The organism is Altericista sp. CCNU0014, from assembly GCF_044923475.1.
In the GTDB taxonomy this organism is placed as follows: Bacteria; Cyanobacteriota; Cyanobacteriia; order Thermosynechococcales; family Thermosynechococcaceae; genus JAAURS01.
On sequence record NZ_CP137338.1, the window covers coordinates 3,197,700 to 3,313,042 of the forward strand.

General features: G+C 52.7%; 97 protein-coding genes, 2 tRNA genes, 7 pseudogenes and 1 riboswitch (2 of these 107 cut by a window edge). Of the genes and pseudogenes, 37 read left to right on the forward strand and 69 right to left on the reverse strand.

Going from position 1 to position 115,343, the window contains the following annotated elements; translation table 11 throughout:
- Both R6H26_RS15400 and R6H26_RS15405 read left to right on the forward strand, forming a co-directional pair.
- On the forward strand, positions 1 to 7,438 hold the final stretch of the coding sequence (locus R6H26_RS15400; RefSeq protein WP_404783509.1) for a putative Ig domain-containing protein. It extends 10,223 nt beyond the left edge of the window; the window shows 7,438 of its 17,661 coding nt (coding positions 10,224-17,661); its start codon lies beyond the left edge, outside the window; the stop codon is at positions 7,436 to 7,438.
- Between the two features lie 313 nt (positions 7,439 to 7,751).
- Positions 7,752 to 8,693, forward strand: a pseudogene (locus R6H26_RS15405) (DNA/RNA non-specific endonuclease); the annotation flags it as partial.
- Between the two features lie 456 nt (positions 8,694 to 9,149).
- On the opposite strand, the gene R6H26_RS15410 reads toward R6H26_RS15405, so the two are convergent.
- Both R6H26_RS15410 and R6H26_RS15415 read right to left on the reverse strand, forming a co-directional pair.
- On the reverse strand, positions 9,150 to 9,284 hold the full coding sequence (locus R6H26_RS15410) for a hypothetical protein (protein WP_404791476.1): 135 nt from the start codon (positions 9,282 to 9,284) through the stop codon (positions 9,150 to 9,152).
- A 54-nt stretch (positions 9,285 to 9,338) separates the two neighbouring features.
- Positions 9,339 to 9,512 (reverse strand): annotated as a pseudogene (locus tag R6H26_RS15415) (pentapeptide repeat-containing protein); the annotation flags it as partial.
- 480 nt (positions 9,513 to 9,992) lie between these two features.
- On the opposite strand from R6H26_RS15415, the gene R6H26_RS15420 reads away from it, so the two are divergent.
- Positions 9,993 to 14,741 (forward strand): PKD domain-containing protein, encoded by a 4,749-nt coding sequence (locus R6H26_RS15420; RefSeq protein WP_404791342.1) that lies wholly within the window; start codon positions 9,993 to 9,995, stop codon positions 14,739 to 14,741.
- A 64-nt stretch (positions 14,742 to 14,805) separates the two neighbouring features.
- Here the strand turns inward: R6H26_RS15420 and R6H26_RS15425 are convergent, their stop codons facing one another.
- From R6H26_RS15425 to R6H26_RS15455, 7 genes are all read right to left on the reverse strand, one after another.
- Positions 14,806 to 15,738: an Rpn family recombination-promoting nuclease/putative transposase gene (locus tag R6H26_RS15425; protein ID WP_404783510.1), complete on the reverse strand. Its 933-nt coding sequence runs from the start codon at positions 15,736 to 15,738 to the stop codon at positions 14,806 to 14,808.
- 530 nt (positions 15,739 to 16,268) lie between these two features.
- Positions 16,269 to 16,895: a transposase gene (locus R6H26_RS15430; RefSeq protein WP_404783512.1), complete on the reverse strand. Its 627-nt coding sequence runs from the start codon at positions 16,893 to 16,895 to the stop codon at positions 16,269 to 16,271.
- A 26-nt stretch (positions 16,896 to 16,921) separates the two neighbouring features.
- Complete coding sequence (locus R6H26_RS15435; RefSeq protein WP_404783513.1) at positions 16,922 to 17,470, reverse strand: helix-turn-helix domain-containing protein; 549 nt, start codon at positions 17,468 to 17,470, stop codon at positions 16,922 to 16,924.
- A gap of 383 nt (positions 17,471 to 17,853) precedes the next feature.
- Positions 17,854 to 18,405 (reverse strand): pentapeptide repeat-containing protein, encoded by a 552-nt coding sequence (locus tag R6H26_RS15440; protein ID WP_404783515.1) that lies wholly within the window; start codon positions 18,403 to 18,405, stop codon positions 17,854 to 17,856.
- 243 nt (positions 18,406 to 18,648) lie between these two features.
- Entirely contained in the window at positions 18,649 to 18,843 is a 195-nt protein-coding gene (locus tag R6H26_RS15445) for a hypothetical protein (RefSeq protein ID WP_404783516.1), read from the reverse strand.
- 126 nt (positions 18,844 to 18,969) lie between these two features.
- The gene (locus R6H26_RS15450) at positions 18,970 to 19,203 is read right to left on the reverse strand and encodes a hypothetical protein (protein WP_404783518.1); all 234 of its coding nucleotides are present in this window, start codon (positions 19,201 to 19,203) and stop codon (positions 18,970 to 18,972) included.
- 174 nt (positions 19,204 to 19,377) lie between these two features.
- Positions 19,378 to 20,766: a dihydroorotase gene (locus R6H26_RS15455; RefSeq protein WP_404783519.1), complete on the reverse strand. Its 1,389-nt coding sequence runs from the start codon at positions 20,764 to 20,766 to the stop codon at positions 19,378 to 19,380.
- Positions 20,767 to 20,861: 95 nt separating this feature from the next.
- Between R6H26_RS15455 and R6H26_RS15460 the strand changes: the two genes are divergently transcribed.
- Positions 20,862 to 21,149 (forward strand): hypothetical protein, encoded by a 288-nt coding sequence (locus R6H26_RS15460; RefSeq protein WP_404783521.1) that lies wholly within the window; start codon positions 20,862 to 20,864, stop codon positions 21,147 to 21,149.
- Here the strand turns inward: R6H26_RS15460 and rlmN are convergent.
- Both rlmN and R6H26_RS15470 read right to left on the reverse strand, forming a co-directional pair.
- Positions 21,143 to 22,261 carry a 23S rRNA (adenine(2503)-C(2))-methyltransferase RlmN gene (gene rlmN / locus R6H26_RS15465; RefSeq protein WP_404783522.1) on the reverse strand — a complete coding sequence of 373 codons (1,119 nt, stop codon included), beginning with the start codon at positions 22,259 to 22,261 and terminating at the stop codon, positions 21,143 to 21,145. The two genes, R6H26_RS15460 and rlmN, sit on opposite strands and share 7 nt — an antisense overlap.
- Before the next feature lie 89 nt (positions 22,262 to 22,350).
- Positions 22,351 to 23,235, reverse strand: coding sequence for a M48 family metallopeptidase (locus R6H26_RS15470; protein WP_404783523.1), 885 nt, complete (start codon positions 23,233 to 23,235; stop codon positions 22,351 to 22,353).
- A 214-nt stretch (positions 23,236 to 23,449) separates the two neighbouring features.
- On the opposite strand from R6H26_RS15470, the gene R6H26_RS15475 reads away from it, so the two are divergent.
- Complete coding sequence (locus tag R6H26_RS15475; RefSeq protein WP_404783524.1) at positions 23,450 to 23,974, forward strand: DUF4330 domain-containing protein; 525 nt, start codon at positions 23,450 to 23,452, stop codon at positions 23,972 to 23,974.
- A gap of 3 nt (positions 23,975 to 23,977) precedes the next feature.
- Here the strand turns inward: R6H26_RS15475 and R6H26_RS15480 are convergent.
- Positions 23,978 to 24,066, reverse strand: a tRNA-Ser gene (locus R6H26_RS15480).
- A gap of 128 nt (positions 24,067 to 24,194) precedes the next feature.
- Between R6H26_RS15480 and R6H26_RS15485 the strand changes: the two genes are divergently transcribed.
- The gene (locus R6H26_RS15485) at positions 24,195 to 24,857 is read left to right on the forward strand and encodes a sigma-70 family RNA polymerase sigma factor (RefSeq protein ID WP_404783526.1); all 663 of its coding nucleotides are present in this window, start codon (positions 24,195 to 24,197) and stop codon (positions 24,855 to 24,857) included.
- 219 nt (positions 24,858 to 25,076) lie between these two features.
- Positions 25,077 to 25,457, forward strand: coding sequence for a cupin domain-containing protein (locus R6H26_RS15490; protein WP_404783528.1), 381 nt, complete (start codon positions 25,077 to 25,079; stop codon positions 25,455 to 25,457).
- A 168-nt stretch (positions 25,458 to 25,625) separates the two neighbouring features.
- On the opposite strand, the gene R6H26_RS15495 is transcribed toward R6H26_RS15490, so the two are convergent.
- From R6H26_RS15495 to R6H26_RS15515, 5 genes are all read right to left on the reverse strand, one after another.
- Entirely contained in the window at positions 25,626 to 26,228 is a 603-nt protein-coding gene (locus R6H26_RS15495; protein ID WP_404783530.1) for a lysostaphin resistance A-like protein, read from the reverse strand.
- Positions 26,229 to 26,256: 28 nt separating this feature from the next.
- The gene (locus R6H26_RS15500) at positions 26,257 to 27,333 is read right to left on the reverse strand and encodes a DUF3326 domain-containing protein (protein ID WP_404791344.1); all 1,077 of its coding nucleotides are present in this window, start codon (positions 27,331 to 27,333) and stop codon (positions 26,257 to 26,259) included.
- Positions 27,334 to 27,717: 384 nt separating this feature from the next.
- The gene (locus R6H26_RS15505; RefSeq protein WP_404783532.1) at positions 27,718 to 27,912 is read right to left on the reverse strand and encodes a hypothetical protein; all 195 of its coding nucleotides are present in this window, start codon (positions 27,910 to 27,912) and stop codon (positions 27,718 to 27,720) included.
- A 131-nt stretch (positions 27,913 to 28,043) separates the two neighbouring features.
- Positions 28,044 to 28,220 carry a hypothetical protein gene (locus R6H26_RS15510; protein ID WP_404783534.1) on the reverse strand — a complete coding sequence of 59 codons (177 nt, stop codon included), beginning with the start codon at positions 28,218 to 28,220 and terminating at the stop codon, positions 28,044 to 28,046.
- 23 nt (positions 28,221 to 28,243) lie between these two features.
- Positions 28,244 to 28,561 carry a 2Fe-2S iron-sulfur cluster-binding protein gene (locus tag R6H26_RS15515; protein ID WP_404783536.1) on the reverse strand — a complete coding sequence of 106 codons (318 nt, stop codon included), beginning with the start codon at positions 28,559 to 28,561 and terminating at the stop codon, positions 28,244 to 28,246.
- Positions 28,562 to 28,742: 181 nt separating this feature from the next.
- Here R6H26_RS15515 and R6H26_RS15520 point away from each other — a divergent pair, with 181 nt between their 5' ends.
- Positions 28,743 to 29,009, forward strand: coding sequence for a hypothetical protein (locus R6H26_RS15520; protein WP_404783538.1), 267 nt, complete (start codon positions 28,743 to 28,745; stop codon positions 29,007 to 29,009).
- Here the strand turns inward: R6H26_RS15520 and chrA are convergent.
- Both chrA and R6H26_RS15530 read right to left on the reverse strand, forming a co-directional pair.
- The gene (gene chrA, locus R6H26_RS15525; protein ID WP_404783539.1) at positions 29,006 to 30,247 is read right to left on the reverse strand and encodes a chromate efflux transporter; all 1,242 of its coding nucleotides are present in this window, start codon (positions 30,245 to 30,247) and stop codon (positions 29,006 to 29,008) included. The genes R6H26_RS15520 and chrA overlap by 4 nt on opposite strands.
- A 40-nt stretch (positions 30,248 to 30,287) precedes the next feature.
- Positions 30,288 to 31,298, reverse strand: coding sequence for a GntR family transcriptional regulator (locus R6H26_RS15530; protein ID WP_404783541.1), 1,011 nt, complete (start codon positions 31,296 to 31,298; stop codon positions 30,288 to 30,290).
- A 179-nt stretch (positions 31,299 to 31,477) separates the two neighbouring features.
- Between R6H26_RS15530 and R6H26_RS15535 the strand changes: the two genes are divergently transcribed.
- Positions 31,478 to 32,242, forward strand: a complete 765-nt coding sequence (locus tag R6H26_RS15535; RefSeq protein WP_404783543.1) for a dienelactone hydrolase family protein — start codon at positions 31,478 to 31,480, stop codon at positions 32,240 to 32,242.
- Here the strand turns inward: R6H26_RS15535 and R6H26_RS15540 are convergent.
- Both R6H26_RS15540 and cobS read right to left on the reverse strand, forming a co-directional pair.
- A complete protein-coding gene (locus R6H26_RS15540) occupies positions 32,239 to 34,386 on the reverse strand; it encodes an Rne/Rng family ribonuclease (protein WP_404783545.1) in 2,148 nt (715 codons plus the stop codon). The genes R6H26_RS15535 and R6H26_RS15540 overlap by 4 nt on opposite strands.
- 478 nt (positions 34,387 to 34,864) lie before the next feature.
- Positions 34,865 to 35,638: an adenosylcobinamide-GDP ribazoletransferase gene (cobS, locus tag R6H26_RS15545; RefSeq protein ID WP_404783547.1), complete on the reverse strand. Its 774-nt coding sequence runs from the start codon at positions 35,636 to 35,638 to the stop codon at positions 34,865 to 34,867.
- Positions 35,639 to 35,813: 175 nt separating this feature from the next.
- Between cobS and R6H26_RS15550 the strand changes: the two genes are divergently transcribed.
- A complete protein-coding gene (locus R6H26_RS15550; RefSeq protein ID WP_404783549.1) occupies positions 35,814 to 36,824 on the forward strand; it encodes a metallophosphoesterase family protein in 1,011 nt (336 codons plus the stop codon).
- Between the two features lie 11 nt (positions 36,825 to 36,835).
- On the opposite strand, the gene R6H26_RS15555 is transcribed toward R6H26_RS15550, so the two are convergent.
- From R6H26_RS15555 to R6H26_RS15575, 5 genes are all read right to left on the reverse strand, one after another.
- Complete coding sequence (locus tag R6H26_RS15555) at positions 36,836 to 38,128, reverse strand: glutamyl-tRNA reductase (RefSeq protein WP_404783551.1); 1,293 nt, start codon at positions 38,126 to 38,128, stop codon at positions 36,836 to 36,838.
- 167 nt (positions 38,129 to 38,295) lie between these two features.
- Positions 38,296 to 39,336, reverse strand: coding sequence for a class II fructose-bisphosphatase (gene glpX, locus R6H26_RS15560; RefSeq protein WP_404783553.1), 1,041 nt, complete (start codon positions 39,334 to 39,336; stop codon positions 38,296 to 38,298).
- 132 nt (positions 39,337 to 39,468) lie between these two features.
- Positions 39,469 to 40,425 carry a trypsin-like serine peptidase gene (locus R6H26_RS15565; RefSeq protein WP_404783555.1) on the reverse strand — a complete coding sequence of 319 codons (957 nt, stop codon included), beginning with the start codon at positions 40,423 to 40,425 and terminating at the stop codon, positions 39,469 to 39,471.
- A gap of 82 nt (positions 40,426 to 40,507) precedes the next feature.
- Positions 40,508 to 44,224, reverse strand: a complete 3,717-nt coding sequence (locus R6H26_RS15570) for a tetratricopeptide repeat protein (RefSeq protein WP_404783556.1) — start codon at positions 44,222 to 44,224, stop codon at positions 40,508 to 40,510.
- A 272-nt stretch (positions 44,225 to 44,496) separates the two neighbouring features.
- Entirely contained in the window at positions 44,497 to 45,243 is a 747-nt protein-coding gene (locus R6H26_RS15575; RefSeq protein ID WP_404783558.1) for a Uma2 family endonuclease, read from the reverse strand.
- A 255-nt stretch (positions 45,244 to 45,498) separates the two neighbouring features.
- On the opposite strand from R6H26_RS15575, the gene R6H26_RS15580 reads away from it, so the two are divergent.
- A complete protein-coding gene (locus R6H26_RS15580; RefSeq protein WP_404783559.1) occupies positions 45,499 to 46,155 on the forward strand; it encodes a VWA domain-containing protein in 657 nt (218 codons plus the stop codon).
- A 31-nt stretch (positions 46,156 to 46,186) separates the two neighbouring features.
- Here R6H26_RS15580 and R6H26_RS15585 read toward each other — a convergent pair whose 3' ends face one another.
- Positions 46,187 to 46,909, reverse strand: coding sequence for a Uma2 family endonuclease (locus R6H26_RS15585; protein WP_404783560.1), 723 nt, complete (start codon positions 46,907 to 46,909; stop codon positions 46,187 to 46,189).
- A 211-nt stretch (positions 46,910 to 47,120) separates the two neighbouring features.
- On the opposite strand from R6H26_RS15585, the gene R6H26_RS15590 reads away from it, so the two are divergent.
- Positions 47,121 to 47,909 (forward strand): PP2C family serine/threonine-protein phosphatase, encoded by a 789-nt coding sequence (locus R6H26_RS15590; RefSeq protein ID WP_404783562.1) that lies wholly within the window; start codon positions 47,121 to 47,123, stop codon positions 47,907 to 47,909.
- 90 nt (positions 47,910 to 47,999) lie between these two features.
- Positions 48,000 to 49,481 carry a helix-hairpin-helix domain-containing protein gene (locus tag R6H26_RS15595; protein WP_404783564.1) on the forward strand — a complete coding sequence of 494 codons (1,482 nt, stop codon included), beginning with the start codon at positions 48,000 to 48,002 and terminating at the stop codon, positions 49,479 to 49,481.
- A gap of 59 nt (positions 49,482 to 49,540) precedes the next feature.
- On the opposite strand, the gene R6H26_RS15600 is transcribed toward R6H26_RS15595, so the two are convergent.
- From R6H26_RS15600 to R6H26_RS15620, 5 genes and pseudogenes are all read right to left on the reverse strand, one after another.
- Positions 49,541 to 49,987 (reverse strand): GFA family protein, encoded by a 447-nt coding sequence (locus tag R6H26_RS15600; protein WP_404783566.1) that lies wholly within the window; start codon positions 49,985 to 49,987, stop codon positions 49,541 to 49,543.
- Between the two features lie 184 nt (positions 49,988 to 50,171).
- Positions 50,172 to 50,372: pseudogene (locus R6H26_RS15605) on the reverse strand (DUF5615 family PIN-like protein); the annotation flags it as partial.
- A 13-nt stretch (positions 50,373 to 50,385) separates the two neighbouring features.
- The gene (locus R6H26_RS15610) at positions 50,386 to 51,612 is read right to left on the reverse strand and encodes an RNA-guided endonuclease InsQ/TnpB family protein (protein ID WP_404783167.1); all 1,227 of its coding nucleotides are present in this window, start codon (positions 51,610 to 51,612) and stop codon (positions 50,386 to 50,388) included.
- Between the two features lie 129 nt (positions 51,613 to 51,741).
- A complete protein-coding gene (locus R6H26_RS15615; RefSeq protein WP_404783568.1) occupies positions 51,742 to 52,236 on the reverse strand; it encodes a DUF433 domain-containing protein in 495 nt (164 codons plus the stop codon).
- Positions 52,237 to 52,355: 119 nt separating this feature from the next.
- Positions 52,356 to 53,507 (reverse strand): tetratricopeptide repeat protein, encoded by a 1,152-nt coding sequence (locus R6H26_RS15620; RefSeq protein WP_404783570.1) that lies wholly within the window; start codon positions 53,505 to 53,507, stop codon positions 52,356 to 52,358.
- A 64-nt stretch (positions 53,508 to 53,571) separates the two neighbouring features.
- Here R6H26_RS15620 and R6H26_RS15625 point away from each other — a divergent pair, with 64 nt between their 5' ends.
- The gene (locus R6H26_RS15625; protein ID WP_404783571.1) at positions 53,572 to 54,921 is read left to right on the forward strand and encodes an IS1380 family transposase; all 1,350 of its coding nucleotides are present in this window, start codon (positions 53,572 to 53,574) and stop codon (positions 54,919 to 54,921) included.
- A gap of 135 nt (positions 54,922 to 55,056) precedes the next feature.
- On the opposite strand, the gene R6H26_RS15630 is transcribed toward R6H26_RS15625, so the two are convergent.
- The 5 genes from R6H26_RS15630 to R6H26_RS15650 all read right to left on the reverse strand — a co-directional run bounded on the left by R6H26_RS15630 (position 55,057) and on the right by R6H26_RS15650 (position 59,099).
- Positions 55,057 to 55,401: a hypothetical protein gene (locus tag R6H26_RS15630; RefSeq protein WP_404783573.1), complete on the reverse strand. Its 345-nt coding sequence runs from the start codon at positions 55,399 to 55,401 to the stop codon at positions 55,057 to 55,059.
- A 52-nt stretch (positions 55,402 to 55,453) separates the two neighbouring features.
- On the reverse strand, positions 55,454 to 57,124 hold the full coding sequence (locus R6H26_RS15635) for a hypothetical protein (RefSeq protein ID WP_404783575.1): 1,671 nt from the start codon (positions 57,122 to 57,124) through the stop codon (positions 55,454 to 55,456).
- 88 nt (positions 57,125 to 57,212) lie between these two features.
- Positions 57,213 to 57,848, reverse strand: coding sequence for a hypothetical protein (locus tag R6H26_RS15640; protein WP_404783576.1), 636 nt, complete (start codon positions 57,846 to 57,848; stop codon positions 57,213 to 57,215).
- Positions 57,849 to 57,878: 30 nt separating this feature from the next.
- A protein-coding gene (locus tag R6H26_RS15645) for an IS630 family transposase (protein WP_404783577.1) occupies positions 57,879 to 58,762 on the reverse strand; the annotation gives its coding sequence in 2 pieces (ribosomal slippage) (positions 57,879 to 58,433 and positions 58,436 to 58,762; 882 coding nt in all).
- A complete protein-coding gene (locus R6H26_RS15650; protein ID WP_404783579.1) occupies positions 58,743 to 59,099 on the reverse strand; it encodes a M48 family metalloprotease in 357 nt (118 codons plus the stop codon). The genes R6H26_RS15645 and R6H26_RS15650 overlap by 20 nt, the downstream gene beginning before the upstream one ends.
- A 639-nt stretch (positions 59,100 to 59,738) precedes the next feature.
- On the opposite strand from R6H26_RS15650, the gene R6H26_RS15655 reads away from it, so the two are divergent.
- A complete protein-coding gene (locus tag R6H26_RS15655; protein WP_404783581.1) occupies positions 59,739 to 60,086 on the forward strand; it encodes a septal ring lytic transglycosylase RlpA family protein in 348 nt (115 codons plus the stop codon).
- An 85-nt stretch (positions 60,087 to 60,171) separates the two neighbouring features.
- Here R6H26_RS15655 and fabG read toward each other — a convergent pair whose 3' ends face one another.
- The gene (gene fabG / locus R6H26_RS15660) at positions 60,172 to 60,915 is read right to left on the reverse strand and encodes a 3-oxoacyl-[acyl-carrier-protein] reductase (RefSeq protein ID WP_404783583.1); all 744 of its coding nucleotides are present in this window, start codon (positions 60,913 to 60,915) and stop codon (positions 60,172 to 60,174) included.
- A 266-nt stretch (positions 60,916 to 61,181) separates the two neighbouring features.
- Here fabG and R6H26_RS15665 point away from each other — a divergent pair, with 266 nt between their 5' ends.
- A complete protein-coding gene (locus R6H26_RS15665; protein ID WP_404783584.1) occupies positions 61,182 to 61,433 on the forward strand; it encodes a hypothetical protein in 252 nt (83 codons plus the stop codon).
- A gap of 77 nt (positions 61,434 to 61,510) precedes the next feature.
- A complete protein-coding gene (pheS, locus tag R6H26_RS15670) occupies positions 61,511 to 62,512 on the forward strand; it encodes a phenylalanine--tRNA ligase subunit alpha (protein ID WP_404783586.1) in 1,002 nt (333 codons plus the stop codon).
- 91 nt (positions 62,513 to 62,603) lie between these two features.
- On the opposite strand, the gene R6H26_RS15675 is transcribed toward pheS, so the two are convergent.
- Positions 62,604 to 64,178, reverse strand: a complete 1,575-nt coding sequence (locus R6H26_RS15675) for an FAD-binding oxidoreductase (RefSeq protein WP_404783588.1) — start codon at positions 64,176 to 64,178, stop codon at positions 62,604 to 62,606.
- Between the two features lie 146 nt (positions 64,179 to 64,324).
- Positions 64,325 to 64,466, forward strand: a riboswitch (cyclic di-AMP (ydaO/yuaA leader).
- Between the two features lie 90 nt (positions 64,467 to 64,556).
- Between R6H26_RS15675 and R6H26_RS15680 the strand changes: the two genes are divergently transcribed.
- Positions 64,557 to 65,243, forward strand: coding sequence for a hypothetical protein (locus tag R6H26_RS15680; protein ID WP_404783589.1), 687 nt, complete (start codon positions 64,557 to 64,559; stop codon positions 65,241 to 65,243).
- 41 nt (positions 65,244 to 65,284) lie between these two features.
- On the opposite strand, the gene R6H26_RS15685 is transcribed toward R6H26_RS15680, so the two are convergent.
- From R6H26_RS15685 to R6H26_RS15705, 5 genes and pseudogenes are all read right to left on the reverse strand, one after another.
- Positions 65,285 to 66,067, reverse strand: coding sequence for an SDR family oxidoreductase (locus R6H26_RS15685; RefSeq protein ID WP_404783591.1), 783 nt, complete (start codon positions 66,065 to 66,067; stop codon positions 65,285 to 65,287).
- Positions 66,068 to 66,279: 212 nt separating this feature from the next.
- Positions 66,280 to 67,353, reverse strand: coding sequence for a tRNA 2-thiouridine(34) synthase MnmA (gene mnmA / locus R6H26_RS15690; RefSeq protein ID WP_404783593.1), 1,074 nt, complete (start codon positions 67,351 to 67,353; stop codon positions 66,280 to 66,282).
- Positions 67,354 to 67,449: 96 nt separating this feature from the next.
- Positions 67,450 to 67,947, reverse strand: a pseudogene (locus R6H26_RS15695) (DUF427 domain-containing protein).
- Positions 67,948 to 68,112: 165 nt separating this feature from the next.
- Positions 68,113 to 68,220 carry a photosystem II reaction center protein PsbM gene (gene psbM / locus R6H26_RS15700; RefSeq protein WP_404783595.1) on the reverse strand — a complete coding sequence of 36 codons (108 nt, stop codon included), beginning with the start codon at positions 68,218 to 68,220 and terminating at the stop codon, positions 68,113 to 68,115.
- 104 nt (positions 68,221 to 68,324) lie between these two features.
- Positions 68,325 to 68,582, reverse strand: coding sequence for a 2Fe-2S iron-sulfur cluster-binding protein (locus tag R6H26_RS15705; RefSeq protein ID WP_404791345.1), 258 nt, complete (start codon positions 68,580 to 68,582; stop codon positions 68,325 to 68,327).
- A 679-nt stretch (positions 68,583 to 69,261) separates the two neighbouring features.
- Here R6H26_RS15705 and psbB point away from each other — a divergent pair.
- From psbB to R6H26_RS15725, 4 genes and pseudogenes are all read left to right on the forward strand, one after another.
- Positions 69,262 to 70,788 carry a photosystem II chlorophyll-binding protein CP47 gene (gene psbB, locus R6H26_RS15710; RefSeq protein ID WP_404783596.1) on the forward strand — a complete coding sequence of 509 codons (1,527 nt, stop codon included), beginning with the start codon at positions 69,262 to 69,264 and terminating at the stop codon, positions 70,786 to 70,788.
- A 98-nt stretch (positions 70,789 to 70,886) separates the two neighbouring features.
- On the forward strand, positions 70,887 to 70,985 hold the full coding sequence (locus R6H26_RS15715; RefSeq protein WP_404783597.1) for a photosystem II reaction center protein T: 99 nt from the start codon (positions 70,887 to 70,889) through the stop codon (positions 70,983 to 70,985).
- 109 nt (positions 70,986 to 71,094) lie between these two features.
- Positions 71,095 to 71,167 (forward strand) — tRNA-Ala (locus R6H26_RS15720).
- A 44-nt stretch (positions 71,168 to 71,211) separates the two neighbouring features.
- Positions 71,212 to 71,643: pseudogene (locus tag R6H26_RS15725) on the forward strand (DUF29 domain-containing protein).
- 125 nt (positions 71,644 to 71,768) lie between these two features.
- Here R6H26_RS15725 and R6H26_RS15730 read toward each other — a convergent pair.
- Positions 71,769 to 72,683 carry a peptidoglycan recognition family protein gene (locus tag R6H26_RS15730; RefSeq protein WP_404783599.1) on the reverse strand — a complete coding sequence of 305 codons (915 nt, stop codon included), beginning with the start codon at positions 72,681 to 72,683 and terminating at the stop codon, positions 71,769 to 71,771.
- Between the two features lie 402 nt (positions 72,684 to 73,085).
- Here R6H26_RS15730 and R6H26_RS15735 point away from each other — a divergent pair, with 402 nt between their 5' ends.
- The gene (locus R6H26_RS15735; protein ID WP_404783600.1) at positions 73,086 to 73,763 is read left to right on the forward strand and encodes a flavin prenyltransferase UbiX; all 678 of its coding nucleotides are present in this window, start codon (positions 73,086 to 73,088) and stop codon (positions 73,761 to 73,763) included.
- On the opposite strand, the gene R6H26_RS15740 is transcribed toward R6H26_RS15735, so the two are convergent.
- Positions 73,720 to 74,310, reverse strand: coding sequence for a cytochrome C (locus tag R6H26_RS15740; RefSeq protein ID WP_404783602.1), 591 nt, complete (start codon positions 74,308 to 74,310; stop codon positions 73,720 to 73,722). The two genes, R6H26_RS15735 and R6H26_RS15740, sit on opposite strands and share 44 nt — an antisense overlap.
- Positions 74,311 to 74,338: 28 nt before the next feature.
- Positions 74,339 to 76,996: a chloride channel protein gene (locus R6H26_RS15745; protein WP_404783604.1), complete on the reverse strand. Its 2,658-nt coding sequence runs from the start codon at positions 76,994 to 76,996 to the stop codon at positions 74,339 to 74,341.
- Positions 76,997 to 77,401: 405 nt separating this feature from the next.
- Between R6H26_RS15745 and R6H26_RS15750 the strand changes: the two are divergent.
- Positions 77,402 to 77,899: pseudogene (locus tag R6H26_RS15750) on the forward strand (hypothetical protein); the annotation flags it as partial.
- On the opposite strand, the gene R6H26_RS15755 reads toward R6H26_RS15750, so the two are convergent.
- Positions 77,894 to 78,914 (reverse strand): IS630 family transposase gene (locus tag R6H26_RS15755; protein ID WP_404783606.1). Its coding sequence is split into 2 segments (ribosomal slippage): positions 77,894 to 78,485 and positions 78,484 to 78,914, totalling 1,023 coding nucleotides; the frame shifts between segments, so codons are not numbered across the junction. The pseudogene R6H26_RS15750 and the gene R6H26_RS15755 sit on opposite strands and share 6 nt — an antisense overlap.
- 87 nt (positions 78,915 to 79,001) lie before the next feature.
- On the opposite strand from R6H26_RS15755, the gene R6H26_RS15760 reads away from it, so the two are divergent.
- The gene (locus R6H26_RS15760; RefSeq protein WP_404783608.1) at positions 79,002 to 79,586 is read left to right on the forward strand and encodes a TPR end-of-group domain-containing protein; all 585 of its coding nucleotides are present in this window, start codon (positions 79,002 to 79,004) and stop codon (positions 79,584 to 79,586) included.
- Between the two features lie 178 nt (positions 79,587 to 79,764).
- Here R6H26_RS15760 and R6H26_RS15765 read toward each other — a convergent pair whose 3' ends face one another.
- The 8 genes from R6H26_RS15765 to R6H26_RS15800 form a co-directional block, all read right to left on the reverse strand.
- Positions 79,765 to 80,730, reverse strand: a complete 966-nt coding sequence (locus R6H26_RS15765; protein WP_404783609.1) for an Rpn family recombination-promoting nuclease/putative transposase — start codon at positions 80,728 to 80,730, stop codon at positions 79,765 to 79,767.
- Positions 80,731 to 81,116: 386 nt separating this feature from the next.
- Positions 81,117 to 82,037 (reverse strand): DUF4351 domain-containing protein, encoded by a 921-nt coding sequence (locus R6H26_RS15770; RefSeq protein ID WP_404783611.1) that lies wholly within the window; start codon positions 82,035 to 82,037, stop codon positions 81,117 to 81,119.
- A gap of 379 nt (positions 82,038 to 82,416) precedes the next feature.
- Entirely contained in the window at positions 82,417 to 82,677 is a 261-nt protein-coding gene (locus R6H26_RS15775) for a DUF4351 domain-containing protein (protein ID WP_404783613.1), read from the reverse strand.
- 144 nt (positions 82,678 to 82,821) lie between these two features.
- Entirely contained in the window at positions 82,822 to 83,298 is a 477-nt protein-coding gene (locus R6H26_RS15780) for a hypothetical protein (protein ID WP_404783615.1), read from the reverse strand.
- A 71-nt stretch (positions 83,299 to 83,369) separates the two neighbouring features.
- On the reverse strand, positions 83,370 to 85,172 hold the full coding sequence (gene ilvB / locus R6H26_RS15785; RefSeq protein ID WP_404783617.1) for a biosynthetic-type acetolactate synthase large subunit: 1,803 nt from the start codon (positions 85,170 to 85,172) through the stop codon (positions 83,370 to 83,372).
- A 235-nt stretch (positions 85,173 to 85,407) separates the two neighbouring features.
- Positions 85,408 to 86,685, reverse strand: coding sequence for an MFS transporter (locus tag R6H26_RS15790; RefSeq protein ID WP_404783619.1), 1,278 nt, complete (start codon positions 86,683 to 86,685; stop codon positions 85,408 to 85,410).
- Between the two features lie 215 nt (positions 86,686 to 86,900).
- The gene (locus R6H26_RS15795; protein ID WP_404783621.1) at positions 86,901 to 87,659 is read right to left on the reverse strand and encodes an ABC transporter ATP-binding protein; all 759 of its coding nucleotides are present in this window, start codon (positions 87,657 to 87,659) and stop codon (positions 86,901 to 86,903) included.
- Between the two features lie 9 nt (positions 87,660 to 87,668).
- The gene (locus R6H26_RS15800; protein ID WP_404783622.1) at positions 87,669 to 88,886 is read right to left on the reverse strand and encodes an ABC transporter permease; all 1,218 of its coding nucleotides are present in this window, start codon (positions 88,884 to 88,886) and stop codon (positions 87,669 to 87,671) included.
- A 10-nt stretch (positions 88,887 to 88,896) separates the two neighbouring features.
- On the opposite strand from R6H26_RS15800, the gene R6H26_RS15805 reads away from it, so the two are divergent.
- Genes R6H26_RS15805 through R6H26_RS15815 form a run of 3 tightly spaced genes read left to right on the forward strand, consistent with a single transcriptional unit; the run spans position 88,897 to position 90,275 of the window.
- Entirely contained in the window at positions 88,897 to 89,727 is an 831-nt protein-coding gene (locus R6H26_RS15805) for a cobalt-precorrin-6A reductase (protein WP_404783624.1), read from the forward strand.
- Between the two features lie 27 nt (positions 89,728 to 89,754).
- Positions 89,755 to 89,892 carry a hypothetical protein gene (locus R6H26_RS15810; protein WP_404783625.1) on the forward strand — a complete coding sequence of 46 codons (138 nt, stop codon included), beginning with the start codon at positions 89,755 to 89,757 and terminating at the stop codon, positions 89,890 to 89,892.
- A gap of 32 nt (positions 89,893 to 89,924) precedes the next feature.
- Entirely contained in the window at positions 89,925 to 90,275 is a 351-nt protein-coding gene (locus R6H26_RS15815) for a hypothetical protein (protein ID WP_404783627.1), read from the forward strand.
- A gap of 242 nt (positions 90,276 to 90,517) precedes the next feature.
- On the opposite strand, the gene R6H26_RS15820 is transcribed toward R6H26_RS15815, so the two are convergent.
- Complete coding sequence (locus tag R6H26_RS15820) at positions 90,518 to 92,509, reverse strand: PA14 domain-containing protein (protein WP_404783629.1); 1,992 nt, start codon at positions 92,507 to 92,509, stop codon at positions 90,518 to 90,520.
- 907 nt (positions 92,510 to 93,416) lie between these two features.
- Positions 93,417 to 95,519, reverse strand: a complete 2,103-nt coding sequence (locus tag R6H26_RS15825) for an FAD-dependent oxidoreductase (RefSeq protein ID WP_404783631.1) — start codon at positions 95,517 to 95,519, stop codon at positions 93,417 to 93,419.
- Between the two features lie 78 nt (positions 95,520 to 95,597).
- Here R6H26_RS15825 and R6H26_RS15830 point away from each other — a divergent pair, with 78 nt between their 5' ends.
- A complete protein-coding gene (locus R6H26_RS15830) occupies positions 95,598 to 96,380 on the forward strand; it encodes an SDR family NAD(P)-dependent oxidoreductase (RefSeq protein ID WP_404783632.1) in 783 nt (260 codons plus the stop codon).
- A gap of 198 nt (positions 96,381 to 96,578) precedes the next feature.
- Here R6H26_RS15830 and R6H26_RS15835 read toward each other — a convergent pair whose 3' ends face one another.
- The 9 genes and pseudogenes from R6H26_RS15835 to R6H26_RS15875 form a co-directional block, all read right to left on the reverse strand.
- Complete coding sequence (locus R6H26_RS15835; RefSeq protein ID WP_404783633.1) at positions 96,579 to 98,774, reverse strand: molybdopterin oxidoreductase family protein; 2,196 nt, start codon at positions 98,772 to 98,774, stop codon at positions 96,579 to 96,581.
- A gap of 36 nt (positions 98,775 to 98,810) precedes the next feature.
- Positions 98,811 to 99,125: a DUF1830 domain-containing protein gene (locus R6H26_RS15840; RefSeq protein ID WP_404783634.1), complete on the reverse strand. Its 315-nt coding sequence runs from the start codon at positions 99,123 to 99,125 to the stop codon at positions 98,811 to 98,813.
- 72 nt (positions 99,126 to 99,197) lie between these two features.
- The gene (locus R6H26_RS15845; RefSeq protein WP_404783636.1) at positions 99,198 to 100,709 is read right to left on the reverse strand and encodes a NarK family nitrate/nitrite MFS transporter; all 1,512 of its coding nucleotides are present in this window, start codon (positions 100,707 to 100,709) and stop codon (positions 99,198 to 99,200) included.
- Positions 100,710 to 100,727: 18 nt separating this feature from the next.
- Positions 100,728 to 101,558 (reverse strand): nitrate ABC transporter ATP-binding protein, encoded by an 831-nt coding sequence (locus R6H26_RS15850; protein ID WP_404783638.1) that lies wholly within the window; start codon positions 101,556 to 101,558, stop codon positions 100,728 to 100,730.
- 26 nt (positions 101,559 to 101,584) lie between these two features.
- Positions 101,585 to 103,606, reverse strand: a complete 2,022-nt coding sequence (locus tag R6H26_RS15855; protein WP_404783640.1) for a nitrate ABC transporter ATP-binding protein — start codon at positions 103,604 to 103,606, stop codon at positions 101,585 to 101,587.
- A 24-nt stretch (positions 103,607 to 103,630) separates the two neighbouring features.
- On the reverse strand, positions 103,631 to 104,443 hold the full coding sequence (gene ntrB, locus R6H26_RS15860) for a nitrate ABC transporter permease (RefSeq protein WP_404783642.1): 813 nt from the start codon (positions 104,441 to 104,443) through the stop codon (positions 103,631 to 103,633).
- Between the two features lie 102 nt (positions 104,444 to 104,545).
- Positions 104,546 to 105,859 carry a CmpA/NrtA family ABC transporter substrate-binding protein gene (locus tag R6H26_RS15865; RefSeq protein ID WP_404783643.1) on the reverse strand — a complete coding sequence of 438 codons (1,314 nt, stop codon included), beginning with the start codon at positions 105,857 to 105,859 and terminating at the stop codon, positions 104,546 to 104,548.
- Between the two features lie 79 nt (positions 105,860 to 105,938).
- The gene (locus R6H26_RS15870) at positions 105,939 to 106,262 is read right to left on the reverse strand and encodes a 2Fe-2S iron-sulfur cluster-binding protein (protein WP_404791347.1); all 324 of its coding nucleotides are present in this window, start codon (positions 106,260 to 106,262) and stop codon (positions 105,939 to 105,941) included.
- A 9-nt stretch (positions 106,263 to 106,271) separates the two neighbouring features.
- Positions 106,272 to 107,807 (reverse strand): annotated as a pseudogene (locus R6H26_RS15875) (ferredoxin--nitrite reductase); the annotation flags it as partial.
- A gap of 337 nt (positions 107,808 to 108,144) precedes the next feature.
- On the opposite strand from R6H26_RS15875, the gene R6H26_RS15880 reads away from it, so the two are divergent.
- Positions 108,145 to 109,848: a glycosyltransferase family 39 protein gene (locus R6H26_RS15880; protein ID WP_404783644.1), complete on the forward strand. Its 1,704-nt coding sequence runs from the start codon at positions 108,145 to 108,147 to the stop codon at positions 109,846 to 109,848.
- Positions 109,849 to 109,879: 31 nt separating this feature from the next.
- On the opposite strand, the gene def is transcribed toward R6H26_RS15880, so the two are convergent.
- Positions 109,880 to 110,419, reverse strand: coding sequence for a peptide deformylase (gene def / locus R6H26_RS15885; RefSeq protein WP_404783645.1), 540 nt, complete (start codon positions 110,417 to 110,419; stop codon positions 109,880 to 109,882).
- 54 nt (positions 110,420 to 110,473) lie between these two features.
- Between def and R6H26_RS15890 the strand changes: the two genes are divergently transcribed.
- From R6H26_RS15890 to R6H26_RS15900, 3 genes are all read left to right on the forward strand, one after another.
- A complete protein-coding gene (locus R6H26_RS15890) occupies positions 110,474 to 110,602 on the forward strand; it encodes a hypothetical protein (protein WP_404783647.1) in 129 nt (42 codons plus the stop codon).
- Positions 110,603 to 110,777: 175 nt separating this feature from the next.
- Positions 110,778 to 111,407 carry a hypothetical protein gene (locus tag R6H26_RS15895; RefSeq protein ID WP_404783648.1) on the forward strand — a complete coding sequence of 210 codons (630 nt, stop codon included), beginning with the start codon at positions 110,778 to 110,780 and terminating at the stop codon, positions 111,405 to 111,407.
- A 2-nt stretch (positions 111,408 to 111,409) separates the two neighbouring features.
- Positions 111,410 to 111,805 (forward strand): hypothetical protein, encoded by a 396-nt coding sequence (locus R6H26_RS15900; protein ID WP_404783650.1) that lies wholly within the window; start codon positions 111,410 to 111,412, stop codon positions 111,803 to 111,805.
- An 85-nt stretch (positions 111,806 to 111,890) separates the two neighbouring features.
- On the opposite strand, the gene R6H26_RS15905 is transcribed toward R6H26_RS15900, so the two are convergent.
- Positions 111,891 to 112,715 (reverse strand): RnfABCDGE type electron transport complex subunit D, encoded by an 825-nt coding sequence (locus R6H26_RS15905; RefSeq protein WP_404783651.1) that lies wholly within the window; start codon positions 112,713 to 112,715, stop codon positions 111,891 to 111,893.
- A 150-nt stretch (positions 112,716 to 112,865) separates the two neighbouring features.
- Between R6H26_RS15905 and R6H26_RS15910 the strand changes: the two genes are divergently transcribed.
- The 4 genes from R6H26_RS15910 to R6H26_RS15925 all read left to right on the forward strand — a co-directional run.
- Complete coding sequence (locus R6H26_RS15910) at positions 112,866 to 113,240, forward strand: DUF6464 family protein (protein ID WP_404783653.1); 375 nt, start codon at positions 112,866 to 112,868, stop codon at positions 113,238 to 113,240.
- A gap of 30 nt (positions 113,241 to 113,270) precedes the next feature.
- Positions 113,271 to 114,383: a glycine cleavage system aminomethyltransferase GcvT gene (gene gcvT, locus R6H26_RS15915; protein WP_404783655.1), complete on the forward strand. Its 1,113-nt coding sequence runs from the start codon at positions 113,271 to 113,273 to the stop codon at positions 114,381 to 114,383.
- Between the two features lie 102 nt (positions 114,384 to 114,485).
- A complete protein-coding gene (locus tag R6H26_RS15920; protein WP_404783657.1) occupies positions 114,486 to 114,890 on the forward strand; it encodes an NIL domain-containing protein in 405 nt (134 codons plus the stop codon).
- Between the two features lie 52 nt (positions 114,891 to 114,942).
- Positions 114,943 to 115,343 carry the 5' portion of a Uma2 family endonuclease gene (locus tag R6H26_RS15925; RefSeq protein WP_404783659.1) on the forward strand. It continues 196 nt past the right edge of the window, so the window shows 401 of its 597 coding nt (coding positions 1-401); it begins with the start codon at positions 114,943 to 114,945; its stop codon lies off the right edge, out of view.

Consider the following 115,343-nt stretch of genomic DNA (forward strand, 5'->3'; position numbering starts at 1 on the left):
CAATACCACGCTCGTCTATTCGGCGAAGAATCTGCCGGATGGGGCGACGTTGAATGCCAGTACGGGTGAGTTCCGTTGGACGCCGGGACCTGGGCAGGCGGGTAGCTATACGCTCAATTTTGAGGTGAGCGATGGGGAAAGTACTCGCAGCCGGACTTCGGTCATTCAGGTGGGGACGCGCTTTGCGGCTCCGCTAGTGACGCTCGAACAAACGCCGAGTTTTGCGGTGGTGCCGGGTCAGGCGGTGTTGCTCCATGCGATCGCGGACAGTCAAGCCGACATCAATTCCATCACCCTCACCGTAAACGGTCAGCCTGTCACCCTAGATAGTCAGGGCAGAGCGACTTATACGCCGACAACGCCTGGCCGATTGACGGTAGAGGCTATTGCTACGGATGCCGATGGTTTAGTCGGTCGCACGAGTTCGATTCTGAAGGTGCGCGATCCGTTGGATCTGTTTGCGCCTGTGGTTTCCCTCGATCGCACTTTAGCCTTGGAGCCGTTGACTGCGGCACGGGCGCTGCGCGGTTCGGTGGCGGATTCCAATTTGGATGAGTGGACGCTGGAGTTGGGCGATTTTGCTGGCGGCAGCTTCCAGGTCATCGCTCGGGGCAATACGCCTCTAGACAATGCGCTGGCTCAGTTGGATCCGGCGGCGTTGGCGAATGGGTTCTATCAGGTGCGGCTGACGGCGACGGATCTCAGCGGTCGCATCAGCACGACGCAGCTTGCCTTTGAGGTGAACAGCGCGGTGAAGTCTGCCCAGTATGTCAAGGTTCAGACGGATCTCTCGGTTAATTTGGGCGGCACGACGCTGAATTTGGTGCGCGCTTACGATTCGCTCAATGCAACTGATGCGGGCGAGTTTGGCTACGGTTGGTGCTTGGCGAATGCGGAAACGAATCTTCAAACGAACGTACCGCTGACGGGTCAGGAGCAGTTTGGGATTTACAGTCCGCTCCAGGAAGGCACGCGGCTGTATTTGACGCTGCCGACGGGAGAACGGGTTGGGTTTACGTTTGCGCCTCAGGTGCAGTCTCAACCGGGTGCGATCTACTACACGCCTGCTTGGGTGGCGGATAGTGGCGTAACGTATCGATTGGATTCGGCGCAGACGTTGCTCAGCCGTGGGGAGGATCGGTTCTACGATCTGAAGACGGCGCAGGCTTATAACCCGGCGAGTGGGGCGTTTGATGGGGCTGCCTATACGCTGACGGCGGCGGATGGGACGATTTATCGTCTTGACGCGCAAGGTGTGGTGCAGGAGCAGGTGAATCCGAATGGGTCTCGCTTTGCGTTTAGCGATGGCGGCATTGTGAGTTCGACGGGCGAGTCGATTCGGTTTGTCCAGGACGATCGGGGTCGTCTGACGCAGATTACGGCGTCGAATGGGGCGACGGTTTCTTACACCTATGACGATCTGGGTAATTTGACAATGGTGCGGAATCTCTCGCAGGGGGTTTCGCAGCGATATGGCTATGATGCGGCGCATCGGTTGACGCTGGCGTCGGCGTTGGGTCAGTCGGGCGAGAGTGTGGTGTATGGGGCGGGTGCGCCGCTGGTGCGGTCTATCCAGGCGGATCTGGGTGGGGTGTATCAGTTTATGTCGGCGGGTGCGGTTTCGGGTTCGCTGAATGCGGGGGAAACGCAGCGCTATACGTTTAGCCTGAGAGATTCTGAGATTCAAACCACGGCGGCGGATTTTGTGCTGATTGGCGTGGATGTTTCGGCGACTTCTGGGTTGTTGCCTGGTTTGCCTGGAATTGCGGGGTTGACGCCGTTGGTGTCTCGCGCGAGCGGGACGGATGCTTACGGGCTGTTTGCCATTGAGAAGGGCGGGTTGAATTTGCTGGAGCTATCCGGTTTGGGTGGTTCGGCTGGCAACTACAGGATCGATCTATCTATTACTGGCGATTTGAATCGCGATGGGTTGGTAGATGGGGCGGATAGTCAGTTGTTGAGTTTGGCGCTGGGTAGCCGCGCTGGAGATGCTGGGTATCGGACTTCCTATGACCTGAACCGCGATTTTGCGATCGATTGGACGGATGTTCAGATTCTGGGTAGCAATTATGGGTTTATTGCGAATCGTCCACCTGTCATTACGCCGAGTGCGATTTTGACCCATAAGGATTTGGAGACGTTGGTTTCGCTGACGGATAAGGTCAAAGACCCTGAGGGAGATGCAGTATTCTATCGGTTGTTGAATCCGGTAAATGGATCGGTACAGATTAGTCCTGATGGGAAGGGGTTAATTTTCGTCCCAACACCGGATTTCTCAGGGACAGCAGCTTTTGATCTGATTGCAGATGACGGATTTAGTAGTTCGGCGAAAGCCACGTTTACGTTGAGTGTGAGCAGTGCTCCCTTAAGCAATCTAGAATTTGTTACTGGTGTAGTACGCCTGGAGACGGGGGATAGTCAAGTTTTACAGGTAGAGGGTGACTTTGCAGATCAAGAAAATGTACTACTGCCCTGGTCGTACCTCAATCTAAGCAGTGAAAATCCCACAGTTATTGGTGTTAGTCTGGGTCAGGCAACGGGTCTTAACAATGGGCTTTCTATTCTTAAGGCAGGCCGCGACGGTATACAAGCAGTGACTGTGGCGCGTGTCGGTCAGATCCCAACTCCTCAAAATCAACAAGAACTTTATATCACCATTGCAGAGGAACAGGGACTAAAGTTATATCCTCAAGCTGTAACGCTGGTTGAAGGCGGGAAGCGACAATTACTCGTTAGCATTAACGACCTGCCAACTTCTCCAGACTTACGGTCAATTAGCAGTGGTACGCGCTACTTTGTGAGCAATTCTCAAGTGCTTCAGGTAAGTGAGACCGGGTTGATTACGGCACTTGATGAAGGGGTGGCAACGGTCACAGTAATAAATGCGGGCACTTTGGTAACGGTACCTGTTCAGGTACAACTGCCCAGCTTCAACTCGGCTGTTTTGGGAACGAAGGGTGGTGCGGTGTTGGCTGCTGACGGAGCACTAGTGACCATTGCACCAGGAGCAATGCTGACTGATGCAACGGTCAGCATTCACCAAATTGCTCAATCTAACCTGCCACTGGCATTACCCGATACTTTTGCGTTTGCAGGTGCGTTCCAGCTTGAGGTAGGTAGTCAGGCTCTGGATATACCCGCGCAGATTGCAATACCTGCCCCAGAAGACTTGGCGGCTGGGACTGAAGTTTTCTTTATGCGACTGGATAAGGTTCCCGATAATAATGGAGTCTTACAACCTGTGTGGGTGGTCGAAGAGTCAGGCGTTGTTGGGGCAGATGGTATTATTCGCACTCAATCTCCTCCTTGGCCAGGAGCGAGAGTCACAGGCACATACACCTTAGCAGTGCCTAAGTTTCGCTACAAAATTATTGAAGCCGTCTTGCCAACTAGCTTAATGCCCCTTGCCCTTGGTTTACCCACTTATGGAACCTTTGCTGGAACCTATGCGAGCTTGTTTGGTCAAGCAGCCACTCGCTTCACTGCTGGCGCTGCGATAATCGCAAGAGGAATTCAAGATCTTATTAACCAAACCGAAACTGTTCCAATTCCTGTTTTTGGAGATGAGATATTAGACCAATTCACAACCAGAACAGCTTTCGAGTTTTCTAAAGACTTTATTGTGATACCTCAAGTTGGTTTTCCTTACCCCGCAGTAGCTGGGGTGTCTCTCAACTTGGGGCAACTCTCGCCTCAAGGTAACCCGATTGCACAATTAAGCGCTCCACCTTTAACTCAGTCGCTACCTCCCTTATCACCCGTCATTGACAGAGTAATAGTTGATTTTGACACTCAAGGCGCATTTCTAAAAGTAAGGGCAAAAAATTTACCTGCCATACCAACAAATAACGCTCAAATACCACAGAGTGACAATCAGCTATTTCTAGAGGTGAAATATGGCTCAACAACTGACAGAATTCATGACTTACAGCAAAAACAAGTACCTGAAAGCGATTTTCAAGACATTACAGTACGTCTGCCAAAATCCGTTCCGTATAGCAGCGACCTAATCATTTCTGTTATTTATGGAGTTAAAAGTGGCGACGATCTAATTAAATATCCTAGCCAGCCTGTTAGCTTCTACGTTGACTATTTTGACAGAATTTTAGCAGCAAACCCGCTTTCTGATTCCGTAACAGTGATCAATGCTAATAAAGCGAAACAGATAGTAGATCAATCTGGCAGCGCTAATTTACTGCTGGCAAGCATCTCGTTAGGTGCAGGAGCTAGACCTCGATATGTTGCTTCATTTGAAGATCGCGCTTATATACCTCTTGAAGGTAATAGTTCTGTAGCAGTTATTGATGTAATTGGTCTTAGAGAACTCGATGCTAATCCTTACGATTCAGCTATAGAACGTATCTCTCTACCCTCTGGTTCTCAACCTTCATTTATTGTGATTGGGGAGAAGGGTAAGTATGCTTACGTAGGAGATCGAGCGGCTGGAATGATATATGTCATTAACACCGATCCAGAATCACCTCCTAAGGTAGATGAATCTGGAAATATATTTCCTACATACAATACTCTTGTCAAGAGTATTAAAATTCCTAATGCAACTCAAATCAATCGTCTAGCAATTAATAACACAGGAACATTACTCTTTGCGACAACAGCCAAGAAAGGTAGTGATGGTTCATTTTCTAATGGTTCAATTGCTGTAATTAACGTCGATCTACAAGACAAGGAAAGGCTTAATTCTTTAGTAAAAAACATTGGGATGGAACCTGGTGTTGAAGGGATTACAGCGACTGACAATCCAAATATTATGTATTTCACAAATCGGCTTGTTGAGGCAACAGGATTAGGTCGTTTAACTTTAAGTATTGAAGATGGAAATATTACTGAGAAGTTTGTAGAAGCTCCGTTAAATTTAGGAAGTTTCTCAGACTACTTTGATGTTAATGAAGCTGTTGATGTCAAGTGGCTGCGAGACTGGTATACGGGTGATGAATATGCTTTTGTCGCAGGGAGAAATGGTCGCCTCTTAGGTTCCGGGATTGAAAGTATTGATGGTCCTAAGGCTGGAAGTAATGTTGGTATCTTCAAAATCCAAGAAAATGGCAAGCCCGAGCTAATTGCTGCCACCAAACCTATACCCTCAGGATGGACAAGCTCAATTGCATTTTCCGATGACAATAAATATCTCTTCGTTTCTAACCCTGGTGTTGCCTCAACATTTGTTTATGATGTTAGAGAAATACTGACTGCAATTGAAAACATACCTGCTAATGAAAGAAGTCAGCGTCCTCTGGACGAGTTACGCCCAAGTGTTATGGTTGCAGCGGACGCTTTCACCCCGGAATGGGTGCCTTTTAGCGAGAAGACTCGCCCCATTGGCTCTGGCATTTCCTGGGGGTTAAATTCGCACGTAAAAGAAGATGAGATAGTTTTTTACGATCCTCAAATTACTATTCCAGACTCAGATCAATCTCAATTTAAAATCTCCTTCAACTGGGAATTATTTGATACATCTTCAGAGCAAAATCGTGACTTCTTAGTAAGTTCACATTCGAATCTTTTCGGTGAGCTTGTGCTAGCTCAAGCAAGACCAGCTCCACAACGAGAACCGTGGCGGAGACCAGCACCAGTGCCAGTACCAGTGCCAAACTCAGAGCCTGGCAAGGTAATACCTTTTCGACCCAGGAGAACTGTTCCTTTGCCAGAGACACCCACTATTAGGCCAGAAGCTGGAATTCTCTATGATTGGAGCCGACCTGACATCTATCGTGATGAAGAGCCTTCGAGCTTTGCATTACCTGCACCTCAGCCAGATGTACAGGAACGGCTGAAGAGACGAGAAGATGTCAAGGAAATTAATCTATACATCAGTACCTTTCCTTATGGTCAGGGATTATCTCCTGATGATGGATGGGGTCCACAGAATGCTCCAGAAGGTCAGGATTACAATCCAAATCGTATCTTTGAAGCCAAGTGGACGCGCGATCCCAAAGATAAAACTGGCTTAGGATACTGGAAGTGGACAGACAGTAAAGGTGTAACTACTCAACAAAGAGGCTATAGCTATGAAGTAACTTTACCTCCCGATCGAATTCTTACGGCAGGTCAAAGGTACTATATCAGTGTTGACCTGAAGAGAGTCAATGGAGAGTTAGTGTCTTCATCAGTAAGCAAAGATTATTTCTTTCAAGTCGATCCTGCAAAACTTCCTTCGACAGTTATCAACATTCCATCCATCAGCGCAAAGAGTTTTGATTCCGTAACAATTGCCTATCAAGGATATGAGCCAGGAAAAGGTTTTGATGACTACAGCTATCGAGGAATAGATTCACTTGCTGGTGCTGCTGCTGAAGCAAGAGCCACTGTAATTATGTACGATCCTACAGACAACTCTTGGAACTCAGTGGATTATCTTTCTAGTGATAAGGATCTATTTCTGCGACCCCGAACCCAAAAGCTTACTACTGAAGATTTGCAAAACCTGCCCAAGAATAATCCTTTATGGATCCTTCTTCGTACATCAGATACTGATAAGCGTAACTCAGGTTTTGCAGAGGCAGAGGCAGATGTATTTTTCACTGCTCTGGTGCAGCTAGATCAGCTTCTAGGGGGTGGGGTTTCAGGTTACGATACTCAGGGTAAATTGCAGAGAACTCAAGGAGCTTTATTAAACTCACCCCTACACTTTATTGGTTTTTCAACTGGGAGTATTGTTAATGCAGAGATCGTTCAGCGATTAGGCACTTACTTCCCTAATGCAGGAGGTCAGACATCTACAACCCGTGATTTACACTTCACCACGATCGATCCGCTCTCTTCAAATTCTCAAGCTTTAGGCGGAGGATCTAAGGGGAGCATCCTCGATCCAGAGCTAAAGATTTGGAATAATGTCACCTATGCAGATAACTATTATCAAACTAAATCTACTCAAGATTCTCCTGCTGGTCGATCGCTACTTCAATCAGATTGGGAAGTATATTTAGGAGATTATGCTGGCTTTGACAAGCAAGTCAGCAGTCAATTTGGCCCCCATGAGCTATCTTTAATGTGGTACTTAGGAACAGCCAATCTAAGTAATTCTTTCGAAAACCGTGTTGAATTTAACTCTAATCCTCTTACGGGCATTTCCCAACAATTTCTTTTTGGCATTCCTCCCCGTTATTTTGTTCCGACAACGGTTTTTCGGCGCTATGGCGATCTTTATAATGCTGGAATTATAGACTATCTGGATGCTGGAACGAAAACATGGTATTCCCCCGATCACAGAGCTGAGAATCTGCCTCATGGGGAAGTCGATGCTATATGGGAAGGGGTTGGTACAGGTTGGTTTTACTCGGTTTCTGGAGGGGGATATCGCTATCGCCCTGTAGACCAAAAAAGTATTGTTGACCGTACTATAGCACTACGGATTTTGCTTAGGACGCACTGCTTAATCAAATCCTTACTGCTCAAAGCGGGCTATTTACAAACGTCTTAACATGCTCTCGTAGGGCTATAATGTATCGGATGATAACACTTATGCTAGTCCTTTGACGCCCAATATACAGTTACGGGGTGATTATGCTGTGCCCACCCTGTTTAATGGGAACTTTGACGCAATTTCAACGAAATTTGACGATCAGTGGATTCCAGGATGGTCTGGCTATAACAGTGATGCTAGTAAACCTGAACAAGATCAGTTAGTCTTTGGAAAAGCTGGAAATAGCAGTTATTCCTTGCGACTTAATCCAGACCAGTCAATTACGCACAATCGCTTTCTTGTCCCCGATTGGGGTGCCTTACGCTTTGACATGTTTGCGCCAAACCTGACAGGTGGGCGCGTTAATGTCTCTTTGCAAGCTATAGATGGCAGCGGAGGCTTCTCTTCCTGGGTAAACTTAACCCCTGCCACTGGAACAGCCACAACTTATCTGGAGGATACGCAACGCATTGGCTATGGCAGCACAGGCTTTGAAACCTTCACGTTTGATGTTCCAGATAACCTACGCGGCAAAGTTGCTACGCTACGCTTTGAGGCAAGTGGCGACACTGTTTATCTGGACAACGTGTTCTTCAAGAGCCAGCATTTGTTGTTGGGGAATCCATCTGAGGCAAGAAATATATTGAATAATCCAGCAGCATCCTCAACTAATTATCTGCTTGAAAAGCCACAATACTCAGTTTCCTACAATAACAATAATAAAGGCCCGAACTGGGTAGCATGGGAGTTGAATCAATCTTGGCTGGGTAATCTCAATCGCCCTGGAAATAGTGGTGGAATACCTATACCTATTGACTATCCAGGATCAAGTACAGATTTTCCATTCCAATTAGATCCAGCATTGCCTAGTTCATTTAACAGATTGGATGCGACTTCTTATAGATTGAATGGTCAATCGAGTTATTATCATCGGGGTCATATGGCTCGAAGTTCTGATCGAAATAGAACTGCTAAAGATCAGTTAGCAACTTATTTAATGTCAAATATTTTGCCTCAAACACCAGATAATAACACAGATGCTTTCCGCTCTCCATGGCAGCAACTTGAAAATTATAGTACTAGTACTTTAGTAAAAAATCAAAATAAAAACTTGTACATTTATGCTGGCGGCTACGGTGCTGTAACACCTTATGAAGTTCCATTCATTCAACCGCCACTAAATGGAACTTCAACGAATCCTTTACAAACAAATAGTATTAATGTTCCAGAATTCATTTGGAAAGTCATTGTTGGAATCGATCAGCCAGGGCGTAATTTAGGTGATATCGAAAATAACACAAATATATTAACAGATGCCGTAGCTGTTTTAATCCCCAATATTCAGCGGCCCAGAACAGCAGATCCAAATAACCCTGATCAATGGTTAAAAGATCCGACAGACCCAACAGGTAAAAGAATTCTTTTCGTACCTTTTTCGGCAACAATTCCTGGGACAGCACACTTTGCAGCAAAAACTATTGCAATTAACACGATTAATGAATGGAAAGATTGGACAAAATGGGCAGTACCTATTCGTCAGTTAGAAGAATTAACTGGATTAAATTTTTCATCCAATCTTTCAGATGCAGCACAAAATGCCATTGAGAATCAAATTAGATTCACTTTTCCAGTAAATATTATTGACTTGCCCGACAGCGTTAATGATGACGAAGTTTCCGATCCAACTGCAAACTTACTGGCTGAGTTGCCTTTAAATCAGTCACAAACATCAGTCGAAGTGTTCGGGTCCCTCAATAATGTGCCCTTCTTCAGCAATGGTGTTGTGGAAAAAAGCTCCAGCAAACTCAGCCTCGACGGTTTCAGCACCCAACAAGGTAGCATTCTCCAAGTTGGTACCTTGCATCCCGACTCTCTCCAAATTAGCATCGCTCAGATTAGTCCCTCTCAGATCGGAACCCATGAGGTCTCCACCAAGCAAATTAATTCCAGAGAGATTGGAATTTTGCAAATTACACCTCCGAAGTTTGATCCCTTGTATGTCAACTCCACTCAGATTAACTCCACTCAGGTCGGCATCAATGAACAGTCTCTCCCCGGCAGCGTAACGCTCCAACAACTCCTCAGCAGTCATAGCTACAACCTCCAAAACACAACAGTCCCCACTTGGCTAGATTTCCTTCAAGGGACATCTCCATTTAACCTCAACATCGAGATCGAAGATCTCCCCACAGGCCAACTCGCCGAAGCCACCATCACAGGCTTCGACCCCACAGGCCGCCCCAACTCCGGCACCCTATACCTAGACATCGACGCCAACGGCCTCGGCTGGTACATCGACCCCACCCCCTGGGACAACACCGAATACAGCCAAACCCTAACCGACACAGCCTACCGCGCCACCCTTGGCTCCGACGCCTACGGCCACTACGACCTCCTCACCACAATTTTGCACGAAACCGCCCACCTCCAAGGCTTCATCGCAGGCTACAGCAACTACGACAACCGAGTCCAAACCATCAACGGCAGCAAAACCTTCATCGGCGACAACTTCAGCGCCATCCTCACCCCAGACGGAAGCCACCTCAACTCCCAGGTCTACCCCTACGACCTGATGAACACCACCCTGACACCAGGCGTGCGGAAATTACCGTCTGCGCTAGATATTCAGATCTTGAATGCAGTTCGCGGTTCGCAGTTCGCGGTTCGCGGTTCAGAGTTGGCTCCAGCCGCTGCATTATCAGCAGGTGCACTCATTGGGATCAATAATGGCGGCTTCGACACCGTAACTGATTGGTACACCCGTGGCGATAGCCAAATCCTCAACGGTCAAGCCATCCTCAGCGAAGACTCCCCCTACCTCAGCCACCTGAGCCAAACCTTCGTCATCCCCCAAGGCGCAAAAGCCCTTCAATTCACCCTCATTAATACAGACCTGCGCAGCAGCAACAGCAGCCTAGCCCCCGGCGACGCCTTCGAAGTCGCCCTCCTCAACCACACCACCAACACCAGCGTCCTCGCCCCCCTCACCGGACTCAGCAACACCGACGCCCTCCTCAACATCCAATCCAACGGCCAAACCTACCTCAGCAACGCCGTCACCCTTGGAGGGGTGAGCGGAGCCGAACCCCGCATCGTCCAAATTGACGTCAGCACCCTCACCCCCGGCACCGTCGTCACCCTCTACTTCGACCTCCTCGGCTTCGGCACCAAAGACAGCACCGTCACCATCGACGACGTGCAACTCCTAGCCGAACTCAGCCAAGCTCCCATAGCCAACGACGACAGCGCCACCACCAACCAAAACACCGCCATCACCGTAGACATCCTCAACAACGATCGCGACCCCGACGGAACCCTCAACCCCAGCAGCCTGATAATTCTCCAAGCACCCCAGCACGGACAAGTCAGCCTCAACCCCAACGGCACCGTCACCTACCAGCCCACCGCCGGATATACGGGCAGCGACCAGTTTACCTACGCCATCCAAGACAACAGCGGCGTCTACTCCAACCCCGCCACCGTCAACCTCAGCATCCTCAACCCCATTCCCACCATCAATCAGATCGACATCGACAGCACCCTCAGCGAAGGCACCCCCGCCAACTTCAGCGCCACCGCCACCATTTCAGGGAACCAACCCCTAACCTACACCTGGGATCTAGGCGACAGCAGCAGCCCGATCGCAGGCCAAACCATCAACCATACCTACGCCAACAACGGCACCTATACCGTCACCCTCAGCGTCAACAGTAACAACGGCCCCACCGCCACCGAACAGCGCACCGTCACCGTCAACAACATTGCACCCACCGCCAACGCAGGCCCAGACCAAACCGCCGATGAAGGCCAAACCATCCAACTCAGCGGCACCTACACCGACCCCGGCATCTTAGACACCCACACCCTCACCTGGGACTTCGGCGATGGCAGCGCGCCCATCACCGGAACCCTGACTCCAACTCATATCTATGCCGACAACGGCACCTACACCGTCAGCTTCACTGTCACCGATAAAGACGGTGGAAGTACCACAGACACCCTCGTGGTGACAGTCAATAACGTCGCCCCCACGATCGCCACCCTCAACGGCCCCGTCACCCTCTCCGAAGGCGACACCGCCACCTTCAGCGCCACCGCCACCGATCCGGGCACCCTAGACACCCTCACCTACACCTGGACCTTTGGCGATGGCAGCACACCCATCCAAGGCCAAACCGCAACCCACACCTTTGCCGATAACGGCCTTTACACCGTCAGCCTCACCGTCACCGACAACGACGGAGCCACCACTACCCAAACCCTCACAGTAGAAGTCACCAACATCGCCCCCATTCCCACAGGCGTCACCCTCTCCAGCACCCTCACCGAAGGCAACAGCGCCACCTTCAGCGCCACCGCCACCGATCCGGGCACCCTAGACACCCTCACCTACACCTGGACCTTCGGCGACGGCACCCCCGCCGTCACAGGTCAAAGCGTCAGCCACACCTACCCAGACAACGGCACCTACGCCATCAGCCTCACCGTCACCGATAAAGATGGGGCCACCACCACCCGCACCTTCCCCGTCACCGTCGCTACCCTCCCCCCCAACCTCACCAGCCTCACCGTTCCCAGCGCCCTCACCGAAGGCCAACCCGGCACCTACACCGCTGCCGCCTCAGATCCCGGCAACGACACCCTCACCTATACCTGGGACTTCGGCGACGGCACTGTTCCCGTCACGGGTACCACCGTCACCCGCGCCTATCGCGACAACGGCACCTACACCGCCACCCTCCTCATCACCGATAAAGACGGAACCACCGTCACCCACACCTTCGCCGTCACCGTGAGCAACGCAGCCCCCAGTGCCGATATCGGCGCAGACCTCACGTCCTCGGTCGGCACCCCCGTCACCTTCCAAAGCGCGATCGCCGACCCCGGCCTCGCTGACACCCAAACCCTCCTCTGGGACTTCGACGACGGCAACACCGCCACCGGAAGCGCCACCCCAACCCACACCTACACCCAACCGGGCACCTACACCGTCACCCTCACCACCATCGATAAAGACGGCGCAGCGACGACCGATACCCTCATCGCCACCATCCAACCCCTAGCGCTGCCCGCCCTCACCGTCACCGACATCGCCATTACCGAGAGCGATACCACCGCCCTCACCGCCACCTTTACCGTGAACCTCACCGCCGCCAGCACCCAACTCGTCACCGTCGCCTACACGACAGCCAACGGGACCGTTACCGCAGGCCAGGACTACACCCCCACCAGCGGCATTCTCACCTTCGCCCCCGGCCAAACCAGCCAAACCGTCCAAATCCAAATCCTCGGCGATCGCCTCACGGAAGGCAACGAAACCTTCTTCCTCAACCTCAGCAACGCCACCCACGCCACCCTCCTCGACGATCGAGGCCAAGCCACCATCCTCGATAACGAAAGCGTTGCCAACCCCGGCACCAACACCTTCGCCATCCGCACCGAAGGCACCTTCACCATGAACGGATCCGGCGACCTAGACGGCGACGCCCTCAACCCCAACGACGACGCCCGCATCTACGCCGCCAAAGGCTATACCATCAACGGCAACCCCACCCTGCCCGTCCAGCGCGACGCCGCAGGCAACATCCTCACAGATGCCAGCGGCAAACCGATCCTGGTGCCCAACGCCATCGTCGTCTCCCCCGGCTACACCGTCCTCAAAGCCCCAACCAACAAATACACAGGATTCACCCCAACCAAAACCATCCCCCTCCAACCCATCGACATCCCCGCCTACGCGGACCTCAGAACCCAAACCCTCAACAGCCGGGTAGCAACAGGCACCCCAGAAGTCACCTTCAACGCCAGCCTCAACCCGCTCAATACCCTGACGGATTGGAATGTAAAATTCCCCGCCCCCGGTACCGCCACCCAACCCAACGTCGTGCGCGTCACGGGCGGCGGACTCAACATCCCAGACTCCGCCACCCTCAGCCACATCGTCATCATCGTAGAGAACGGCGACATTAACTTCAACGGCAGCGGCCATACTGCCAACAACGTCGTCTTGATTGCCAACAACGGCAACATCAACCTCAACACCGTCAACGCCACAGACCTAGCCGTCTTTGCCTCCGGCTCCATCAATACAAACGGGGCTGCCAAGTTTAACGGTCTGTATAACTTACTCGCCACGGGCAGTTCCACGGGCAACGTCACCTTTAACGGCAGCACCAAAGGGTTTACCGGGGCAGACCAAATTCGCGTCTTCTCAAGCGGTAACATTACCTTCAACGGGAGTTCCAACACGCGCGGTAGCTTCACCGCCGTTGGTAGCTTCACCTTCAACGGCTCCTCCACCCTCTACGGCAACATTGCCACTAAAGGCAACATCACCTTTAACGGCAGCGCCACCGTCTTTGGTGCCGCGATCGACGCAACCCTCCCCAATATTGCACCCACAAACCTAACCTTGAGTGCTTCCTCCCTCGCAGAAAATACCGCTGCCAATACCTTAGTCGGCACCTTCAGTTCCACCGACCAAAATACAGGCGATATCCAGACCTACCAACTTGCGAGCGGGACTGGCAGTACGGATAATGCCGCCTTCAGCATCGTGGGCGATCGCCTCATCCTCAATGCCCCTGCCAACTACGAAGCCAAATCCAGCTATAGCATTCGAGTCCGCACCACCGATCGAGCCGGAGCATCCTTCGAGAAAGTCTTCACCGTTGCGATCGCAGATGTGAATGAAGCACCGACGGCGATCGCATTAAGTGCAAGTTCTATCTCGGAAAATAATATCTCAGGGATTGCGATCGGAACCCTCACCGCCATAGACCCCGATCTCGGAGATACCCAAACCTTCCAACTCGTCGGTGGCGCTGGTTCCACAGATAATGCATTATTCTCGATTGCGAACGATCGGTTAGTCTTCAATGCTGTGGCAGATTACGAGATCAAGGCCAGTTATAGCGTGCGAGTTCGAGCGATCGATCGCGCTGGCCTTTTCTCGGAGCAGATTTTCTTCATCAATGTCAACGATGTGAATGAAGCGCCCATCCAACTGCTTCTTTCTCAGAGATTTGTCCTCGAAAACAATGCACTCAATACCCTCATCGGCATCTTCAGCACCATAGACCAAGACCGAAATTCCACGTTTACCTATGAACTGGTTTCAGGCATGGGAAGTATTGATAACGGTCTATTTGCGATTCAGGGGAACGAACTGCGTTTGGCCGAGCGATCGGATTTTGAGGTGCAGTCTAGTTACTCGATTCGAGTACGAGTGACAGATTCGTTGGGATTATCTCGCGAGGAGATGTTGACGATCTCTGTTTTAGACCGAGACGAACTGCCCTTGTTCGTAAGTTTGATTTAAAGACGCGCGGGCAGCTCGATCGAGCTGTCCGCTTACAATATTGACAATACAAGGAATTGAAGGATTAAGAATGCGATCGCAGCCACGCGCTCAGATCCGAGGGTTGAGAAAAGTCTAACAGCGCTTCACCCAATGCCTCAAGTTGAGCGAGAGACAGCGATCGGATTTGGGCTTCAGCTTCGGAGGCGATCGTCCCAACGCGGCGGTTTAAGAGGCGCAAGATCAGCGATCGTTCGTGTTGTAAACCTCGTTCGATGCCCTGTTCGATGCCCTGTTCGATGCCCCGTTCCATCCAACTGGTGACAATTTGCATAACGCCCTCCCGGTCCGTTTCTTCCAGTTTACCAATCTCTGCTTGAAATATCTCCTCTTCTTGGGCACTCAGCCGCAAATAGGTATCCACAAACCCTGAAATCAACTCCACTTTTGCTGGGTTCAACTGTAATGTTGCCAAAACTCGCAAACACTCAGCTTTCACCTTGGCGCGATCTCCCGATGCAATCTTCATTTTTGCCATCAGAGCTGCGGCGACTGGATTCCTCTGATTCAGGTAATCTCGCCAATTCAAACGATTGAGCTGAATGGCGGCAAAGTTGAATTCTAAGACCTTTAAATCAGCGATCTCTACGCTGTGAGTATGGGGTTCTTCGCGCAACGGTTCATCAAAGGAGAATATAACCACTGGATAGACATGCTGTAAATACTTTTGATACAGTCTGGCAAAGTAAAAAAATATTCGACGAGTAAAATCTGGTTTGGAAGAAGCCTGGGCCTCGACATGAATGAGTATGCCTGCATCTTGACCTGAGAGCTTGACCTGAGCCAACAGATCAATAATTTTCTTTTCTCCGCTGGTCAAATCTGCAAAGTACTCTTGAGGCAGAAAACGAACTGATTCTGGCTCGACTTGGAGGGCAAGTTCGGGCAGGAAGAGTTCTAAAAACTCCATAAAAAAGGTCGAGAGCAGTTCCTTAAACAGGCGATCGTGGTCGGTCATAGCATTGGAATAAAAGAGTCAATAATCTTAAATGGAGCAGGCGGTCTGGCAGCGGCGGTTTCGGGAGTATTATATTCGGGATGAGCAGGATTGGATGAGGCATGGGTCGTATATCCATTACAATCCGGTTCGTCATGGATTGGTAAAAGCCCCGAAGGATTGGAAGTATTCTAGTTTTCATTGGTATATGTGCGAAGGGAAGTATGACCTAATGTGGGGGGCGGATACTTCGCTTGATGTAGAAGATGGGTTTGAGTGAGTCGTTTGGGGGTATGGGTTTCGTTCCTCAACCCAACCTACGATACTGCTGCTTGAGAATTTCGGCACGATTCAGCATAAGATAAGGAGGTATTATTTTGGTCTGTAAGGCTATGATGCTTCTAAATCATGCCTTGCAGATTTTTTTGTCTCCTTATTTCAGTGGCATTGGGATTAAGTTGGAACGCTTGTACCCTGTCCTTGACCCAAAAAACTAGTCAAAGCTCCTTTGGTAGACTACTAGTACAGCTTGGCGTAAGTTTCTCATGCATCTAAGCGGTCAAAGGCTTGCCCTTATAAGTCCACTTAAACGGCTTTGCCATCGTGCGGTTAAAGTATTCGATAAATTCCAGGATACGGGTTCTGAGGTGAGCCTTACTGGTGAAGCTCGAGCGCCGCAATAACTTACGCACCAAAATGCTAAACCAAATCTCAATCTGATTGAGCCAAGAGCAATGTTTAGGGGTGAAATGTAAGACCAGACGGTGAGCGGGGTCTCTCAAGAAAGCAGCGCGGGTGTCCATCGATTTGAGAATGCCAGATTTACCCTTTTCTCCCAACTCAAGGGTCAGTGGTTCAAGCTCAGCGACAATCCGGACTAATGCTTCAGATTGATGGGTATTGAGACAGTCCATCACCAGGTGCGTCTTCAGCGCGTCTGGATCCTGAGCCAGCAGTGCCCTGATATGGGTGTCCAAATCTTCCTCCGTGCGGCTGTCTCCTACGTCAGCCTGAGCAATGCGACCACTGGCGACGTTAAATGAAGCAATCAGCGCCTGAGTGCCATGCCGGAGATACTCGAACTCAACTTTTACACCACGTCCCGGCTTCATGGGAATATCTGGCATCCGACGCTCCAAGGCTTGAATTCCCGTCATCTCGTCTAAACTGAAGGTCATCTCTCCCCGTTCGGCTCTCTCGAGCGCTAATTCATAGACCTCGCAGATATCTTCGACCTTGGCTTTGAACGCTGGGTCGGGGGGGGATGTAACCAGTAACCACTCTGATGAGGTTTGAGGTCTGCTTCCGCCAGGAGTCTTCCGACATGCCGTGGACTAATGCTCTCAACGATCTTTTGCGCGATCAGCTCATCGGCAAGTTCTCGAGGGGTCCAATGACTGATGGGACGACCATATTTCTCGGGTGGGTCGCACGCTAGGGCATAGAGCTCAGTGAGTTGTTCTAAGGTGAAGGTTGCTGGCTTTCCACAGCGAGCTGCATCCTCTAGCCGCGCCTCTACTGACAGCTTACGATCGCTCAGTTCTAGCCATCGGTTGCGCCATAACCGACTGGTGTCTTTGGTGATGTTCAGTGCGCGTGATATTGCTCCATGACTTTCTCCTGCTGATGCACGTAGGATAATTTTGGCTCTCAGGGCGATCTGTTGTGCCGTGCTCGAACGCCTCAAGAGTTTCTCTAAATCCGCTTTCTCTGACTCACTGAGATTGATTGGCTTTGCTGACAGTTGGGGCATCGCTTTGAAGCCTCTTCTCTTCTACCTCTCAATGGTAGATCTACTTTAGCCAAGCTGTACTAGTCTCAGAGCATTCGATTGAAAATGTTACAGATGTCGAAAACGATCCCACTGCGCTGGCATTTGCAGTATATTCACCCAACGACGATTCGGTATTAGGAATTAACTGGAGACGTAATCAAAATAGAAATTATCTGTATTCTGTTCGAGAGGTCGAACAGAATACAAGCTACAACTTTTTCTCCAATCTTTCTTTAGGAACACAAGAGCGTCTTGAAAACCGTACTAGAAATGATGTATGGCAAGACATTAATGCATTATTTGCTTCTCTGCCATCATCGCCATTATTTGCTGGAATAGAGGGAGTTTTGAGTAGCTTTGAATTAGACACTTATAACACTTCCATCTGGCATAGTGGTACGGCAAATGATATCGGTTTTGCTAGGGGCGAAATCCCTAGCTCCCAGAAGATTGGCATCGGTGAAGTTGGCAGCACTAATACCACTTTCGAGAACAGCATTTTGCAAACAGGCTTCCTTGAAATTAGTCCCACAGCGACTGCTTCCACGCATGTTACTCCCAGTGAGGTTAGCACGATAAAACAAGGCAGCATCGAGACAAGCATCACCCAGCATGGTGTCACTCATGTTAGCTTCCCTGAGATTGGCTCCGATGAAATCGCAGCCATCAAGCATAGCTTTATAAAGATTAGCCCCGAACAACTCAGCTCTGGTAAAGTCTCCTCCATCCATATAAATTCCACTCAGGTTGGCATCATCCAAAATAGCTCCGATGAAACTGGTACCGGACAAAGTAGCATTCGACAAGTTAATTCCAGTAAGTTCAGCTTTAATCAAATTGCCTGCCAAGATAGTAATTCCACTGAAATCTCTCTCCCCAGCAGCATAACGCTCCAGCAACTCCTCAGCAGTCATAACTCCAACCTCCAAAACACAACAGTACCCACTTGGCTAGAATTTCTCCAGGGGCCATCTCCATTTAACCTCAACATCGAGATTGCAGATCTCCCCACAGGCCAACTCGCCGAAGCTACCATCACAGGCTTCGACCTCACAGGCCGCCCCAACTCCGGCACCCTCTACCTCGACATCGACGCCAACGGCCTCGGCTGGTACATCGACCCCACCCCCTGGGACAACACCGAATACAGCCAAACCCTAACCGACACCGCCTACCGCGCTACCTCTGACAGTGCCGCCTACGGCCACTACGACCTCCTCACCACCCTCCTCCACGAAACCGCCCACCTCCAAGGCTTCATCGCAGGCTACAGCAACTACGATCGCCAGATCCAAACCATCAACGACAAAAGTCTGCAGTTTGCAGTTCAGAGGTTGCTTCAGCAGCCCCATCCGCAGACGCACTCATCAGGATCGACAACGGCAGTTTTGATACCGCAACCGATTGCTACACCCGTGGCGATCGCCATTATCCTCTAGGGTCGCGCGACCTTACAGGCGATCGCAAATCCAGCGCATCTAGTCGTCCGCGCACTGAAATTGGCTGACATTCAGGCAGATTTCGCCATAGTCGGGAATCCAGGCCAGCCACTCATCAAAAGAAACCTGGCAAAGTAAAAGCGCTTCGTCAAAACTGTAAGGCGAGGGAAGTTGCAGCAGCTCAACCCAAGTATTTGCCTCAATTCTAGGAGCATAAGCAAGCCGAGGTAACTTCCGACTGACCCCAGAACTGGAGGAAAGAACAGCACCCATAAGAAAACCTGAATTCTGTATCTAATGCTACAGAATATTAGACTCTCTTCGCAATCCATTGTCGTAGAACGTTACGCAGTCTTAGGGATACAAGGTCTTGCGTTCCTACAGAATGGTTGGTAGTTTCTATTTTGGGAATAGCCTCAATCTCAGTTCGGGGCGCTCAAGGCTTTCTTAACCCTCCGGTTGAAAAATCAGAGCTTTTCCCCGCACCCGCTCGTCAAACTTCCCGCGTTCGAACGCCACCTGTCCGCCGACGATCGTCACCACGGGCCATCCCGTCAAATTCCAGCCCTCAAACGGACTCCAACCGCACTTCGTCTGAAGTTCTTCCCGCAGGACGGGATGGTAGGCGTCCAAATCCACCAAGACTAAATCCGCATCGCAACCAGGGGCGATCGCCCCCTTATTGGGAATCCCGTAGGCTTCCGCCACTGCGGTAGACATCCACCGCGAGACTTGGGCAACGGTACAGCGCCCCTGCACGGCTTGAGTCAGCATGAGCGCGAGGGATGTTTCTACCCCCGGCATTCCAGAAGGCACCTTTGCAGGCTCCAGCAAAACGGCCTGGGCGGGAGCGGCTTCTTCCTCAGACGGTTCGGCAGGCGTTCCAAAGCCTTTTTCTGCCAGCGTGTGAGGGGCGTGATCCGTGGCAATAAAATCAATGACACCATCTCGCAGCGCCTGCCATAACACTTCATTGTCGCGGGCGCTCCGAATGGGTGGGTTCATTTGAATGAGCGTTCCTAGCTTTTCGTAGTAGCTGGTGTTCAGCAGTAAATGCTGGGGCGTCACCTCTGCCGTCACCCACTCTGGTTTATCTTGGCGCAGCAATTCGGCTTCTTCCGCCGTCGAAAGGTGCAAAATATGAAGCCGACGCTGATATTTTTTAGAGAGCTTGAGGGCCAACTGCGTGGCATTGAGCGCCGCCTGGTTGTCCTGGATGACGGAATGAATGGCGGGGTCTGTAATGCCCGCAAATTCCTCGCGGCGTTGGGCGATCCGAGCTTGGTCTTCGGCATGAACTGCAATCAGACGCGTGCCTGTGGCAAAAAGCTGGTCTAGGATCGCTTCTTGATCTACTAATAAATCGCCATGCATCGAACCCATGAAAATCTTGATGCCGGGAGTGGGATTGGCGGTTTGCAGATCCGGCAAATTTTCCGCCGTGGCCCCAATAAAAAAGCCAAAATTGACAAACGATTTTTGAGCTGCCCGCGCTAGCTTATCGTTGAGGGCTGCTTGGGTAACGGTCAACGGGCGCGTATTGGGCATTTCCAAGAAAGAAGTGACGCCACCACGGGCGCAAGCGCGGGAGGCGGTCGTGAGATCTTCTTTGTGCTCTAGTCCCGGTTCGCGGAAATGCACTTGGGGATCGATGACACCGGGTAGCAGTGTAAGGCGATCGGCTTCGATGATCCGATCCGCTTCTGGATTGAGGTGAGCGCCAACTTGCGCGATCGAGCCATCCCGCACCAACACATCCGCGATTTGGAAGTTTCCATCGGGCAGTAAAACGTTGGCGTTGCGAATGAGTAATGTCGTGTTAGGCAATGCAGTCATGCTCGCGCTCGGCAATATTTATTTTAACTCGCCCAAGAGCGCAGAAAATTTCGCCCATTCAGGCAAAACGTTAGAATGTCTTCAGCAAAGCTTAGATGAGTGGCACTGATATGAATGTTGTCGTATTTGCTTGCACCAGCGCGATCGCAGTTTTAGGGGTCGGTTACTTTTGCGTTGACCTGTACCGCAACCGCAGTAAGCGCCTCTCTCATTTTGAAGCGATCGCAGATGCGACGGGTCTGGAGTCTAGTCCTGCCGCCTTGAATGTAGAAAATGAGATCGCCCATCACACCGCTCGTGGGGTGGAAGAAGCAAGTCATACCGTTGCAGAAAGCTTGGGCAACTGTGTTGAGGCGATCGCCCATACGATCGCCCATCACTGAACCAAAACGGCGTTGTCCTCCAATTGAGAAGCCCGCAGTTGCCCGCAGGCTGCATCGCGATCGAGTCCGCGAGATTGACGAACGCTGGCAGCAACTTTATGGCGCTGAAGAATTTGCAAAAAGATTTGGAGCTGCTGGGGTGAAGGCCGCTGATAATCAACCTCGTTAATGGGGTTATAGGGAATTAAATTAACGTGAGCTTGAAACCCTCGCAAAAGCTGAGCCAGTTCCGAGGCATGCTCGGGTTTGTCGTTGAACCCTGCCAGGACAATATACTCAAAGGTAATTCGCCGCCCTGTCTGGGCCACGTATTGCCGACAGTCTGACATCAATTTTTCTAAGCGGTAATGTTTGGCGCTGGGTACCAACTGCTCCCGTAGCGATTGGTTAGAAGCGTGAAGGCTGACCGCCAAGGTGGCTTGGAGACCGTAATCCGCCAACTGCGAGATCCGTCCAGGCACCCCTACGGTGGAGATGGTGATGGAGCGCTGACCGATGCCGATATCTTCATTGAGCGATCGCACGGCCATCAGCACGTTCTCCAAATTGAGCAGCGGCTCGCCCATGCCCATAAATACAATGTTGCTGACCCGCTCTTTGAGGTCTTCTTGGACGGTCAACACCTGATCCACAATTTCGTGGCAGGCCAGGTGACGCACAAAGCCACCTTTGCCCGTGGCGCAAAAATCACAGGCCATCGCGCATCCGACTTGGGAAGAAACGCATACCGTCAGGCGGCGATCGGTGGGAATGCCAACTGCCTCGACGATCTGTCCGTCCGCCAGCTGCAGGAGATACTTGACAGTACCGTCCCGCGCTTCCGAACGATAGTGCAGTATCGACCGACCGACGGGGACATCAGCCGCGCTTTCCCGCCACTGCTTTGGAAAAACCGTCACCTCGCCCAGCGCGCGAATTCCTTTTTGATAGATCCACTGGTGAAGTTGCTGCCCTCTATAGGCAGGCTGTTGCTGAGCCTGCACCCAGTCCGAGAGCTGTGCTTTCGATGCGCCCAATAGCGGCGGCAGTTGGCGCGGGAGACATTCGCTGAGGGCGTGGGGAGCCTTAACGGGTTTGGATTGAGGGCGAGAGGGTGCGGCAGCATTGGACATGGTGGAAAAACCAGCGGGAGTTGGCTCCTATTTTATCCGTTGCTGCGGCTAAGAGACGGAGGGATTCCCAACTCGCCCGCAACGTCGCCTTAAACCCGCTGCCCCACAGTATTGCGATATTCGACCTCATCCACCCCGCAGATGGGCAAACGCCTATCCCCGTCGCAGCGATTGGTCGGACCCGACCGAATTGCTTTATCCAAGGCTCTGAGTCGGTCGGGAACTGCCGGGTGGGTACTCAGAATAGTGGCCGTACGCCCGCTGCCTTGGACGAGCTTGCGCATGAATTCCGGCATCTCGGACGTGGCGTAGTTGGCATCTCGAACGAGCCGCAGCCCCACTTGATCGGCTTGATATTCGTCCTCACGGCTGAGGGGGCGACGCACTAGCAGATCGACGCCAATATTGGCAAGCTGGCGACGATTTTGCCCCAATAGGGCCGAGGCAAATCCCTGGGCGAGCATGGTTTGTCTCATTTGCTGGAGCAGGTGCTTGCGTTCGATGTGGCCCATCTCGTGACCCACCACGCTCGCAACCTGAGCTTCGTTATCAGCCGTCCTGAGAAGACCGGTCGTGACGTAGACATAGCCACCCATCGTGGCAAAGGCATTGACGTTTTTGTCTTGGACGACGTAAAAGTTATAGGGCAGCCTAGCCCGTCGATTGAAGGGAACCAATCGCTGTCCGATGTCCGTCACGAAGTCATTTAAAACGGGATCGGCGCTCAGCCTCACGTTTTGGGATAGCAAATTTTGGTGCATTTGAGCGCCGATCTGCATCTCTTGCTGGTCTGAAAGGTTAGACAACTGCGCGGCCTGAATGCCGCGAAACAGGAGCTCCTGTACAGGAATGGCTTGGGCTGAAGCAACGGTAGCGCAAGAAAATAGGGCGATCGCCACAAATGACGCGATTTGGTTGCGCCACCGTCGGGAAACTGGCAGCAATTTAGATAAGCGAAGGTTGATTCGGATCATAATCGCGACAGGCAAGTTGAGGGGTCAGATAAGACATTTCAGTCAAGTAAGTCAAGACGCAACCGCAAATTCAGATGTTTCCTCACCCCAAACGGCAGTCTGCCTTTCTCCAATCTAGCGTTCTCAAGGCGGACATTTGCCTCGCAAGTCGTGGTAGTCTGGCACCAGATTCGCCACAGTACGTCTATTGTCTCTCATTTTTTAGCGCAATATCATGGCATTTTTAGATAAAAAAGGCCGTTTATTCGGCAAAATCAGCATTCTGGATGTCGGACTTGCCCTACTTTTGGTTTTGATTGTAGCGGGTAGCTTCATCGTCCCCGGCAAATCCGGTCAATCGGCGGTACAGGCTCAGCTCAGCACCAAAGCCGTTGAGATCGATGCCATCGTGATTGGCTTTAACGCCAGCAAACCGACCGATATCCTCAAGGAAGGGGAAAAGACTAGCATCATTATTCGCAACCAGCCCTACGGCGAAGTCCAACTCAAAAAAATCCAGCCGCTTTCTAAAACGGTGACTGCATCGCAGCCGGATGGGACGGTCAAAGCCTTTCCAGATCCTCGTCCTGAAAGTCGATTTTCCAACAATCTGGTTTTGACCTTGGAGGGCCGAGGCCAAGTCACCAAGGAAGGTCCTGTTTTGGGCAATATCCCAGTCAAAGTGGGCGTGCCGATCGATCTCGATGGCAAGCTTTACAATTTTCGCGCCAGCATTATCGACGTGCGCGTCAAAGACTAAAAACGGAGAGGGAGGGATTCGAACCCTCGGTACGATCTAAACCGTACAACAGATTAGCAATCTGCCGCTTTCGACCACTCAGCCACCTCTCCAAGGTCGGCAAAAGTAATAATAACAGATTTCATCTCCAATCCAATAGGGTTCGGGCGCGATCCAGTGCCCGATCGGCGCAATAGCCCGCACGACCCAATCAAACCCCCCTTCCAGCGATGGTTCAGCTATGAGCGTTCCTGAATTTTTAGAAGCCCAGCATCCCTTGGTTCGATCGCTCTCCCAGGAAAGCGATCGCCAATTGGTCCGCGATTTCCAGCAAAACCCCGCTGAGGGCAAGTACTTTACCGCCATTTTCTGTCGGTATGGCGGACTGACCTACGTCCTCATTCGCAATATGGCCCGCGCCGCGCTGCAAACCGATTATTTGTTCGCCAGGGTTTGGCGTAATATCTTTTTCGAGCTGACTCATTTGGAGGTGGGCGAGGCAGAGGGGGCGATCGCCGATGAATTTTCGCTCCAGACCTGGATTTTTAATAAAGCGGCACTGTGCGTGAATCAAGAAGAAGCGCCTTCCATCGAATCGGTTCAGTACGCGCTCAATGCCGCATCGCCGCCCCTGTGGTGCTATCTCCAGACGGCTTTAGATCGGCTGCCAGCCCTTCATCGGCTGGTGCTGGTGCTCGCCCAGACGTTCCACTGGTCGGAACCGCGCATTTTAGGATTTTTGGAGGCTGAGGGCCAAACGACGAGCCGCGAAGCGTTAGCTCAGATTCAATCTGAGGCTTATCGGCGTTTGATAGAGGCGATTCCTGAAGATATTCAGATTATTTACTTTGACGCTCCCTTGCTTCAGGCTCCAGAAACTGCCGAAGCGCCGACGTTCGGTTAACCTTTGGCCGACGACTCTACCGCGCAGCGCAGCTTGACTCGCGCTTTTGGGGGGAAAGAATCGGTAAATCGTTGTCTGTCAGTTGTCCGTTTCAACTGTCTTTGAGGTTACGGGGATGACAGTTTGCCAAAGCGACCTATGAGATAGTTTGTAGTCGAACATCTCAAGAAAGCGATGCCAATTGAGATGGTGTAACCCGCGTCCTTCGAGAGATTAGAGATGAATGCAGGCCGAGTCTTTCAAAGTTCTCAATTTTTGCAGCCTACGGATGGCGAGCCGATTCGTTCGGTTGTGACGGAATCTGAGGATGCAGTTGTGGTGGCTTGGTATATCAAACCCGGTCAGGAGATCGCCGCACATATCCATCCCCACGGGCAAGACACTTGGACCATTTTGGCCGGGAAGGGAGACTATTACCTAGATGGGGCAGGGGCTACAACGGCGATCGCCGCAGGGGATATCGTCATTGCGCCGATCGGATCTGTCCACGGCGTTTTCAATAGCGGCGATGAGCCGTTGGTTTTTATTTCGGTGGTTTCGCCTGCTGAAGCTGGATACCAATTGCTTTCTTCAGAAGCTGATGCTGCCCTACATGTTTAGCAATCTGTGAGAGCTGAAGTTATAAAAACAGAACGATCGCAGATGCACAGCCTCAGAAAGAGTGGGCGGGTTTTGGCTGCGGGCTTTTAGACGTTGTTATTTTCAGGCTCAACTTACTCGCAACGCGCATTACCGCACTATCCTAAAACGCACCTGCGCAAATTAGCTTTAGCTAGGGCTAGTAGACTGCCGCTGATAGCACCATTTCCACGTCGTGCTCGAAATAAAATTGGTCAGAATGTGGGCCGTTACTGGTACCAATAGATTGTGGGTTGCAAAGGTACTGTAGCCTAGGGCAAGCCCTACAATGGAAGCCCAAAGCACGTAAGGCCACTGCTGCAAACTGCTCATGTGCAGAATGCCAAAACACAAACTAGAAATCAGCAGCCCCATCCAATTCAGGCCCAGAGAAGGCAGCATGACTCCCCGAAATAGCAGTTCCTCGCTCAATCCGGGTAACAGTCCCAACCAGAACATGTCCGGCCAGATTAACGGTTTCAAGATGAGCTGTAAATAAATATCGGCAGATTGTCGGTAGCGCGGCCAAAGTTGGTAAAGCAGCGCGCTGCATCCGGTAATGCCTAACCCCAAACTCGCGCCCCACAATAGGTCTGGAATGTCGAACCGGACTGGAATTTGAGGGGTCGCATCCAACCGGAGCCAGATCTTAGCGACCACCAACAAAATAATAGCCGTAATGCCCATCGCAATTAAGATTTGGGAACGACTTAAGGGTTCGAATTCGGGTTGTTGAGACGTCGGTTTCACCACGGGGAGTATTTAAGACGCATTCCGTCTCTTAAACGGTAGCAGGTTTAGTCTCTCCCATGCCGTTCTTCTGCAGTTGAATGGGCGCTATCTTTGAGGTAAGGGCTTCTGGATTGATTCCCGCACGCATCGCCACCAGCATCCCGATCGCCTCGCTGTAGGACTGCGCACGCCAGACAGACAACCCGAGTGCATCAGGGGTAACGTCGAGCGTGGTTTGATTATCGGCAACCGTAATGATTTGAGTGGCGGTCTGGCTCCAGCTTAGGATGGCACTTCCCCCACAGGCACTTTCTGGAATCACGACTGCATCTACTGCATCCCGTTCGAGGTCCCGCGCCTGTCGCGCTCCTGCGACGAACTGCGGCGCGCGGCTGAGACCCACCAACACGCAAGGCAAAAAGGTATGTCCCAGTTCTTCAGCAGCAGAACGGGGGCTGAGGTCGGGGTCGAGCGGCAAGGGCGAGAGGGCAGGTGCGTGGGCGCAGGGAATCCCGAAGGTGCGAACGATGAGGTGGCTGATGACGGCTTCGGCACCGGCTAAGGGATCGACGCCACAACCGTGCCGATAATCTGTCAGGGCCGCGCTGTCGATGCTTTCCGGGAAGCGGGCAACGACGGCGATCGCCGCAGCCCCCGCCTCGCGAATCAGCCGATCTGCCGCCCGCAGCAAGCTGTCGGGATTTTGAATGGTGCCCCACGTCGCCCCGGAAGCCGCCGTTTTGAGGGAAACGCCTAAGGGCTGGTCGGTCAGCACCGCATCGGTGAGGGTCAGACCTAGGGTTGCCCGAGCGGCATCTGCAGCTTGAAGGTGGCGAATTTGCAGATCTGGCTCGATCGCTCGATCGAGGATGAGACCGATCCGGTTGCTGGAGACGGGCCGCAGTCCCCAATCGCCTGCGGCAAATCGATCCAAACCATAACCCTCGACATACCAAGCATTAGAAATCGGCCAGTAAAGCTGCGCGCCGTTGAGGACGTTGGGGTGAGTGATGAGGCGATCGCAGGTACTAGCTATCGCTCGCGCCACGGGTAAGGCATCTCCGGCATAGCCGCCAATGGACGCGCCAATACCCGTCGGGATAATGAGTGTAACGGTAAAGGGCATCACTTTTGGCACAGCGCCTTCCTCAGCTAAAACTGTCAAGCCTTCTCCTCACCCGTGCCCTGCTTTTGCTTGTCTCTCCAGTTTTTCATATTAATCCGGCGCTGCTCTTGAAGGCTTGAATACTGGCGCGGCCTACCGCCTTTCTCGGACTCCGCAATGGCCTTGTATTCCTGATACTGTGCTGATTCGAGGGCATTGATTCTAGAGTCTGCCTGACGCGCTCTCGCGAAACTCCCTCAAGTTCGGCAACTTTAGCAAGCGATCGCAGTTCTTTATAGAGGATATATCAGCGCTGCGGTGCAAGTGTTAGCATGATGAGACTCAAATCTCTGACAGGATTGAGGAACCCTGCAGAGGCGTAATCTCTGCGGGGTCTGAGTTCTATTATTTCAAGACGGATGAAATGATAATGGTGATAGTGGCACTGGCAATCAGAGTAAAGGCTAATTGCACGACCCACTGAACAGCTTGTTGGTAATTCGCAAATCGTTCGTTTGAGCGCTCAACGTCTTTAGATAATGTCTCAATTTTGTCGATAACATCGGCCAAGGTAGGCTCCGGGCTTGTAGATTGAGTCATGAAAAAATTTCCAAATCTCTGACCTTATTAAGGATCTTATATGTAATTAAAACTGTCAGTAGCTAGGCTTCTCAACTCCCTACCATAAAGCCACCTCAACCCTCTCCCTCAGCCACTGCTCTTGGCGGTTTTTAGGCTTCTACATTGTGCAGCACCACGGCTTCAACTCGAGCGATACCCTCGCTCACCGCTGTAATGGACCATCGCAGGGGTTCCCCATGCCGTTCGAGCTGCGCTTCAACAGCATGTTGCAAGGGGATATCGAGATCCTTGAGATCGATTTTTATCGTGACGAACTGAGTGACCACCGATGTCGCATCTCCAGTTCGGGCTACGACTGCCCGAACTGGAGGCCGTACACGATATCTTCTTTGTTCGATTCGATCTTTAGATTTGAGCGAGGATAGGACACGCAGAGAAGCGCGTAGCCCTTCGCCACAATTTCTGGCCCTAAGCCCATCGCATCTACCTGCTCCACATCACCCTCCAGAATTTGAGCCGCACAGGTCGTACAAACGCCAGCCCCGCAAGAGGTGGGCAAATCCACCCCAGCAGCCTGGGCTGATGCTAAAACGGTTTGGTCGTCGGGAACGGTGACGGTGTAAAGGGTACCGTCATGGCTGATTTCTGCGGTGTAGGTGTTGCCCATTGGTAAAACAATTCAATCAGAAAGGGTAAAGACTGTGCGGTAAAGGCTAGACCTTTATTTTTTCATATTCCAGTGCGTTTGGGGAAAATGCAAAGACGCTTCCCAAAGCTCATACAGAACATTTGCACTCGTCGAGAGGTTGCTAAAGTTTAGGGTCATAAGGGTTAGGAACTTTTTTGAAATGATGGCCGATTTCAAATCTTCGGTGTTAACGAGTGATGCGGTGGTTTTAGGGGCGGCTTTGCTGGTTTCGGGGCTGGTGTTTAATTGGCTCCTTAGAATTCTGAGGCCAACGCTAAGCGTTCTGGTGACGATCGCCCTCATTGCCCTGGCGCTTCAGTATTTTCTGGGCGTCAGTCCCGAAGCACTCTGGTATAAAATCATCCATCTGCCCCAGCTAGCACAGAGCTTCTGGAAATCGGTTGCGAATTCGAGCCTATTTTCTTAACCTCCCCAAATCTTTGCTGCTATCCCCACAGCGCCACCGATCGAAATCAGCCAAACCGAGTTGAGCTGAAATCGAAGTATGGCAATGCTGCTGAGGAGTGCGACTGCGAGCGTGAGCCAGTCTACAATCGCAGCGCGGCCTAGGGTATAAGTCGCGACTGCCATCAGCCCCAAGGAAGCCGCATTCACACCATCTAAAAAGCCGCTAGCCCAAACCGAGGACCGGAGCTTGGCCACCCAAGGGCCGATCGCCAAAATCAAAATGAAAGAAGGCAGAAAAATACCGAGGGTACCTGCGATCGCCCCTCCATGCCCTGCCAGTAAGTAGCCGACAAAGGTTGCCGTCGTGAATACGGGACCGGGGGTGACTTGACCGATCGCCACTGCATCTAGCAACTGTTGGGACGTCAGCCACTGCGATCGCTCCACTAAATCCCGCTGCAAAAAAGCCAGCAGCACGTAGCCGCTGCCATAGAGGACCGAACCCACCTTCAGGAAAAAGAAAAATACGTTGACCCAGGAGACCGATGGGACGGCAACCGGGGTTGCCCCGACGAGTAAATTTGGCAAAATAAGAAACGGTATTTTGGTTCCCTTAGGGCCGATTCCGTTCTCAAACAGCGTTACGCCTAACCCCGCTAGCACGAGCAGCAGCAGCTCGTTTGCGCCTAAAGCAAAGGCTATGATGACGGCTAGCGCGGCGATCGCCGTTCGAACGTCTTGGATCGCCTTCTGTCCGAGTTTCCAAAGCGCCTGTCCCAAAATGGCAATGATGACGGGCTTGATGCCGTATAGCAGCCAACTCAGTTGAGGGAGCGTTTGATACCGGACGTAAACGACGGCCAATCCCCACACCAAGAGCATTGCCGGAAGAATGAAGCTGACTCCGGCAAGGACTAAGCCGAAGATGCCACCGTATTTATAACCGATAAAAATTGCCAGTTCCGTGGAATTCGGACCGGGAATGAGGTTCGTCACGCCCAATAGATCCAGGAATTTTTCTCGGCTCATCCAGGTGCGATGTTTGACCACCTCATCGTCCATCATGGCAATGTGAGCGGCAGGTCCCCCAAAGGCAACGATTCCGAGCTTGAGGAAAACGAACGCGATTTCTTTGAGACGCTGCCGCCGTTGAGGAGGGGCGAGCTGCACGTAGGGGAGGGGGTCTGACGTAACATCGGGGGGAAGGTTTGCCATCGGTGCCGCAACGGGTCGGGAGGTTCCTCTATAGCTTCGCATTCGAGCGAACGGAGCGCCGTCAACCGCAGCACGCGCAAAATCAAATTTCTACGGTTTCCAAGCCCAGTTCGCGCTTCAAGATATCGATGGAGTGGGGATCGATATAGCTATCGCAGCAAACCACTTGAGGTACGCGAATCAGATCGTCAGCCATTTTGGCGATCGCCGCTTTCACCGGGGTACAACTGGCCCGATCGCAGATGATGGTTTGGGATTGCTTGATCAGCGCCCGCAGCCTCGGCGCATCCTGACTCTGGGCGGTCATCACGTATAAATCCTCGCCGCGCACGCTGTGCACCATCACTTCCGCGACGCCCAACGTGCCAGAACTCAAACTCACGAGACCGACTCGAGCGCCTGCGGGAAGCGATCGGATCAGCGCCAATTCGCGCTGGTAGTTATAAATATCGATGGCAATAATGCGAAAGGCTCGACTGGCAGACCGATCGGCCTGCTGCAGTTCTTTGAGCAGATTTTCGGCTTGACTCGTGAAATAGCGCACCGTGACCAGCGTGGCGGCACTGCGCTGAACCAGAGTTTCTGCAAGATCCTCTAAAAACACGAGCTGTACTGGAAGGGAGAGGGCGCTCTGCAGCTCCTGCACGATTATTTCCCCCGCCCCGAGGTCGTGGCGCGGCACCGTGACCAGGAGTTGCGTGCTGGCCCGCAAGCGCTCGTCCATGGCGCGCAGAAATAAGTCTCGCACTTGGCTGAGGGAATATCCCTGCTGCAAAAAGCCGTCCAAGCTTTGCTCGATCGCCTCTTGAATCGGCACGGGCGTTGCATTGGCAGGTTGCGTGTTTTCTTGGCCTAAAGCCCGCACGTAAATCCCGGAACCCATGTGGGCCTCGACAAACCCTGCGGTCGCCAAGCGCTCGTAAACCTTACTGATGGTGTTGCGATGGAGACCGGTTTGCATGGCCAACTGACGGGTGCTGGGCAGGCGGTACCCTGGGGCGAACTGACGGGAGGCAATCGCAAAGCAAATCTGGCTGAAGAGCTGCGTCGAAGCCGGAATTTCGCCATCGGTTTGAATATGAAATTCGACCATGCTAGAACTCAACCTACTTGCGCGATAACCTACCGTAACTTTAAAAGCATTTCCGGCGGGCAATGTGCCTTGCCAAGCCGGATGTGCCTTGCCAAGCCGAGAAAACAGCCTTGGGGTCGGCTATTTCTAGAACCGAAGCGAGATAATATCAGCATCCAGAGCAGAACGGAAACGCTTCTATGAGTACATACGAGATCGAAACCTCAACGGTTCTGTTTCCCAATGGAGATTTATCCATCGATGCTTACCTAGCTCAGCCGACCCAATCGGGTTCGTTCCCCGCCGTCATCGTATTTCAAGAGATTTTTGGTGTCAACGACCACATTCGAGATGTCACAGAACGTATTGCAAGGGAAGGCTACGTGGCGATCGCCCCCGCCCTTTACCAGCGCTTGGCTCCCGGATTTGAGGCAGGCTACACGCCCGAAGCCATCGAACTGGGGCGGGCCTACAAAATGCAGACCAAGGCTGAAGAACTGCTCGGCGATACTCAAGCCGCAATCCGCTATTTAAGGTCGTTGCCTGCGGTTGACGGAGCGGCGATCGGTACCATCGGCTTTTGCTTTGGCGGCCACGTCGCCTATTTGGCAGCAACCCTACCAGACATTAAAGCAACCGCCTCCTTTTACGGTGCTGGCATTGCAACCGCCACCCCAGGCGGCGGTCCTCCCACCCTCAGCCGCACGGGCGACATTACGGGAACGGTGTATGCCTTTTTTGGAGATCGAGATGCCAGCATTCCTGCCGCAGAAGTCGCGCAAATTCAAGACGCGTTGAGCGCCCATCGCATTCCCCATCAGATTTTTCGCTACCCAGCCGACCACGGGTTTTTCTGCGATCGGCGGGGGAGCTACCAGCCCGATGCTGCCGCCGATGCGTGGCAAAAAGCGCTACAGCTATTCCAGTCCGCACTCGAGCGCCAACCTCAAGCGGGACTGCCTTAAGATTCAGTCCCAAAGGAAAGCTGCTCGGCCTTTCCCGATTCCGCAGAAGAGCGGCGGCGGCGGCGACGAGGCGCGCCATCTAATTCGTCTTGAGTTTCTTCAGCCGCAATCGCGCGCTTCTCAACCGGAGCAGATGTTACGATGTTCGGGGCAAACTGCCGGATCGATCGCTCGACAAAAGACTGCGCCGCACTTTCTGGCGCTTCGGTCTCCGTCTCCCCGGTCGAAACTTTCAGAATAGGCGAAGTGTCCCTGGGGTCGGTTGCGCTCGGGCGGTCCTCTACGCCTGCAAATGCGTCAAAGTCTAACGACTCCTCTTCCGACGGTGCCGATCCGTTGCTGTTGCTGACGTGTCCGGGCGGGTAAATCTCGATAACAGCAGTACGGGGATTTTTGACCTCCCCTTCAAACAAAATTAAGGGCGAGATTCCCATAAACGCAAAGACATCCTGCTCTTGCGGCGACATATTGACTGCAATTACCTCAGGCGGCTTATCCTCGCGAACCTTGATGGTATCAAAACGGCTGGGTTTGACGCGCTCGGGCGGTGCTTTGTCGGGAAGCTTCTTGCTCAATCCGTTGGCATCAATGGCCAACCCGTTGGGGATACTGCTAGCGCTAGGAATGCCGCTCAAACTGCTGGGCGATTGTCGCAGCACTTTTCCTGGCGGCACGCTCTCGCGGGGCAGCGTTTCTCCAAGGCGACGCCCGCGACGGCGGCGTCTAGATCCTTTGTCTTGGTAGTTCGGGTGATTGGTTAAATCGAGCTCTTGCAAATCGTCAGACGGGTCCAAAGACAGCTCTGGTGTATGAACGCCAACATCCGGCAACCGCAAACCCGAGGGGGTAGATTCGTAGGATCTCAAGACAGGCACGCGTTCCACCATCTCTCCTGCTGCGTCGGGCGCTTCGCCGGGAAGATGCGCGAGGTGACCCAGCCCGCCGCAGGTATGGCAAGGCTTGCTGAACAGTTCGTAGATGTTTTGTCCCATCCGTTTTCGGGTTAGCTCTACCAACCCCAGCTCCGTCAGCTGCGCGATCTGAGGGCGAGCCTTATCGGCCTTGAGCGCTTTATTGAAATGCTCTAACACCTGAAGCTGATCCCGGCGGGCATCCATATCGATGAAATCGATGATAATCACGCCTGCAATGTTACGGAGGCGCAACTGCCGCGCAATTTCAGTGGCAGCTTCGCAGTTCGTCCACAAAACCGTTTCGCGAGCGGTAGCCGACCGTGTAAAGGAACCAGAGTTAACATCGACCACGGTCAACGCTTCGGTCCGCTCGATCACGATGTAGCCGCCAGAGGGCAAATCGACGCGGGGCTTTAAGGCTTCCCGAATGGCTGCGTTGACTCGGAAATACTCCAAAACCGAACTGCCTTCTCGGTGCTGGTCGACTAAAACGCCCTGAGGAAGCCGATTGCCGCTCCAGCTCGTCAGGTGCTGTTTCACCCGCTTGAGTCCGGTGGCGGAATCGACCACAATTCGGTTCACGTCAGTACTGTAGACATCCCGCAAAACGCGCTGAATGAAGTCATCATCTCGATTGAGCAGCGCGGGAGCGCGGGTGGAAAGTGCCTGCTGCTGCACCGATTCCCACTGCTTTTGCAATTGATCCAAGTCATCGATGATGGCTTCTTCGGAGACGTCCTCAGCTTCAGTGCGGACCAATAAGCCCATGCCCGCAGGCTTAATAAGAATTCCAAGCGCCCGCAATCGGTTGCGTTCGTCTTCGTCGCGGATTCGGCGCGAAAGATTGACGCCCTTGCCAGAGGGCATGAGCACTAAGTAGCGTCCTGGCAGCGAAATATTTCCAGTCAGACGCGGCCCTTTGTTGCCCGTCGGTTCCTTCATGATCTGAACCAACACTTTTTGCTGGGGGGCCAGCAACTCGGTAATGGCTCCAGCCGTCTTTTTGAGCTTGACCGGCCCTAGGTCGCTGACGTGAATAAAACCATTGCGCTCTGTATCGCCAATGTTCACGAAGGCGGCATCGATACCGGGCAAAACGTTCTCGACAATACCGAGATAAATATCGCTGACTTGATGCTGCCCGGTGGCAACGACCAGCTCTTGAATTTGATCTTCTGAGAATACGGCAGCGATTCGATGCTGCTCCGCAATAATAATTTGTTTGGACATTCACATTCCTCTGTGCGGTTCAGCTCCAAACCATCAATGTGCCTCAGGTTAAGGGCTTGAGCTGATTAACGCACTGTATTAAGTTAGGGGTAAAATTGTTAAAACCGTTTGCCATCTATGCCGAAGCCAGCATCCCGACCGAGACGCTCACAGCAGTAGCAGACGCCAGCAGCTCGCTCGTGAAAAGCGGCAAATACTGAAAACCTGTTGGAAAAAAGTTGGCAAACAGTTGAGGCAGTTGAAGAAAAACGCGCCTTACAGAGTAAAAGCCTTTGCCTGCTATCTCAGTCAGCCGCTTTGCGAGGGTGAGGATAGGTGGAAGCAAATGCTACAAATCTGTTATGGCTTTTGGAAAAGCAGACTTCACAAATACAGTTGCCTGCTGCCAATATTTAATGAGTTGAATTTTAGCTTGGGGGTCAAAATCTAAGATCCCCTAACGCGATGTTAAACCAAAGGACTTGGTTTCGTCAAAAAATTAATGGATCGCAATGCTGAGGCAGCACGTTAAGAGGGCTTCGGTCCATTCCACAATTGCGCCGTAGCTGTCTCCTGTCATGCCGCGCAGCCGCCGATAAAACCAGGCCCCAACGCTCCAAGATAAAATCGACCCTAATGCAAACTGCCCTAGATGGCTGACCCACCGATCGGGCCCAAGCCAAACCGGAATAATGCCGATGGCCGCCAATAGCAGCAGGCTCGGCCATAAATCCTGGGGAAGCTGAAGGCTGCAGCGATGAAAGGCTCCTTTTCCTTCCGCTTTGAGATAGGGGTAGCGGGCGATCGCCACCAGTTGCCCCCAACGCCCCCAGATGGGCGCGAGGATCAAAACGCTACAGGCTTGAGGGGAGGATAGGTCGGCGATCGCCCCCACCTTCAGCAATATCAATACAATCGCGGCGATCGCCCCGTAGGCTCCAGTTCGGCTGTCGCTCATGACCGCGAGACGACGCGCGGGGTCGGGGACCGCCAGGCCATCGGCAGTATCGATCGCGCCATCCAGATGGAGTCCTCCGGTGATGGCAATCCATACCACCAGGACCAAGACACCGCGCAGAAAGCTGGAGAGGGGGATTTGGAGGAGCAGAAAATTGGTGCCAGCGAGCAAAACCCCAACGAGCAACCCGATCCAAGGTGCCCAGCGCGCAATTCTTTGAAAATCCAGCGGCCAAGCCGACGGCAGCGGGACGATCGTGTAAAACACGAGCGCGCCCCCCAATTGTTGGAGAAGGCGGCGGATTGCTTCAAGCACAGAACACCTCGACCTCGCTTGAAACGAACCGAAGAGCCGCTAAGATAGTGCCAGTTTGGGGCAAGAACGCACCATGAAACGACGACATTTTCTATTCCTAGCAACGTTGCTTTCCGGATGCGGAGCTGCCGCACAATTGGGCCGCTCCACACAGTCTACGACTGTTTCTACTGCCTTGACTCGATCTTCAAAAGGACGGGCCGTTGGGCCGAAGGGCTTCTCCGCACCCGTTCGCGGCGACGCGCGCGTTGTCGTTATCAGCGATCTCAACAGCCAGTACGGCTCGACAGACTACGAACCTGAGGTACACCGAGCGATCGCCCTCCTCCCGAGCTGGCAACCAGACCTGGTTCTGTGCGGCGGCGATATGGTAGCGGGCATGTCTCAGCAACTCAGCGACGCTCAAATTCGGGCCATGTGGGAGGGCTTTGACCGCGCCATCGGAGCGCCCCTGCGAAAGGCAAAGTTACCGTTAGGATTTACCATCGGGAACCACGACGGATCGGGGGCCATCGGCGCGGGAGGGCAGCTTGCGTTCGAGCGCGATCGCCGCTTGGCTCAAGCCTACTGGAAAGCGCATACGCCCCAGCTTCAGTTTGTCGATCGCGATCGGTTTCCCTTTAATTATTCGTTTGTCCAGAACGAGATTTTCTATCTCGTGTGGGACGCATCAACCGCCGTTATCTCAGCCCAGCAATTGGCCTGGGCCGAAAAAAGCCTGAAAAGCAGTGCGGCCCAGCAAGCACGGATGAGAATTGCGATCGGACATCTGCCGCTGTATGGAATAGCAGTCGGTCGCGACAAACCGGGTGAGTTTTTGGATCGGGCCGAAACGCTACGATCGATGCTAGAAAAATATCGAGTTCATACCTACATCAGCGGTCACGACCACGCTTACTTTCCAGGCCATCGCGGTCAGTTGCAGCTCCTGCAAACGGGGGCTTTAGGCACGGGACCGCGTCGATGGTTGAACAGCAACCTCTCGCCTCGCAAAACCCTCACGGTGGTGGATATTGAATGGGCGGATGCTTCCACGCGCTACACCACCTACGACTTGACCCACAATACCTTGTTAGACGCTAAAATTTTGCCCCGCACGATCGCCGCGCCCAACGGGCTGGTCCTCCGTCGAGACATTCATCCAAACGCGCTGACACCCGCAGAAAGAACTCGATTTTGGGGATGAACTAGGGTTTCTTAAGGCTGGCTTTGACTGGGTGCAGGGGTTAAGTTGAACAGCATTTGCAGCGACTGCATAGCGCGCTGGCGCGCCTCAATATCCTGCTGCGCCCGCAGTTGCACCATCGGATCGTGGAGAATTTTATTCACGATCCCCCGCGTGAGCGCCTCGATCACCTCTTGGTGCTTGTCCGCAAATTCAGTCCCCAAGCGAGACAGCGCCTTTTCCAGCTCCTGCTCTCGAATGGTTTCAATTTTGGCCCGCAGGCTGCTGATGGTCGGCACCGCTTCCAGCGATCGCCACCAGACATCGAACGCCTCTAGCTCTTCTTCCAGCAACGTTTCAGCCTCCATCGCCATTTGGCGGCGGCTCTCTTGATTTTGGGCGACGACGGCCTTGAGGTCATCTACGTTAAAGGCGCGAACTTCGGCCAGTTCGTTGACGTTGGCGTGGACGTTGCGGGGAACGGCAATGTCCACGATCGTGATGGAGCTGCGGTTGCAGACCAGTGGCTCCAGTAAGGCCCGATCTAAAATGGGCTCCGTCGCCGACGTACTGGTAAACACTAAATCCGAGCAGGCCAAGACGGACTCCATCTCGGACAGGCCGCACAGCGTCAGGGTGATTTCTTTGAACTGACTGGCCAACTCCTGCGATCGCTGCACGGACCGATTCAGGATCGTAATTCGATCGGCCCCTTTGCCGATCAAATGCTGAACCAATAGCCGCGACATTTTGCCCGCGCCTAAGATAGCAACGCGACAGTCGGTCCAATCGTCAATCTTAAGCTGGGCTAATTCCACAGCCGCCGAACTAATGGAAACCGCGCCCGTCCCAATGCTGGTTTCGGTGCGCACCCGTTTCCCAGCAGAAATGGCCTGCTTGAACAGGCGATTCAAAATCGATCCGGCTCCTTCATACTGCTGGGCTAACTTGTGGGTGTGCTTCACCTGGGACAGAATTTGCCCCTCGCCCAAGACCAAGCTATCTAGCCCAGAAGCCACCCGCATCAGGTGCATGACCGCATCTTGATGGAGCAGCACGAATAAATGATGGCGCAGTTCCGTCAGCGGAATCTGGCTCCACTCTGCCAAAAACTGGGTTAGCTCGCGCACCCCATTTTCGGTTTCTTTGGCAATGACATAAATTTCGAGACGGTTGCAGGTGCTGAGAATTGCAACTTCTTCCAGGTGAGGGTAGCCTTTAAGCTGGGCGATCGCTTTTTCTTTGGCGTCATCGGGTACGCTTAATTTTTCCCGAATTTCAACCGGCGCTGTCTTATGGCTAAGCCCGACAACCGCAATATTCATGACTCCTCCGCTCCTATACCCTTTTATTATCGATGTCTTAAGCGGGTCTAAAGGTTTTTAAGTTAAAAAAATTTGCGAATGTAGCAGTTTTAAATTGAATGAAAGTTACCGTTTGACAGGGACGCAAGACCTTGCGCCCCTACCCCATCCACGAATTCAGCTCGCGTTTAGAGGAGCTGAAGCGATCGCGGCTTCGCGTCAAAGCGGTGAATAGTATCCACGAACCGAGCCGTATTGGACTGGGTGGAAATGACCAGAGATTGGGTTCTCGCGCCGCCAGCAAAGAAGCGAACGCCTTTCATGAGGGTACCCGAAGTAATACCGCAGGCTGCAAAGAGAACGGTCTCGCCGCAGGCTAGCTCGTGCGCGTCGTAGACTTTATCGGGGTCGGTAATGTTCATGCTGGCAAGGCGAGCGAGGTTGCTTTCTTTGCTCTCGCCGATGAGGCCGGTTTTCACAATTTCAGGATCGTAAACCAACTGTCCTTGGAAGTGACCGCCTAAGGCCCGCATGGCGGCGGCTGAAATCACGCCTTCCGGTGCTGCGCCAATGCCCATGAGGGCGTGGATGTTGGTCCCGGAGAAGGCGCAGGAAATGGCAGCAGAGACGTCTCCGTCCGAAATCAGAGCCACTCGCGCGCCTGCTTCGCGGATTTCTTTGATGAGGTCATTGTGGCGCTCGCGCTTCATGACCACGACTACGAGGTCTTCAATGGCGCGATCGAGGCACTCAGACAAAATCTTGAGGTTTTCGGTAGCAGATTTGTTGATGTCTACTTTGCCCTTTGCAGCGGGAGGGGCTGCCAATTTCTTCATGTAAAAGTCAGGTGCGGCAAACAGTCCGCCTTTTTCTGAAATCGCCAGCACGGCCATCGAGCCGTTTTGACCGTAGGCGACGAGGTTGGTTCCTTCGCAAGGGTCAACGGCGATGTCGATCTCGACCAATTCTTCCAAGCTACAGATTTGATCTGCATTTGGCTGAGTACAAATCCCCACTTCTTCGCCGATGTAGAGCATGGGCGCATCGTCCCGTTCGCCCTCGCCGATCACGATCCGACCTCGCATGTGGATTTTGTTCATCCGTTCGCGCATGGCTTCTACCGCCACATGGTCCGCTTCGTTCTTGTCGCCTTTCCCCATGAGGCGTGCCGAGGCGATCGCCGCTTGTTCGACGACTTCAATAATCTCTAAACCGATGACATTATCCACGCAATGAATCCTCCCAGATGCCGATGTTGCGCCGTTTTTTTGTAGCTTACGTATCAATGTATAAGTCTATCAGAGTGCCGCGACACGCTTACAGGAAGTTTTGGCAAGGCTGTATTTTAATGTCTTCGATCGTTATTTCATATAGAAGGCGGCGGTGCCCCACTGGGAAACAGCAACGCCTCGATTGACGGTTTTAGAGATGTCGCCGTTGCTGAGCATTTGCCATTGGTTGAGGTCGACGCTACCGGAGTGAAGGCCGACGATGTAATAGTTGCCGTTGCTGAATTGGGCAAAGATGGGACCTCCCGAGGTTCCGGGGTTACTGTCGCAACGGTGGAGAAGGACGCCTTTGAGTCCTTTCTGGGCGACGAGTCCTTCGATACTACAGGTTTGGTTCATGCCTGCGGTTTCGCCCCCTGTGCCGTATTCGGTGTTGCGGGCGGTGGGGAAGTCTCTTGCGTAGCCGACGAGGGTGAGGCGATCGCGGGTGGCTTGGCGTATTTTGGGGTTGGCGAAGTTGAGGTTGCGCCAACCGAGGTATCCGTAGCGCGCGCCGAGGGGTTGGTCGAGCTTGAGGATGGCCCAGTCGTCGCCCGGATTGGTGTAAGGGTCTTTGGTGCCGTAGCGGTAGTCGATGACGCGGGCGGTGTCGAGGGCGGTGCCGCGAATCATGCTGGGGCTGAATTTGATTTGGGCGGGGTTATCGGGGGAGGCATTCTTAGGAATCATGGGCTGTTTGGTTTGTTCGTCCATGAGGCAATGGGCGTTGGTGAGGACGATATCTAAACCGATGAGGGTGCCCGTACAGGTATAGCCTTCGGTGGCGGTGCTGATTTCGATGCGTCCGATCGCAGACCAGGGATAGGCTCGTGTCAATATGGGGGTGCGATCGTCGGTGCCGATAATGATGCGGTCTTTATCGCTGTAGGGTTTTTGAGATTTGGTGCGGTCTTTGGGCTGAAAGGATTCTCGGGTGTTGCTGGATTGCAAGGTGATGGGGATGGGTTTGGCAATCGGTTTGGCTTGGAGACGGGGGGTGCTGATGAGCAGGGTTAGAAGGGTGGTGAGGGCGATTGTTTTGGGGTGCATGGTGGTTTGCAAAGAGAGATTTCAGGGTGTGCGGGTTGGGAATACGATCGCTTAAGGTGGGCCGATAACGTTGAGCTGACTTTTACGGTCGCCATTCTCCCTGAAGAGTAAAGGCAGCCCACAAATACGGGTCTGGTTTCGTTTCCCACATTTTGAGCTGAGCCGATCGCAGGGCTGCCGCTGGGGTCTGCTTTTGTTGCAGCATGCTACGGTAAAACTCCGCCATCAATTGCGCCGTGGCATCATCCGCCACACTCCACAAAGACGCGACCACACGCCTGCTGCCTGCATACATAAACCCTCGGGTGAGGCCCACTAACCCTTCGCCCTTGATATCCTTGCCCATTCCCGTCTGACAAGCACTGAGGACCACGAGGTCAGCAGCGAGGCGGAGGTTGAAGATATCGTGCAGGCGCAAGAAGCCGTCCTGAGGTTTGCCTTGGCGATCGACCAGGGATAAGACTAACCCAGAAAATTGGGGTTGAATGGGGTTTACTAAGCCATGGGTTGCAAAATGGACGATACGGTATTGGTTGAGTGGGTTATTTTTCGGTTGAGTCACCCGACCATAGCTCGCCGCGAAGGCACAGGCTGCGGTGTTTTGGGCTGGGGGAACGAGGGCTAGGATTTCTTCGGCTTCCTTGCGGGTTTCAGGAAGACGCTGGATACCGCGTAGATCGAGGTCGCGGAGGGTGTTTTGGAGATCTCTGGGGAGGTTTTGGGCGATGACGGTTTTGGGTTGGTTCCGGTCTGCGAGGGCGGGGGCACAAGCGTCTAGGGCGTTGGCGTTGCGTTCGGCGATGCGGCCATCATCGCTGCGGAAGACGGGGTCGGCGATGACGGCCAGGGTTTTGGGGCCGATGGTGTATTTTTGTTGGCGCAGGACTGCGATCGCTGAGGCGGAGGGAGCGTTGAGAATCTCGTGGTTTTTGAGTAATGGAGTATAGGTGGGGGTGTTGGGGAGGGGGAGGGCGGCGAAGGGGGTATATTGTAAGGCTCCATCAGCAACGATGAGGAGGCGTTTGCGGGGGAGTTGGTTGGCGACGGGGGCGAGGATGAGCTGGTAGAGGGCATCGCCTGTGCGTTTGGCATCTATGATTTGAGAGCCGGGGTTAGCGGTGGCGCTGCGGAATTTTTTGGCGGCGGCTTCTAGGGTGGCTTGTTTGGGGAGGATGTAGGTTTGGATGCCATTGGCGGTGACGGCCCAGAGGTAGCTTTGGTCTGCGCCGAGGGAGTATTGGAGCAAGAGAGTATCTTTGTCTAAGACTTGTTGCTGGATTTGAGACAGGGTGAGGGGTTGGGGATATTTGAGGTTAGCGTAGGCGGGATCGGCGGTACGGAGTTTGACGGTGAGGTCTTGACGTTGTTGGAGGAGGGCTTCGCTTTGACGGTCTAGGGCTTGGGCTTGGGCGGGGGTGTGGTCTTTGCTAAGGGTGATGACGCGCCGTTGTTCGAGTTGGCGGAGGGCTTGGTGGAGGGTTCGCTCTTGGGTGAAGAGGGCTGAGTTTGCGGTGGTGGGTTGGAGGGTGATGTTGGATTCAGTGAGGAGTTCGATGAGGCCACGGGCACGGGCGCGGTCTGAGGTCTCAAAGGCTTGTTTTTCGTAGCCTTTTTGAGGGGATTTTTGATGCAGTTGCATCAGGAGGTCGGTTTTGAATTGGTAGTAGTCCTGAACGCTAGAGAAGTAGGAAGTACGCAGTTCTTTAGCACTGATTTTGAGGCGTAATTCGTCAATAATTGCAATGGCTGCGTTGATTTGCTCTAAGGCGGCTTCTAGTTTACCTTGCTCACGATAAACATGCGCAATGTTATTGAGGATAGTCGCTTCCCCAGCGCGATCGCCTACTGCACGAATTATCGGCAAAGCTTGGTTATAGTACTCCAATGCTTTCGTCTTCTCCCCGAGGGCATCGTATACACCGCCTATATTATTGAGGGTTCCCGCTTCCTGAGTGCGATCGCCTACTGCTCGACTTATCGGCAAAGCTTGGTTATAGTACTCTAATGCTTTCTGCTTCTCCCCTAGAGCATCGTATACAAGGCCTATATTACTGAGGGTAACCGCTTCCCCAGCGCGATCGCCTACTGCACGAATTATCGGCAAAGCTTGGTTATAGTACTCCAATGCTTTCGTCTTCTCCCCGAGGTTAGAGTATATAACGCCTATATTATTGAGGGTTCTCGCTTCCCCAGCGCGATCGCCTACTGCACGACTTATTAGCAAGGATTGGTTATAGTACTCCAATGCTTTCGTCTTCTCCCCGAGGGCATCGTATACAAGGCCTATATTATTGAGAGTAGTCGCTTCCCTAGTGCGATCGCCCACTGCACGACTTATCGGCAAAGCTTGGTTATAGTACTCTAATGCTTTCTGCTTCTCCCCGAGGGCATCGTATACACCGCCCATATTATTGAGGGTAGTCGCTTCCTGAGTGCGCTCGTCTACTGCACGACTTATTGGCAAGGATTGGTTATAGTACTCTAATGCTTTCGTCTTCTCCCCAAGGTCATCGTAAACCCTACCAATATTATTGAGGGTAACCGCTTCCCCAGCGCGACCGCCCACTGCACGAATTATCGGCAAAGCTTGGTTATAGTACTCCAATGCTTTCTGCTTCTCCCCGAGGGCATCGTATACACCGCCCATATTATTGAGGGTAGTCGCTTCCTGAGTGCGATCGCCTACTGCACGACTTATCGGCAAAGCTTGGCTATAGTACTCTAATGCTTTCGTCTTCTCCCCAAGGTCATCGTAAACTCTACCAATATTATTGAGGGTAACCGCTTCCCCAGCGCGATCGCCCACTGCACGACTTATCGGCAAAGCTTGGTTATAGTACTCTAATGCTTTCGTCTTCTCCCCGAGAGCATCGTATACAAGGCCCATATTATTGAGGGTTCTCGCTTCCCCAGCGCGATCGCCCACTGCACGAATTATCGGCAAAGCTTGGTTATAGTACTCCAATGCTTTTGTCTTCTCCCCGAGGGCATCGTATACAAGGCCTATATTATTGAGAGTAGTCGCTTCCCTAGTGCGATCGCCCACTGCACGACTTATCGGCAAAGCTTGGTTATAGTACTCTAATGCTTTCGTCTTCTCCCCGAGAGCATCGTATACAAGGCCCATATTGTTGAGGGTTCTCGCTTCCCCAGCGCGATCGCCTACTGCACGACTTATTGGCAAAGCTTGATTATAGTACTTCAACGCTTTCGTCTTCTCCCCGAGGGCATCGTATACACCGCCCATATTATTGAGGGCAGTCGCTTCCCCAGCGCGATCGCCTACTGCACGACTTATTGGCAAGGATTGGTTATAGTACTCCAATGCTTTCGTCTTCTCCCCGAGGGCATCGTATACACCGCCCATATTATTGAGGGCAGTCGCTTCCCCAGCGCGATCGCCCACTGCACGACTTATTGGCAAAGCTTGGTTATAGTACTCTAATGCTTTCTGCTTCTCCCCTAGAGCATCATATACATATCCAGCCCAGACGAGCGAAGTAGCCTCTCCTTCAGAATTTTTTGCTGCTCGAAATAATTTCACTGCTTCTTCAAACTTGACGATGGCCGCTCGTGCAGACTCAGCAGTTTGTTGCTGATAGAGCCGTTGTCCCTCATTAAAAGCTACTTGTCCGGCTGAATCTCCTGCTTGCGCTAACTGCTGCTGAATCTCCCGCATCACTGGGGCCGCAGCTCCCGCCTCCATTCCTGTCTCACCCAATCCCCCCATCAGCCCCATCAGCATCGCCCCAGAACCCACCCACCGCAAAACTGCGATCGATCTACGATGGTGTTTCATCCTCAATCCTCAACTCAATAACATTGCTGGATGCGATCGGCCTTACCACCTGTATGGATGTTGGGGCTCCTCGTTAACAAAGATATTAAAGGGGGAAGAGGGAATGCAATCGGCTGGTTACTGTTTTTGTAACCTGAATGGATTAATGAGAGGTCAATTTTTTGTCGAGACCGATGCAGATTCAATCAATGAATCGATTGTGCATAGTGGGTTTTGACAATCCATTTTGATTGCCCAATGCGGGAACTAAAGCCGCTTACAGTCACACTGGGTTAGAGTTGGTCAGGGTCAATCCCCTGCGCCCTCAATAAGCGCTCCAACCGTTCCGCCCGTTGTCGTTCTTGTTGTGCCTCTTCCTTGGCCCGTCGTTCTTGTTCCTTGGCCTGTTGTACCTGTTCTTCCGGTAATGGAATCAACTCCCCTTGCTCTGTCCACCACCGTAACTGCTCGTTATAAACGCCCAAAAATAACCCTAACTGTTCGCTCCAAAGCCATCCTTGTTCTGTGGGTGGGATGGGTTCATAGCGACCATTGTTGAGAGTAAACCCAGCAAATTCCATCGTCTGCGGATGAAACCAGTAGTAGTTTGGAACCCGCCACACGTCTTGATAGAGCTGTTTCTTTTCATTCTTGTCCACCGCTGCCGTTGCGCTAGACAGTAGCTCAATGACCACGTTGGGATACTTCCCCCCTTCTTCCCAAATCGCCCAACTTCGTCGATTTCTCTTTTCGGCCCCCAACACGATGAATACATCGGGTCCGCGAAAATCACGGGATTTGAGTTGCTGTTCGTTGTAGTAAACCGTGAGATTACCTGAGATATAGAAATCGATACGCTCTTGCCACCAAAACTCTAACAAGCGAATCAATAGGTCTATCTGGCGGCGGTGGAAATCAGTTTCCAAAGGAGGTTCATCACTATCGAGATTGGTGGGAGGAAGCTGCGGAAGCTCATCTAGGATAGCTCCATTAACCGCCGCGTCAACGTTTAGGTGTGGGTGAGCATCCAGATAAACCATGATGAGACACTCCATCAAAACTGACTTCAGTATAGCCCAAGGGGAATTGAGCGCTATTTGAGCAGTTTGGCTGCTTGCGAACCGAATCGACCCAAATTTAGCGAATATTAGGATTTTGCCAAAATCATGCTTGCTGGATAGAGCCTAAAATTCTTTTGCAGATCGGTTTAAATACGACTTGGCGCTGATGCCAACCAATGGTTGTAAAATTCAGAAGAATTTTTCTTTAATCTGCATTCATTCGAGGAGGGCAAGATGCCTGTAGGATTTCCAGAATTCGTCCAAAATCCTGAGAACCGCTGCCCGGTTATTTTGCTCCTAGATACCTCAGCCTCTATGATTGGGGACGCCATGAATGCCCTCAATCAAGGGGTCAGCCTGTTTAAGGAAAACATCCAGGCAGATACGAAAGCTGCTTTGAGCGTTGAAGTCGCGCTCGTTACGTTTGGCCCAGTGCGGCTGGTGCAGGATTTTGTCACGATCGACCAGTTTACGCCCCCCACGTTAGCGGCAGATGGCGTAACGCCCATGGGGGAAGCCATTGAGTACGCGCTGGATTTACTGACGGCGCGCAAGGAGGTCTATCATGCCAACGGCATCCAATACTACCGCCCTTGGATTTTTCTGATTACGGACGGCGCGCCTACGGATCCGTGGCAGGATGCTGCCGCCCGAATCCAGAAAGGGGAAGCGGACCGGAAGTTCTGTTTCTTTTCGGTGGCGGTGGAGGGGGCGGATCTCAAGACGCTCTCGCAAATTGCGCCCAGCGATCGCCCTCCGGTGTTGCTGAACGGACTGGATTTCCAATCATTGTTTGTGTGGCTGAGTAAGTCGATGAAGCGGGTCTCTAGCGGTAAGGTGGGCGAGGCGGTAGAATTGCCGCCTGTGGGTTGGGGGCAGGTGAATCTTTAGGTTGGGTGGGGACGAGGGGGCGATCGCCCATTCATAATGGGTCGGGATCGACGCCAAGCTCCCGTAGTTTTGCAGCTAAAGCTTCGGCTCGCTGACGTTCGCGTTGCGCCTGTTCTGCACTCCACAGAAGTAAATTTCCTGCGTTGTCCCACCAGCGAAGCCAGTGGGTGGTTTGTCCGAGGCGCTCTCCCAACCAAATGCCGATTCGCAGGTCTAATTCTGGAATATAAATCCGCCCCTCAGTATCGGGGGTTTGCATTGCATAACGTCCGTTTTGCAAACATCGGGCTTCTAGGCTGGGTTCGTAGGGGTCGTAGATGACGTAGGTGGGCACCTGCAAGATTTGTTCGTAGAAGTAGAGTTTGCCGTAGGGCGGCGTGGCTCGGAGCGAAAGTTCGCCGTTGTCTTCTTCCACCAGAAACTCCATCGCGATCGCAACGGGTTCGCCTTCTAAATTGGGGGTGTAGCTGCGGCGAATGATTCCTTCAGCGACAGGATGAACTTGGGGCACGTAGAACCAATCGGGGGCTTTGACCACGATTTTTTTGTTAACTGTGGCGACGAGGCCAAAGTTGGAACCGATGAGCATGGTGGGCTGGATGCGTCCGGCGGCTCCGAGGGCATCGGTTAGGGCGGCGGCAAGGGTGGGCTGCTGAATGTTTTCCACGGGGTCGTCGGGTAACGCGAAATCTGCCGGAAGGGCTTCCCAGGTTACGGTTGGCGTAATCGCTTTGGATGAAGTTTGAAGGACCATTGGCTTGCTCTCGACCGGGGATGTACTGAGAGATAAGGCGCTGCATTCAAGTGTATCAAACTGACTACTGGCGCTTTGCACTCAGCACGGCCCAAGGCAACGAACTTTCTAAAGTGGCTCAAATTCTGAAACAGTTGGCTATAGTGTAGAGCGTCAAGCTTCAGTCAATCCGATCTCGCTAGGTCGGGCTTTAATAATATGAGGACTTTGCATGGGTTGGCGATCGCTCAGTCGTTCCGCGATCGGAACGCGTCATCGACAGCATTATTTACCCTGCCAGGATGCGGGGGGCCATCGTAGCTTTGGGGATGTGGTTATAGGGGCGATCGCCGATGGGTCTGGCAGCGCGCCCCATAGCGCCATTGGCGCAGCCTTGGCGGTCAAAAGTACCTTAGATTACCTCTCCCATCTCGAAACCTGGCTTCAGCCCCACGATAATCCGCAATGGCCGACGGCAGAAAAACCGCCTTCTCCGCCGCAAGTCCAGCGATTGTTCGAGCGGACGCTCAAACAAGTTCGCGATGACCTCCAGCAGCAGGCCGCCCAGAATCATTACGGTCTGGAAACTCTAGCCTGTACGCTCCTAGCGTTTGTCGCGACTCCCCACTGGATTGCCGCGATGCAAATTGGGGATGGCTTTATGGTGGTCAGCACTCCGGCTCGGGCCTATCAACTCCTGTTTGCGCCCGACAAAGGCGAATTTGTAAACCAGACTGCCTTTGTCACGTCCTCGACGGCCCTTCAGGATTTGCAAACTAGGGCGATCGCAGAACCGCCCCAATTTATTTGTGCCGCCACCGATGCCTTTGAACGTTTGGCCATGCATCTCCCCGCGTGGGAGCCTCATCCGGCGTTTTTTAAACCCTTGGAAGCATATCTTGGCGAAACCCCGAATCCAGAGCAGGATGACGCCTATATCATGAGTTTTTTGGAATCCGAGTACTTAAATCGGCAAACGGACGATGATAAAACGCTGTTATTGTGCCGCTGGGCAGCCTAGACAAAATCGGCAGAAAGGGGTAACGTTCCTTCCAGCCGTTCCAAATATTTGCCCCAGAAGAATCATCCAATGCTGTGAGGAAAAAGGTTTATGCAGACCCTAACCTGTACCCGGACGGGACAACCGATCGCCTTGATGCAGCAAATTGCCAGCAGCGGGGAAGGCGAAATATGGCGCACCAGTCAGCTCGGTTATCTGGCTAAGATTTACTACGCTCCTCGCCCAGAGCGGATCCAGAAGCTAGAGGCGATGATCGCCCATCCGCCGAAGGATCCCAATGCTCACATCAACCATATTTCCTTTGCTTGGCCGACGTCGCTCCTCCAGGACCCGACTGGAGCGCAGGTGGGATTTTTAATGCCCGAGGTGGCTCAGGCAGTGGATTTATTAGAGGTTTACAATCCCCTGCGGCGACAGGCTGCGCTCCCAGAATTTAACTGGCTCTACCTCCACGCAACGGCGATGAATATTGCCTCATTGGTGTGGGCGATTCACAGCGCTGGGTACGTATTGGGCGACCTCAAGCCGCAAAATATTTTAGTAGATGAGGGTGCCCTTCCGTCCATCATCGATACGGATTCTTTTCAGGTGCGTCACCCTCAAACAGGGGAACTTTATCGTTGTCCAGTGGGCTCGGAGGGATTTACGCCAGCGGAGTTGATGGATCGCGATCTCGCCACCCTGGAGCAGACCGAGGTGCACGATCGCTTCCGTCTGGGCGTCATCGCGCATCTGTTGCTGTTTGGCGATCATCCCTTTAAGGGACGATGGACGGGCGCGGGCGACTCCCCGGACCCCAATGAATTAATCCGTCAGGGATGGTGGCCCTATGCGCCCCGCAGCCCCATTCAGCCCAGTTTGCTGACGGTGCCGCTGACGATTGTGCATCCAGCTCTGCAAGCATGTTTTACCAGGTGTTTTAACGACGGACACCTCGACCCGTCGGCTCGACCCACCGCCCGCGAATGGATGCAGGGCTTTAAAGTGGCGATCGCCGATCTCAAGCGCTGCCGGAAGGTCAAGACCCATACGTTCAGTCCCTCTTCTGGCAAATGCTACTGGTGCGAGCGATCGCAGAAGCTGGGGATAGATGTGTTTGCGCCTGTACCGACGGTGCCTAAGAATCCGATGCTTCGCGATCTTCAGCGTCTTGGCCCGCAGCTGGAGCGCGCTAAACAGTACGTACAAACCCAGTTGAGCGAGGAGTATGCGAGTACGCAAACCCATTCCTTAAAGGTACTGGACGATTGGCAGGCGGCGATTGAAACGCGATGGTTGGCTGTCGTTCGGTCGGGGGCGCTGAATCCTAAGCGCATTAAACCCTTAGAGAGCATTGCGGTTTTAAGTCCTGTTAGTTCGCCGTTGTCCTGGATGACGGAGGCCAAATCGCAAGCGATTTGGATGGCCGGGCTTAGTACCGCAGCGGTACTCCTGATGACGTTAATCGCTTTAAGCCAATCTAAATTAGAAGCCGAACAATGGGCGCTGACGCTAGTGGGGGGAGGGTTATGTGCGGGATTGGCGGGACTATGCTTTTTCTTACAAAAAGTCTCTGCTACCTTCCGCAGCTAGTTCCGGTGTCGTACTTCAGCTTTGAATTGACGTTTATACACGCTCAATTTATCGATAATTTATGAGTTGTCGTGGCTGGTCTGGCGGACTTTTGCATGAGATCCTGGCCAAGTTTCGTATTGAGGCAGATCGTCGGTAATTTTGACCCACGGGGATTTAGAGCCTACAAAAATATGCCCCTCTGGCTCATTATTGGGGGCTTGATCTAAACCGCCGAGCGGAATTCCGATTTTAGTGGGTTCGTTGTCGTAGGTGCTGATCAAGTTTGAGCCGCAAACGGAGCAAAAGTGCTTTACCACAAATTGAGAGGAGTGATACTGCGCGACGAGTTCTTCGCCTCTAGTCCATTTGAATTGGGACGTATGGATGGTTGCGCGGGTGCGGAATGCTGCGCCATGCCATCGTCGGCATTTGGAACAATGACAGTGGAAGATTGGCCCTAGCTCGCCTGCAATCTCGTAAGAGATGCGATCGCAAAGACATCGACCTGACAGAACTTGTGTCACCCTGACCTCCAATCCCTTAGGCATTCATGTGAATCGTTTTAGTAATAATAACGATGAATGTTGAGTTGCGTTTCTTTAGCATTGCGTTGAGTTTCCATAGATAATCTCGCCCGTGTTTTGGCCTTCTGGCAAACTAGCGGCCTTTTGGCGATCGCCTTTTGCTTTTTGGGTTTAGCGAATCAGGTTAGATAAACTCAATTTGTCCAGCCATGTCTTCTGGATCGACCCACTCCCAAATTAATACAAGGGTTTTGACGATTTCCCCCATAGTGCGGCTCCCCTGGTGACAATAGGTAATTCCTGAATGAGGGACATTGGCTTGATGAAGTTTCAAAAAATCGTCATCCTGAGTGAAGATAACCCGTTGTTGTCCGTAAGCGAAAGCAAGCTGTTGTGAATTACCCGACGTTCACCTGAGTACAGGTAGAACGCGGGCTTCCCAGCTCAACCGCAACAGCCTCGACAGTAGTGGATTTGCGTCCATACCGCTTTGGTCTTACATCGCGTCCTTGGGCAGTAGCGCTGATTCCCAACGCCAAGATCCGTAAGCCTTCATTTCTGATATTGATGGCTGCATTCACATCTCGGTCATGACGCTCATGACAATAAGGGCATTCAAACGACCGAACAGACAAATCCATCTTTGGAACTGGCAGCAACGTCAAATGACACAAGTGTGACGATGGGAAAAATCGCCCAATCTCTAGGTAGATTTTTCCGTCAAATTCAGCCTTGTATTTGAGCATGGTACAAAATGTCGCCCAACCTGCATCGCTGATTGCTTTAGCAAGATTGTGATTTTGGACCATATTTTTGACTGCCAGGTTTTCTACAACAATAACTTGGTTCTCGTTCACTGTCTTACGGGACAGCTTGTGTAGAAAATCAGCGCGCACTCTCGCAATTTTAGAATGCACTTTTGCCACTGCAAGTTTTGCTTTGCGCCGCTTGTTCGTGGTTTTATCCTTTTTACGGGATAGTTTGCGCTGTTTACGTTTTAAGTTGCGCTCATGTTTTTGCAGATGCCTGGGATTCTGATATTTTGAGCCGTCTGATGTGACAGCAAAATCAATTAACCCCAAATCAATCCCAATCGCCTTCCCTTCACTACTGGGTTCTGGCTTTTCAATGCCATCCTCAACCAATAGAGAAGCGTAATAGCGACCATCTGGCATTCTGGATATCGTCACCGTTCTCAGCTTCCCGGAAACATCGCGATGCACCTTAGCCTTTACAGTCCCTAGATTTCCAGGAAACTTAATTTCAGTTTGGCTGAGCACTTTGACATTTGCGGGATATTGCAGGGATTGACGATCAAACTTACTTTTGAAGGTTGGGTATTGGGCTCGACCATCAAAGAAGTTGATGAATGCCTGAGACAAATTCAAAACGGATTGCTGAAGACATTGAGAATAACAAGTTTTCAACCAATCATGCTCAGCCTTCCACAACGGAATTTGTTTCTTCATGTCAAAGGCAGAAACCCCTTTCCCCGTCTCTTTATAGGTCAAGGATATGACTGCAAGAGACTGGTTCCAGACCCAACGAACACACCCAAAGGCTTGAGCCAAATGAGCTTGCTGTGCATCTGTGGGATAAAGCCTGATCTTCACTGCTTTCAACATATTCACATATTATCACACTCATTAAATTGCGATAATATAAAAATAAGTGATTTTGCGAGACATTATTTGTTCGTCTCGGCACTGTTACCTTCTCTCGCCTCCGGCATTGCTCAGGCAACGTACCTCGACTCACGCGTCTCTCATCCCGTCGCTCGCCTGGATACAGGTAGAGCGCGGGGCTTCCCGCCTACAAGCTAAATCTGAGGCTCCCATCAAATTTTGTTCAGGTGTGGTGGTTACATCAATGGCTCGTCTCCGTAAGCCTTCAGCCACAGCATTGCTGACGTTCTCGTCAAGATGGAACTTAATCTGCCCTGACATTTCTTTCCCTGAGTTTGCGTTGCAGGATGGAGGGCGTTTGGGCTGCCAGTTGGCTGGCGAAGGCTTCGCTCTCGTGGATATCTCGGCGAATTTCGTCAAATGGTCATAGTAATAGGTTAGGGCAGCGTGAACATCAGCCAGGGTAATGCTGGGGTAATGGTAAACAATGTCGTCGGGGGACATATTGAGGTGTTCATACCAAATCACAATGTCTTGCACACGAATACGATGATCGGCAATGCGGGGCTTGCCGCCGCAGACATCAGGGGTGATTTGGATGTGTTCTAAGATAACGGTTGTCATGGGGGTGGTGGGTTGAGAGTAAAAAGATGAGCCTTGATTCCTCTAGTTTACAATGATGATTTAGGCTTGAACTAGCGCGATGTTAACGGCGTGTGCGTTTATGCTGAAGTTGCATTTCCTTAACACTGTGGAGAGCTTCCGTAGATAATCTCGCCCGTATTTTGGCCTTCTGGCAAACTTGCTGCCTTTTGGCGATCGCCCTTTGCCTTCGATACTTCCCCCAGTTGTTCGAGTGCTGTTGCCCGTGCCAGATAAGCAGCCTTCCATTTCGGATTGTTTTGAATGGCTTGCGAATAATCGGCGATCGCAGCTTGATACTGTTTCAGTTCTGCATGGGCTTTACCTCTCTGAAGATAAAGGGTTGAGGCCAACCACTGGGATTGAGGGACAAACTTGATGGCTTGGGAATAGTCTGCGATCGCCCTGGAATAATCTTTCAGGGCAGCACGCAGATCGGCACGGCTTTGGTAGGCCAAAAAATTGCAGGGTTCGAGCTGAAGGACTTGGGTGTAGTCGGCGATCGCGCCTGCATCATCATTCACCTTTCTGCGAGATTCGGCCCGATTGAAATAGTGGCTCGTTTTGGTGGGCTGGAGCTGAATCGCTTGGGTGTAATCGGCAATCTCCGGCTGTGAGTTTCCCATCTGCGCCCGGATCCGCGCCTGCCAGGTGTAGGTGCCTGCCACGTCAGGATAGACATTATCTGGATTCTTCTGTTTGATTCGTCGCAGTCGATCGATATCGGCCAGGGCCGCACTATAGTTCTTGGTATCTTCGTAGAGGAGTGCCCGAAAGTAATAGCTCCATGTGTCCTCTGGGTTAAGGGCAATGGCGGCGGTCCAGTCTTGGATTGCGCCAACCTTATCTCCTCTGCCTTCGCGAAAACTAGCTCGGGAGTTGAAGGTTTTAGCCGTTGGCTCGATCTGTACTGCTTTGGTTTCATCTACCAGTGCGCCTTGGCGATCGCCCAATCGATACCGGACGGAAGACCGCCATAGATAAACCCAAGCGTCGTTGGGGTTAAGCTGAATCGCTCGGTCGAAGTCCTTGAGGGCACCGCGAAAATCATCCCGATCGCTTTGTCGCATCACCCCACGTCTAGCGTAAGCATCCGTAAAGTTAGGTTTGAGTTGAATTGCTTTGTCTAGATCTTGCCGACCTTCGGGTCCGCCTCTAATCTGTCCCCGTTCGTAGTAGGCTTCAGCTCGTTTGGGGTCTAGCTGAATGACTTGCGTTAGCCTGGATAATTCATGAGAGATAGGAAAACACAAGAAAAGAGAGCCTGAAACGGTTTAGAATCAGGCTCTCTAGAGTTTTTAGTATCTCCATTGTGCCATGACAGAGTGTCATTCGGACCTGCCCTACAATTTCCCCACGCCACGCCCTTTAGTCGTTCGATTTTCAGATCTAGAATTAAGCTCAGATGCCGGGATCTTGCTGGCTCGACAAGCAGAAGAGCAGGTTCAAGTGTGTCGAGGATTGTCAGCGTGTATCCAGGACTGGCGCGACCCGAGCAAAATCACCCATAACCTGCATCAGTTGGTCAGTCAACGCGTATATCAAATGGTGGGAGGGTACGAAGATGCCAATGACAGTAACGTGCTGCGCCACGACCCCATCTTCAAGGTTGCCTGCGGACGATCGCCGAGTGTCGGAACAGATTTACTGGCAAGCCAACCCACCATCACTCGACTTGAGAACCACATTGGCAAAGCAGAAGTCGCTGCCATGCGCAGCCGAATGGTGGATGGATTCATCCAACGCTACAAGAGCGCACCCGACGAAATCGTGTTGGATATCGATGGCTGGGACGACCCAACCCATGGGAATCAACAATTGAGCTGTTTCCATGGATACTACGGTCATCATATGTACTTTCCAGTGCTCATCAACGAGGCCAGTACAGGGTATCCGTTGATTTTGCAGTTACGCGCGGGCAATAGTCATTCAGGCAAAGGCGTCGCAGGCATTTTACGCTGGCTATTTTGGCGACTCAAACGCGTTTGGCCGTCTGTGAGACTGATTCTGCGAGGCGATGCGGGATTCTCCTTACCCGAAATCATGCAGGTTTGCGAACGCTCCAAGGTGGGCTATGCCCTTGGCTTTATCCGCAATGCGGTATTGGAGCGTAAAATTGCCGATTTGCTCGAACGGGCAAGATTGCAACACATCCAAACCCAGCAAAAGGCTCGCTTGTTTGACGATGTCTATTACGCGGCACGGACGTGGGATGAACCCAGACGATTAGTCATGAAGGCAGAATGGCTCGACCAAGGCCCCAATCCTCGATTTGTGGTGACCAATCTGGAGCAACCGCCTCAAGAATTGTACGACCACTTCTACGTTCAACGCGGCGGCGACAGCGAGCATCGCATTAAAGAACTCAAACTCGGCATCAAAGCAGATCGTCTCAGTTGCAGCACTTTTATTGCCAATCAGTTTCGTCTGCTCTTGGCTCAAGCTGCTTACATTTTGATGATTGCAATTCGCCAAGCGGCCCATGGAACACAACTGGCAACGGCTCAGGTGGAACGCCTACGGTTGTTGCTCATTAAAGGAGCTGCCAAGGTAACGGTTTCTACCCGACGGATTCTGGTGGAGTTGGCTGCGTTTTGCCCTTATGCCCAGGAGATGCGTCAAATTTCTCGGAACTTATCCCAGTCCCAGTCCCTCAAATTTGAGTAGGCCAAGCCCGTCATAGGATTCTTGTCTCTATTTGTCGGAAATATAGGTGTTTTTAGCCTTTTTGAGCCGATTTGTATCGCTTTTTTGCCTACTTTTACTTTTCATCTCATCCTATAGCTCTAATTTTGGTGAAACTTACAACTCCTCATACACCTCGTGAATAATGCAGGTTAGGTCTTCCTCGGCTTGTGCCCAATTTCCGTCACTTTCTCGAATCCTGTTCAGATCAATGTAGGCGATCGCCCTTTGATAGAGCGCTTCTGCATCTTTAGGATTTTGGCCGATTCTGCGCGAGAGTTTAGCGATCTGTTGGGCGTAGTCTTTTGCTTTCATAGACTCGGTGCTTTGGGCTGGCTTGAGGCGAATCGGGTCGGCGGAGGTGTTGAGAGAGCGATCGGCATCCGCGATACAGGCTGCACAGACAACGCTTAATAGCGCAGTGCCTAGTACTCTGACAGAAATCTGGAGGAAGGTCTGCATTGTTAATCCCTTCCCGCTTGATTTCGCGCGAACGATACGGATGGGCCGATTCCTACCAAGGAACCAGTTTCCAAAGCACGAGGTGAAAGTCGTGGAAGACGAGCTTCGTCTTTTGTTGCTGCTGCCGCTCTAACTTCTGACGAAAAGCATCGGAAGGGTTGAGCAAAAACACATCGCTAAAGCCTGGCGCAATTTTGGGAAGGTTTCGATCGTCTGGCTGGGTGACGGCATCTACGAGCTGAAGCTTCACCTTAGGCTCGAGCTGGCGCGCTAGGGCAAACGTACTGCCGTAGTCGATCCCGAAGGAATTACTGACCAATAACGGCTGCGGTGCGGCGTTAATGAGTTTGGCGAGGATAGGAAGATTGTAATTGATGCCCTTCGTCCAAGCTGTCGTCGCTTGAGTATTAACGATGCAGTAGATCAGGCTCACGCTCAGCACCGCAGCCGCAATCCCCGGCCATAGTTTTTGAGAAAGGAATGTCGGCGCGCGATCGACGCGACTTTTTTGCGATAGCAACTTTTGCGATAGCAAATAGGCCACTGCTATCGGTACGCCCACGTAAAACGGCACGATATAACGACCGGAGACCGAGCGCTGCCCGCCCAACACGAGATCCATCAGCCCCAAGGGCACAAACACGCTGCCAGCCAAGGCGATCGCAAACAGCCACACCCGCAACGGAGTCTGACGGTAGAGCGCATAGAACGCAGCCCCCACCAACCCAATCGAGAGCGGCAGGGCGATATAGGTCGTCCAATGGTCGAACCCAAAATCGCCTTCGGTCAAAATAAACGCCCGCAGGAGGTGCAGTCCCCACGTTTTAAGCAAAATGGGCAGCGGAATGGGGACGGAAGTCCAAGTAGCTCCTGTCACAGACCAACTTTTGGCAATAATCTGGAGCCATGGTAAAAATGCGACAACGCCCAGCGCCAGCGAAACCAGTCCCGACAGCACGACCCGATTGATGCGGAAGCGCTCTACGACGAGGAGGTATAGCCCAAAGGCGATCGCCACAAACAGCATAATCGGCTGGGTATACAAGCTGAGAATCAGCAACCCCGTAAATAAGCCCCAACCTGCCGGGGTATTGAGTCGGATCGCGCGCAGAAAGGCAGCCCCGGACAACAAAATCAAGACGGTCCAGAGGCTGTACTCCCGCGCCTCTTGGGCGTACAGCACGTGGAAGGGCGAGAGGGCAAAAAGGGCGATCGCCATTCCTGAGGTCAAGTTGGCGATCTGTTTTTGGGCTGGGGACGTGGCCGTTCCCCCCGCAAAGAGTTCCTGACACAGCCAGTACGCGCTCGGAAACACCAGCAGGCCGATCGCTGCGGACAAACTGCGGACCGCCACCACCGAAGGTCCGAACCATACCGACCACTGTCTGACCCACAGGTAATAGAGAGGAGGATGTTGGGAATCGTCGATCGCCAGAGAGCGTACGGTATCGATCGCCGTTTTGTCTGGGTTGACCTGCTGGTATTTTTGGAGTGCTTCCACGCCAACAACTTTGCCGTCAAACAACTCCCGGTTCACTTCTATGGCGCTGTAGCCTGAAATCCTGAGAGAGGTAAAGGTCTCGTCGTGCCAATAGACTTGGCGATCGAGATGGGCGAAGCGAAAGAAGATGCCTAAAGCCAGGGCTAAAAGCAGCACTAGGGTTAAACCGTTTTGAGATTTTTGAGCTAGCGTGTGAAGTGTTTTTGACCGGGTTTTCAGCACTATCGCCTCTCCTCTGCCATCCAGTTCGATCCTGGATTACAGAAGCGATGTTTTCGAGTTAAGTTCCGCAGCACTGCTCATGAGCGGGTTAGGATGCCCCTAGTTTTGAGGGACGGGCTGAGTTGAGAAAGGGGGGAATGGGGCAGTCTAAGGCGATGGTTACGGCTCGCAGCAATTCGGATTCGTCTGCGGTCACTTTGCTGTCGAGCAGCACGGTGTGGGCGCAGGCGTTAATGACAGACTGTTTGAGCTTTGGGGCGGCTTGTCGCAGGCGTTCGATCTGTTGCGCTAGGGTTGCTAAGGTCCACTCGGGCGGTACGTCTGGGATCGACTGGGCAGTTGCGCCGGGTAGCTTAAAGGCACCGCAGCGGAAGGCATAGGCGGATCGCCTCGGGTTTTCCATCCCCCGCGCTGGCCAACGCAGAGAGCACCGCCAAGACGTCGAGCCAGATCTGCGCCGGGGTTTCGAACTGGATTGACGTTTCGCGATGGGAAATAGGGACGCATCCAGTCGCCGTTGGAGCACCAGAAATAAGACAAATTCTTCCAGAGACCATTCGCCATCGGCATTGGCAAAATGTTCCGGCGTAACGGTGCCCACTTGCCGCACCACTTGTTCTGGTTCTGGCGCGAGAGAAGCCTCTGAAACTCCGGCAAAGCCCATCGTGCCAGAGCGAATCGTACTGCTCGTCTGCAATTGCGCCGCGCCGCCGCTTACCTTCACCCCTCGAATTTTTTTAATCCGCTTATAGCCCTACGCAAATACGTTAGGACAGTTCTTAAAAGCGGCATCGACACAATCGCGAAAGCAGTCAAATTCATCCCATCGTTGCTTCATCCAGTTTTTGAGTACAAACCACCAATTCTCAATCTTGTTCAAGTCTGGGGAATAGGCAGGTAGATACCAGATCTCGCATCCTGCGGCTGCCACCATATCATCAATCGCTTGAGAGGAATGGAAGCTTGCATTATCAATGATGATGATATCCCCTTGGTTCAATTGTGGGAGCAAACAATCCTCTAGCCACATCTCAAATAAGTCTCGATTGCAGGTTCCATCAAAAGTCATTGGTGCAAAGATATCTTTTTGTCGCAGTGCAGCAATCCAACTGACGCGTTCGGTGCGCTTGCCTGATTTAAGTGCATGGAAACGTGCTCCTACCTCACAATACCCATAAGCGTAGTCTTCTCGATTATCTGTTCCTGCTTCATCGACATAGACGAGCTGTTGAGGCAGTGTGGTCTTTAATCGCTCCTTAAAGGCGTCTCGCTGAAGTTCATCGCGTTCTCGGTACCCGTAAGTCTTTTTTTTCGACTCAATCCAATCTTTCGAAGGGCATCACTGATGTTTTGCTGACTCACGTTGTCTCCCCAGAGCTTTGCCATTTGCGCTTGGGTCTTCTCTCCATGCTGTTTTGCAAATTCACGAAACCGTTCCCAGTCTGTGATTTTATGGCAGCAGCCTTGTTGATAATGGGTAATGGCGTGACAGTGACCCACTTCTTGTTTTCGTTTAAGCCATTGGTCCAGGGTATTTCGACTGATGTTCATCATCCGAGCGACTTTTGTTTTCCCTTCTCCTCGCTCCACCGCAGCGATCACTTTTTGACGAAAATCTTCACTGTAAGGGGATGGCATTAGTGCTCCTGGCTTTGCATTTTCTCCTAAGATACGTCCTTAGACGACCTCGTAGGGCTATAAATAGGGGCGGATGGGTGGCAAACCAATCTCCCGCCCAGGCGAAACCCATGGCGTTGCTAAAAAACATGTGGCTCGCGGCTTGAGCGTAGGGCGACCTTAAACGAGAGCCAATCTTCGTCACTTTTTCGAGCGTACCCACAATACCGTTAGGGTTGCGCGTAAACTGAACTGCCGAAGCATCAGCTAAAAACTCGCGCTGACGGGACACAGCACTTTGAATTGAGAGACCGAATAGGAACCCCATCCCCCCAATGCCGACTAAAACAAAACCCAAGGCGTACACGCTGTGGTGGCGACCATAAGATTTTTGACAATAGTTTGTTTTTTATGGAAGGGCTAACTCGACTGGAATTGGGCGCTGAGATCCAGAATTCAGAAATGCGACTTCAGTCCGCATCAAAAATCCACTCGCCCATTTATTGCCATTCTGTGAAACACCTCGCGCGCAGTCATTTCGCGCGCCAATTCATGCGTTTTTTCTGCTTTTCAAAGACGAGAAGACCCATTATTGAACCACTTTAGACACCCCTAGAATTACATTTTTTGATTTTCTTTCCGTTCAAACATAAGGAGATGTAATCGTCGAGGGACGTTTTCAATCCGGTTTGCATCCCGCGATCCCGACCGTCAATGTCATTTCTGGATTTGAGAGGCCACATTTCTTAATGCATCTATCTAGACGCATTAAGTCGATCTCGACAGAAATGTCAGGAAAGCCTGACTAAGTATTTATACCTTTTCGGACAAAATCAAGACATTTGAAAACGCTCAACTCTATAACCCTAGGGAGCTGAGTTGAAGTTTGACGCACAGATTGTCTGGATTGGCAAGGCCGAAAATATATAATTTGACGTCCTTTTGGAAGCGCTGATACGGTTGACGGGTCGAGAGTAACTGTTGTCAAAAAACATTCATGCTTAAGAAATCACTCACTCTGTTCGCGATCGCCTTTTCTGCCTACATTCCCTTCGCGCCCTTAGCCGCCAAGGCCGAGACAACCGCAACCTACTACAGCAGCGCCTACGTTGGTTCTCCCACCGCTTCTGGCGAGCCTTATAGCGAAGGAGCTTTTACCGCAGCCCACCCTTCCTACCGATTGGGCACCGTCGTACGAGTGACAAATTTAAATAACGGTCGTTCCGTAACCGTCCGCATCAACGACCGCTGCAATTGCGGAATCGATTTGAGCAGAGCAGCTGCCGGACAAATTGGTCTTTTAAGTTCTGGCGTCGCACCCGTTACAGTCAGACCCCTGCGATAGCAGCGAACAAACTAAACCCCTACTCTACACGCTACGCATCCTGGATTAGGGGTTCAGTTATTTTACCAACAAGATTTCCAAAGACCTAAGCCATGACCATGCCGCCATCTACGTTGAAGGTTTGGCCCGTGATGTAGGCAGCCGCTGGATCGGCGGCCAAGAATTTCACCATTCCGGCAATCTCTTCGGGCTTCCCGTAGCGTCCGAGCGGAATGAATTTTAGAATGTCGTCGGCTTTCAATCCTTCTGTCATATCGGTTTCGATAAAGCCGGGAGCGACGGCATTTACCGTAATGCTACGGGTGGATAGTTCTTTCGCAACGGTTTTTGTAAACCCGATTACTCCGGCTTTGGCCGCGCTGTAGTTGGCCTGTCCGGGGTTCCCCATTTGTCCCGCCACGGAAGCAATGTTGATGATGCGGCCCGACTTCTGCTTTAGCATAATTTTGCTGATGGCTTTAGTACACAAAAACACTCCCGTCAGGTTTAAGTCGATCACGGCCTGCCATTCTTCCAAGCCCATCCGCAGCAATAGGGTATCGCGGGTAATCCCGGCGTTGTTGACCAACACATCGACCCGGCCCCACTTCTCCATCACGGCTGCAATAAAGCCATCCACTTGGTCGGGCTTAGAAACATCGGCCTGAAGGGCGATCGCCTGTCCTCCCATTCCCTGAATGTCTGCTGCCACCGCTTCTGCGGCGGCACTGGAACTGGCATAGTTAATCGCGACCGACGCGCCTTCTGAGGCCAAGGCTAAGGCGATCGCTTTGCCAATACCGCGAGAGGCTCCGGTTACAATCGCAACTTTATCTTGCAATGCTTTCATATACGCTACCTCTCGTCCGGTCAAACAAAACTGCTCAACTATCTTAGGATATGGCGAGACCCGCTCGACCCCACGGACTGGCATGCTTTCCAGGAATGTTCGATCTCGGATAGAATGTGGGAAGAATTTAGGAAGCGCATTATATCGTCTAAAGGAAATATTTCAATAGACTGTTGCGAAATTGTTAGAAATGTTACAGACTGACCGTAATGCCTGAGTAACAATACCTAAATTCAAAAAACCCTTCACTACCCTAGGGGGAGTTTATGCAACCATATTGCCGTCATAGAGCTGAAAAGGCGCTTGAGTCCCATTGGCAGCGCGCTGTGAGTCTTAAGGAGAGCACGACGTTGGTCACGGCTTTAATGAATCCTCAAGCCTCTGCAAGCCACGTCTTCTTAATGGAAAACATTGAGATGCATATGTCTCAAGCAGCCAAAGTTTACGAAGAGCATGCCCCCTATACTTGTCACTGCGATGAAGCGGTTGTAGAAAGCTCTGCTCCAATGGCCGCTTAGGGGTTGTGTCGGCCAATAACAGCCTTGTCGCAATGGGTTAAGATCGATACCGCCCAGATCCACTTAGCCCCCCTACTATGTCAACGCTGCTGAGTAATTTAGAGCTTCAGTTAACGACCTTACAATCCGAGGCGCAATCTGCGATCGCCGCCGCCGCCACCCTCGATGCCTTAGAGCAGTTGCGGGTGAGCTATCTAGGCAAGAAGGGCGAACTGTCCCAAATTTTGAAGGGGATGGGGAAACTGGAACCCGGCGATCGCCCCCACATTGGTGCCATTGCCAACGATGTTAAAGAGCTGGTCCAAACCGCCCTCGAACAAAAGAAAGTCGACCTCCAATCCGCTCAGATTCATGCCAAGCTCGAATCTGAGACCTTAGACGTGACCATGCCGGGGATTTACATGCCTCAAGGGCGCATCCACCCGCTCAATGCCATGATGGATCGCGCCTTGGATATTTTTGTGGGCTTGGGCTACACCGTCGCCGATGGCCCTGAGATGGAGACGGACTACTATAATTTTGAGGCGCTGAACACTCCCCCAGACCATCCTGCCCGCGACATGCAGGATACCTTCTACCTGCCGGACGGCAATCTCCTCAGAACCCATACGTCTTCCGTACAAATTCGCTATATGGAAGAAAACGACCCGCCCATCCGCATCATCGCGCCGGGGCGCTGCTATCGTCGCGATACGGAAGATGCAACCCATGCTGCAGTATTCCATCAGATCGAGATATTGGCCATCGATGAGGGGCTGACCTTTACCGATCTCAAGGGCACGATCGAGATCTTTTTGGAAGAGATGTTCGGATCTGTTCCCATCCGTTTTCGAGCTAGCTATTTCCCCTTCACCGAACCTTCCGCTGAAGTGGACGTGCAGTGGAACGGTCGGTGGCTGGAGGTGTTGGGATGCGGGATGGTAGACCCCAACGTACTTAAAATTGCTGGTTACGATCCTGAGGTTTATACGGGGTTCGCGGCTGGTTTTGGGGTGGAGCGGTTTGCCATGGTGCTCCATCAAATCGATGATATTCGTCGGCTTTATACCAGCGACTTGCGGTTCTTAAACCAGTTCTAGAGAACCCCGCGCGCGAATGGCGCTCCCGTTTGTTTGCACTGTTCGCCAAAAATCACCGACGATCGGTCCGAGGCGTACTGCCGAGGACGGGTTAGGGATTGCTCTTGAGATCCGCACCCGATCCGTAAACCCAAGCTTCTAAGCGCTGCTGCCACCGGAACCGCGATCGCTCTGGTAACCGTTCGCTCCAGTGCCGGACGTGCGGATGAGCCAAATTCAATCCGCTGTAGAATCCCAATGCCGCAAAATGGCCCATCCAGTCCAGTAAGGCACTGGGGCCGACCTGCTGCAAAATGCTTGGAATCAGGCTTGGGGCCTGGAGCGACACCTGTAGGAGGGTGCGGTACAGCGGGCCAAACTGCACCACATCTTGAAGAAAGGGACGGAGAACTGGGTCTCCCAGCGTTTCCATAGACTGAAACACGACAGACAGCAAATCGTTGATCTGGTTCGGTTTTGGCGGTCGATCTGCCCTCACGCTCATGGCTCGCTGAAACAGCCAAGTGACGGATAGATTGGGTTGGTAGGGCTGTAGGAGCGCCAAGTCTTTTTCGAGTAGCGCGTCGCTCTTGAGGGCATCTTGCAACCCCGCGCTCAAGCGCCGGAGGTGCCGCAACATGGCTCCAAACCCGCCAAAGCTCAGCGGCGACTGACATCCGCTACTATCGCCCACGGCTAACAGTCGCGGCCACGGCAGCGCCAGGGGGCTTTGGCGATAGCTAGGGAACAGGCCAAACATGGCCCTCTGGACGTCTAATTCGGGAATGTCAACGCCTTGATAGTGCGGCAAAGCTTTGAGATACTGCTCGAAGAGCTGCTCTAAGCTGGGTTGTTCCGGCGCAAAGTCTGCATAGGTAAAGAGATAGGTCGTACGGCCATCTCGGGCGGGGAATGCTTCCCAGAAACACTGGTGGCCTTGCTGGATGGGTGCTAAAGACACCATTAGATCGCCCGTCGTTCCTGCTGGAATGCCTTTGGCACAAGTCCCCACCACCAAGCAAACTGCATCGGGCTGCTGACCCGCGCGGGCCTGAGCTACAACGGGCGAAAAATGCCCCATGGCATCCACCATCAGTTTTGCCGTTAGCGTCTGTCCGGCCTGAATGCTAACCCCATCGGGGTGAACGGTGACCTGCTCGAAGGCCGAGTGCTCTAACAGTTTGCCACCCCGTTCCAAGAACCGCCGCTTCAAACAATCCAGCAAATAAGCCGGATCGACTCCCACGTTCAAAACATCTTTGACCCAAAATTCCGGGCCACCGTGGAAGGCGATTCGGTTGGGGTTGAACTCGCTGGCGATCGCCCTCTCTAATTCCGCTTCCGTCAATAGCTCCAGCTCCACCAAAACCTGAAGCTCGCAGTGCGAGGTATTCCATTCCTGCTGTCGGCCTCGGAGTTCCCCCCGCTCTACAACTGCCACGCGCCACCCCTGACGCACCAAGGCCGCGCCCAGCAAAATACCCAGCGTACCCCCACAAATCGCCACATCCCAATCGATCGCGCCCAGGAGGGAAGCGCTTGCCAAAACAACGCCAGATGGGGACTGCTGGGAGCGCGATCGCACTGGCCCGTCTGCGCGCCAGTTTTGCCAGCGCCGATCCATTGCCTGGAACTGAGGCAGCGGGTTGCCCGGTACTGTAGAAAGCCAATCTGCGATCGTTGCCATCGTTTGAAATTGCTAATCATCCAAATTGCATAGGGCGGCACTTTTGATAAACCTTAAGCTTAATTTGCACCGCGCGTTCAGAAATGTTAGATTGTCGGAGAATAACTTGAGTCAGTCAGCTTAATCTTAACGAAAAAACACTGCAACCCTTGATTTTGTTGCGGTCCAGTTAAGAACGGGGGAACCATTTCCTGGGGCTTATCTCGAACTTGCCTTTTCGGCAGTAAAAGAAGGACATCTCTCAGTCCTAGCCCGTCAGCTAACCTCGTCAGCATTGGGAGAAGACTAGGACGTCAAAGTAAATCTTGACCTCCCTGGTTTTCCTAGCTAGTACTGCTCTACATTTCGGTACACGCTTACAACCACTGGAGATTGCTTATGAATATCAAGGCGACCCTAGCGCGTCTAGGTTGCACGATGGCGGATACCCGTGCCGCTCGCGATTTGCTACTGTTACCCGGACCAGATCGGGTAGAGTCGAGCCAAGCGGCAGAGGCATCCGATACTATCAATATTGTGGTGGGCTACAGCGGCTCTCAAAACAGTCAGGCTGCACTCGATTTGACCCTGCTGATCGCCTACCAAACCCGACTGGCCACGCGCAAGCGCGTTGTCGTTCAAACGGTTTACGTTCTGGAAGGGATTTATCACCCTCAAAAGCCTTTGCTCTCAACAGCCGTCGGTAACGCGATTTCTGCTCAACGGGATTTAGAGTGGGGAACTGCAACTGCAACGGTGTCAGAACGGCGAACCGATAAGTCAGCGTTGGCACGCCGTCACACCGTTAACTGTGTAGACGTGAGAGCCGCTCAGCTTCAATGCTTTGAGGAAGCCGATCGGGTGCTTTGGCAAGCGCGTACTTTTGCAACGGAATGGCGAGGATCTTTGAACACTCATCTTCGATTCGGATCTCCAGCCATCGAACTGAGCAAAGTCGCTCAGCAAGAGGAAGCCAGTATCGCGATCGTGGGTTGTCATTCGTCAGAACACGACTTAGTCCGTCAGATGAAGGATATTTGCAGCTGCCCCGTCCTCGGCATTCCTACAAAAAAATTCGAGCATTGAAGGTTCTCAGGTTAAAATCTAAGCCTTTTTATTTAAGGGTCTTATCCTTTCAATAAAGATTGAGCTCCATCAATCCAAAGCTCGGTACCGCTGATAAAATTGGCTGCCTCAGACGCTAAAAACAAAACCGCTTGCGCGACTTCATTGGAGCTTCCAGCATAGCCGTGCGTTAACGGAATATCTCCTTTAGGATAAACTGCTGGTTCTTGAATGACCTCAATATTGCGATATTGGGTGTCGTTATGGATGTTAGTTATAATTGCGCCCGGACAGACTGCGTTGACGCGGATATGGTGTTTGGCAAGCTCTAAGGCCGTCATTTTGGCAAATGTTACTTGAGCTGCCTTCGTGCAGCAGTAAGCGGTGGCTCCCGATTTGCTGAAATTACGAGTTCCATTAATGGATGAGTTGATAATCACGGAACCACCCTGCTTTTTGAGGTGAGGTACGGCATACTTGACAGTCAAAAAAGTTCCTGTCAGGTTAATGTCAATAACACGGTTCCATTCTTCTAAGGTGAGATCTTCAATGGGTGCCCACACTCCGTTGATGCCAGCATTTGCGAAGACAATATCAATACGGCCAAAGGCACCGATAATATCTTGGTAAGCTTGCTCCATTTGAGCTGGGTTGGAAACGTCGGCAACCACGGGTAGCGCCTCGCCGCCGCGCTGCCGAATTTCGGCGACCGCTTGTTTTGCAGCTTCGATTTTCCAATCGATCGCTCCAACCTTTGCGCCATTTTCTGCCATGAGTAAAGCAGTTGCCCGACCAATGCCCGACCCAGCCCCAGTAATCGCTGCGACTTTATTTTGAAGCTGCATTTTTTCTTAGGTGTCCCTGTTAAAGTTCTCGAACCGATAGGGTTGTTGCAGCCACCACCGCGATAGGTCTACCGTTTCAATTCAGAACAGTTTAGAGAGTCGAGTTCAAGGTCGAATCCCTCAAAAGTTATGTCCTAGCGTTAATACCTCTTCGGACGAGCTAGCACCAGTGCAAAGGCTCGACCGTTAATTTACATTTGATACAAACATTTTTATAAAGGCAAGCGCTCGATCGCGCCGCCACCTAAGACCAGTTCGCCGTCGTACCAGACCGCAGCCTGTCCCGGCGTTACGCTAAATTGCGGCTCGTCGAAAACCAGCTTTACTCGCTGGTTTCCGGTTTCATCGATCGCGAGCGGAATAACGGTTACATCCACGGGCGGCGTGCGGTAGCGAATTTGCACCTGCGCCCGAATGGGTGTCGCTGGCGCTGCAATGGAGACCCAGTTCGCGCGCTGGACGGTACATTCTGACCGAACGGCACTGTCGCGATCGCCCACCACCACTCGATTCATCGCCGGATCCAACCCCACTACGTAGAGGGGTTGCGCGGCAGCTACTCCCAGACCCTTGCGCTGTCCGATCGTGTAATGATGCACGCCCTCGTGGTGGCCCAAAACTTGACCCTGACGATCCACGATTTCGCCCTGGCGCGGTTGAATGTATTGGTCCAAAAAAGCGCTCATGGAGCCGTGGGCTTCCACTAAGCACAAATCCTGACTTTCCGGTTTTCCCGCAGTCTGCAATCCTAATTCGGCGGCAATCCGTCGGGTTTCGGCCTTGGTTTGCTCGCCTAAGGGAAAAATTGCGCCAGCCAAAATTTCTTGAGAAAGGTCGTACAGAAAATAAGACTGATCCTTATGGCGATCGACGGCCCGGAGAAGTTGAGTCCTTCCGGTTTGAGAGTCTTGACGCACCCGAGCGTAGTGGCCCGTCGCGATCTTCTGCGCCCCTAGGGTTTCTCGGGCATAGCGCAACATCGGCCCAAACTTGACGGCCTTGTTGCACTGAGAGCAGGGTAGCGGCGTTACGCCTGCTTCGTAGCCCGCCACCAAATAATCCACAATATTTTCTTGGAACAAATCGCGGGTATCGACGACGTGGTAATCCACCCCGAGCTGTTCGCAAAGCTGGGCGGCATCCACCATCCCCTCAGAGCAGCACTGTCCTTTCCCCTTCATCAACCAAAGGGTGACACCCGCCACATCGTATCCCTGGCGCTGGAGCAGGGCGATCGCCACCGAGCTATCCACCCCTCCCGAAAGACCAACTGCTACCTTATGCATACCGCCGCTACTCAAAGCCAAAACAGTGTTCCGATTCCGTCTCGATACATCGCAGCATCGCTTTTCTATGCTAGCGCTTCAACCTTGAGAGCGCCCTTACCATCCCCAAGTGCCTGGGTCGCCCTTGAAGGGACCTACAATATCTCGCGTAATCCAGCCGCCATAAAAGTCTCCCGGTTGGGATTGGACTCATTCTCCATCGACGTAGCAGGCGTCCATCCGACTGGGGTAAAACGCGACATAATTGCGGATGGCCTCGAACTGAGGCGTTGGATTGGGGTAGTACCATGCGGCAGCATCAATGCGGCGATCGCCCACCACTACCGTGTAATAAGCTGCGGCCCCCTTCCATTCGCAAAACGTCGATCGGGCGATGGGTTGGCAGTATTCCAGACGCACGTCCTCTGGGGGAATATAGTAAACCGGGGGGTGACTCGTTTCCAAAACGCGTTGAGCGCGACGCGTCTCGGCAATCGTCACGCCATTGACCTCAACGAGAACGAGCTTTGTCGTCGCTTCAAGCGCGGGCGGACGCGGATAGTCCCAAACTGACTCCTGACCAGGCTCAGGCTGGCTCCGACGCGGACTGAACATAAGCTTATTCACTGGACGATGACAGAAGCAAAATGCACCCCAGAGCGAGGTGCACCTTTTAAGACTTTACAGTCGGCAAAAAGCGAGCGCAACCTTCACCTCCGAACCCATCAGACCCTGAGAATGGGGGAATGTCGCAACGCCCGTATCTTTCAAACTCGAACCTTAGCCTTCACCGCGACTGGCCGTTTGCACGTACAGAATGATCAGGAAAACCGTCGGAACAAACACAAATAAGGCCGTAGCAATCAATCCAAGGTTATTAACTTCCATAGGACTTAACTCTTTTTTATCCCAGCACAGATCATAAGACTACAATACTATCGTTCCGTTAAGGTCAAGTTTAATCTGCCCTAACGTAGAGATTTAGAGGAGATTTAGGGTTTTGTCTCCACCGTCACCGAACCGTTGACCAAGGTTTGACAGGCAAGGCGACAGGTTTCGGGACGGCGTTTGAGCTTGCGATTTTCAAAATCCGTTCGCGGTGAAAGCCGATCGGCCCCTTCCGTAATGTTTACAAGGCAAGTCCCGCACTGTCCTACGCCGCCGCAGTTCATCAGCTTGCCCTTCAGCGTATAGAGATCGATTCCGTTTTCAATCGCTTTTTGCCGGAGATTGGCACCTGCCGCTGCCATCACCTCCTTGCCTTCTTTGACAAATTTGATGGTCGCCAAGAACGACTGAGGTGTTGCGCTCTGAGGGGTCTCCGCGGGAGCAGAGCTAGGAGATGATGGCCCTGGTAGCGCTGAAGCATCTACCGCTTGCGGGTCTGCACGATCGATCGCTTGACTCATAAAACAGGTCTCCTGGAAACAACCTTAAAAATTCGAAAATGAGAAGGAACGTTCTTCGAGACCGCCTTGGAAACGGCCTCAAAGTCCGTCAAACCAAGAGTTTTCAAAACGTTAAGCTTCCTTGAAAACCCATCGGGCACTGGTTACACTTCTTTATATACTTTAATAGTTTCTGTCCAAAAGCCATCATCGAGGTTGCGAATACAGCATCCTGGGTAAAACGGACTTCTGGAATGAAACGCTTGGTTAATGAGAGCTGCGACGCTGAAGATGTTCGGGCAATCTCATCAAACACGTTAAGGTTATAACTTCTGAACTGCTTATTGCCAAGTGCTTAAGTATGCTTCAATAGTGGTCAATGACTCTCTTAGCTTTCTCAGATGGCTGAGGCTAAGGAAACGCGCTTCCAACAGCTATTACAGCCGTTGAGGCATTGTTTAGTATTCCTCGGGGTATTGGTCCTCGGAATAAGAAACTGTTGAGAAAATGTAAAGATATTTTAAGAGGAGGAGCGTAGTCAATGGGACTACCCTGGTACCGCGTCCACACGGTTTTGATTAATGACCCAGGGCGACTGATCGCAACGCACTTGATGCATACCGCGCTGGTCGCAGGCTGGGCTGGCTCCATGGCGCTCTATGAGCTAGCTGTATTTGACCCCAGCGATCCGGTTTTAAATCCCATGTGGCGGCAGGGCATGTTTGTATTGCCCTTTATGTCGCGCTTGGGCATTACGTCCTCTTGGGGCGGCTGGAGCGTTTTGGGTGAGACGGGTGTCAATCCTGGTTTCTGGAGTTTTGAAGGGGTTGCGTTGGCACACATCGTGCTCAGCGGGCTCTTGTTTTTAGCTGCAATTTGGCACTGGGTTTACTGGGATCTGGAGCTCTTTAGAGATCCCCGCACGGGCGAGCCCGCGCTGGATCTCCCCAAGATGTTTGGGATTCACCTCTTTTTGTCGGGTTTGCTCTGCTTCGGTTTTGGGGCTTTCCATTTAACGGGTCTATGGGGACCTGGAATGTGGGTGTCCGATCCTTACGGTTTGACGGGCCACGTGCAGCCCGTCGCGCCGGAATGGGGTCCCGATGGTTTTAATCCATTCAATCCAGGCGGTATTGTAGCTCACCATATTGCAGCAGGGGTTGTCGGGATCGTTGCTGGGTTGTTCCACTTAATCGTGCGTCCGCCTCAACGACTTTACAAGGCGCTGCGGATGGGGAACATCGAAACGGTGCTTTCCAGCAGTATTGCAGCAGTATTTTTTGCTGCCTTTGTCGTGGCCGGAACCATGTGGTACGGAACGGCTGCAACGCCGATCGAATTGTTTGGGCCAACCCGCTATCAGTGGGATGGCAGCTACTTCAAGCAAGAAATGGTGCGTCGCGTTCAAACCGACGTGGCCAATGGCAAGAGTATTGCAGAAGCTTGGGAAGCGATTCCTGAGAAGCTGGCGTTCTACGACTATGTGGGCAACAGTCCCGCCAAGGGCGGTTTGTTCCGCACGGGCGCGATGAATAGCGGTGACGGGATTGCCAGACAGTGGCAAGGTCATCCGGTCTTTAAGGATAGTACGGGCGAGGAGCTATTTGTGCGTCGCTTGCCTAACTTCTTTGAAACTTTCCCCGTGCTCTTAGTGGATGGTGCTGGCGAGGTCAAGGCTGACATTCCATTCCGTCGGGCTGAGTCAAAGAACAGCTTCGAGCAGAAAGGGATTACGGTTAGCTTCTACGGTGGTGCATTGGACGGTCAAACCTTTACCGATGCCGCAACCGTCAAGAAGTATGCCCGTAAGGCTCAATTGGGCGAACCTTTTGAATTCGATTCTGAAACTTTAAACTCTGACGGGATTTTCCGAACCAGTCCTCGCGGTTGGTTTACCTTTGGCCATGCTTGTTTTGCGCTATTGTTCTTCTTCGGTCACATCTGGCATGGCGCTCGGACGCTGTTCCGCGATGTGTTTGCTGGGGTCGACCCAGACTTAGCGGAAGAGCAGGTTGAGTGGGGCTACTACCAAAAGGTGGGCGATACGTCCACTCGCAGTAGGGCTTAGTTTTACGAGATTGAGGTGTTCTAGATCGGCACTGCTGGGTCTGGAACGCCTTTTCTCTTCGCTACGCTGAACACTTTCGAGATCTTGTTGAGGCTCCTATGGAAGCGATCGCATACGTATTCATTCTTGCCTGTTTGTTGGGCTTGTTCTTTTTTGCTATTTTCTTCCGCGAACCGCCGCGTATTACGAAGGACTAAGGACTAGCGTGCTTTAACGCAGTATAAATCCCCCTTAGGTCAGTCTTAAGGGGGATTTTACAGACTAGAATCAAAGTATCTCAGTTGCTATTCTAGGACTGAATCGATCGGGGAATTAGCTCAGTTGGTAGAGTGCTGCGATCGCACCGCAGAGGCCAGGGGTTCGAATCCCCTATTCTCCATTCATGAAAAGCTGGTCGAAAGGGGATAGATTATGACAGCAATAATGCTATCGCTCTACACATCCGACTTTTCGCTTTGGCTAGATCAAACCGCTCAACTCCTGAAGGCAAGGCGATTTGATGAGCTAGATTTAGACAACTTGGTAGAGGAAATTGAAGCGTTGAATCGGAGTGAAAAGCGCTAAGGTGAAAACCGATTAGAGGTTTTGCTCATGCACTTGCTCAAGTGGCATTATCAACCAGAGCACCAATCCCGCAGTTGGCAAGCTACGATCCGCGAACAACGTCGGCAGATTTTAAGACTGCTCGAGGATAGTCCTAGCCTTAAAGGTCATTTGTCTCAGGAATTTGACGCGTGCTATGCCATTGCACGGGAAAAAGCCTCGGATGAAACCACTATCTTTTTAGAAAACTTCCCTGCGCAATGCCCTTATGCGATCGCTCAGGTATTGAATCCTGATTTCCTGCCAAATTGAAAGATCTTGGTGGTACTGCTGCCGTTAATCTTAGTTATTATCTGCTAAAGCCAAGAATAGATTTGATGAGTTGCGCGACCTTGCAAAGGATCTGAGGTATCAATCGATCTGAACGCGATCGCCCCTTAAGGTGTGGCACCCAGCGATACAAAATCAGTCCTTTGGAGCGCCAAATCTTGCTTCAGCCAATCCATTTCAAAAGAACGCGGATCTTGCCGTTCTCCAGATCGATCGACGGCCAAGTGGGTTGTAATGCGACTGTCCTCTACCCCGGAATGTGCCGTCAACCAAGCGAGCGAAGTGTACTGCTCGCCGCTGTAGCCGACATGCTCGGAGTTGCTGTTGTATCCACCTGAAGGCGTTTCCAGAGAAATATGGTAGGCGAAGTTATTGACTGAGGGTTTTAAGTTTTTGTTCGTTTGCACCGTTTCGAGGCCGTTCTTCCCCTTAAAAGCTGAATTTCCAGCTCCGTAGGCGCGCTTGAGCGGATCGACGAGGTAAAGAATAGTGCCATCTTGACAAATAATGGCGTGATAGCTGATCTGATCGTCATCGTGGGGGTGGGGAGTAAGCACCGTATTGACCGCGCCCGATGCCGCTGAGGTCGTTTCGTGCAGCACGACGAGCAATGGATTGTCGAGCAATTTTCCCCGAGTGTCGCGGGATAGGCGATCGCCGAAGTTGCTGGGGTGAGCAGGAATTCGAAACTGAGCGGGGGTTTGAAGGGCTGCGATCGCCATCGTCGAATCGTTCTCAAGCTCAGACTCTTCGCGAACCACGAGTTCCTCGACGGATAAGGTCGGCGCAGCTTGATAGAGGCGGTGCAGTTCTGCAACTTGCCTCTCAAAGCGGCTTTTTGCAGTTGGAGCTTGAGCCGTTCGCACCTCTGCTGTTTTGGGAACCTCGACCGTCGCAGGGCGACCGTTTCCCGCATCAGGTCGGTCGAATAAAACCGCCGCCGCCAGTCCGCCTACTACAAATAAGGCCACCGTCTGCAAGAACCTTCGCCATGGCTGAACGGGAACGGGGTTAAATGACATACCTCAGAATCCAAACCACTGAACGCTCGCATCCCAACAGTCTTAACCTTCAATCCCAGTATTGCTAATGTGTTTTTATCTAGAAACTGTATTTATTTTAGTCAAAACGCATTTTAGTCAAAACGCAAGGTTGAGCGGCTCGTTGCCTTCCAAGATGCATTCATACAATATGGGAAAGACGGACGAGAAACTGTCGCCAATTACACTCGCAATCTTAAATAGAGAGCTTTTAGCCCAGAGAACGCGCGATTGGTGGCGAAATTGAGGCTCAACCCATCGCTTTCTGAGACCTTCTCCAAAATAAAGTCAGGATGGGGCGCAATAGGTCAGGATAGGAGAGAGCCATCCTATCCGTACCGACTAGTTTAACTTCAGCGCCCTTTCCTTATTTCTATCTAAAGTATGGATCCATCTCAAGCTTCGGTCCGTCGGCCCGTCATCGTGGGTATAACAGGTGCTTCTGGTTTGATTTATGCGGTACGCACCCTCAAGTATCTCTTGCAGGCTGGGTTTTCCGTGGAACTGGTGGCCTCTAAAGCGACCTACCAAGTTTGGAAGGCTGAAAATAACGTCCAAATGCCCGCCGACCCGGACAAACAAGAGCAATTTTGGCGATCGCAAGCCGATGCGTGGACGGGCAAGCTCACCTGTCACCCCGCTGCGGACGTCGGTGCCACCATTGCCAGCGGATCCTTTCGCACGGCGGGGATGCTTGTGATTCCTTGCAGCATGAGCACTGTGGCAAAACTAGCCGCAGGACTGAGTACCGACCTGCTGGAGCGGGCTGCGGACGTCCAGCTCAAGGAAGGGCGCAAGCTCGTGGTAGTGCCCCGCGAAACCCCGTTTAGCTTGATTCATTTGCGCAACCTCACCGCCCTAGCGGAAGCTGGCGCGCGCATCGTTCCGGCGATTCCTGCCTGGTACCACCAGCCTCAAACCATCGAAGACCTCGTGGATTTTGTCGTGGCCCGCACCCTCGACCAGATTGACATCGACTGCGTCCCGCTACGACGGTGGGAAGGGTCGCAGGCTGGAGCTACGGCGAATTCTGCCACTGGGGACTCAGATCTCGAAAATTAAACCTGGAGACGCTTGGGTGGCAGCTGACGCAAGTGCCAATTTTGACGGGTTCTGCAAACTTCACCTTCGGGTGGAGAATCTTGAAATACTGCGATCGCGCGATGCGGTAGGGCGGATCTTCCGTCGGGTTGTTGGGACGCGAGTAAGTGCGGACGTATTTCCAGGCCAGCGCCAAGTCTGGATTGCGGAGCGGCGTCCAAGGAACGCCATAGTGGTTGTCATCTTCCAAAATATTTTTCCAGGATTCGGTGGGTAATACCGCTGGGGGAATGCCGATGTGACAGGTCGCGCACCTCGCCAAGTAGGTCTCTTGGGCTAACTGAAGCGTTTGGGGGACAGCATCGACCGTTCCTTGGGGGTCCGGCGCGGTCTGAGCCGAGATGGCCGTCGACTGCGCTGCCATTGAGGCGGCTCCTCGATTCAAGCTCAAAGTCCACCCGCAGAAGCTGCTAAAGCCCAGTACCAGCATGATGAGTACCCACACCGACCGCGAAGATTTGCGTCGCTGTTGTCGCGATCGCACTCCTCTGTTTCGGAATTTCAACATACGATACTCCTGCCCATCGCAAAAACCTCTATGGTGTTTCCTCCTCCGTCATTGTAGGGCCACGGACGAGCAAAATTGCGCTCTTGCTCTGACGGGCGATCGCCTCGGGAATGTTGCCCTGTAAAACGCGATCGAACAACCGATTGCGGCTAGCCCCTAGCACGATCGCATCTGCTTCGATTCCTTCGGCAAAAGCCAAAATACTGGGGACGACTTCTCCCGTTAACTCCAGCCCCTGAATTTGCCCTTTGCATTGAGTGCCTAAGGTTTCCACGTAGGTTTCGATCAGGTCGTGGCTTTGCTCTACATTTGGCGGGTAAACTCGGCACAAATACGTGGCCGTTTCAGACCCAAATGCGTTGATGAGCGGCGGCAGCCAGCCCAGCGCGTGAGCTGTATTCGCGCCCCCCGCCACCGGCACCAGCCATCGTTTCAGATCCGTCGATCGCGGATTGGCGGGCCATTTGAACAACAGCACCGGGCTGACCGCCTGACGTAAAATGACGTCCACGGTGTTGCCAAAAATGCGATCGCCCGTCGTGGTCGTCCCCTGCCACCCCATCAAAATCAGGTCGATATGCCGCTGTTTTTCAACTTCTAAAATCGCCTGGGCCACATCGTGGGCCGCCCGCACCTGGGTGTGAACCGAAACTTGATGGCGCTGCCCGTAGCGCACGGCCCGTTGGAGCAATCGCCGACTTTGAACCGTTTTGACTGGCGTTTCTGAAGGCTGGCGATTGCGGGGGAGCTGAACGATTTGGATGCACTCCAGTTCGTAGTGGCGATCGCGGGCAATGGCAACTGCCAACTTGAGCAGGATCTCTGCGGTTTCTGGATTGGCTAAGGGGACCAGCAGTCGCCCTCGACCGACAGCGGGGCCTTGGGTTTGGAAGACCGGGTAGGACGGATTGGCAAAGGCGCTCAGGTTGCAGCTCGCCCCCGTCACCGCTAGAGATTCGGAGCGAATAATGTCGGCGCGGGTGATAATGCCCAGCAACTTCCGCCCCTCTACCACGGGCAACCGACTCACCTCAAAACGGTTGAGGGTGTAGAGTACCGTCGAAAGCGTGTCCTCCGGCGCAACCGTCACGGGCTGAGGAGTCATCACTTCTCGAATCGGCGTCGTGTCGGGGAGCGATCGCGAGAGGGCCTGGGTCAGGTCGGTCTGGGTGATGATACCCACCAATCGACCGTTTTCGATTGCTGGAAAGCCGCGATGATGCGATCGCGCAAACGCTTTCATGGCTTGCTGTAGGGATAGGTCGCTGGAGAGCGTTTCCACGCGGCGCTGCATGATATCGGCGGCGGTCAGTCGGTCTAACATGCCCTGAACGCTGTCCGGTTCCTTGCTCATCTGAACGAGATCGATGCCCTGGCGTTGCAGCAAGCGATTGTAGAGCGAACCGGGGCTGACCCTTTCGGCCACCAAATAGGCCACGACCGAACTCATCATGAGCGGCAGCACCAAGTTAAAATTGGTCGTCATTTCAAAAATAATGACGATACCCGTAAACGGAACCCGGCTGACTGCTCCAAAAAACGCGCCCATCCCCACTAGTGCGTAGGTGGAAGGCAGTCCTGCTGCTAGAAAATGACTTTGCAACAAACCCACCAACTGCCCTAACGCCGCTCCCAACACCAAGCTGGGCGCAAACACGCCCCCCGGTGCTCCAGAACCAAAAGCCATCAGCGATAACCCAAACCGCACGACAAAAGCCAGCGCGACGATCGGCCAATCTGCTTCGCCCAAGCTAATCCACTGACGCAGCCCTTCTAAATTTTGAAACGAAGCGGGCAGCAACCCTAGCAGTACGCCGCTGCACGACCCGGCCAAGGCGATGCGCCAGGGCAAACCGATCGGTAAAAACCGCTGGTTGAGGTTTAGGCTTGCCAGCAGACCCTGATTGAACAGCCCGCCAAATAGTCCTGCCAGCGCGCCCAACAAAATGTAGAACGGAATTTCTGACAGCGAGAAGCTGGTTTGAGTCGTCAGGGTAGAGAGATTGACGGCAAGGCTGTGTCCCCCAAAGGTTCGCGCGACAACCGCTCCAATAAATGAAGACAAGATTGCCGTACCCAACGTGAGACCCGAAAGATCCCGCAGCAGTTCTTCTACGATAAACAGCACTCCCGCAAGCGGCGTATTAAAAGCCGCTGCCAAGCCCGCTCCTGCACCCGCTGCAATCATTTGTTTGCGGTGGGCGGGTGCGGTGGGAACCCAGTAGCTGAGTTGAGCTGCCAGCGCTGCGCCCAGTTGTACGGTCGGCCCTTGCCGTCCCAAACTCAGCCCGGAACCTAGGGCCAAAATGCCGCTCAATAGCTTCACCCAAGCCACTTGACCGTTCAGTCGCATGGGAAATTGGGCCAATGCTGCTTTGACCTGAGGAATGCCGCTGCCGTAGGCTTCGGGAGCGAAGCGCTCGATCAGCAACCCTGAGGCAAACCCGCCGATCGCCCCGATGAAGGCCAAGACCAAGAAAGGCGGAACCGGAACCGCACTAGCGCTCGTTCCGAAGGACGCGTGGGTGCTCCAGTACAGCCGTCCCGATCCGATCCAGTTGACGCCTTGCTGAAGCACGACGGCTGCCAACCCCGAGACAAACCCGATCAAGCACGCTTCGGCGATCGTCAACCGTTGGGGTTGGAGCCAGCGGCGAAATCGTTCGGAGTAGGAAGAAAGCGCCATGACAGATCAAAACTGCAATTCTACTCTGGAAAGCAACCCCGAAATCGCGACCTTCAAGTAATGACTTTATAGCTTGCAGTTTAGAGTAAAAAGTATCTATTGGTTTCTGTTTAATTGTGCTACGTTCCTAAATCCAGTTCTGTGAGGCGTGGTACCCAGTCATCCAGTAATTTAGCGATCGGGTCGAATATGAGGGACTGTAGTAGATGCACCAGTCTCCAATTTTGCTGGAGCTAGAGCGGGTGAGGGCACAGATACGGTTAAATCTGCTGTCAGTTGGACGTTAGGAGATAACCTGGAAAATCTGACGCTGACTGGGACTAATGCTATCAGCGGCACGAGCAATATCCTGATTGACAATAGCGCAGGCAGTATTTTGGATGGTGGGGATAGAACGACACCCTTACAGACGGTATCGGAAATGCTATTTTGCTTGGGGGCAATGGGCACGATAGTCTAGTTGGCGGTTTAGGCAGCGATCGATTGACTGGCGGCACGAGCAACGACGTCTTTTCCCTTGGCAATAATGACAATAGCCCCGATACCGTGTTTTACACCAGTGGAAATGGAAGCGATATTGTGAAGGAGTTTGTCCGTGGGACTGGGAAAGACTTGCTTTCTTTCCGCAGTATTGCAGACATTGATGTGGTGAGACGCCCTTTAACTATTGTCTTGTCAGTGGGTTTCCTAACGTCAACTGTCATGCCCCTACAGGCAATAATAATATGTATAAAGCTTTTGTCCTCCTATAAATCTTCTATTGTTATCAACGAGGTCGCGCCAAGCTTGAGTTTTCTAAACCTTAATAACTCAGAAAAGGGATTTATCTATAAAATTATGCTGGCTCCAATACTATCCTTTTTATCATTGCTTATGACTATAGCAATCCCAAATCATTTATGAGAAGCAGCCATAGGTAAAAAGCTTAGGGAAATCAAATATTTGTCGATGGGTCGCAAACTCAAATAAAGCCTTGACTGCACGGAAAGATTTGCAAAGATGGTACCACTCTCGGATAAAGCGCTTCGCCTGTAACCAAATGTCCTCAATTGGATTTTGCTTGGGGTCATTGGGTGCAAACCTTATACAGGTGACTTTCCATTGTGATTCGTCAAGGTCTTGATTGATAGAGGTGAGATAGCCTCTAAACGCTCCTGAACGATGGTAGCTTGCCCCATCCCAGAGTAAGGCAATACGACGACTGGGATGTTGTTTGAGTAGATAGTCCACAAAGGCAATTGTGCTTTGAGAATTGCCTTTGTCATAGGCTTGGATCAGACATTCTTGGGTGTGGAGGTTGAGAGCCCCATAATAGGTTTGTCTCTCTCGTTCGTTTACGATGGGCACTTCAATGCGCTCCGATGTTTTGCCCCAGATGTACCCGCACAGGTCGCCCCAGAGTAGATGACATTCATCTTGGAACAAGACCACTAATTCGCCCGAATCGATTTCACCGCGATGCGCCTCTAACCAGTCCGTGATTTCCTCTTTTTTTTTGAACCAGTTCGGGGTTTGCCTTGGGATTGCGCTTTTGAGTCTTTTTCCAGCTAATCCCAGCCTCTTTGAACAGGGTGTAGTAGCTTTGCTTGGAGTCAAAGACAACCTGATACGCTTGCTCAATATGGCCTTGAAGTTCTTCAAGATTCCAGTATTTTTGGGTCTGTAGCCAGGTACAGACTGCTTGGCGCTGTTGGGGGCTTAGATGCCCAACTGAGCCTAAGTGCTTCAGCTTCAGTCCCTGCACCCCTTGCTCTCTATACAGGGCTGTCCATTTGCTAATGAACCCTGAACTGACCGATAAACTCTCCTGGATTTCTCGGTGTTTATAACCGTTGAGATACATCTGTACTGCGACAGCACGCTTTAACTCACGGACATCTGGATTAGACTGGATAAAGTCTTTAAGTTCAGACAGCATCTATTTAGCATTGTTACTCTCTCTAGAGTCTCACAAATCAAATGGGATTGCTATAGTAAAAGTCTACCTTTTGTTATCCTAAATCCTATGATTCTCATTATTTTTACTTTCTCGTGCTTGTATCTTTATTGTCGCTGTTTCATATATTTATCACCAAAAAGATCTAAAAATCTTAATCGAGAAGTTATAATACTTGACTTACTGAGTTCAGAACAAATTTTTGGACATGTAAGAAAATTGTATAATCTAGGTCATTATGAAGAAGTATTAGAATTTTTGGAAAAACTCGAAAAGTCTTTGTTTGGTAAAACTTTGTCGAGAAAATTTGGTAGAGCATTATTATCTATGATGCAGAGGCAGAAGCTAACGTTAATACTAGCAACCTCTAACAACATTTATAATTATAGTGGCAATTCCCTGCGTCAACTGGGCAGATATCAGCAAGCCTTGTTAGCTTTTGACAAAGCTCTTACTCACAAACAAGACTATCCTGAAGCTTTATATGGAAAAGCTTGCTGCCATGCTTTTCTCGATAACATGAGCCTAGCTATGGAAAACTTGAAGCTAGCGATCGCAGCCAGTCCTGAAGAATTTCGGGAGAAAGCGCAAACTGAGTCTGCGTTTGACCCAATCCGCCAGGATCGGCAGTTTCAGGAATTAATTTCTGGATGAAGCCTCTATGACTTCCATGCTGAGCTTCCCCTTCGCTAATGCGATCGCAGCCTCAACTTCCGCCTCAGCTTGCAATTCGCTAGAGCAGCAATTGGATTGAGTTTGGGGTTGGAAGACTATAGACGCAGGTTCGCCGCTTGGGGTAGTTTGGCTGGTAGAGGCAGTGGCTCACTGTAGTTTATGCGTGCAATTGCAGCCATCGCTCCAGATCGGACAAATCAGAAAAATCCAAAAGTGCCTCGCCCAGTGATTCCAGTCGATCGATGGAAAGGGATTCAACCTGCGATCGTACCTCTGAGGGTAGGATCCCCACACGTCGAGAGAGGAGGCGGAGGATCAGCGATCGGGCTTCCTGAACCGCACCCTGCTCAATGCCCTGCTTAAGACCTTTCTCAATGCCAAAACGTTCTGCATTCGTTACATAAGTCACTTTTCGTTCCTCCTCAAAAACTTGAAGTTCCTGCCAAAACTCGCGCTCAACCGCCTCCGGCAAAACAAGAATCCAATCGATAAAGCGATATAAGTCTAGGATCTCCTGACGCTCGTAACCTTTCTCATATAGCCCACGAGTCAGTCTGAATTTCCAATTCTTACGCCGATCCACGTCGCGCTTCGTCTCAATGACCTTCAGGTGAGCCATCACGACCGTTGCAAAGGGATTATCACTCGATTCTAATTCATCCATCCGGTCTCGCCAATCCAACAGCTTCACCGTCCCAAACTTAAAATTGAGCGACGTGTCTGGATAATTGGCTTCATAACAACTGGGTCGCCAGGATAAGCTCTCATCGCACAGAATCGCCAAACTGATTGGGACCTGACGGAATTGGTCAAAAATCCTGAGGCTGTAGATAAACATCCTCTCTTCAAACTCAGTCTCAGACTGACTTTGCACCTCCAGATGCAGCAATAGCCAAAGTTCCGTTCCGCCCTTAAGCCAAACCTTGACCAACTGATCTGCATAGCGCCGCCCCACTGCAGCATCCTGCGAAACAGCCTGAAACTCCTTATCCAAAAACTCATAAGGCTTGCTCCAATCAATCAAAGCAGCCGTCTGGGGAAAGAAAAAGGCGATCGCCGGCGGAAAGTATGCCCTTAAAATGTCCTTCCAGGGCGAGTCTAGGTCTGATCTCGATTCAGTCATTGAAGGGGCAACATAACGGCGATCGCTCCAATTGTAAGTCAACTCACTACCATTACTGAAGCAACTTTCTCAGATGGGGCCGGACGTACTTACGCTTTCTACAGTGTTGCTTAAGATAACGCTGACAACCGTCAGAGCCTACCTACCACTGCAACCTGAGAAAAGTACAAACTCAACAACACCTTCCTTATCCCTCAAATGAGCTTCCCCTTCGCTAATGCGATCGCAGCCTCAACTTCCGTCTCAGCTTGCAATTCACTAGAGCAGCAATTGGATTGAGTTTGGGGTTGGAAGACTATAGAGGCAGGTTCGCCGCTTGGGGTGGTTTGGCTGGCAGAGGCAGTGGCGATCGCTGTGGCTTTTGGACTTGCTTACGAGTGCGATAGCTACGAACCAAGAGTCCGCAGCCAATCACTCAAGTCCGATGCTTGAGAGAAGTCTAGCAGTGCTTCACCCAATGCCTCAAGTTGAGTAAGAGACAGAGATCGGATTTGGGTTTCGGTTGTGGGGGCGATTGAACCAATTTTACGGGAAAGCAATCGAAGGATAAGCGATCGCTCATGTTGCAAACCTTGTTCTAGCCCCCTTTGTTGTCCCTCATCCAGAGTCTCTTGTCGCCACTTTTCATAAACAGGAGTCAAATTCATCGCCAAAGCCCTCTCATCCGTAGTTAGATTCTGCCCTACATTCAAGCTGATTTGCAACACCGCCAAATGCTCCATCGTCCTGCGCTTCATCGGATGGTCTGGGAGTAACGCTAATAGCTCGGCGATCGCCCTTCGCTGCACCCCATCTCTTCCCATTAATCTCAACCACAGTGTTGCTTCATTAACAGGAAGCTGATGAATCGCAACCAATGCCGTGCGAAACGATTGTGAAAAATAAAAGCCGAATGGCCAGGTCGGCTTTTGAACAGCTCCAAAATGTTCGATGACTCTGTTGGACACGGTTACGGTTGGACTCAAAATCCATAGTTGAGGATACTCGGCCCGTTTCAAGTTCTGTTTTTCCCGTTTTGCCTGACGACGACATTCCTGAGTGAAGTCAATCAGCTTCCCAATACAGTCTTCTACATCATCCAATTGAACTGAATTGCGAAACGGCTCAATCAAGCAGAGATGGGTCGCGATTTGCCCAAGAACACCCAGGGCTGCGAGATTTTCCTGCACTTTTTCGTGGGGAACAAACAGGATATCCACTTCATGGGTTTCACTGACAATTTTTCGACTACTGTTTACATCCCCCACCGTTTCAAGCAACGCTTCAAGATGTTGTTTGGCAAACAGGTCGTGGTGGGTACGAGTCATTGAGGCTGATTATAGGTTTGGGCTGAACGTCATCGTACTACGGCATCAAACAAAGGCGGACTCTTGCGCAGCTATCGCTCCTTACATCAATAACTCAAAACATCATGTGATTGTGCGCGTGAGCGATGGCAGTAATGGTAGCTTGGGTTGAGGAACGAAACCCATGACCAAACCGACTCATTCAAATCCGAGGCCCTTTAACTATTGTCTTGTCAGTGGGTTGACGTTAGGAAACCCACACTACCATTACTGCGTTTGACTAGTTACAGAAGTCCATCCTAGAGCAGCAATTGGATTGAGTTTGGGGTTGGAAGACTATAGAGGCAGGTTCGTCGCTTGGGGTGGTTTGGCTGGCAGAGGCAGTGGCGATCGCTGTAGTTTATGCGTGCAATTGCAGCCATCGCTCCAGATCGGACAAATCAGAAAAATCCAAAAGTGCCTCGCCCAGTGATTCCAGTCGATCGAGGGAAAGGAATTCAACCTGCAATCGGGTTTCTGATGAGAGAGACCCCACACGTCGAGAGAGGAGGCGGAGGATCAGCGATCGTTCTCCTTCTTGACGGCCTTCTTGACGGCCTTCTTGACGGCCCTTCTGTTCGCCCTCTTGAAGAATCTCTTGATAAATCACAGATTGCTGCATGATTTCCCTCCTGAGAACCCGATCGATAAGCGAGAAAGGTTACGGTAAGATACCGCCACAAGTTTTTACTCACCCTCATTTCGCAAGCATAAAGCTAAACCTGAGACAAGCTGATGCACCTGCCTTTGATGTAATTCCGCCACATCAGGCTATATCGTCAAAATTTCCACCTGAAGCGCCACTGCTATTGCCGAACTGCTCCAGATAGGACTGCACCATCAACTGTAAATCCTGCCGCGCTAGCTCCCGAATGCGATCGGGCTTGTTAGCCTCGTCAATAAATAAAATACTATCGACGCCTTCAAAGGAAAAAAACTGAAATAGAAGCTGCACGACCGGAATGGGGAGTGCGATCAGATCTTCCGACTGACCGACTCGCGTTGCGTCGGAGAGATGGCCGTAGGCATGGAGGACGGTTTTTTGAAGTTCTTCCTGGGTGCGATGTTGAAGGGTAGTAATCTGCCACTGCTGCTGAAAATTTTGCAGAATGTAGTATTCAGTATGCTCTAACCCTTCCGCAACTTGCCCCAGAACGATCGCCACAAGTCGGATCGCTTCAAGGTCCGCGCCATCGGTGGGAGCGTTATCGATCAACCCCTGGACTTGGGCCTGTAATTCCATGCAAGATCCTCAAATCGTGACTCCATAACGCTATTTTTGCCTAATATGGGCAAAATGACGCAGGAGCAAGCCTATAGCTTGGTACCGCACTCAGGGCAAAAACGGTTGTGAAGCGTATTCTTAGCGCCGCAGCCGCTACAATACACTAGCTCAGCCGCCCGATCTAGCACCCGTTCTGGCAGACCGATCATCTGAGCGTTGCTCTTGCCAGGAGCCACCATGGGATAGCAGTTTTCATCTCGCGTGACATGGGCATCCAGAAGCACGGGGCCGTCGTGGGCCAACATTTCGGCGATCGCCCCTTCCAGATCGTCCCGGCGATCGACCACCATCCCTTTAATCCCGAAGGCATCCGCCAGCTTCACGAAGTTAGGCACGCCTTTATCCATGTTGGAATTAGAGTAGCGTTCTCCGTAAAATGCCTGCTGCCACTGGCGCACCATCCCTTGCCAGAAATTGTTGATCACCACTGTTTTGACGTTAATGCCGTACTGCGCTAAGGTACCCAGCTCCTGCAAATTCATCTGAAAACTGGCATCGCCGCTGATACAGATGACCTGACGGTCGGGAAGGGCGACTTTGACACCCATAGCGGCGGGCATCCCGAAACCCATGGTGCCGAGTCCGGCGCTCGAAACCCACTGGCGAGGACCGTTTTTCAAAAACTGAGCCGCCCACATTTGATGCTGACCGACGTCGGTGGTGTAGTAAGCATCTGGCGCTTGCTGCGCTAAACCCGCAATCACTTCTTGGGGAGATATCTTGCCGTCGGGGTAAGGCACCACGAGGGGATAGTCTTCTTTCCAACGGTCGATGCGGGCCAGCCAAGCTCGGGTATCCGGCTTTTGGCCCGAGCCTGCGCCAGCAAGCTTTAGCAACTCCTGCAAAACAGGCTTGACGCTACCGACAATAGGTACCTCCGGCGGACGGTTTTTGCCCACCTCGGCGGGGTCGATGTCGATATGGATGACTTTGGCACGGGACGCAAATTCATCCAGTTTTCCGGTCACGCGATCGTCGAAACGAGCGCCCACGGCAAGGAGGAGGTCGCACTCGGTCACGGAAAAGTTGGCGTAGGCGGTGCCGTGCATCCCCAACATCCCCAAGGCCAGCGGGTGATGCTCGTCAAAGGCACCTTTGCCCATCAGGGTGGTGGTGACGGGGATCTGAAACAATTCGGCCAGGGCTTTGAGTTCGGCGTGGGCGTTGGAGGCGATCGCCCCGCCCCCGACGTACAGAAGCGGTTGTTTTGCTGCCTGGATCAGTTTGAGCGCGTTGGCAATTTGGCGGGTATTTCCCCGAACGGTGGGTCGATACCCTGGCAGGTTGACTTGAGTAGGCTCGACGGCTTCGTAGTCGAACTCTGCCAAGCCGATGTCTTTGGGCACATCCACCAAAACCGGACCCGGACGTCCAGTACTGGCAATATGAAAGGCTTCCGCGACGATACGGGCCACATCCTTCGGATCGCGCACGACATAGGAATGCTTGACAATGGGCAGCGTGATCCCAAAAATATCGGTTTCTTGAAAGGCATCGCTTCCAATGGCGTTGCTGGGAACCTGCCCCGTGATCACCACCATGGGAATCGAGTCCATGTGGGCGGTGGCGATGCCCGTGACCAAGTTGGTGGCCCCAGGACCTGAGGTCCCGAAGCAAACGCCTACTTTGCCCGTCGCCCGCGCGTAGCCGTCGGCGGCATGGGCAGCGCCCTGCTCGTGGCGCACCAGAATGTGGCGAATATCGCCCCGCTCTTCAGCGCGATAAATCTCGTCGTAAATGGGCAGAATTGCGCCGCCCGGATAGCCGAAGATGTGCTCGACGCCATGACGCTTCAAACTATCAAGAAGGGCAAATGCTCCAGTTGCACGCACGGTCAAGTCCTCTCAAACCAATCGTGAATTTTATAAACGCTCGATAGACGATGCAAAATACAAAAGAATCGAAAATCTAATGATAATCAGCTCTACAGCGAAAGTTTTAAAAGTTCGCTCAAATCTTAAGATTAGATCCTAAGTGTAGTGTTTTATACAGGGCCTGTCTAGAAATTTAGGCGCTTCCTGACATAGCGACGGGCGGTTTGAATCTTCCCACCTCCCGCTCGCAATCTCAATAGGTTTCATCGTGTAGCATCCCTCGCGTACTGCGCCACGCCCATATCCCTACGATCGAAACCAAAATACCAATCGAAAGCAGAACGCCGCGAACCGAGGAGGTGATATCGGCCAAGAGCGCGGCGATCGACAGCGGAAAACTCAGGGCGATGTTAATGATGTTATTTTGTACGCCAAACACCTTGCCTCGCATGTTGGGCGGCGTTTGAGTCTGAATGAGCGTCTGCATGGGTACGCCAATAAAAGCTGCCCCCAGCCCCAAGAACCCGCTCAGCAACAGCAGCAACTCCAACTGATGGGCGAAGAAAAAGGCGATCAGCACCAGCCCCATACTCAGGAACCCGATTAACGGCAGCGGCCAGCGATCGAAGCGATCGCCCCACTGGCCCAAAAAAGCCGCGCCTAGAATCAGCCCCACCCCCGCGCAGGACAGCAAAAAGCTGAAGTCTCTGGCTTGGACGTCGATCCCCTGTTCTATCCTGAGAGTCTCTATCAATCCCGGCGCGAGGGCGATGAGGGCGGCAAAGACGCTGTACAAAATGGTGAGCTGGACGAGCGCGTTGCTCAGGAGGCGATTTTTCCGCAGATACCGGAGTCCCTGCTTGAAGTCTTCCCAGGGATGGAGGTGCTCGGACGCGATCGGTTTGTCATCCTTGACGGGCACCAGAGCCAAAATAACTGCGGCCAAAACGTAGAGACCGCCCACGAGAATAGCACCGCCGTAGGTTCCCCCCCAGGCCGCAGACCAGCTCAAGAGCACGGGGCCGATGGCGAATCCCACGACCAACGCGCCCATCATCGTGGTGGTGAATAAAGCATTAGCGGGCATTAACAGCTTTCGCTCCACTAAAACCGCGATCGTTGCTTGCTCCGCCGGAGCGAAAAACTGCGTCAAAACAGACTCTACCACCGCAACGATCAGCAGAAAGAAAAGCTGTTTCGGCAAAAACGGAATCATGAAAATAATGATGCCGCGACCCAAATTGCTCGACCACAGAATTTGCTTTTTCGACCAGCGGTCTACGAAGATCCCGGCGGCAGATCCTAAAAAGACAGCCGGAAGCGTATTGGCCATCATGACAGAAGCTTTTGAAAAATTCGCTAAGAACGTCGGGATCTGATAGTGGATCACCAAGTCGATGAGCAGCACGAAAAAAATCTTATCGGCTATTTGCGACACGATCTGCCCTACCCACAGGATCGCAAAAGGACGATTTTGCATGAGAGCGCGGAAACCACTCCGGTCTGAAGGCTGAGATTCAGAGGTTGACATAGAGACAATATCGATGTTGGAAGGATTGAGCGGGAGTAGGAGTTACAACGAGATGCAGTCGCTCATTGATGAGTATCGCATACCTCATTCATGGCTTTAGCCGTGCGATACCTGCGACCCGATCGATTGAAGCAATCGGATGTCCCAATGTTTTCAGAGTTCCCTGTAGAGATAAATTTTTATCTTTGAGATCCCAACCGAGTTGGGTAAACGGTTCAAAAAGCAGCCTGCATGAGATCTTCGGGCTTTAGGTTCTCGTGAATCACCTGACCGTCCCGGAACCATACCACGCGCCGGGTACTGCGGGCGACTTCCGATTCGTGGGTGACCATGACGACGGTCATGCCCGCTGCATTTAAATTTCCAAAAATCTCTAAAATTTCCTGAGTGGTTTTGGAATCGAGCGCTCCCGTCGGCTCGTCCGCCAGCAGCATGACGGGACGGTTGACGATCGCCCGGGCGATGGCCACTCTCTGCTGCTGCCCCCCAGACAGCTGGTTGGGTCGATTGTTGAGCCGATCGCCCAGTCCCACCTGCTGCAAGGCGGCGATCGCCCGTTCTTTGCGTTCTGGGGCGGGCACGTTGGCATAAATCATTGGCAACATGACGTTTTCTAGGGCGCTTACCTGAGACAGGAGGTGAAACTGTTGGAACACGAACCCAATCTTCCGGTTGCGAATGTGGGCGAGCTGGTTATCGTCCATCTGGGCGACGGCTTCGCCATCGAGATAGTAGTTTCCAGTCGTAGGCCGATCTAAACAACCGATGATGTTCATCATCGTGGATTTGCCGGAGCCGGAAGCGCCCATAATGGCGCAGTACTCGCCCGCATTGACGATCAGGTTCACGTCCCTGAGGGCGCGAACGGTGGTTTCGCCGAGGCCGTATACCTTGCTGACGTCTTCTAGCCGAATGATGACCGCCGCGCGATGAGGGGTCGGGTAGTCTGAAACGAGCGGGATGTCTGACGGCATAAACTTTTCCTAGTTACTGCGCAATGCCACAATGGGATCTAAACGGGCGGCGCGCTGGGCCGGCACTACGCCAAAAAAGACCCCAATTCCGCCCGAGACAGAGACTGCTAAGGCGATCGCCGGAATCGAGACGCTGGTTTTGAGCGGCGTGAACGCACCCACCATTACCACGGTACCCGTCCCAATTAAAATGCCGACGGCACCGCCCACTGCCGAAAGAATGATGGATTCGATTAAGAACTGAGTCAACACGTCTGCTTGAGTCGCACCAATGGCCTTGCGCAACCCAATTTCCTGGGTGCGCTCCGTGACGGACACCAGCATGATGTTCATGATGCCAATGCCGCCGACGAGGAGAGAGATTCCGGCGATCGCCACCAGCATGATGGTGAGCGCTCCAGTCACGGCCCCGATGATGCTGAGGGCCTCATCTTGAGAGCGCACGGTAAAATCGTCTTCGCTGACAATTTTGTGGCGCAGCCGCAGTAAATTTGTAATTTGGTTTTTGGCCGCCGTCATTTGGGCCTTGTCCTTGGCCGAAACTGAAATAAAGGTCACTTCTACACCGTAGGGAGACGTTCGCCCTGTCAACCGATCGGCCACGGTGGACAGGGGCACGATCAAAACATCGTCTTGGTTGTTGCCCAAAAACGAACCCTTGGACGCCATGAGTCCGATAATTTTGAAGGAAAGCCCTCGGACGCGAACCCGCTCCCCAATGGGATCCTTAGCGCCGAACAAATTCTCGGCCAAATCCGAACCCACGACGGCCACCGCCGTCCCGCTTTGGACGTCTTGTTGCGTGATGAACCGACCCCGCGCCATTTCGTAGTCGCGCACGGTGGCGAAGCGCTCGGTGGTGCCGATCACGAGGGTCGATTTTCTACGGTTGCCGTACACAACGGGGACTTGGTTTTGGAGCTGCGGCGCGACGTAGGAAATGGAAGGAACTTGCTCTGCGATCGCCTTAGCATCGCTTAAAACTAAGGTTTTGGGCACATTGAGGGTGCGGTTGCGGGCATTGTCGTTGCCCGGCACGACAAAGAGAACGTTGGGACCTAGGGACTTAAACTGATCTTCGGCAAAGCGCTGCGCTCCCTCGCCCACCCCAATCATTGCCACGACGGAAGCGTTGCCGATGATCATGCCCAACATGGTTAGGGCGCTGCGCAGGCGATTAGAGGTTAGGGTGGCTGTTGCCATTTTGACGCTTTCAACTAAGTCCATGGGTGCTTAAATGCAGATAATGTGGGGGATAGCAGAAATTGTCCAGGAGTCTATTCTAGCGACCTGTTCGCTGCCTCTACGCTTTATGGTACGCGCGCTCATTCTAGGTGGAACGGGGGATGCCGTTCGGCTGGCGGCAAAACTTGCGGCCTTTCCAACCGTCGAGATCGTGTCTTCCTTGGCGGGGCGGACGCAGCAACCCGCTCTGCCCGCTGGCGCTATCCGAAGCGGCGGGTTTGGCGGGGCGGACGGGCTAGCGGATTACCTTAGCGAGCACAAAATCGACGTCCTGATCGACGCAACCCATCCCTTTGCGGCGCAAATTTCTTGGAATGCATCGCTAGCGGCAGCAAAAACGGGCGTGCGCTATCTCCGACTAGACCGTCCGGCCTGGCAGCCGGACCTTGGCGATCGCTGGATTGAGGTGGAAACGATCGAGGATGCCGCGCGCGCCATTCCCCCAGAAGCAAAGCGGGTGTTTCTCACGATCGGCAGGCAGCAGTTAGCGCCGTTTGCATCCCTCGCCCGCGTTTGGTTCTTGATGCGCGCGATCGACCCGCCTGCAGCGGATTTACCGTTACCCAACGGAACATTGCTGCTGGAGCGGGGACCGTTTAGCTTGGAACGCGAGCGACAGTTGCTTCGGGATTACCAGATCGATGCCATGGTGAGTAAAAACAGCGGCGGGGCGGCTACTTATCCCAAACTGGTCGCAGCGCGAGAGCTGGCGCTTCCGGTGGTGATGGTGCGGCGTCCGGCCATGCCTTCTGGAGACACCGTTGCGGATGGGGAGGGGGCGATCGCGTGGCTCGCCCAGGCGTTTCAGATATCGGAGCGGTGAGCGCGGACGGTCGAGCAATACATTGGAATGGCGATCGCGATTTGCAGCAGCTTTAGCGTCAGCCTAGAAAGCACCTCCACGCTCGCACCAGCCCTCTGCAGTCTAGACGATCGATGCCGCAGTCTCCGTAAAATGGAAGATGCTTTTCCCCTTGGCTTCGACTAGAAGTAGGTCATAAGCGTTTTTAACAAATTACCATGAACGATCGAAAGGACAATCCGGTTTCAGTTGATACGTACGATAGAGGAATTATTCCTGCCGAGACAGCCGCCCGCAAAGAAAGAGAAAAAGAAGATTACAAACACCTTCCCGAACAGGAAGGCAGCCTAGATACGACTGGGGGCTTTACGATGGACAAAGAAGGACTGATGAATAATTATGCGGTAGAGCCTGAAATGTACGTTAACGAGCCGGGAGATTTGCGAGAAGAAGCAGCGGCAGAAGCGGCAGAACGCTCTCGCGAACGAGAAGAAGTCAATGAGACTGATGAAACTGGTAAGCTAACGATGGATGGAGATAATCGCGGTAAAGGTCCTGGTATTATTTAGTTTAGTTTCATCGCGATTTAATTTCATAGCGCCTCTAGCAAAGAAAGGACAGGCACCTTTGGTTCCTAGCACCCTGACTGGCCATCTCCATCCCTTATCTCGGAAGCGATTTGCAAAAAAGAGAATACCGACCATTTTGTAGGGGCGCAAGGCCTTGCACCCCCACGGAACTAACAAGATTCCAAAAACCGCGCAATCGAGCCGACACAATGGCTCGATTGCGTTTTGGTTGAGAACTGATGCTAGCTTGGCGAACCCCCAATTGGCGGTGGATTTTTGCTCATTTCTTCGGGAGAGAGCGTTTCCATACTAAAAATCTGCCAATCGCTGTTCACGAACTTAAATCGACCGTGGCCGACGCTGCCGTTGTTGCTCCAATCGGAAGCCCACCCCGCATCAATACTGCGCCAGTAGTCCGCACCGTCGCTCGCTAAATATCTAGACGAAGCGCGATCGTCTGGCCCGTTTGGATCGTTGAGGACCAATCGAGACTCGAATTTGGTATAGACGCCTGCAATGTCGCTGGGGTCGGGAATGACCGCGCGATCGGTCCAGAAATGATAGTTATAACCGTTTCCAGCCGTCACGCTAATTCCGCCGCCATTTCCAGACTCATTCTTGACATCTGCTGGCTTGGAAGCATCGTTCGCGAAGTCTTCTACATAGGCAGCCCCGCTGACGGTGTCTGCGCGCTGGATCAGAACCCACTGATTGGTCGATTTACTGAGATACCAAGCATCTAAAGCGCGGATTTGCACGCGGGTATTGCTATCGCTCGGAGGATTCCACCCTTGTTCGACATAAATTTGCCCCCATGCCGTGAATGCATTCCAACCGCTAGGCATCGTATTTCCGTAGCCTTTCATCGGACCGTGCGCCCAAGGCAAGTAAGTTGGAACTCCCGATGGGATACCTTCATTGGGCAGCGTTGAATCGTCAAAAGCTGGAGAAAGCGCCGAACTTGAAGGCGATGTCGGACTTGAAGGCGCTACCGGATCTGGTGTTGGAGTAAGAACCGATGAATACAAGTAAGCTTGCGGGACGATCTGTTGGGCTAGGTTGGGAGCCGACCACTGGAGTTGCATAGTCGCACCGCCCAAGCGTTCGTAGTAGTCCACCTTGATATCGTACTTTTGCCCGGCTTGGAGGGTAATGGTCCCGCTATCTTGTTGGGGAGCATGGTCGTTCCACGCGTCAATCAGTTGTTTCCCGTTCACCCACACTCTTACGCCGTCGTCGGAAGTAGTGGTAAAGGTGTAAGTACCCGTTTCAGGTGCCAAAATTTGGCCCGTCCATTCAGCAGAAAAGTTATCTAAGGCCACCTTTGAATCGGGCGCGCCAGAGCTCCAGTTAAAGTTTACGCTAGCATCCGTTCGGGTCAAGGCGAGCTTGCTGGGGTCGAGGTTAATGCCGTTGAAATACTTACCTGTTAGCCCATTACCTTCAGGAATTACAACTGGAGCGGGTGCGACGACCGGAGCGGGTGGGGGCTCTGGAGCCACCACTGGGATTGGATCGACAACTGGAGTTGAGGTAACACTTGGAGCCGATGTCACAACTGGAGCTGGCGGGATGACAGAGGGATACAAGTCCGTTTGCGGGATAATCGGTTGGGTGCTGCGAGGAGCTGACCGAGTCGGGGTTCTCGAATCGAGATTCGTACCATTGAAATACTGACCCGTCAGGCTATCATCTGTAGTACCTCTAGAGGCAGACGTCGATCGCGCGACGGGAGCTAAAGCCGAGGCAGCATCCGTCGATGAATAGGAGTGAGATTGCGGAATAACTTGCTGGGCATTGTAGGGATCTGCGCCATTTAATGAAGTCCCTCCATTGCCTCCGCGTCCGACATTGTTCTTTTGAGCTGATGAAAAGCTTCTTACCCCCTTGTTTTGGTTCGCGTCGATCGACGATCGCCCAGTCCCCAATGCTGCAAAGCCTTTATTGGATTTGGTTGCAGGGGCGGACATCCTTGCCTTAGAGGGTAGAACTTGAGCTGCCTTCTTGTTTGAAACATTGTTCGATTGCGCCAATGGAGCTGGCGCGCTGCTATTTCGGTCGAGATCGACCGTCGGATCGATTCGGTTCAGTGCGGGTGTATTGTTCCCGAGTGGCTGCAATCCATAGCCATAACTGGGATTTTGGAAAGACGGTGTCTGCAATCCATAGGAATCAGCCGTCCCATTAAAACTCTGCACCTTCGATCGATCGCTGTTGCCGCTAATAAAATCCACTTTGAACCCCCCGAATGATTCTGAATGAGTAGCCCGATCTATGAGTAGCCCGACCTAAGCGAACTGAATGCAATTCACTGCGTATTGGGAGAGCCTTACCTGGAAGATAAATGCTCTAGAACTGTAGATAGGGAATGTTTTTAAGCCTTGCAAAATGCGAAGCCGTTCTTTCGCTTCAAGCAAGTATCTGCTCGACACTTCGGTCTTAACAGTAGAGTGCCCCAAAAAAGATAAAGAGTGACTCTACGCTTCACGGATAAAATTTAATGGCGCTCGGCAGAATCAGATCTAACCCTGATGTTTCCTGCAATATCAGCCGTATCAATCTGCTTCAAACTCCTCGATTCTGCTCTCATCAAACTGTACGGAGATCGAACTTAAAGAACCTCTCTCCTATGCAGATATCGACAGAACTCCTGAGATAATCTGCGCTCCAGGAAGCTTTCCTGAAAAGAGATGCAAGACAAAGCAACAAATCGACCCAAGCGCCGTCTAATCTCGGGAGATCGGACACAAATGCAGAATCGCGATGTCATAAATCTAATTTTTCAAGCATCAATGCAATCGAGAATCCATCAAAGCCGAACGTTTTTTCTAAGATCGAGCAATATACATGTATGGATTAATCAAAAACTAGAAATACGCGAGTAGCCCTTAAATTTAATCTTTAAGATAAACGTATGGCAGAGACATGATTTCACAGAGAAAGAAGCAAAAATTTGCAGCAGAGCGTCGAAAGTACGATTTTGCTTTTACGATGTTTAGAACAGCTTAAATGGCTTTATATGACTGCATGGATATTGAGAAGCAATCATTGAGATCGATCCCGGCAGCTCGAAGTTCGGGCGACATTCATTGCGTCCTATAAATGGGGACGGAAATGGACTGCGGCTTGAGGTAGGGGCGCTCAGCCTAATTTCGCGTTCAGCAGACGATACAACAACCTACACAGCGCTCTGCGCTGAATCGGCTGTCGATCCTTGGGTAGGTCGGCGGTCAGGTCGATGCCCGCACCGGGGAGACTCTTGCTTGCAAGGACGATCGTTTGCTCGCGCGTAATCCAGCGATCGGGGGCAAAGCGCTTGCGTCCGACTCCTTTGACAATGTCTCGGGCAAACAGCGCTTCAACGCTCGAGTAGGCGAAGCAATCGGGCGGGACATCGACAAAGGTGGGTTTGGTGGGGTTTGCGGGTTCTAATCCTAGGACGTTGGCGAAGGCGATCGCCGCAACGGCACGGCTGACTGTCGCCTCCGGGTTGAAGTTGAGGTTCTCGCTATGTTCGGTCTGGACGAGACCGGCTGCGGCTAAAACCTGAATTGCTTCAAAATCTGGGTCTTCGTGGGAAACGTCATTAAACCAGAACAGGGGAATGCCAAAGCGAGCGAGTTGTCCCTGAAACAGACGCTTGAGTCGAGGATCTCGCGCGACATCTCGCACTCGTATGCCTCGATCGAGGGCGAAAGCCGCCAAATGTCCTCCGGCTTCGCCAATAGCCCACTCCACCGGATGCATCCGATAGGCTGAATTCGTAATGTGCGTGGTACCGATGCTCTTGGCCGACAAAATTAGCCCGTCGGTGCGGATGGGAATCAGCGCACCTAGGGGAATGCTGAAGGGGAGGGAACGATTGCCGTCGGCCCCCAGATCGACGTGTCCTGGTGCTTCGTTGGGATGAAAGTCGAGGTAGTGATACTGGCCAATTCCCACTGCATCTTCAAAGCTGCGGGCGCGGGCCGATCCGGGAAAGAATTTAGCCGCAACATCTTCGTGGCGGACGGTGGCGATCGCTACTCCCCGTCGCGCTTCGCGGATATACGGCTCTAGGGCGATGCCGTCTTCCGTCCAGGTGAGGTCGCCCCGTGGGGTCAGATCCGGTGCCGCAGTTGTTTGGAGAAAGTGGAGATAGGCTCGGGCGCGATCGCGTCCCCGTGCGGCGTTCTGCTGGCGCTCTTGCCGACTCACGCCCGTCAATACAGCCCCGAATAGATAATCATTGCCGCAACCCTTGGGTGCATCCGGGCCTAGAGGGCTGGTGCCCCAGTTCATGACACTGACATCTCGATCGCGGACTTCGCTGTCTTCAATGCTGCGCTGAAGGCGGCGGTAGCGAAACATGCCCATCGCATCATAGAACGCTCGCCCTTCCCAGCCGTTTTTCCCCTCGATCCAAAATGTACTGGGAAAGGATTGAGGATCGAGCCACGGTTCGACGCCATAGCCAACTGGCGCGGGAATAGGTTGGCTGGTGGGGGATTTTTCAACCGCAGCACAGAACGTAAATGCCTGCTGGCATAGCGGTCGCGGTTCCTCGGGCAAAATCGCTTCCCCTGTCTGGCTGCGAGATTCTTGACCCACGCGAGATTCAATATTCCCCATTTCTAACAAGTCGCCCAAGTCCGTTGCTTCAATGACAATGTCTCCATTGACCGTAAACGATCTGCCGTTTTGCCAGTCCTGAAATACAACTCCCGTCACCTTGCGATCGTCGCCTTCTGGCGCTTGCAGCAGGACTTGGGTTGGCTCGGCAAAGGGAACGATCGTCAGCCTTCCTTCCTGGAGGTAGGGTTCGATGCCCTCATTCAGGGCGATCGCCGCGATCGCAGGCGTGACGGAAAAATGACTCACCCAACTGCCGCCGGGATTCTGCACGACTTTTCCGGCAACGGGCTGGAGCTGGCGTTGGCGATCGCGGAACTGCCGCTGCGACCTGGAAATGCAGAACAGTTCGCCATTCTCTAGCTGGTTCGGGTCGCGCCGATCGGCTGGAATGAGCGCCTTGGGGGCCATCAGGGGCGCATCGTCGGACGCGGACAGGGCTTGAGCTGTAAATTGCCCGCCCAAAACCCGTTGAGGCTGGACGATACAAACTGTCGCCCCAGCTTGCAACGCGCCCAAGGCCGCAGCGTAGGCTGCCGTCGAACCGCCGACCACCAGAATGGGGAACTGTAAAATCTGCCCGTCATCGGGCCTTAGAAAGGCGCTTTCGTCCAATAATCCGGGAACTGGCATAGATTGATGATTCGGCGATGGTACAACCCTAATTCAAGAAACGACATTACCTTAAAAGAGGCGTCATGAGAACGAAACGTGTCATTAGCGAACAGTCCGGCGATCGCGCTACCCTCAGAGTCCGCCCTCATCCTCGGTGCAACTCAAGGGATCGGTCTGGGTTTTGTGAAACACCTGCTGCAACAACCCAATATTTCTAGGATATTTGCCACCTACCGCACCGCAGAAGCGGCTGGAGAACTGTTGGAACTTCAGACTGCCAACCCCGATCGCCTGATTTGCACGGTCCTAGATATTACGGATGAATCCAAAATTGCTGCTCTGATTCAGACGATTCAGATCAATACCCAGTGCCTTCACTGGGTTGTTAACTGTGTGGGAGTGTTGCATGAAGGGACGCTACAGCCAGAGAAAAGTCTGTCTCAGCTCGACCCAGAACGGCTGATGCGCTATTTTCAGGTCAACAGCATCGGGGCGGTGCTGCTGGCAAAGCATCTGGTGCCGCTGCTGAGACACGGCGATCGCAGTATCTTTGCCACGATCTCTGCCAAAGTGGGCAGTATCGGCGACAACCAACTGGGGGGTTGGTATGGCTACCGCGCTTCCAAGGCAGCGCTCAACATGTTTATGAAAACAGCGGCGATCGAGTACGGGCGCAAAAGCCCCAACACGATTATCGCGCTACTGCACCCCGGTACTACGAATACGCGCCTTTCGCAGCCGTTTCAAAAGAATGTCCCGCCCGAAAAACTGTTCTCAACCGAGCGCACCGTCGCGCAGCTTTGGACGGTGTTGAACGGGCTGGAACCCACTCATAGCGGGCAGTTCTTTTCTTGGGACGGTACAGAATTACCTTGGTAATGGGAATTGCGATTCGCACGCACCGAAGCTCTAGCTGGCTACCCTGCGGGAGGCAAGCCACGACTCTTCGACAAGCTCCCTTCGGCAAGCTCAGGACACGGCAGGGCAACGCGCTCAGCCAGCTAGAGACTAGAGATTGTGCCCTGAGCGGAGTCGAAGGGTACAATCTCGGCGGGGTGACCTTTTCTGGAAATCGCTTTATCCCCGAGCGCTCTGAAGGCTGTATTTGTGGTGCTCGGCGTCGGCTTGAACTTTTATGGCAGCCACAGGGACGAGCTGCACGGCACAGGCTTTCAGTTCGGGCTGCTTCGAGTCGGGACAAGCCGCAGAATGGGTCATGGCATTGGCTTCGGCTTGCTCTGCCCACAGCTCTCCCCAATGCATCGGCACAAATACCGTGCCGGGGGCAATTCCCTGGGTAATCGTCACCGGAAAACGGGCCGTCCCGCGCCGCGATCGCACTTCCACCCACTCCCGATCCTGTACGCCAATCCGCGCTGCATCCTTGGGGTGGATTTCGAGAAAGGGTTCTGGATGCATCTTGACCAGCTTGGGAATGCGGCCCGTACGCGACTGCGTGTGCCAGTGACCGTAAAGCCGCCCGTTGGTCAGGACAAGCGGATAGCGATCGTCGGGCGGTTCTGCCAAACCGCGCGAATGCAGCGCGGCAAACTTAGCGCGCCCATCAGCGGTATGGAAGCGAAGGTCGGTATAGAGCCGTTCGGAAGAGACCGTTTTGCCCTTGGGATAGGGCCACTGCTTCGGCCCGTCGCTGCGCAGGAACCCGTGACTCAAACCGGACTGATCGCAGGGGCGGCCTCGGGTGATTTGGGCGAATTCAGCGTACACCTCTGCCGCATTATTGAAGGAGAACTGCTTCGCAAACCCCAGTCGCCGTCCCACCTCTGCAAAAATTTCCCAATCCGGTCGCGCTTCCCCCGGCGGCGTCCGAAACGCGGGACAGACGGTGACGCGCCGCTCGGAATTGACCATCACGCCCGTCTTTTCGCTAAATTGGCTGGCGGGCAGCAACACGTGGGCGTAAGCCGACATTTCCGTCGGAAAGTAAGCATCTTGGTACACCGTAAACGGCGATTTCCGAAAGGCTGCTTTAGTGCGATCGATGTCGGGCATGCTCACCACCGGATTGGTGGCGGCAACCCAGATCAGTTTCACATCCCCAGACTCCAAGCCCGTAATCATATCCCAGGCCGTTCTGCCCGGTTTCGCCGCAATGCGTCCGGCGGGCACGCCCCAAAACGCCTCCACTTCCGCCCGATGTTGCGCGTTGCCCACCAAGCGATACCCCGGCAGGAGGTGAGATAACCCCCCCGCTTCCCTGCCGCCCATGGCATTCGGCTGACCCGTCAGCGAGAACGGACCCGCCCCCGGCCTGCCGATTTGATTCGTCATGAGGTGAAGGTTAATAATGGAGCGAACCTTGGCCGTGCCCTCGGCAGACTGATTGATTCCCATAGACCAAAGCGAGAGGACGCTGTCCGATTCGCCCCACCACACCGCCGCCTTCTTTAAGTCCGAGATGCTGATGCCGCACCGCCGACTTACCACCTCCGGCGTATAGTGCTGGACAACCTCGGCGTAGGCCGAAAACCCGCTCGTACACTCTTCGATAAATTCAGGATCGATCTTGCCCCGCTGCATCAAGAAATAGGCGATGCCGTGGAGCAGATCGATGTCGGTACCGGGATTGATCGCGAGGTGCAGATCCGCCGCTTCGGCAGTTTGGGTGCGGCGCGGATCGACCACGATGAGCTTAATGGCGCGGCTTTTCTTGTGGTGCTTGCGGAATCGGTTAAACAGAATGGGGTGGCACTCAGCGGTATTCGTGCCAATTAAAAACGCGCAGTCCGTGACATCCAGATCGTCATAGCTGCAAGGGGGGCCATCGGCTCCAAAACTTTGGATGTAGCCTGCCACCGCCGAAGACATGCACAGTCGAGAGTTCGCGTCGAAATTGTTGGTGCCCAGACAGCCCTTCAGGAGTTTCTGGGCAACATAGTAGTCCTCTGTTTGAAACTGCCCAGATCCGTACATGCAGACGCCATCCGGGCCATCGGTAACGCTAATTTTTTGGATCTCGCTCGCAATCCGATCGAGGGCTTCATCCCAGCTCGCGCGCTCGAACGGCTCGTCCAGAGAGCGGCGCATCATGGGATAGCGCAATCGATCTTTGTGGAGCGACTCGGCAATGGTGGCTCCCTTGACGCAGACCATCCCCTGGCTCGACGGATGGTCGCGATCGCCGCGCACTTGCCAAATCGGCACCCCATCCGACGCGCGCGTGGTGGGTCTGCCAGCCTGAGCCGGGGGCAGCACTTCTAGACCGCAACCCACCCCGCAGTAGGGGCACAACGTTTTGATAATATCGCTCATTCCGCTTCCATCTCAATTGAAGGGTCTGCCATCCGGTTAATCTGTTTGCACCCGTAACCCATGGCAAGGGATGTACTCAGGGGGCGTCACGCTGAGCGTCGGACTCTTATAGACTTCTAGCATTGCTTCGGGGGGGGCTTCAAACATAAATTGCTGGGCGGGGAACAAAATGTGCTCCCATTCCCCTTCCGAAAGGTGGCTCAGACGCACGACTTGAATTCGTTTGCTGGGATTGACATAACAGCACAGCACGGGAGGCGATAAAACGGCAGGCACCTGCTGCATCGCCTCCTCGGACTGCGGAGCGCCTGCGACTGCATTCCGGTTTGTTTCTATTGCAGAGTCTTGCATCGTCGCCTCCAGTCTGGACAGTATCTGTATGCAAATATGTATGCAAATATGTATGCAAATTCCGATGAGGCTTTATTCTTGCTCCTGCAAGACGGGAGGAACTGTAATGGGCGCTACGGTTGCGCTATCTGGCAAATCGTAGTCTTCCGCAAAAGATCCCCTGGGTTCTTGCAAAAAGAACAGGCACAGGCTGGCGCAAATAAATGCCGAAATACCCATGACCGCAAATAAAGTTTGGGCATTGGTGAGGCTGTAAACGGTCAAAAAGACCACGCCGCCAAAGTTGCCGTAAGCGCCCACATTCCCGGCAATTTGTCCGGTCGCTTCTTTCTTGATCAGCGGCACGATGCCGTAGGTTGCCCCGCAGCCCGCCTGGGCGAAATAGGCCGCAAACATGGTTGCGGCGATCGCCAAGGGAATCGGCCAGGTGGGACTAATGCTGTAGGTCATCAGGTAGCCCACCCCAATGCCGACGGTAATAAACGTCATGGTCCACTTGCGCGACCCAAACTTATCGGAAATCAGACCGCCGCTCGGTCGCGAGATCAAGTTCATGAAGGGATAGGCTGCGGCAATCATGCCGGCAACGACGTGCTCCAGCCCGAAGGTCTTCTCAAAAAAGGTCGGCAGCATGGATACCGCCGCCAGCTCCGATCCGAAGTTTGTGACGTAGGTTAGCTCTAGCAGGGCGACCTGACGAAACTGGTAGCGTTCTGACGGGCCATAGATTTTGCGACCCGTCAGCAGTTCGCGGTTGACTTGCCAAGCCTGATAGGTTTGATAGGCGTATAGTCCGGCCAACAAGACCCAAATAAAGACCATTTGAGTTTCATTCAAGAAATCGAGGGCCGGTCGCGCCAGCCGCCAAGCCAGCAGCCCGAGGGCAAAAATCAACCCGAAGTTCATGACCAGCATGGCGTAGAAGCTTTTGACGCTGGTCACTTCTAGGGCACCGCTTTTCTTGGGTTTTTTGAACACCTTGCCAGGGGGCGTATCGCGGACGCTTTTGAGGTAAATGGCTCCGTAGATTGCCGCGACGATTCCAGTTAAGGCGATCGCAACGCGCCAGTTGGACGCGCCCCCGGTCATAAAGCTAGCGCCGACCGCCAGCGCGGGGAGCGCAAATTCAGCACCAAACGCGCCAAAATTTCCCCAGCCGCCGTACACGCCTTCCGCAATCCCAATTTCTTTTGGCGGAAACCATTCCGATACCATCCGAATGCCCACCACAAATCCGGCACCCACGATCCCCATCAGTAAGCGGCCCACCACCAGTTGCGTAAACCCTTGGGCGGTTGCGGTCACCAAACAAGGCACCGCTGCAAACATCAAAATAAAGGTATAAGTGCGCCTCGGGCCAAAGCGATCCAGCAGCATCCCAATCGCGATCCGAGCTGGGATCGTTAGGGCCAGGTTGCAGATTGCTAACGTTTTGAGGTGCTCTGGGCTAATGCTCAGCTCTTTGCCGATGGTGGTGGCAAAGGGGGCAAAGTTAAACCAGCACACAAACGATAGAAAAAATGCAAACCAAGTCAGGTGCAGGACGCGATAGCGCCCGTTAAACGAGATTAAACCTTTGAGCATGATACTAAGTTAAAAACGTCAGTGGTCGACAACCGCTCCGCTGAACAGATAATCCAGAGCGTGATTTCGTAAGGTGTAGTAACGCGGATCCTCCATGAGCTGGGCGCGCTCGCGCGGACGGGAGAAGGGGATGTCCAAAATTTCTCCGATCTTGGCCGCAGGCCCGTTGGTCATCATCACGACGCGATCGGCCAGAAACAGGGCTTCGTCGATGTCGTGGGTAATCATGAGCACCGTAATTTTGTACTCGCGCCAGATTTTGAGCAGCTCCTCTTGCAGCTCTTCTTTGGTAATGGCGTCTAGAGCACCAAAGGGTTCGTCTAAAATCAGCACCTGGGGACGAATCGAGAGGGCGCGGGCAATGGAAACCCGCTGTTTCATACCGCCGGAGAGCTGCCCCGGACGCTTGTTGGCCGCTTCCTCAAGGCCGACTAGGGCCAGATGCGATCGCACGATTTCGGTTTTCTCTTTTTTCGACTTTTCCGGGTAAACGGCATTCACCCCTAAATAAATATTCTCGAAGGCCGTTTTCCACGGGAGCAGCGCGTAATTTTGAAACACCACCATCCGGTCGGGTCCGGGACGGCTAATCATCTTGCCCTGGAGCCGCACTTCGCCGCTAGAGGGTTTGCGGAACCCAGACACCATATCGAGCAGCGTGGACTTCCCGCAGCCCGAATGACCGATCAGGCAGACAAACTCGCGCTCGAAGATCGTCAGATCGACATCGTCTAAGACCGTGTAAGGGCCGTTGGGTGTAGGGTAGACCTTTGACACCCGATCGACGACTAAAAAAGGTTCTCGTTGGGCAGTTTGCAAGGTAGATTTAGAGGTTGAGAGCGTTTGCATCGGTCTTAAAATCCCCAAAGGAGCGGTTATGCAGCGGTTTTGGTTGTATTTTCAACAAGGTCGTCAATCGCAATTTCTTCGACGCGGACATCGCGGCCAATTTCAAAGCTTTTGAGGTAACCCATGGGGTCGTCGGGATTAAAGACTTTCCCATCGAAGAGTTTGAACGCGCTGCGATTGGGTTCGGTGTCGGGTAGTCCCAGTTCCCGCGCGGCTCGACCGTACAGATCCACCCGTCGCACCCGCTCTAGAATCTCAATCCAGTTGCGCGGAAAGGGCGCAATGCCCCAACGCGCGAGCTGGGTCAGAATCCACAGCCCTTCGACGCGTCCGGGACAGTTGGATTGGTCTACGTGAAAGCGGTTGTATTGCCACACTTCTTCCGGCGGCTCGCCAGTCCCGCGATCGTAGGGATCGATAAATCCGGGTCGGGCAAAGGTTGCCGCAGCGCCGATGTACTCGGGCTTGCTCAGCAATTTCAAAATACTTTCGCGATTGCGGCGATTGTCGCAATAATCGCAGGCTTCTAGGAGCGCCTTGACGAGGGCGTTGTGGGTTTCCGGGTGCTGGGCCGTCCAGTCTTCCCGCACGCCCAAAACTTTCTCTGGATGGGAGGGCCAAATATCTAAATCCGTGGCGATGACGCAACCCAATCCTTCCTGCACCGCTCTAGAATTCCACGGTTCGCCGACGCAATAGCCGTCGATGGTTCCCGCACTGAGATTTGCGACCATCTGGGGCGGCGGAATAACCGTCAGGTCGACATCTCGATCGGGGTCGATTCCGGCAGAGGCCAGCCAGTAGCGCAGCATCAGGTTATGCATGGAAGTGGGATAAACCATACCCAAGGTGTGGCGCTGTTCGGGGCTTTGCGCGAGGGCGGCCTTGAGGTCGTCAAGGGTTCTCACGCCGCGATCCCACAGCTTTTTGTCGAGGGTGATGGCATTGCCGTTGCGCGATAAAATCAACGCCGTCACGATGGGCAGCGGACGATTTTCTGCGCCAAAGCCGAGGGTCATGGACAGGGGCATCCCCGCTACCATCTGGGCCGCATCCAAGCGACGGCTGGCAATTCCTTCGGCGATCGCACTCCAACTGGGTTCTCGGCTGAGGGTCACTTCCTCCAAACCGTGTTTGGCAAACAGTCCTTTTTCCTTCGCCACGATCAGGGGGGCGCAGTCGGTCAGGGGCACAAAGCCAATGTCGAGGTTGACTTTTTCGAGACCGTGACGGGCGATCGCGATGGTTTGTTTGAGCTTGCGCTTTTTGTCTCGTTTTTGCTGGTTGAGGAAGTACACAATTTCGTTGCGCAGGGCGTAGTAGCTCGGGTGTTTGACCACTTCCAGGCGCTGCCGGGGCCGAGGAATGGGAACCTGCAAAATTTGGCCGATGTGGGCTTCCGGTCCGTTGGTCATCATCACCACTCGGTCGGAAAGCAGCAGGGCTTCATCCACGTCGTGGGTCACCATCACGCAGGTGACTTGGCTCTCTTGGCAAATCTGCATCAACTGCTGTTGCAGGTTGCCGCGCGTCAGGGCGTCGAGTGCCCCAAACGGTTCGTCGAGCAGCAGAACTTGGGGCCGGATAGCTAGGGCGCGGGCGATCGCCACCCGTTGCTTCATCCCGCCGGAGAGTTCTTTGGGCGTCTTGTCGGCGGCGTGCCGGAGACCGACGAGATCGATGTTGCGCTCGATCAGTCCGCGCCGCTCGCCTTTGGGTAAATGCTTGAGCACCTTATTGACCGATAGCGCGATATTCTGGCGCACCGTCAGCCAAGGCAACAGCGAATAATTCTGAAACACCATCATGCGATCGGGACCGGGGAGGTCAACCTGATGGCCGTCTAAAACCACACCGCCCACCGTCGCTCGATCGAGTCCGGCAATGATGTTGAGCAGCGTCGATTTACCGCAACCGGAATGACCGATCAGCGAAATGAACTCGCCTTGCTTGATGGTCAAGGCAATACTTTTCAGGGCAATATAGCTCCCGCCATTGCGGAGGGGGAAAATTTTATCGACGTGATCGACTTCTAAAAATGCAGACATAAACCCAAGTGACCCAAAGTTAACTTAAGACTCAGACGCAACCAAAGAACCGAGATAGCTCACGAGGCGATCCAGACACAACCCCACAATGCCGACGCAGAGCACTGCCAAAATAATTTGGCTCATGCTGTTATCGTTGCCCGCGTTGTAAGCATCCCAAATATAAAACCCGATACCGCCCGCTCCAGAGGCCAGCATCTCAGCCGCCACGATCGCCAACCAGGCCAAGCCGATCCCAATCCGCAGCCCCGTAAAAATGTAGGGCACGGTAGATGGAATCAAGATGTTGAACAAATACTCGCGACCGTTCAAGCGCAACACCTTCGCCACGTTGTCATAATCTTTAGGGATTTGCTGAACACCCACTGCTGTATTGATTACAATCGGCCAGATTGCAGTAATAAAAATTAAAAAGAGAGCTGCAGGCTGACCATCCTGAAAAATTGCCAAGGCGATTGGCAACCATGCCAATGGCGGAATAGTCCGTAATACTTGGATTAGCGGATCGAAACCCCGTCGAAGAAAAATATTTACTCCAATAACAAGGCCGATTGCTACCCCAACAACGGCAGCAAGAGCATAGCCAAGAGCTACTCGTTGGAGACTGATCCAAAGCTGTAATCCAATTCCCTCCTCAGCAAAAGGATTTAAGAGTAGCCCGAAAGACTGTGTAGCCACCACCAAAGGAGCAGGCATCTTTGATTCTGGATTCATACACAACACTTGCCAAATCAACAGCACCGCGCCCGTACAAATAATAGGTGGGAAAATGAGAGGACCAAATTTTTTGACTTGAATTGCAAAGGGTGACGGGGCAGTCAGTGAGGGATTTGCCATGATCTGAAGTGAGTCCTTAAATAATAAAAAAGAGTAAGAATTTCAGAGTCTAGTCATGGATTTAAGACTGAGTCAAAAATCCATAACTAGACTTATTGAGCCTTAAGCCTTTTTGATCTTGAGACTCTTGAGGTAAGCCATTGGATCAGCGGGGTCGAACTCAACCCCGTCAAAGAAGGTCTCTACACCACGAGAATCACTCTTAGGAATAGCGGCCTCTTGGCCAATCGCTTTAGCAGCCTCTTTCCAAAGATCAGCACGGTTCACTTCTGAAACGAGCTTCTTAAGGTCGGTATCGGCAGGAAGTTTACCCCAGCGGATATTCTCGGTTAAGAACCAAGTGTCATGGCTGGTGAAGGGGAAAGAAGCGTCCTCTCGCCAGAACTTCATTAATAATGGGCTGTCTTTGAGGGTGCGCCCATTTCCTAAATCGAAGTTGCCCTTAGATCGCTCAACAATATCTTTTGCTGGCGCTTTGACATACTTATCAGCAGATAGAATTTGGCACATTTCTGCCTTATTCTCATCTTTGTCACACCATACTTGGGCTTCTAAAACCGCCATTAGCAGTGCTTTTGCAGCTTTAGGATACTTGTCGACCCAATCTTTACGCAAGGACAGAGACTTTTCTGGGTGATTTTTCCACATTTCGCCAGTGGTGAGGGCGTTATACCCCAGTTTTTTAGTAACCAAGCGCTGGTTCCAAGGTTCTCCGACACAAAAGGCATCCATTGACTTGGTTTCCATATTGGCAACCATCTGAGCGGGTGGAATCACGATGAGATCGACGTCTGTATCGGGATTAATGCCATTAGCTGCAAGCCAGTATCGCATCCATAAATCATGAGTTCCGCCAGGAAAGGTCATTGCACACTGAAATTTCTTGCCCCCAGCTTTTTTTGCATCAACCTTTGCTTTGAGGGCTGAAGCTTTGGCTTCAAGCTTTAGGTCGGCATACTCATTAGAAACTGATATACCCTGCCCATTAGTATTCAACCGAGCCAAGATATACATTGGGACGGGCGATTTGGTAATCTTACCTGCGGTCATAAGGTAGGGCATGGGGGTTAGGATATGTGCCCCATCGATACCGCCTTTCTCGCTGCCCAGCTCTAAGTTATCGCGGGTAGTGGCCCAAGAGGTTTGCTTGTTGACGGTCACGTCTTTCATGCCGTGCTTCTCAAAGAAGCCTTTCTCTTTTGCAATGACCAAGGGCGCGCAGTCGGTCAGCGCAATAAAGCCAAGCTTGGCTCCCGTCACCTCAGGAGCATCGCCGCCGCTCGTGCCTGCTGCGGGAGATGCGGTTGGGGACGGGCTTGAGGTCGTCGTAGATCCCCCACAGCCATGAACCAGTAAGGCCGTTGCAGTGGTTGCGCTAGCGGTAATCAAAAACTTACGTCTAGACAGATTGGACATAGCTTAGTAACTGAGACTCCTCTCCGAAAAAGTGTGTGTCGCGTTGCCCCATAAAACGCAATTTGCGCCGATGGGCTGATTAAAAATCCACAACAACTCGGCCCGTCGGATGGGCAATGCAGGCCAAAATATAGCCTGCGGCCCTTTCTTCGGCGCTGAGTGCTTGCGGATCCCCCCCATAGTTGACGGCTCCCGACTGTAGCTTTTGCTTGCAGGTCCCACAGGATCCTGCCCGGCAGCTACTTTCAGGGTTTAGCCCTGCTTGCTCCGCAACCTCAAGAATGAGGTCGGCCTCGGTGCAATCGACGGTCTTGCCCGATTGGGCGAAGGAAATCGTCGCAGGCGGAGCTACTGCGCTTGACTCGGTTGTCGTCAAAGGACTCGCTTCAAGCGTTGGCTCCACAACTACCCCAGCCTTAAGCTGCGCCCCAAAGTGCTGGATCAAGAGATCTCGCACTACGGGTTTGAGGTCTTCGCAGGGAATCCCTTTCATGACGCAGGTGCCCAAATGGGCATCTTTGCCAACCTTTCCCCCCATGTAGATATCGACGCCTTCTAGGGTTTTGCCGTTCTTGCGAACTTTGGTCCCCATAAAGCCGATATCTGCCACTTGGGGTTGACCGCAGGAGTTGGGGCAACCCGTCCAGTGCATGCGCACGGTACGGGTAAGGGTGAGTTCTCGTTCGAGTTCTTGGGTAAATTGGACCGCGCGTTTTTTGGTTTCGACGAGGGCAAAGTTACAAAACTGCGCCCCCGTGCAGGAGACCAGCGATCGCGACAGTAATGACGGCGCAACTGAGAATTTCTGCAAAACGGGTTCTTGCAAAAAGGTATCGATGCGGGAATCGGGAATGTTGGGAATGATGACGTTTTGCTCGACGGTGAGGCGGAGCTCGCTGCTGCCGTAGACCTCAGCCAATCGAGACAGTTCGAACATATCTTCGGCCTGGAACCGACCGACAGGGACGTGCAACCCTACGTAGTTCAGTCCGGGCTGCTTTTGCGGGTGGACGCCAATGTGGTCGCGCTTCTCCCACGCAATTTCGTCCTTGAGGGCGGCGGCCTTAAGGGGAACGCCCAGTTGCTGCTCGACGGCAGCTCGGAACCCTTCTAGACCCATTTCATCGATCAGCCACATCAGCCGCGATTTTTGGCGATTGGCGCGGGGTCCGTTGTCTCTGTAAACGACCAAAATAGCTTCGCAAAGCGCAACGACTTCGCTGGGTTCGACCCAAGCATTGAGCGGAATGGCTGCCTCGCACCGTTTGGGTGAGAAAAAGCCGCCGACGACGACATTGAATCCAATCCGTTCGTCTTTGAACGCAGGTACAAATGCGATGTCGTTAATTTCAGCGTGGATGGAATTGTCGCGGCATCCGGCGATCGCGATATTAAATTTCCGAGGCAAGTTGCTAAAGGTTGGATTGCCTTTGCCCTTGTTGGTAATCATGTCCTGAATCTGGACGGCTAGCTCGCGGGTATCGAACAGCTCATCGGCATCAATGCCCGAAACCGGAGAACCTGTCACGTTGCGGACGTTATCCATCCCGGACTGAATGCTGGTCAGCCCTACACCCTGAAGGCGGTCGAAAATATCGGGAATGTCCTCAATGCGAATTCCGCGCAATTGCAAGTTTTGGCGCGTGGTGATGTCTGCACTGCCATCCGTGCCGTACCGTTGCACGATTTCGGCCAGGGTTCGCATCTGAGCGCCCGTCAGGATGCCTTGAGGCAGCCGCAACCGCATCATAAATTTGCCAGGGGTAACGGGCCTAAAAAAGACGCCCAACCACTTAAGGCGATAGTCGCGATCTAACTCATCGAGTGCCTCCCACCCAATTTGAGCGAAATGGTGGATCTCTTTGAGCACCGCTAGGCCGTCTTTGTCTGCCTTAAGGCGCTCAAACTTATTAAGTTTGTCCGTCGTTTCTACCGCAAGGCTAGTCAAGGCAGTACCCTCTCAAAAGATGTAAGACAATAACCTATGTCTCCATAAAAGACATTCGGCAGCATGCTGTCATTGCAGGTCGTCGGCAAGTATTTGCAAGACTTAACGCTCGACAAAAATTCGATCGACATTTTGCGCGATGCACCTTATGTCTTGTTACGCTAAAGGCGATAGCGGACGGAATTCGTATCAAAAGCTACACTAATCCAAACATTTATGAAGTTGGAGGATTGGGGTTATGCATTTTTTGCATCATTGGATTCGGATTGTCCTAAACCTTGAATCGTAAGTTGAGGGGCGTTCGGCAAGGCGGAATTGTCTTTAGAGGGGTAAAGGTGTGAGAGGGTGCGCGCGCTATGGAGGGCTGGCTGCGGCGATCGCCCTCGGACTCCTCCTTCGCTTCTGGAACTTAGACCTCAAACCCCTCTGGCTTGACGAAACCATCACGCTGTTATTTTCCTTGGGGCGCAGCTATGACGATATCCCCCGCGAGACGTTGCTCCCTCTAGCAGAACTCCTCCAACCCCTCCAGTGGCACCCGCAAAGCTGTAGCGCGATCGCCGAGACCATCGCCCAGCAATCCACCCATCCGCCGCTGTTTTTTTGCTTGATGCATCGATGGATGGGCTACCTGCAAGAGTCCGGTCATTCCCTACGGTGGCAGGTGCGATCGCTCAGCGCGTTGTTCGGGACGGGGGCGATCGCCGTTATGTATATTCTCAATCGCGTAGCGTTTTCCCATAGAGCAGGGCTATGGGCTGCGGGATTGATGGCGGTATCGCCGTTTGCGGTGTATTTATCCCAAGAAGCGCGGCATTACACGCTTCCCATGCTCGTCATTGCGGCATCTTTGATTCCTCTAGTGCAGCTTTGCGCCGCAGCGCCAGCCAAACGGAAGCGCCTACCTTGGCTAGCCTGGATTGGGCTGAATAGCCTGGGCTTTTACGTGCATTATTTTTGCATCTTGGCTTTTGCCGCCCAGATCGTGACGCTAATGGCGGTTTTTCTGCAGCGGCGGCGAGCGGGAGGAGGAACGGCGGATGTTTGGTGCGGAGCGATCGCCACTGGCAGCATCATCTCGAGCATGTTGCCTTGGCTCCCGGTTTTGCTCGACCATACCCAGCGACCAGAAACCGACTGGCTAAAGTTTGACGCTACGTTGGGGTTGCATTGGTTAGAACCGATCGCGAGACTTCTCGCGGGCTGCATTGTCACAGTCATTATGCTGCCCGTAGAAGAACAGCCCCTCTCGATCGCAATTGTAAATGGGCTGCTCGCGTTCGGGTTTATCGGGTATTTAACGAGATGGCTCTGGCAAAATCGAGAACAGTTATTTCAGACCGAGCAGGCCTGTCAGAGCGCTCGAGTTTTGCAATACTTTTTGCTGGCAGTAGGAGTAGAGTACTTACTACTGGTCTATATTTTGCACAAAGATTTGACCTTAGCCTTTCGCTATAACTTTATTTTTTATCCAGCCCTTTGCGCTCTATTGGCTGCCAGCGTTGCAGAACTTAGGTCTCAAGCGCGTAACGCCTTCGGAAAGCGGCTCTTACCTTGGGCATTAATTCTCGTCGGGGTTATCAGTAGCGGTTTTGTGGCGACGGATGCTGCTTTTGCAAAACCTTTTTCGCCCAAACAAATTGCTGAAAGATTGCTGCATCAACCGACAAACGCTCATTTAGTCGCGATCGAAAATTACAGCAATTCTCAGGATGTCGCTTTAGGTCTGAGTTTTGCGCTTGCAGTAGACCAACTTCAGCCAGCGACATCGGAACCCCTCAAGCACGTCGAATGGGGATTCTCAAAATCGACGGATCCTAGGAACGATCGCCTGGCAATCGACGGACGATCGCCCCTATCCAACTCTTTCACGCTTTGGCGCATTGGCAGCTTAAAAGCTGACAAACGACCCATGCCTGAGAAGCTAAAGCTACAGGTCGATCTCAACTCAGATCGGGCAACGGCAACCTGTCTTTCCCAGGAAAAACCGTTCTTTAATATGGGTTTGACGTTTCAGCGCTACAACTGCAAGGGAAGTTGAGAACATTGATTTTCTCTATCTTGTTTGGTTCTTATAAAGTGGAACCGATTATCTGGCGTTGATACTCTTGTTCGCTCATGAGTTCGCGAGTACTTTCAACGCGATCGACGAACACGATGCCCTGCAGGTGATCGTATTCGTGCTGAAAAATCCGCGCGACGAAGTCATGCAAAATTTTTTGCTGGGATTGTCCGTGACAGTCTAGGTAATCCACGGTCACAGACGTGTATCGAGGGACCAGTCCGCGAATACCTGGAACGCTCAGGCACCCTTCCCATCCTTTTTCCATTTCGTCGGAATGGTCAACTAGCCTAGGATTCAGCATTGGCGTGGGTGGCATTTCGGGCGCGTCAGGATAGCGCGGCGTTGGACGGGATGCAATAATGACGAGCTGTTTTGAGATGCCCATTTGAGGCGCGGCAATGCCCACTCCGTTGGCTTGCTCCATCGATTGCAACAACTCCTCAACCAGTTCTTGGAGCGCTAGATCTTGCGGATTTTCAATGGGTCGAGCGACTTGTCTGAGGAGGGGATTGCCCAATTGAAGAATCGATCTTTTTGTTTCTTGCATTGTTCGAGTTTACCTTTATGCAATAGCATCTTTCCCCGAGCATTCATTTTCAGCGTGCCGCAGGGATTTTTCCGCCATCGGCGATCGCCCAAAGTCGATAAACCTTACGTGCGGGCGGAGCCGCCAGATTTTGCACGGCGAGAATCTCCTGTCGTTGTCCTAGATCGCCTGATGGTAGCTTAACTTACCTGTTCGCTGTGTAAGGTCACTTTAAGGCAAAAGCTCTTAAGCGAAAATCACTCAGATACAGCAATGGCCTTCGTGGGCTAGAACTGCCGAAGGAAAAGCCTTTAACTCAATCTAAGGCATTTTAGATTTTTTGCTGAAGTCTAGGAGACGCATCCAGTTTTCTATAATTGTGGGTAAGCTAAAGCTGGCGTTTAGCGTCTGTTCGATCGTGTCTTCTTCAAAGTCGAATCCCGCAAGATTCCGTTCTGCTACTGAGTTTCCCCGCTCGCTTCAGGGAATAGAGACAACTGAGGCTGAAAAGCTGTATCTGGAAATGCGGGACTGCCTCATCTTTACCAACCGCAGCCGATCGCAGCTCATGCGTCACAACAACGGCTACCGGGATAAAGTCGCTCAGCTCAAGACCGACGTAGCCAAACTTCAGTCCGGTATCGACGCTCTGAGCTTAGAAAAACGCGATTTAGTGCAATCCAAACAAGACGCGATCGCGGCCCTCCAGCAAGAAATGAGCACCCTCACCCAACATCTCGACCAGCTCTCCGAAGCCTTTGATGACGTCGCCAATTTTGATGTTTCTGGCCCCAACCAGTTTGGGTTTCTGGCCTCCTCCGGAAAGTTTTTCAGATTTTTGCGCGCTGTTCGCAGCATCGTTTTATGGTGGCGGCAAGACGAACCTCCAACAGTTCAATCATCCCTACCCGCCAATACTCACCCCTCTAACAACAGCGAAGATCGACGTAACAACCCGCAAATGTACACCGATCCAGCTTCTAACGGGCGATCGCTCCTCGATAAATAATTATGGGAAAACAACGCATCGCTGAATTGCTGAATCAGCTAGAAACCGATCGGCAGAAAGACCTTAAGAACTCAGCCGCCATTTATGCCGTCGCCCAAGTTGCCGTCAATCGATTAGCATCGCAACTCCCTCCAGAACAACTTCCAAGCGCGCTGCTGCCACCCGCACCGTCAAACTGGGACAAAACAAAGCTATTACAACTTTACGGCTCCTACAACGGATGTCGTAAAGCTGCCAAAGACCTCGGCATCAAATTTGCGACATCCCCATCTTGGCTGCAACTAGCCCAAGCGTTTAGCTACGCCGAAGCGCTCCAACACCTCGCGCATCGCTATCTAGAAACCTACCCAGCACCCAATCTAAAACAGGTGACGATCGGCCTTCGTCTATCGAATTGATTTGGAGGCGAGAGAGCGGGGACGGCGATCGCCGTCCGATGCAGCGGAGAACCAGGCTAGAGGTTGGGACGAAACACCTTTTCGTTTAGCCCTGAGAGGCTGGCCGCGCGGATTGCCACTGAAAGCGCTGAGTTGCCTGCAAAGAATCCAGCAGTGGCGTCAAAGGCGCAAGACAGAACAAACTCCAGAAAACAGCAATGGGAACGATAAAGACCGTTTGCAACACAAACGTAAGCCCTCCCACGCAAGCGGCCCACAGCATCCGACTCCAACGCCCATCGGGAATCGAGCGCGGATCTGTAATCATAAACAGCGCAAACAGCAACAGCGAACCGCTCGAAAGATGATGGCTCGCCACATCCCAGCTCCAGCCGAGCCAACAGTCTCTGCCTACCATCAGCCCGCCGTAGGTTGCCAAAAACATCGCTGACGTATCCCAACGCCCGACGCGCCCTAGCACGATTCCCCCAGCCCCCAAAAAGGCGATCGCATACCAACCCAACTCGCCCCACTGTCCCGGCGAAACCCAGGCATCTTGGGTCAAGACCAGGGTCGCAATAATGCCAGCATTGGCAGGGTTAAACAAATGCTTGTCCTTGACCCGGATCGAAAACTTACTCAGAATTGCGACCGATGCGGCAAACACCATCGTGTACCAATGGTCTGTCCTGAGCAACAGACTCAGACTGATGCCTGTAATCAGAGCGCTCCGCAACGATCCGACCCAATCGAGCGAGAATGCTGACGCCTCTCGCACTTGCAGGAGACTGGCCGCACTTTGGACGATCAGACAAGTGGCGATCGCGCAGAAAATGACATCGGGCCGCAGCGTCCAATCTTTAAGCCAAAGCCCGAGGCCCAAAAATAAACTTAAAAAACAAATTTGAAAATCTCGCGGATCTTGAAACATGACAGAGAATAAAAATGGTGCCAAACGTCAATTTCTACAACGTTAGGTTTTACCTTAACGGGTGTTAAGCGCAGCGGCGCTGTCGTTACCAGAATTGTTACAGTGAGATCGAGCGTAAAAGCCTCTCCTGATGGGAAGGAAGCGTAGCAGATGATCCTCGACGCGGTTGCCATTAGCATCGTTATTCTTTTGGGACTGTCCCCCCTATTGGTGTTGATCTGGGGCCTTCATTATCTTTCTCGACACCCGCATCTCTATATTTATCGCGATCTCACTCCCCGCAACCGCGTCCAAAATTCCGATCCGGCCTATTTGGCCCGTTCGTCATTCCCATCGCATTCCTTGGCCTCTTCGCGGGGACGATTCGGTTGGCTGGGACCGATGGGCTATTTAGGCGATACCAGCTGTCGATTTAACGCCCATTCCCCATTTATCCGCTGTGCTGTCAATCCATCCGGTCCGTGTCAAGGCTGCGCCTTTTACGAAGCAAGCGCCCACCTTACCGATCCCTCCGTAACCCGGTAGAATGGCGCTAATGATTAGGAGAAAACCGTTTTGGGTCAAGATCGATCGCTGCAACAAACGCCGCTTTTTCACTGCCACACTTCCCTCAAGGCAAAAATGGTGGAATTTGGCGGATGGGAGATGCCCATTCAATACCAAGGCATTACTGCGGAGCATCTGGCCGTGCGCAAACAGGCCGGGATGTTTGATATCTCCCACATGGGAAAGTTTCAGCTCCAAGGTCCCGATGTATTGACATCTCTTCAGGCCCTCGTTCCCTCCGACTTGTCGGCGCTACAGCCCGGTCAGGCAAAGTATACGGTCTTGCTCAATCCAGAGGGAGGCATCGTTGACGACCTTATTATTTACGCCCAAGAGAACCTAGCATCTGGACTCAGCACTGCAACGCTCATTGTCAATGCGGCCACGACTCCAAAAGACAAAGCGTGGCTGGTACAGCACCTCCCCCCTGAATGCGTTCTCATCGACGAGTCCGATCGCAACTGTTTGTTGGCAATCCAGGGGCCCCAGGCGATCGCCCTTCTCCAAACCCTCACGCCCGATCCCCTCTCCAGCATTCCCATCTACGGTCACGCCTACATTACCCTCATGGATCGGCCCGTCTGGGTTGCCCGCACGGGCTACACCGGAGAAGACGGGTTTGAAGTCATGCTCCCGCCTGAAGGGGGCATCGCACTTTGGGATCGTCTCTTGGAGCTGGGTGTGGTGCCCTGCGGGCTGGGCGCGCGCGATACTCTGAGATTGGAGGCAGCGATGGCGCTCTACGGTCAAGATATCGATGACACGACTACCCCCCTTGAAGCGGGTTTGGGATGGGTCGTGAATTTGGACAAACCGAGTTTTATCGGGCGCGAAGCGTTGCTGGCGCAAAAAGAGCGGGGTCTTACGCGTCGCCTCGTCGGCCTTGAAATGCAGGGCCGCCATATTGCCCGCCACGACTATGACCTTCAGCTAGAGGGGCAATCGGTGGGAGCGGTCACCAGCGGAACCTTTGGCCCAGCCTTAGAAAAGGCGATCGCCCTTGCCTACGTCCGAGCCGATCTCGCTCGACCCGGACAGACCCTTGACGTCGTGATTCGCGGCAAAGCTTGTCCTGCAACGGTTGTCAAGCGCCCCTTTTATCGCAGGGCCAAGCCAACTTAGAACTCGCGCCAGCGCGAGGGATTTCAGCCGGACGCAAAGGAGTCCGAACCCTTACCGCTCGAACTCTCATACAATTTAAGAAGAGTACTCTGACAAACGACCGTGAAAAAGCGCGTCACTCTCACGTTTCCGCGCCGCACGATCCAAATGCCGGTAACGTATCGACTGGCAAAGGATTTCAACGTAGCGGCGAATATCATTCGGGCGCAGGTCGCGCCGAACCAAGTCGGTAAGGTGGTCGTGGAGCTGTCGGGCGATATCGACCAGCTTGATGCAGCCTTGGACTGGCTGCGATCGCAGGATGTCGGCGTTTCCCTTGCCAATCGCGAGATTTTGATCGACGAAGACTCCTGCGTCCATTGCGGTCTTTGTACGGGGGTCTGTCCTACCGAGGCCCTCACCCTAGACCCCAAAACCTTTATGCTCAACTTCACGAGATCGCGCTGTATTGTTTGCGAGCAGTGCGTCCCGACTTGTCCGGTAGAGGCAATTTCGACGAACTTTTAGAAGAAAATGAGCTTGAGCTAAACTACAACTAACAACTCTGGCAGCAAAGAGTATGGTTTCCCCCGTATTTGAACTCGATCCCGTCTTCGAACTTGACCCGATTGTCATTCAGCTCACAGACGAGCAGTTTGAAGAACTTTGCCGCAACAATCGAGATCTGCGCTTCGAACAAACTGCATCGGGAGATTTGATTATTATGCCGCCGACGGGATGGGGAACCGGAAATCGCAACAGCGAACTGACGTATCAAGTTCAGGCTTGGAGCCGAACCACAAAAACAGGTAAAGCCTTTGATTCGTCCACGGGCTTTACTTTGCCCAACGGTGCCAAGCGATCGCCCGATGCAGCTTGGGTGCGCCAAGAACGCCTAGACGAATTACAGCCCGACCCCAACAAATTTTTGCCCCTCGCACCGGACTTTGCGATCGAGCTGCGTTCTGCAACCGACAACCT

What these genes read in the sequence shown, in the direction of transcription:
- R6H26_RS15410 (WP_404791476.1), bottom strand. Translation starts at nt 9,284, where the DNA reads ATGCAAGGTACCAACTTGGAGAATGCTACCTTGTTGGGTGCTGAAACC.
- R6H26_RS15420 (WP_404791342.1), top strand. Translation starts at nt 9,993, where the DNA reads ATGAACACCACCCTGACACCAGGCGTGCGGAAATTACCGTCTGCGCTA.
- R6H26_RS15425 (WP_404783510.1), bottom strand. Translation starts at nt 15,738, where the DNA reads ATGACCGACCACGATCGCCTGTTTAAGGAACTGCTCTCGACCTTTTTT.
- R6H26_RS15430 (WP_404783512.1), bottom strand. Translation starts at nt 16,895, where the DNA reads ATGACCTTCAGTTTAGACGAGATGACGGGAATTCAAGCCTTGGAGCGT.
- R6H26_RS15435 (WP_404783513.1), bottom strand. Translation starts at nt 17,470, where the DNA reads ATGCCCCAACTGTCAGCAAAGCCAATCAATCTCAGTGAGTCAGAGAAA.
- R6H26_RS15440 (WP_404783515.1), bottom strand. Translation starts at nt 18,405, where the DNA reads ATGACTGCTGAGGAGTTGCTGGAGCGTTATGCTGCTGGGGAGAGAGAT.
- R6H26_RS15445 (WP_404783516.1), bottom strand. Translation starts at nt 18,843, where the DNA reads ATGGGGCTGCTGAAGCAACCTCTGAACTGCAAACTGCAGACTTTTGTC.
- R6H26_RS15450 (WP_404783518.1), bottom strand. Translation starts at nt 19,203, where the DNA reads ATGGGTGCTGTTCTTTCCTCCAGTTCTGGGGTCAGTCGGAAGTTACCT.
- R6H26_RS15455 (WP_404783519.1), bottom strand. Translation starts at nt 20,766, where the DNA reads ATGACTGCATTGCCTAACACGACATTACTCATTCGCAACGCCAACGTT.
- R6H26_RS15460 (WP_404783521.1), top strand. Translation starts at nt 20,862, where the DNA reads ATGAGTGGCACTGATATGAATGTTGTCGTATTTGCTTGCACCAGCGCG.
- rlmN (WP_404783522.1), bottom strand. Translation starts at nt 22,261, where the DNA reads ATGTCCAATGCTGCCGCACCCTCTCGCCCTCAATCCAAACCCGTTAAG.
- R6H26_RS15470 (WP_404783523.1), bottom strand. Translation starts at nt 23,235, where the DNA reads ATGATCCGAATCAACCTTCGCTTATCTAAATTGCTGCCAGTTTCCCGA.
- R6H26_RS15475 (WP_404783524.1), top strand. Translation starts at nt 23,450, where the DNA reads ATGGCATTTTTAGATAAAAAAGGCCGTTTATTCGGCAAAATCAGCATT.
- R6H26_RS15485 (WP_404783526.1), top strand. Translation starts at nt 24,195, where the DNA reads ATGAGCGTTCCTGAATTTTTAGAAGCCCAGCATCCCTTGGTTCGATCG.
- R6H26_RS15490 (WP_404783528.1), top strand. Translation starts at nt 25,077, where the DNA reads ATGAATGCAGGCCGAGTCTTTCAAAGTTCTCAATTTTTGCAGCCTACG.
- R6H26_RS15500 (WP_404791344.1), bottom strand. Translation starts at nt 27,333, where the DNA reads ATGCCCTTTACCGTTACACTCATTATCCCGACGGGTATTGGCGCGTCC.
- R6H26_RS15505 (WP_404783532.1), bottom strand. Translation starts at nt 27,912, where the DNA reads ATGACTCAATCTACAAGCCCGGAGCCTACCTTGGCCGATGTTATCGAC.
- R6H26_RS15515 (WP_404783536.1), bottom strand. Translation starts at nt 28,561, where the DNA reads ATGGGCAACACCTACACCGCAGAAATCAGCCATGACGGTACCCTTTAC.
- R6H26_RS15520 (WP_404783538.1), top strand. Translation starts at nt 28,743, where the DNA reads ATGATGGCCGATTTCAAATCTTCGGTGTTAACGAGTGATGCGGTGGTT.
- chrA (WP_404783539.1), bottom strand. Translation starts at nt 30,247, where the DNA reads ATGCGAAGCTATAGAGGAACCTCCCGACCCGTTGCGGCACCGATGGCA.
- R6H26_RS15530 (WP_404783541.1), bottom strand. Translation starts at nt 31,298, where the DNA reads ATGGTCGAATTTCATATTCAAACCGATGGCGAAATTCCGGCTTCGACG.
- R6H26_RS15535 (WP_404783543.1), top strand. Translation starts at nt 31,478, where the DNA reads ATGAGTACATACGAGATCGAAACCTCAACGGTTCTGTTTCCCAATGGA.
- R6H26_RS15540 (WP_404783545.1), bottom strand. Translation starts at nt 34,386, where the DNA reads ATGTCCAAACAAATTATTATTGCGGAGCAGCATCGAATCGCTGCCGTA.
- R6H26_RS15555 (WP_404783551.1), bottom strand. Translation starts at nt 38,128, where the DNA reads ATGAATATTGCGGTTGTCGGGCTTAGCCATAAGACAGCGCCGGTTGAA.
- R6H26_RS15565 (WP_404783555.1), bottom strand. Translation starts at nt 40,425, where the DNA reads ATGCACCCCAAAACAATCGCCCTCACCACCCTTCTAACCCTGCTCATC.
- R6H26_RS15570 (WP_404783556.1), bottom strand. Translation starts at nt 44,224, where the DNA reads ATGAAACACCATCGTAGATCGATCGCAGTTTTGCGGTGGGTGGGTTCT.
- R6H26_RS15575 (WP_404783558.1), bottom strand. Translation starts at nt 45,243, where the DNA reads ATGGTTTATCTGGATGCTCACCCACACCTAAACGTTGACGCGGCGGTT.
- R6H26_RS15580 (WP_404783559.1), top strand. Translation starts at nt 45,499, where the DNA reads ATGCCTGTAGGATTTCCAGAATTCGTCCAAAATCCTGAGAACCGCTGC.
- R6H26_RS15585 (WP_404783560.1), bottom strand. Translation starts at nt 46,909, where the DNA reads ATGGTCCTTCAAACTTCATCCAAAGCGATTACGCCAACCGTAACCTGG.
- R6H26_RS15590 (WP_404783562.1), top strand. Translation starts at nt 47,121, where the DNA reads ATGGGTTGGCGATCGCTCAGTCGTTCCGCGATCGGAACGCGTCATCGA.
- R6H26_RS15595 (WP_404783564.1), top strand. Translation starts at nt 48,000, where the DNA reads ATGCAGACCCTAACCTGTACCCGGACGGGACAACCGATCGCCTTGATG.
- R6H26_RS15610 (WP_404783167.1), bottom strand. Translation starts at nt 51,612, where the DNA reads ATGTTGAAAGCAGTGAAGATCAGGCTTTATCCCACAGATGCACAGCAA.
- R6H26_RS15615 (WP_404783568.1), bottom strand. Translation starts at nt 52,236, where the DNA reads ATGACAACCGTTATCTTAGAACACATCCAAATCACCCCTGATGTCTGC.
- R6H26_RS15625 (WP_404783571.1), top strand. Translation starts at nt 53,572, where the DNA reads ATGACAGAGTGTCATTCGGACCTGCCCTACAATTTCCCCACGCCACGC.
- R6H26_RS15630 (WP_404783573.1), bottom strand. Translation starts at nt 55,401, where the DNA reads ATGCAGACCTTCCTCCAGATTTCTGTCAGAGTACTAGGCACTGCGCTA.
- R6H26_RS15655 (WP_404783581.1), top strand. Translation starts at nt 59,739, where the DNA reads ATGCTTAAGAAATCACTCACTCTGTTCGCGATCGCCTTTTCTGCCTAC.
- fabG (WP_404783583.1), bottom strand. Translation starts at nt 60,915, where the DNA reads ATGAAAGCATTGCAAGATAAAGTTGCGATTGTAACCGGAGCCTCTCGC.
- R6H26_RS15665 (WP_404783584.1), top strand. Translation starts at nt 61,182, where the DNA reads ATGCAACCATATTGCCGTCATAGAGCTGAAAAGGCGCTTGAGTCCCAT.
- pheS (WP_404783586.1), top strand. Translation starts at nt 61,511, where the DNA reads ATGTCAACGCTGCTGAGTAATTTAGAGCTTCAGTTAACGACCTTACAA.
- R6H26_RS15675 (WP_404783588.1), bottom strand. Translation starts at nt 64,178, where the DNA reads ATGGCAACGATCGCAGATTGGCTTTCTACAGTACCGGGCAACCCGCTG.
- R6H26_RS15680 (WP_404783589.1), top strand. Translation starts at nt 64,557, where the DNA reads ATGAATATCAAGGCGACCCTAGCGCGTCTAGGTTGCACGATGGCGGAT.
- R6H26_RS15685 (WP_404783591.1), bottom strand. Translation starts at nt 66,067, where the DNA reads ATGCAGCTTCAAAATAAAGTCGCAGCGATTACTGGGGCTGGGTCGGGC.
- mnmA (WP_404783593.1), bottom strand. Translation starts at nt 67,353, where the DNA reads ATGCATAAGGTAGCAGTTGGTCTTTCGGGAGGGGTGGATAGCTCGGTG.
- psbM (WP_404783595.1), bottom strand. Translation starts at nt 68,220, where the DNA reads ATGGAAGTTAATAACCTTGGATTGATTGCTACGGCCTTATTTGTGTTT.
- R6H26_RS15705 (WP_404791345.1), bottom strand. Translation starts at nt 68,582, where the DNA reads ATGGCAGCGGCAGGTGCCAATCTCCGGCAAAAAGCGATTGAAAACGGA.
- psbB (WP_404783596.1), top strand. Translation starts at nt 69,262, where the DNA reads ATGGGACTACCCTGGTACCGCGTCCACACGGTTTTGATTAATGACCCA.
- R6H26_RS15715 (WP_404783597.1), top strand. Translation starts at nt 70,887, where the DNA reads ATGGAAGCGATCGCATACGTATTCATTCTTGCCTGTTTGTTGGGCTTG.
- R6H26_RS15730 (WP_404783599.1), bottom strand. Translation starts at nt 72,683, where the DNA reads ATGTCATTTAACCCCGTTCCCGTTCAGCCATGGCGAAGGTTCTTGCAG.
- R6H26_RS15735 (WP_404783600.1), top strand. Translation starts at nt 73,086, where the DNA reads ATGGATCCATCTCAAGCTTCGGTCCGTCGGCCCGTCATCGTGGGTATA.
- R6H26_RS15740 (WP_404783602.1), bottom strand. Translation starts at nt 74,310, where the DNA reads ATGTTGAAATTCCGAAACAGAGGAGTGCGATCGCGACAACAGCGACGC.
- R6H26_RS15745 (WP_404783604.1), bottom strand. Translation starts at nt 76,996, where the DNA reads ATGGCGCTTTCTTCCTACTCCGAACGATTTCGCCGCTGGCTCCAACCC.
- R6H26_RS15760 (WP_404783608.1), top strand. Translation starts at nt 79,002, where the DNA reads ATGATTCTCATTATTTTTACTTTCTCGTGCTTGTATCTTTATTGTCGC.
- R6H26_RS15765 (WP_404783609.1), bottom strand. Translation starts at nt 80,730, where the DNA reads ATGACTGAATCGAGATCAGACCTAGACTCGCCCTGGAAGGACATTTTA.
- R6H26_RS15770 (WP_404783611.1), bottom strand. Translation starts at nt 82,037, where the DNA reads ATGACTCGTACCCACCACGACCTGTTTGCCAAACAACATCTTGAAGCG.
- R6H26_RS15775 (WP_404783613.1), bottom strand. Translation starts at nt 82,677, where the DNA reads ATGCAGCAATCTGTGATTTATCAAGAGATTCTTCAAGAGGGCGAACAG.
- R6H26_RS15780 (WP_404783615.1), bottom strand. Translation starts at nt 83,298, where the DNA reads ATGGAATTACAGGCCCAAGTCCAGGGGTTGATCGATAACGCTCCCACC.
- R6H26_RS15790 (WP_404783619.1), bottom strand. Translation starts at nt 86,685, where the DNA reads ATGTCAACCTCTGAATCTCAGCCTTCAGACCGGAGTGGTTTCCGCGCT.
- R6H26_RS15795 (WP_404783621.1), bottom strand. Translation starts at nt 87,659, where the DNA reads ATGCCGTCAGACATCCCGCTCGTTTCAGACTACCCGACCCCTCATCGC.
- R6H26_RS15800 (WP_404783622.1), bottom strand. Translation starts at nt 88,886, where the DNA reads ATGGACTTAGTTGAAAGCGTCAAAATGGCAACAGCCACCCTAACCTCT.
- R6H26_RS15805 (WP_404783624.1), top strand. Translation starts at nt 88,897, where the DNA reads ATGCAGATAATGTGGGGGATAGCAGAAATTGTCCAGGAGTCTATTCTA.
- R6H26_RS15810 (WP_404783625.1), top strand. Translation starts at nt 89,755, where the DNA reads ATGGCGATCGCGATTTGCAGCAGCTTTAGCGTCAGCCTAGAAAGCACC.
- R6H26_RS15815 (WP_404783627.1), top strand. Translation starts at nt 89,925, where the DNA reads ATGAACGATCGAAAGGACAATCCGGTTTCAGTTGATACGTACGATAGA.
- R6H26_RS15825 (WP_404783631.1), bottom strand. Translation starts at nt 95,519, where the DNA reads ATGCCAGTTCCCGGATTATTGGACGAAAGCGCCTTTCTAAGGCCCGAT.
- R6H26_RS15835 (WP_404783633.1), bottom strand. Translation starts at nt 98,774, where the DNA reads ATGAGCGATATTATCAAAACGTTGTGCCCCTACTGCGGGGTGGGTTGC.
- R6H26_RS15840 (WP_404783634.1), bottom strand. Translation starts at nt 99,125, where the DNA reads ATGCAAGACTCTGCAATAGAAACAAACCGGAATGCAGTCGCAGGCGCT.
- R6H26_RS15845 (WP_404783636.1), bottom strand. Translation starts at nt 100,709, where the DNA reads ATGCTCAAAGGTTTAATCTCGTTTAACGGGCGCTATCGCGTCCTGCAC.
- R6H26_RS15850 (WP_404783638.1), bottom strand. Translation starts at nt 101,558, where the DNA reads ATGCAAACGCTCTCAACCTCTAAATCTACCTTGCAAACTGCCCAACGA.
- R6H26_RS15855 (WP_404783640.1), bottom strand. Translation starts at nt 103,606, where the DNA reads ATGTCTGCATTTTTAGAAGTCGATCACGTCGATAAAATTTTCCCCCTC.
- ntrB (WP_404783642.1), bottom strand. Translation starts at nt 104,443, where the DNA reads ATGGCAAATCCCTCACTGACTGCCCCGTCACCCTTTGCAATTCAAGTC.
- R6H26_RS15865 (WP_404783643.1), bottom strand. Translation starts at nt 105,859, where the DNA reads ATGTCCAATCTGTCTAGACGTAAGTTTTTGATTACCGCTAGCGCAACC.
- def (WP_404783645.1), bottom strand. Translation starts at nt 110,419, where the DNA reads ATGCAAGAAACAAAAAGATCGATTCTTCAATTGGGCAATCCCCTCCTC.
- R6H26_RS15900 (WP_404783650.1), top strand. Translation starts at nt 111,410, where the DNA reads ATGGGAAAACAACGCATCGCTGAATTGCTGAATCAGCTAGAAACCGAT.
- R6H26_RS15905 (WP_404783651.1), bottom strand. Translation starts at nt 112,715, where the DNA reads ATGTTTCAAGATCCGCGAGATTTTCAAATTTGTTTTTTAAGTTTATTT.
- R6H26_RS15910 (WP_404783653.1), top strand. Translation starts at nt 112,866, where the DNA reads ATGATCCTCGACGCGGTTGCCATTAGCATCGTTATTCTTTTGGGACTG.